Origin of the sequence: Pseudomonas sp. BF-RE-22, from assembly GCF_019956155.1 — a bacterium.
GTDB classification, from domain to species: Bacteria; Pseudomonadota; Gammaproteobacteria; order Pseudomonadales; family Pseudomonadaceae; genus Aquipseudomonas; species Aquipseudomonas migulae.
Window position 1 is genome coordinate 1 of sequence record NZ_JAHBDD010000016.1, and the last position, 84,809, is coordinate 84,809.

At 58.7% G+C, this 84,809-nt stretch carries 75 protein-coding genes, 1 rRNA gene and 1 pseudogene; 45 read left to right on the plus strand and 32 right to left on the minus strand.

What is annotated here, in order from left to right:
* The first annotated feature begins 193 nt into the window (after nucleotides 1-193).
* The 3 genes from rrf to KGA82_RS10650 all read left to right on the plus strand — a co-directional run bounded on the left by rrf (nucleotide 194) and on the right by KGA82_RS10650 (nucleotide 2,093).
* Nucleotides 194-309, plus strand: a 5S ribosomal RNA gene (gene rrf / locus KGA82_RS10640).
* A gap of 153 nt (nucleotides 310-462) precedes the next feature.
* Entirely contained in the window at nucleotides 463-1,059 is a 597-nt protein-coding gene (locus tag KGA82_RS10645; RefSeq protein ID WP_223450302.1) for a DUF4157 domain-containing protein, read from the plus strand.
* 107 nt (nucleotides 1,060-1,166) lie between these two features.
* On the plus strand, nucleotides 1,167-2,093 hold the full coding sequence (locus tag KGA82_RS10650; RefSeq protein WP_223450303.1) for a Gfo/Idh/MocA family protein: 927 nt from the start codon (nucleotides 1,167-1,169) through the stop codon (nucleotides 2,091-2,093).
* A 39-nt stretch (nucleotides 2,094-2,132) separates the two neighbouring features.
* Here the strand turns inward: KGA82_RS10650 and KGA82_RS10655 are convergent, their stop codons facing one another.
* The 3 genes from KGA82_RS10655 to KGA82_RS10665 are packed head-to-tail and all read right to left on the minus strand — an operon-like array spanning nucleotide 2,133 to nucleotide 6,546.
* On the minus strand, nucleotides 2,133-3,461 hold the full coding sequence (locus KGA82_RS10655) for a TolC family outer membrane protein (protein WP_192496324.1): 1,329 nt from the start codon (nucleotides 3,459-3,461) through the stop codon (nucleotides 2,133-2,135).
* A gap of 1 nt (nucleotide 3,462) precedes the next feature.
* Entirely contained in the window at nucleotides 3,463-4,803 is a 1,341-nt protein-coding gene (locus KGA82_RS10660; RefSeq protein ID WP_008039525.1) for an HlyD family type I secretion periplasmic adaptor subunit, read from the minus strand.
* 6 nt (nucleotides 4,804-4,809) lie between these two features.
* Nucleotides 4,810-6,546, minus strand: a complete 1,737-nt coding sequence (locus KGA82_RS10665; protein ID WP_207286715.1) for a type I secretion system permease/ATPase — start codon at nucleotides 6,544-6,546, stop codon at nucleotides 4,810-4,812.
* Between the two features lie 686 nt (nucleotides 6,547-7,232).
* Between KGA82_RS10665 and KGA82_RS10670 the strand changes: the two genes are divergently transcribed.
* Complete coding sequence (locus KGA82_RS10670) at nucleotides 7,233-18,062, plus strand: peroxidase family protein (protein WP_223450304.1); 10,830 nt, start codon at nucleotides 7,233-7,235, stop codon at nucleotides 18,060-18,062.
* Nucleotides 18,063-18,733: 671 nt separating this feature from the next.
* Here the strand turns inward: KGA82_RS10670 and KGA82_RS10675 are convergent.
* A complete protein-coding gene (locus tag KGA82_RS10675; RefSeq protein ID WP_192417472.1) occupies nucleotides 18,734-19,096 on the minus strand; it encodes a DUF6463 family protein in 363 nt (120 codons plus the stop codon).
* A 103-nt stretch (nucleotides 19,097-19,199) separates the two neighbouring features.
* Nucleotides 19,200-20,249 (minus strand): alpha/beta hydrolase family protein, encoded by a 1,050-nt coding sequence (locus KGA82_RS10680; RefSeq protein ID WP_223450344.1) that lies wholly within the window; start codon nucleotides 20,247-20,249, stop codon nucleotides 19,200-19,202.
* A gap of 364 nt (nucleotides 20,250-20,613) precedes the next feature.
* On the opposite strand from KGA82_RS10680, the gene KGA82_RS10685 reads away from it, so the two are divergent.
* Complete coding sequence (locus KGA82_RS10685) at nucleotides 20,614-21,312, plus strand: ion channel (protein ID WP_223450305.1); 699 nt, start codon at nucleotides 20,614-20,616, stop codon at nucleotides 21,310-21,312.
* 68 nt (nucleotides 21,313-21,380) lie between these two features.
* Here KGA82_RS10685 and KGA82_RS29325 read toward each other — a convergent pair whose 3' ends face one another.
* The gene (locus tag KGA82_RS29325; protein WP_263286214.1) at nucleotides 21,381-21,515 is read right to left on the minus strand and encodes a hypothetical protein; all 135 of its coding nucleotides are present in this window, start codon (nucleotides 21,513-21,515) and stop codon (nucleotides 21,381-21,383) included.
* 222 nt (nucleotides 21,516-21,737) lie between these two features.
* On the opposite strand from KGA82_RS29325, the gene KGA82_RS10690 reads away from it, so the two are divergent.
* Complete coding sequence (locus tag KGA82_RS10690; protein ID WP_223450306.1) at nucleotides 21,738-22,187, plus strand: anti-virulence regulator CigR family protein; 450 nt, start codon at nucleotides 21,738-21,740, stop codon at nucleotides 22,185-22,187.
* 133 nt (nucleotides 22,188-22,320) lie between these two features.
* Nucleotides 22,321-22,836, plus strand: a complete 516-nt coding sequence (locus KGA82_RS10695) for a hypothetical protein (RefSeq protein WP_008039555.1) — start codon at nucleotides 22,321-22,323, stop codon at nucleotides 22,834-22,836.
* Nucleotides 22,837-22,916: 80 nt separating this feature from the next.
* Here KGA82_RS10695 and KGA82_RS10700 read toward each other — a convergent pair whose 3' ends face one another.
* Both KGA82_RS10700 and KGA82_RS10705 read right to left on the minus strand, forming a co-directional pair.
* Nucleotides 22,917-23,351 carry a GFA family protein gene (locus KGA82_RS10700; protein ID WP_008039556.1) on the minus strand — a complete coding sequence of 145 codons (435 nt, stop codon included), beginning with the start codon at nucleotides 23,349-23,351 and terminating at the stop codon, nucleotides 22,917-22,919.
* A 27-nt stretch (nucleotides 23,352-23,378) separates the two neighbouring features.
* On the minus strand, nucleotides 23,379-24,320 hold the full coding sequence (locus KGA82_RS10705) for a carbon-nitrogen hydrolase family protein (protein WP_008039557.1): 942 nt from the start codon (nucleotides 24,318-24,320) through the stop codon (nucleotides 23,379-23,381).
* A gap of 103 nt (nucleotides 24,321-24,423) precedes the next feature.
* Here KGA82_RS10705 and KGA82_RS10710 point away from each other — a divergent pair, with 103 nt between their 5' ends.
* From KGA82_RS10710 to KGA82_RS10720, 3 genes are all read left to right on the plus strand, one after another.
* On the plus strand, nucleotides 24,424-25,113 hold the full coding sequence (locus KGA82_RS10710; protein ID WP_008030799.1) for a winged helix-turn-helix transcriptional regulator: 690 nt from the start codon (nucleotides 24,424-24,426) through the stop codon (nucleotides 25,111-25,113).
* Between the two features lie 42 nt (nucleotides 25,114-25,155).
* On the plus strand, nucleotides 25,156-25,482 hold the full coding sequence (locus KGA82_RS10715; RefSeq protein WP_008039559.1) for a low molecular weight protein tyrosine phosphatase family protein: 327 nt from the start codon (nucleotides 25,156-25,158) through the stop codon (nucleotides 25,480-25,482).
* A gap of 89 nt (nucleotides 25,483-25,571) precedes the next feature.
* Complete coding sequence (locus tag KGA82_RS10720; protein ID WP_223450307.1) at nucleotides 25,572-26,051, plus strand: DUF6130 family protein; 480 nt, start codon at nucleotides 25,572-25,574, stop codon at nucleotides 26,049-26,051.
* Between the two features lie 72 nt (nucleotides 26,052-26,123).
* Here KGA82_RS10720 and KGA82_RS10725 read toward each other — a convergent pair whose 3' ends face one another.
* Nucleotides 26,124-27,077 carry a LysR family transcriptional regulator gene (locus KGA82_RS10725; protein ID WP_008030806.1) on the minus strand — a complete coding sequence of 318 codons (954 nt, stop codon included), beginning with the start codon at nucleotides 27,075-27,077 and terminating at the stop codon, nucleotides 26,124-26,126.
* Between the two features lie 215 nt (nucleotides 27,078-27,292).
* Between KGA82_RS10725 and KGA82_RS10730 the strand changes: the two genes are divergently transcribed.
* The 3 genes from KGA82_RS10730 to KGA82_RS10740 all read left to right on the plus strand — a co-directional run bounded on the left by KGA82_RS10730 (nucleotide 27,293) and on the right by KGA82_RS10740 (nucleotide 28,717).
* A complete protein-coding gene (locus tag KGA82_RS10730) occupies nucleotides 27,293-28,033 on the plus strand; it encodes an AzlC family ABC transporter permease (RefSeq protein WP_223450308.1) in 741 nt (246 codons plus the stop codon).
* Nucleotides 28,030-28,356: an AzlD domain-containing protein gene (locus KGA82_RS10735; protein ID WP_008030811.1), complete on the plus strand. Its 327-nt coding sequence runs from the start codon at nucleotides 28,030-28,032 to the stop codon at nucleotides 28,354-28,356. Before KGA82_RS10730 ends, KGA82_RS10735 begins: the two co-directional genes overlap by 4 nt.
* 148 nt (nucleotides 28,357-28,504) lie before the next feature.
* Nucleotides 28,505-28,717 carry a DUF1059 domain-containing protein gene (locus KGA82_RS10740; protein WP_223450309.1) on the plus strand — a complete coding sequence of 71 codons (213 nt, stop codon included), beginning with the start codon at nucleotides 28,505-28,507 and terminating at the stop codon, nucleotides 28,715-28,717.
* Between the two features lie 125 nt (nucleotides 28,718-28,842).
* On the opposite strand, the gene KGA82_RS10745 is transcribed toward KGA82_RS10740, so the two are convergent.
* The 3 genes from KGA82_RS10745 to KGA82_RS10755 all read right to left on the minus strand — a co-directional run bounded on the left by KGA82_RS10745 (nucleotide 28,843) and on the right by KGA82_RS10755 (nucleotide 31,978).
* Entirely contained in the window at nucleotides 28,843-29,730 is an 888-nt protein-coding gene (locus tag KGA82_RS10745) for a DUF2950 domain-containing protein (RefSeq protein WP_223450310.1), read from the minus strand.
* A gap of 26 nt (nucleotides 29,731-29,756) precedes the next feature.
* Nucleotides 29,757-31,262, minus strand: coding sequence for a DUF3300 domain-containing protein (locus tag KGA82_RS10750; RefSeq protein WP_223450311.1), 1,506 nt, complete (start codon nucleotides 31,260-31,262; stop codon nucleotides 29,757-29,759).
* A gap of 236 nt (nucleotides 31,263-31,498) precedes the next feature.
* Nucleotides 31,499-31,978 (minus strand): phage infection protein, encoded by a 480-nt coding sequence (locus KGA82_RS10755; protein ID WP_223450312.1) that lies wholly within the window; start codon nucleotides 31,976-31,978, stop codon nucleotides 31,499-31,501.
* 341 nt (nucleotides 31,979-32,319) lie between these two features.
* Here KGA82_RS10755 and KGA82_RS10760 point away from each other — a divergent pair, with 341 nt between their 5' ends.
* The 3 genes and pseudogenes from KGA82_RS10760 (at nucleotide 32,320) to KGA82_RS29380 (ending at nucleotide 33,679) form a co-directional block, all read left to right on the plus strand.
* Nucleotides 32,320-32,814 (plus strand): cupin domain-containing protein, encoded by a 495-nt coding sequence (locus tag KGA82_RS10760; protein ID WP_223450313.1) that lies wholly within the window; start codon nucleotides 32,320-32,322, stop codon nucleotides 32,812-32,814.
* A gap of 281 nt (nucleotides 32,815-33,095) precedes the next feature.
* Nucleotides 33,096-33,227: pseudogene (locus KGA82_RS10765) on the plus strand (hypothetical protein); the annotation flags it as partial.
* 77 nt (nucleotides 33,228-33,304) lie between these two features.
* Nucleotides 33,305-33,679 (plus strand): CPCC family cysteine-rich protein, encoded by a 375-nt coding sequence (locus tag KGA82_RS29380; RefSeq protein ID WP_192417486.1) that lies wholly within the window; start codon nucleotides 33,305-33,307, stop codon nucleotides 33,677-33,679.
* Nucleotides 33,680-33,780: 101 nt separating this feature from the next.
* On the opposite strand, the gene KGA82_RS10775 is transcribed toward KGA82_RS29380, so the two are convergent.
* On the minus strand, nucleotides 33,781-34,701 hold the full coding sequence (locus KGA82_RS10775) for an aromatic alcohol reductase (protein WP_223450314.1): 921 nt from the start codon (nucleotides 34,699-34,701) through the stop codon (nucleotides 33,781-33,783).
* Between the two features lie 99 nt (nucleotides 34,702-34,800).
* Between KGA82_RS10775 and KGA82_RS10780 the strand changes: the two genes are divergently transcribed.
* Nucleotides 34,801-35,214, plus strand: coding sequence for a winged helix-turn-helix transcriptional regulator (locus KGA82_RS10780; protein ID WP_223450345.1), 414 nt, complete (start codon nucleotides 34,801-34,803; stop codon nucleotides 35,212-35,214).
* A 196-nt stretch (nucleotides 35,215-35,410) separates the two neighbouring features.
* Here the strand turns inward: KGA82_RS10780 and KGA82_RS10785 are convergent, their stop codons facing one another.
* The 5 genes from KGA82_RS10785 to KGA82_RS10805 form a co-directional block, all read right to left on the minus strand.
* Nucleotides 35,411-36,508: a hypothetical protein gene (locus KGA82_RS10785; protein ID WP_223450315.1), complete on the minus strand. Its 1,098-nt coding sequence runs from the start codon at nucleotides 36,506-36,508 to the stop codon at nucleotides 35,411-35,413.
* 479 nt (nucleotides 36,509-36,987) lie between these two features.
* Complete coding sequence (locus KGA82_RS10790) at nucleotides 36,988-37,836, minus strand: DUF6602 domain-containing protein (RefSeq protein ID WP_223450316.1); 849 nt, start codon at nucleotides 37,834-37,836, stop codon at nucleotides 36,988-36,990.
* A gap of 123 nt (nucleotides 37,837-37,959) precedes the next feature.
* Complete coding sequence (locus tag KGA82_RS10795; RefSeq protein ID WP_223450317.1) at nucleotides 37,960-39,084, minus strand: hypothetical protein; 1,125 nt, start codon at nucleotides 39,082-39,084, stop codon at nucleotides 37,960-37,962.
* 2 nt (nucleotides 39,085-39,086) lie between these two features.
* On the minus strand, nucleotides 39,087-40,091 hold the full coding sequence (locus KGA82_RS10800) for a nucleoid-associated protein (protein WP_223450318.1): 1,005 nt from the start codon (nucleotides 40,089-40,091) through the stop codon (nucleotides 39,087-39,089).
* A gap of 335 nt (nucleotides 40,092-40,426) precedes the next feature.
* Nucleotides 40,427-40,699: a hypothetical protein gene (locus tag KGA82_RS10805; RefSeq protein ID WP_223450319.1), complete on the minus strand. Its 273-nt coding sequence runs from the start codon at nucleotides 40,697-40,699 to the stop codon at nucleotides 40,427-40,429.
* Between the two features lie 300 nt (nucleotides 40,700-40,999).
* Here KGA82_RS10805 and KGA82_RS10810 point away from each other — a divergent pair, with 300 nt between their 5' ends.
* From KGA82_RS10810 to KGA82_RS10830, 5 genes are all read left to right on the plus strand, one after another.
* Nucleotides 41,000-42,358, plus strand: coding sequence for an MATE family efflux transporter (locus KGA82_RS10810; protein WP_223450320.1), 1,359 nt, complete (start codon nucleotides 41,000-41,002; stop codon nucleotides 42,356-42,358).
* A gap of 555 nt (nucleotides 42,359-42,913) precedes the next feature.
* Nucleotides 42,914-43,561, plus strand: a complete 648-nt coding sequence (locus KGA82_RS10815) for a hypothetical protein (protein ID WP_192496256.1) — start codon at nucleotides 42,914-42,916, stop codon at nucleotides 43,559-43,561.
* Between the two features lie 215 nt (nucleotides 43,562-43,776).
* On the plus strand, nucleotides 43,777-44,454 hold the full coding sequence (locus KGA82_RS10820; protein WP_223450321.1) for a phosphoribosyltransferase: 678 nt from the start codon (nucleotides 43,777-43,779) through the stop codon (nucleotides 44,452-44,454).
* A gap of 305 nt (nucleotides 44,455-44,759) precedes the next feature.
* Entirely contained in the window at nucleotides 44,760-45,212 is a 453-nt protein-coding gene (locus KGA82_RS10825) for an Ohr family peroxiredoxin (RefSeq protein ID WP_192417495.1), read from the plus strand.
* Nucleotides 45,213-45,281: 69 nt separating this feature from the next.
* Nucleotides 45,282-45,734 (plus strand): Ohr family peroxiredoxin, encoded by a 453-nt coding sequence (locus KGA82_RS10830; RefSeq protein ID WP_008030852.1) that lies wholly within the window; start codon nucleotides 45,282-45,284, stop codon nucleotides 45,732-45,734.
* A 72-nt stretch (nucleotides 45,735-45,806) separates the two neighbouring features.
* Here KGA82_RS10830 and KGA82_RS10835 read toward each other — a convergent pair whose 3' ends face one another.
* Nucleotides 45,807-46,565: an SDR family oxidoreductase gene (locus KGA82_RS10835; protein WP_223450322.1), complete on the minus strand. Its 759-nt coding sequence runs from the start codon at nucleotides 46,563-46,565 to the stop codon at nucleotides 45,807-45,809.
* Nucleotides 46,566-46,768: 203 nt separating this feature from the next.
* Here KGA82_RS10835 and KGA82_RS10840 point away from each other — a divergent pair, with 203 nt between their 5' ends.
* The 4 genes from KGA82_RS10840 (at nucleotide 46,769) to KGA82_RS10855 (ending at nucleotide 51,770) form a co-directional block, all read left to right on the plus strand.
* Nucleotides 46,769-47,338 carry a YceI family protein gene (locus KGA82_RS10840; protein WP_223450323.1) on the plus strand — a complete coding sequence of 190 codons (570 nt, stop codon included), beginning with the start codon at nucleotides 46,769-46,771 and terminating at the stop codon, nucleotides 47,336-47,338.
* A gap of 120 nt (nucleotides 47,339-47,458) precedes the next feature.
* Nucleotides 47,459-48,004, plus strand: coding sequence for a sigma-70 family RNA polymerase sigma factor (locus KGA82_RS10845; protein ID WP_008030859.1), 546 nt, complete (start codon nucleotides 47,459-47,461; stop codon nucleotides 48,002-48,004).
* Nucleotides 48,005-48,030: 26 nt separating this feature from the next.
* On the plus strand, nucleotides 48,031-48,960 hold the full coding sequence (locus KGA82_RS10850) for a FecR family protein (protein WP_223450346.1): 930 nt from the start codon (nucleotides 48,031-48,033) through the stop codon (nucleotides 48,958-48,960).
* Nucleotides 48,961-49,274: 314 nt separating this feature from the next.
* Complete coding sequence (locus KGA82_RS10855; RefSeq protein WP_223450324.1) at nucleotides 49,275-51,770, plus strand: TonB-dependent siderophore receptor; 2,496 nt, start codon at nucleotides 49,275-49,277, stop codon at nucleotides 51,768-51,770.
* A gap of 250 nt (nucleotides 51,771-52,020) precedes the next feature.
* On the opposite strand, the gene KGA82_RS10860 is transcribed toward KGA82_RS10855, so the two are convergent.
* Complete coding sequence (locus tag KGA82_RS10860) at nucleotides 52,021-55,404, minus strand: Ig-like domain-containing protein (RefSeq protein ID WP_223450325.1); 3,384 nt, start codon at nucleotides 55,402-55,404, stop codon at nucleotides 52,021-52,023.
* Nucleotides 55,405-55,754: 350 nt separating this feature from the next.
* Between KGA82_RS10860 and KGA82_RS10865 the strand changes: the two genes are divergently transcribed.
* Nucleotides 55,755-56,447: a GNAT family N-acetyltransferase gene (locus KGA82_RS10865; RefSeq protein WP_008034576.1), complete on the plus strand. Its 693-nt coding sequence runs from the start codon at nucleotides 55,755-55,757 to the stop codon at nucleotides 56,445-56,447.
* Between the two features lie 88 nt (nucleotides 56,448-56,535).
* On the opposite strand, the gene KGA82_RS10870 is transcribed toward KGA82_RS10865, so the two are convergent.
* Nucleotides 56,536-56,976, minus strand: a complete 441-nt coding sequence (locus KGA82_RS10870) for a hotdog fold domain-containing protein (protein ID WP_223450326.1) — start codon at nucleotides 56,974-56,976, stop codon at nucleotides 56,536-56,538.
* A 163-nt stretch (nucleotides 56,977-57,139) separates the two neighbouring features.
* Between KGA82_RS10870 and KGA82_RS10875 the strand changes: the two genes are divergently transcribed.
* Nucleotides 57,140-57,757: a TetR/AcrR family transcriptional regulator gene (locus KGA82_RS10875; protein ID WP_223450327.1), complete on the plus strand. Its 618-nt coding sequence runs from the start codon at nucleotides 57,140-57,142 to the stop codon at nucleotides 57,755-57,757.
* A 1,248-nt stretch (nucleotides 57,758-59,005) separates the two neighbouring features.
* Here KGA82_RS10875 and KGA82_RS10880 read toward each other — a convergent pair.
* Complete coding sequence (locus KGA82_RS10880; RefSeq protein WP_192417500.1) at nucleotides 59,006-60,121, minus strand: P1 family peptidase; 1,116 nt, start codon at nucleotides 60,119-60,121, stop codon at nucleotides 59,006-59,008.
* 127 nt (nucleotides 60,122-60,248) lie between these two features.
* On the minus strand, nucleotides 60,249-61,352 hold the full coding sequence (locus KGA82_RS10885) for a polyamine ABC transporter substrate-binding protein (RefSeq protein WP_223450328.1): 1,104 nt from the start codon (nucleotides 61,350-61,352) through the stop codon (nucleotides 60,249-60,251).
* 111 nt (nucleotides 61,353-61,463) lie between these two features.
* Between KGA82_RS10885 and KGA82_RS10890 the strand changes: the two genes are divergently transcribed.
* A complete protein-coding gene (locus KGA82_RS10890) occupies nucleotides 61,464-62,237 on the plus strand; it encodes a helix-turn-helix transcriptional regulator (protein ID WP_207286512.1) in 774 nt (257 codons plus the stop codon).
* A gap of 132 nt (nucleotides 62,238-62,369) precedes the next feature.
* Here KGA82_RS10890 and KGA82_RS10895 read toward each other — a convergent pair whose 3' ends face one another.
* Nucleotides 62,370-63,305: a class I SAM-dependent methyltransferase gene (locus KGA82_RS10895; RefSeq protein WP_223450329.1), complete on the minus strand. Its 936-nt coding sequence runs from the start codon at nucleotides 63,303-63,305 to the stop codon at nucleotides 62,370-62,372.
* Nucleotides 63,306-63,494: 189 nt separating this feature from the next.
* On the opposite strand from KGA82_RS10895, the gene KGA82_RS10900 reads away from it, so the two are divergent.
* The 5 genes from KGA82_RS10900 to KGA82_RS10920 all read left to right on the plus strand — a co-directional run bounded on the left by KGA82_RS10900 (nucleotide 63,495) and on the right by KGA82_RS10920 (nucleotide 66,644).
* Nucleotides 63,495-64,103: a cytochrome b/b6 domain-containing protein gene (locus KGA82_RS10900; RefSeq protein WP_223450330.1), complete on the plus strand. Its 609-nt coding sequence runs from the start codon at nucleotides 63,495-63,497 to the stop codon at nucleotides 64,101-64,103.
* The gene (locus KGA82_RS10905) at nucleotides 64,100-64,879 is read left to right on the plus strand and encodes a molybdopterin-dependent oxidoreductase (RefSeq protein WP_223450331.1); all 780 of its coding nucleotides are present in this window, start codon (nucleotides 64,100-64,102) and stop codon (nucleotides 64,877-64,879) included. Before KGA82_RS10900 ends, KGA82_RS10905 begins: the two co-directional genes overlap by 4 nt.
* Before the next feature lie 71 nt (nucleotides 64,880-64,950).
* The gene (locus KGA82_RS10910; protein WP_223450332.1) at nucleotides 64,951-65,220 is read left to right on the plus strand and encodes a pentapeptide MXKDX repeat protein; all 270 of its coding nucleotides are present in this window, start codon (nucleotides 64,951-64,953) and stop codon (nucleotides 65,218-65,220) included.
* 271 nt (nucleotides 65,221-65,491) lie between these two features.
* Nucleotides 65,492-65,899, plus strand: a complete 408-nt coding sequence (locus tag KGA82_RS10915) for a response regulator (RefSeq protein ID WP_223450333.1) — start codon at nucleotides 65,492-65,494, stop codon at nucleotides 65,897-65,899.
* A 76-nt stretch (nucleotides 65,900-65,975) separates the two neighbouring features.
* The gene (locus KGA82_RS10920; RefSeq protein WP_223450334.1) at nucleotides 65,976-66,644 is read left to right on the plus strand and encodes an HAD-IA family hydrolase; all 669 of its coding nucleotides are present in this window, start codon (nucleotides 65,976-65,978) and stop codon (nucleotides 66,642-66,644) included.
* Between the two features lie 108 nt (nucleotides 66,645-66,752).
* Here KGA82_RS10920 and KGA82_RS10925 read toward each other — a convergent pair whose 3' ends face one another.
* Nucleotides 66,753-67,412 (minus strand): methyltransferase family protein, encoded by a 660-nt coding sequence (locus KGA82_RS10925; protein ID WP_008043500.1) that lies wholly within the window; start codon nucleotides 67,410-67,412, stop codon nucleotides 66,753-66,755.
* 363 nt (nucleotides 67,413-67,775) lie between these two features.
* Complete coding sequence (locus tag KGA82_RS10930; RefSeq protein ID WP_223450335.1) at nucleotides 67,776-68,720, minus strand: GlxA family transcriptional regulator; 945 nt, start codon at nucleotides 68,718-68,720, stop codon at nucleotides 67,776-67,778.
* Nucleotides 68,721-68,844: 124 nt separating this feature from the next.
* Here KGA82_RS10930 and KGA82_RS10935 point away from each other — a divergent pair, with 124 nt between their 5' ends.
* Together KGA82_RS10935 and KGA82_RS10940 are read left to right on the plus strand one after the other, a co-directional pair.
* Nucleotides 68,845-69,636: an SDR family NAD(P)-dependent oxidoreductase gene (locus KGA82_RS10935; protein ID WP_223450336.1), complete on the plus strand. Its 792-nt coding sequence runs from the start codon at nucleotides 68,845-68,847 to the stop codon at nucleotides 69,634-69,636.
* Between the two features lie 102 nt (nucleotides 69,637-69,738).
* Nucleotides 69,739-70,668, plus strand: coding sequence for a pyridoxal-phosphate dependent enzyme (locus KGA82_RS10940; protein WP_008034623.1), 930 nt, complete (start codon nucleotides 69,739-69,741; stop codon nucleotides 70,666-70,668).
* Nucleotides 70,669-70,737: 69 nt separating this feature from the next.
* Here the strand turns inward: KGA82_RS10940 and KGA82_RS10945 are convergent, their stop codons facing one another.
* Nucleotides 70,738-71,055 carry a DUF2388 domain-containing protein gene (locus KGA82_RS10945; RefSeq protein WP_008043507.1) on the minus strand — a complete coding sequence of 106 codons (318 nt, stop codon included), beginning with the start codon at nucleotides 71,053-71,055 and terminating at the stop codon, nucleotides 70,738-70,740.
* 274 nt (nucleotides 71,056-71,329) lie between these two features.
* On the opposite strand from KGA82_RS10945, the gene KGA82_RS10950 reads away from it, so the two are divergent.
* The 3 genes from KGA82_RS10950 (at nucleotide 71,330) to KGA82_RS10960 (ending at nucleotide 73,917) form a co-directional block, all read left to right on the plus strand.
* Nucleotides 71,330-72,118: an SDR family oxidoreductase gene (locus KGA82_RS10950; RefSeq protein WP_223436867.1), complete on the plus strand. Its 789-nt coding sequence runs from the start codon at nucleotides 71,330-71,332 to the stop codon at nucleotides 72,116-72,118.
* A 24-nt stretch (nucleotides 72,119-72,142) separates the two neighbouring features.
* Nucleotides 72,143-73,252: an NAD(P)/FAD-dependent oxidoreductase gene (locus tag KGA82_RS10955; protein WP_223450337.1), complete on the plus strand. Its 1,110-nt coding sequence runs from the start codon at nucleotides 72,143-72,145 to the stop codon at nucleotides 73,250-73,252.
* 71 nt (nucleotides 73,253-73,323) lie between these two features.
* Nucleotides 73,324-73,917, plus strand: a complete 594-nt coding sequence (locus KGA82_RS10960) for a DinB family protein (protein WP_192496277.1) — start codon at nucleotides 73,324-73,326, stop codon at nucleotides 73,915-73,917.
* On the opposite strand, the gene KGA82_RS10965 is transcribed toward KGA82_RS10960, so the two are convergent.
* Together KGA82_RS10965 and KGA82_RS10970 are read right to left on the minus strand one after the other, a co-directional pair.
* Entirely contained in the window at nucleotides 73,838-74,758 is a 921-nt protein-coding gene (locus KGA82_RS10965) for a LysR substrate-binding domain-containing protein (protein WP_008043533.1), read from the minus strand. The genes KGA82_RS10960 and KGA82_RS10965 overlap by 80 nt on opposite strands.
* Before the next feature lie 391 nt (nucleotides 74,759-75,149).
* Nucleotides 75,150-76,037 (minus strand): LysR substrate-binding domain-containing protein, encoded by an 888-nt coding sequence (locus tag KGA82_RS10970; protein ID WP_008043535.1) that lies wholly within the window; start codon nucleotides 76,035-76,037, stop codon nucleotides 75,150-75,152.
* 222 nt (nucleotides 76,038-76,259) lie between these two features.
* Here KGA82_RS10970 and KGA82_RS10975 point away from each other — a divergent pair, with 222 nt between their 5' ends.
* From KGA82_RS10975 to KGA82_RS10985, 3 genes are read left to right on the plus strand one after another with little or no spacing between them, the layout of a single operon-like run.
* Nucleotides 76,260-77,276, plus strand: a complete 1,017-nt coding sequence (locus tag KGA82_RS10975; protein ID WP_223450338.1) for an aldo/keto reductase — start codon at nucleotides 76,260-76,262, stop codon at nucleotides 77,274-77,276.
* Nucleotides 77,277-77,278: 2 nt separating this feature from the next.
* The gene (locus KGA82_RS10980) at nucleotides 77,279-78,076 is read left to right on the plus strand and encodes an SDR family NAD(P)-dependent oxidoreductase (protein ID WP_192417519.1); all 798 of its coding nucleotides are present in this window, start codon (nucleotides 77,279-77,281) and stop codon (nucleotides 78,074-78,076) included.
* 27 nt (nucleotides 78,077-78,103) lie between these two features.
* Complete coding sequence (locus tag KGA82_RS10985; RefSeq protein ID WP_223450339.1) at nucleotides 78,104-78,514, plus strand: SRPBCC family protein; 411 nt, start codon at nucleotides 78,104-78,106, stop codon at nucleotides 78,512-78,514.
* A 196-nt stretch (nucleotides 78,515-78,710) separates the two neighbouring features.
* On the opposite strand, the gene KGA82_RS10990 is transcribed toward KGA82_RS10985, so the two are convergent.
* Together KGA82_RS10990 and KGA82_RS10995 are read right to left on the minus strand one after the other, a co-directional pair.
* The gene (locus tag KGA82_RS10990; protein ID WP_223450340.1) at nucleotides 78,711-80,105 is read right to left on the minus strand and encodes a sensor histidine kinase; all 1,395 of its coding nucleotides are present in this window, start codon (nucleotides 80,103-80,105) and stop codon (nucleotides 78,711-78,713) included.
* Nucleotides 80,083-80,766, minus strand: coding sequence for a response regulator transcription factor (locus KGA82_RS10995; protein ID WP_008028105.1), 684 nt, complete (start codon nucleotides 80,764-80,766; stop codon nucleotides 80,083-80,085). The genes KGA82_RS10990 and KGA82_RS10995 overlap by 23 nt, the downstream gene beginning before the upstream one ends.
* A 148-nt stretch (nucleotides 80,767-80,914) precedes the next feature.
* Between KGA82_RS10995 and KGA82_RS11000 the strand changes: the two genes are divergently transcribed.
* Entirely contained in the window at nucleotides 80,915-81,250 is a 336-nt protein-coding gene (locus KGA82_RS11000) for a hypothetical protein (RefSeq protein WP_223450341.1), read from the plus strand.
* Between the two features lie 78 nt (nucleotides 81,251-81,328).
* On the opposite strand, the gene KGA82_RS11005 is transcribed toward KGA82_RS11000, so the two are convergent.
* Nucleotides 81,329-81,940 carry a glutathione S-transferase gene (locus tag KGA82_RS11005; protein ID WP_223450342.1) on the minus strand — a complete coding sequence of 204 codons (612 nt, stop codon included), beginning with the start codon at nucleotides 81,938-81,940 and terminating at the stop codon, nucleotides 81,329-81,331.
* Nucleotides 81,941-82,312: 372 nt separating this feature from the next.
* Between KGA82_RS11005 and KGA82_RS11010 the strand changes: the two genes are divergently transcribed.
* Nucleotides 82,313-82,717, plus strand: coding sequence for a TraR/DksA family transcriptional regulator (locus KGA82_RS11010; RefSeq protein ID WP_007907888.1), 405 nt, complete (start codon nucleotides 82,313-82,315; stop codon nucleotides 82,715-82,717).
* Nucleotides 82,718-83,298: 581 nt separating this feature from the next.
* Nucleotides 83,299-84,522, plus strand: a complete 1,224-nt coding sequence (locus KGA82_RS11015; RefSeq protein ID WP_411737645.1) for a methyl-accepting chemotaxis protein — start codon at nucleotides 83,299-83,301, stop codon at nucleotides 84,520-84,522.
* Nucleotides 84,523-84,809: the final 287 nt, after the last annotated feature.

Sequence of the window (84,809 nt, forward strand, 5' to 3'; positions counted from 1 at the left end):
GTGAGGCGTTGAGCTAACCAATACTAATTGCCCGTGAGGCTTGACCATATAACACCCAAGCAATTTGACTACTCGAAAGAGCATCAGATTGCGGTGTGTGAAGACGCAATGAACCGAAAGTTCGAGAGCAACACACAAACTATCGCATACCCAATTCGCTGGAACGTCGCAAGACGCGTCAGCTCAAGAATTTCTTGACGACCATAGAGCATTGGAACCACCTGATCCCATCCCGAACTCAGCAGTGAAACGATGCATCGCCGATGGTAGTGTGGGGTTTCCCCATGTGAGAGTAGGTCATCGTCAAGATTAAATTCCGAAACCCCAATTGCGAAAGCAGTTGGGGTTTTGTTTTGCCCGCAGGAAAGTGGCGCAAAGAAATTTAGGGATACGCTATAGCTTTGCAGGTTGTCGATCAGTTATGGCCCACTGTTCACGCTGCATCCGTCCCTGGAGGTCACAATGCCGCCCATCATCACGCGCCTGGTGGCGCTGTTTGTTCTTTGTCTGACGCTTGAAGTGCCAGCCCAGCCCGGCGCCTGCCCAGCTGGCGAGAAGCAAGTTTGCCTGGACGACTGCATCTGCCTGCCAGACCTGGGACAGGTGCTCGGCCCCGTGCCTGATGGTGTCTACCAGATCGCTGCACCTGCCCTGGCGCTGTGGCTGACCCAGGCCCACGCTGAAGTAGTCAACACCAGCATCCAACCCATCCCGCCGCACATCCGCGAGCAACTGCTGCGCTGGTACGACCCCGGTGTCCTCGATGCCGCGGGCTATAAAGTCAGCGACAACGGTCAGTTCAGTGCCGCCACTGCCATGCTGCAAAACCCCGATGTCGGAGCCGTGACGCTGATCGACATCATTCTCTTCCGGGACGCTCAAACCGCAGAACAGGATGTCGCGCTCTGGGCTCACGAACTCAAGCATGTGCAGCAGTTTCAGGAGTGGGGAGTCGATGGATTTGCCCAGCGGTATACACAGGATTTCAACGCGGTGGAGGCGCCGGCTTATGCCATACAGGCCGAGGTCAGGCGGTTTGTGCGGGGAGGGGCTGACTGAAAGGTAGCGTTCACCAAACGTCAGCACGTCATCAATGACTTCCCCGCTATACAAACGTAGTCTTGTCGATTCGCTTCCCATGACAAGAAAAAAAACAGGAGTCATTAATGCAACCGATCCGTCTCGGTCTGGTGGGCTACGGCAAGATTGCCCAGGATCAACACGTTCCAGCGATCAACGCCAACCCCGCGTTTCAGTTGGTCGCTGTCGCAACGCAAGGGCAACCCTGCGCCGGGGTAGAGAACTTTCAGTCCCTGGGCGAGCTGCTCGAAAACGGCCCGCCTGTGGATGCGATTGCGTTTTGCACACCGCCGCAAGGACGATTCGCACTGGTGCAACAAGCGTTGGCCGCAGGCAAACACGTACTGGTCGAAAAACCTCCGTGCGCCACGTTGGGCGAAGCGATGGCGTTGGTGAATCAGGTTGCAGAGCAAGGCGTCAGCGGTCTGTTCGCCTGGCATTCGCGCTACGCGCCCGGCATTGAAGCCGCTCGTGACTGGCTGGCCACCCGCACCCTGCAAAGCGTACAGATCGACTGGAAGGAAGACGTGCGCAAGTGGCACCCCGGCCAAGCGTGGATCTGGCAGCCCGGCGGCCTGGGCGTCTTCGATCCCGGCATCAATGCCCTGTCGATTGCGACTCATCTGCTGCCCCTGTCGCTGTTTGTCGAGTCCGCCGAACTGCGCGTCCCCGACAACTGCCAGTCGCCTATCGCCGCGTCCATCAAAATGTCCGACGCGCGCCACCTCGATGTTCGTGCGGAGTTCGATTTCGACCACGGCCATGACGAACTCTGGAGCATCGAGATTCGTTGCGCCGAAGGCATCCTGCGACTGGACAACGGCGGCGCACTCTTGAGTATCGACGGCGTGCGCCAGGCCGTATCGGAGGAGGGTGAGTACGCGGCGGTGTATCGACATTTTCAACAGCTGATTGGCGACAAGGCCAGTGACCTGGATCTCCAGCCGCTGCGACTGGTCGCTGATAGCTTTTTTGTCGGCCGCCGGGCGCTGGTTGAGCCGTTCTACGATTAGCGACGGCTCAGGAATGACGCTGTTCACCTGAACGCCAATTCAATTGGTGACCAGCAGCTCCGGGCCGAGGTAGTCGTTGATGTGGTCGATGTCGTCGTCGCCCAGGCTGCCCACCGAAGAGGCCAGGCGCAGGCGCGACATCAAGTAACGCAGCTTCGCCTCGAACAGATCGTGGCGTGCAACGAAGAGCAGTTCTTCGGCATTGAGGACGTCCGAGTTGGTGCTGGTGCCTCCTTCCTTGAAACCCTTGCGTGTGGACAGCAGTGAGCGTTCGTTGGACTCTACGGCCCGCTCCAGGGCGTGAATACGTTTGGCGCCGCTCTGTACGCCGGCGTACTCGCGGGTGGTGCCGGAGATGACTTCCTGTCGCGTGGCGTCGAGTTCGTCCAGGGCCTTGGAACTATTGGAACTGGCCTGGCGTGCCAGCGCGCTGGTGCCGCCACCGTTGTACAGCGGGAAATTGACTTCCAGCCCGATTGAGCCGTAGCGGTTGCGTTGATTCAGCTCGGAGATGGATTGGCTATCGCCCGCGGTGTAGCCGGCAACGAAATCCAGTGTCGGCCAGTGGCCCGCCTTGACGCGCTTCACTTCTTCTTCAGCAAGGTCGCTGCTATGACGGCGCGCATGGATCAGCGGGCTGTCGGTCTGAGCCTTGACCAACCAGTCCTGCAGGTTGCTCGGCAGCAGCGGTGGCGTATCGAAAGTCGGACGCAAGGTGGTCAACGATTCGGGGGTTTCTCCGATGTACTCCTCAAGCTTGCGGCGGGCATTGATCAGGTTGTCCTGCGCTTCGATCAGCTCGGCATCGGCAAGGTCGCGGCGAGCGATCGACTCGTCGATGTCGGTGACGGTGCCGGCCCCCAGCTCCATGCGCCGTTTCGCCGAAGCGAGTTGCTCCTCGAAGGCGTTCAGCTTGGACTTGGCGAGGACGATGGTTTCGCTGGCCAACAGCACGTCGAAATAGCTTTCGGCGAGGCGCACCGCGGCGTCCTGACTCTTGGCATCGAACACCGCGACGCTGTAGTCGGCACGCTGTTTACCCTGGCGGTACTCGGCCATTTTCTGTTTGTTGAACAGCGGCTGGCGCAAGCGCACGTTGGCGCCCTTGGAGTCGTAGTCCAGATCCCTCTCGATGCCGCTCTGGCGCTGGGTGCCATTGACCTTGTTGTCGTAGGCCGAGGCACTGATCTGCGGCAGCAGACCGGCCTGGCCGATGGCGCGGTTTTCCAGGCCGGCCTCCTTTTCATGCACGGCAGCGCGATAGACGGGGCCTTGGTACTGCAACAGATCCCACGCTTGTTTGAGATCAATGGCGCTGGCAGGCAGAGACAGCGATAGCAGGCAGGCGAACAGGCAATGACGGTCCATTTCATTGTTCCTTGAAAGAGCTGTCAACACGGTCGAGCATTGGTTTCAGAAGATAGCTCATCATGTTGCGCTCGCCAGTTTTGATGGTGACGCTGGCGGGCATGCCGGGACGAATGTGATTGCTGCCAAGCAGGTTCATGCCATCGGGTGTGACCTCTACCTGAGCCAGATAGAACGGTTGCTTGCTTTCCTCGTCCATCAGGCGGTCGGCGGAAACGGTCTTCACGCGGCCGGGGATGTTGGGCGTCTGGGCATGGTTGAAGGCCGGGAAGGCAATGTCCACGGCGAGGCCGGGGACCATCTTGTCGATGGCCTGCACGGGAATCATTGCGTCGACCTGCAGCGGCTCGTTGTCCGGAACGATTTCCATGATCTTGAAGCCGGGCTGGATGATCCCGCCGACAGTCGCAATGCTCAGGGACTGGACCATGCCATCGATGGGCGATCGAATCACCGTGTGGGTCACTTCATAGTCCAGCGCACGCAAGCGGTCGGCCAGGGTGGTGTTTTCCTTGGCGGTGTCGGTGAGCTGCGATTCGACTTCCTTCAGGTAATCATGCTGGCGCTGCAGGATGCGCAGCTTGATTTCGGTGGTCTGGCTACGCACGCGAGCGATGTTGTTGAGGTTCTCGGCCTGGCCGGCTGAGAGGTCGGCATTGCTGCGTTCCAGTTCCAGCAGGCGGTTGCGCGGCACATAGCCTTCGGCTGCCAGCACGCGGGTGCCTTTCAGTTCCTGGTTGAGGAAGTTGATCTGCGAGGCGCGGGCGCCATAGACCTGTTGCAGGCCCTTGAGCTGCACCGCCGACGCCGCGAGGTTTTCCTGCAGGATGCTGATTTCGCCAGCGAGGCCGGCGCGTCGGGTGTTCAGCAGGCGTTGCTGCAGATCCATGGCAGCCAGCAGGCGGTGGTCATTCCCAAAGCGCTTGAACAGTTCGGGATCGAAGTTCACTACGTCGAGGTTGTCACGTTCCGCTTCCAGGCGGTTTTCCACGGTCTTGCTGACGATGTACTGGGCGCTGACCGCACCCTGTTCGGCAAGTGCGCGCAGCGAATCGAGGCGGACCACCTCCTGGCCTTTTTTCACGGAATCGCCTTCGCGGACAAGAATGGCCTCCACGGTGCCGCCGCTCAGATGCTGCACGGCTTTGCGATTGCTGGTGACTTTTACCGTGCCTGTCGCTACCACGCCGGCATCCAGCGGCGCCAGCCACGACCACAGGAGGAAGCCGCCGAAGCCGGCGAGCACCAGCCACAGGCCCCTGCGCACAGGTTTGGCGACGTCCAGATCTACATCGTTCCTGGGATCGACGTGAATCATCTCGGTGTGTTGGCTCATTTGCATGATCGGTCACTCCCGCGTTTTGACGGAGGCCAGCGGAGTCGACGCGCCTGCAGGCATCACACTCGCCTTGCGCAGCGCTGCGAATACTTCGTCGCGAGTGCCGAGCATCTGCACGCCGCCGTCACGCAGCATCAGCACCTTGTCGACGGCGCAGAGCACATTGGGACGGTGGGAAATCAGAATGACGGTGGCGCCACGGTCTTTGAGTTGGGCCAGCGCATCGACCAACGCCTTTTCACCGACGTCGTCGAGGTTGGCGTTCGGCTCATCGAGCACAATCAGATTGGGGTCTCCATACAGCGCGCGGGCCAAGGCGATACGTTGCTTCTGGCCACCGGAAAGCGGGCTGCCATCGGTGCCCAGGCGGGTCTCATAACCTTGCGCAAAACGCAGGATCATCTCGTGCACGCCCGTTGTTCTGGCGGCGCGGATGACCGCGTCGCTGTCCACTTCGCCAAAGCGCGCAATGTTGTCGGCGATGGTGCCTTCGAACAGCTCTACGTCCTGTGGCAGGTAACCGAGCCAGGGGCCAAGTTCGCCTTTGTTCCAGGTGAAAATGTCCGCGCCGTCGAGGCGCACCTTGCCGGCCTGTGCCGGCCAGACGCCGACCAACAGGCGGGCTAGGGTGGATTTGCCCGAGGCGGATGGGCCGATAATGCCAAGGCTTTCGCCGGGGGAAAGGTTGAAGCTCACCCCGCGCAGAATCGTGTTGTTGGTGCCGGGGGAGCCGGCGTACACATTCTCCACCGCCAGCATGCCCAGCGGCCGTTGCAGCGACATGCTTGGTGGCCGGCGCGGAAAGTCGTTGAGCATTTCATTCAACCGGCCCCAGGCCGAGCGGCAGCCAAGCAGTTGCTTCCACGACGCGATGACTTGTTCCACCGGGCCCAGCGCACGACCGGTAAGGATCGAGCAGGCAATCATCATCCCGGGGGTGATCTTGCCTTCGATCGCCAGCAGCGCGCCGGCGCCGAGGATCAGCGATTGCAAGGTGATACGCACGAAGCGCCCGGTGCTGCTGATCAGGGCGGCCCGGTCTGAGGCCAGGGTCTGCATTTCCAGAATGCGCAAATGGCTTTGGTACCAGCGCTTGCCGATCGACGGCAACATGCCCATGGCCTCGATGACCTCGGCGTTGCGCAGGTTGTTGTTGGCGTAGGTGGCGGAGGAGAGGGCGGCCTGATTGGCTTCGGCCAGCGGCTTTTGCGTCGCTTTCTCGGTGAGGTAAGCCAGGCCCATCAGAATCAGCGAGCCGATGAGCGTGACCAGTCCGAGCAGCGGGTGGATCAGGTAGGCGACCAGCAGGTAGATCGGCGTCCATGGCGCATCAAAGAACGCGAACAGGCTGTTGCCGGTGAGAAATTGACGCACCTGCGCGAGATCCTGCAGGGCCTGGGCCGGATTGCCTCCGGCGCGGTTCAGGTTGCGCTCGAATGCGGCGGTGAAAATGCGTCGATTGAGGTCCATGTCGAGGCAGTTGCCGACCCGGATCAGCACACGGGTGCGGAACATTTCAAGCGTGGACATCAGCAAGAACAGGCCTATCACCAGAACGGTCAGCATCGTCAACGTTGTGACGTTGCGACTGACCAAGGCTCGATCATAGACCTGCAACATGTAAACGGCTGGCGTCAACATCATGACGTTGATGACGCCGCTGAAACCCGCCAGGGAGTAAAAACTACGACGAAGTCGGAAGAGTGCGTCGGCCAGTTCGGATCGAGAGTTCGACTGCTTTTGCATTTGGCTGACCCCCTCTTCAAAAAGCCGTTTGCCCTTGCGGAGCAGCAGCTAACAGATTTAGTCCCGTGGGTAGCCGTCGATACGCAGGTTCGCTCTCGGGCGAATCTCATGCAAATTTCTGCGTTGCTCCCGTAGCAAGCAGCGTAGGTCGCGGCGAAACAATCTGAAATAACATTTCGCTCTAATGGTGCGTCAATCTTTCTATAAGTCCATTAAAAACAGCGAGTTGAGAGGCTTAGCACCGGTCGTCCGGTTTGTCCGTCGTAAAATTGACAATTTTTTGCTATCCAACTTTAGTCTTACTCATTGACGACAACCGTCCGCCTGAAGTCTGTCAACTCTTTGGCAGCGAAAAGCGCGGTGGTTCTCCGAAGGAGCACAGCATGTCGATCACTTCGTTCTACTGCAGAGGGAAGGGGCTGTTCAGCAAGTTCGCCTTGACCTCAAGTTTCCATGGCCCGCCTAGGGCCCGGGTTCGCTCTGCCTGATCGCTTAGCGAGCCATTCTTTCGCGAGTTCCGCGAATTCCAGGCGCGCATACCGGGGGCCGTACTGACGGCTTTGCCTTCCCGTGTCAGCTCTCGCCAAAAAAATGAACCTACACACTGCGCAAGCCAGCACCCGACTGGGCGCGGGAGGATTCTTTTCGTCCCGTGCCCTTCACCAAAGAAATCGAGGGCAAGCAAAATGGCCAATTTCAACAAGTCCGACCTGGAGTTCATCCTCAAACAAATTTTCATCGCAGAAGCACATGCCGACGGCGCCAGCCTCAGTGATTTGCTACCCAACAGTCAGGTGCCTTTCGGCCTGCGCACCGTCGATGGCAGCTACAACAACCTGGTGACCGGGCAAAGTGAGTTTGGCGCTGCGGACAATGCCTTCCCGCGCCTGCTGGATCCCTCGTTTCTGGCGTCATACTCCGGGACAGGGGATGTGATCGACCCACAACCACGGATTATCAGTAACCTGATCGTTGATCAGACCGCCAACAACCCGGCTGCGGTTGCGGCGAACGGCGGTGCCGATCCGGTCATCAGCCCAGGCCCCGATGGTGTCTTCGGCACGGATGACGACAAACAAGTGTTCTTCATCCCCAACCAGTCCGCGGACGCCGGACTGACTGCGGGCTTCAACTCGTGGATGACTTTCTTCGGCCAGTTCTTCGACCACGGCCTCGACCTGGTCAGCAAGAGCGCTACCGATTTTGTGTTTATTCCGTTGCAGCCGGACGATCCGTTATTCGTGCCGGGCAGTCCGACCAACTTCATGGTGCTGCCGCGGGCCGTGCGTACGGCCGGCGCGGACGGAATTGTTGGCACGACGGACGATGGGCAGCTCAACACCACCTCGCCGTTCGTAGACCAAAGCCAGACTTACAGCTCCCACCCCTCGCATCAGGTATTTCTGCGCGAGTACGTCATCAACGCGGCAGGTGACCCTGTTGCAACCGGGCGCTTGATTACCAATCGCGATCTGGGCGCCGATGGCGAGTTCGGCACTGCCGATGATGGCGGCGCCGAAAATGGCGGCATGGCGACCTGGGCAGTGGTCAAGGCCCAGGCCCGTGACATTCTCGGCATCAACCTGACCGACGCCGATGTGCACAACGTGCCGCTGCTGGCGACCGACGCGTATGGCAACTTCATCCGTGGCCCGGGCGGTATGCCGCAGGTGGTGATGCGCATCAGCAACGGCGCAGACGGTATCGCCGGTACGGCGGATGACATCACGCAACTGGTCGAAGGCAACCGGGATGCTCCGATCAGTCTGGCCAACGCCGTGAGCACCGGGCATGGCTTCCTCGACGACATCGCGCACAATGCCGCGCCGGTACTCGTCGACGGGGTTTTGCAGGCGGATGGTGACACCGAAATCGGCAATGCGCAGCCAGTGGGCGCGGGCGGCAACAACCTGACCTACGACAACGAGCTGCTCGACGCTCACTACATTGCCGGCGATGGCCGGGCGAACGAAAACATCGGCCTGACCACTGTGCACCATGTGTTCCACTCCGAACACAACCGCCTGGTCCAGCAGTCCAAGGAAACCATCCTGGCCTCTGGCGATCTGGCGTTTCTCAATGAGTGGCTGGCAGACGACGTCGCGGCAATTCCGACGACTCCCGCCGAAATCGCAGGATTGGTGTGGGATGGCGAACGGCTGTTCCAGGCCGCCAAGTTCGGCACCGAGATGCAGTATCAGCACTTGGTGTTCGAGGAATTTGCGCGGACCGTTCAGCCGCAGGTCGACGAATTCCTTGCCCCCAACGGCTATGACACCTCGATCAACCCGGCCATCCTCGCCGAGTTCGCCCACGTGGTGTATCGCTTCGGTCACTCGATGTTGACCGAGACAGTCGATCGCTTCGACCCCGAATTCAATCCGGTCCTCTCTGACCCGAACAACCCTGACGCGCAGCTCGGTCTGATCGCAGCCTTCCTCAACCCTCTGGCATTTGCCGGCAGCGGGGCTACCGCTGACGAAGCGGCAGGGGCGATCATTCGCGGTGTGACCCGTCAGCTCGGCAACGAGATCGACGAGTTCGTCACCGAAGCGTTGCGCAACAATCTGCTGGGTCTGCCCCTCGATTTGCCGGCCCTGAACCTGGCGCGTGGTCGCGACACTGGCATCCCTACGTTGAATGAGGCGCGGCGTGAGTTTTACCAGGCAACCGGCGACAGCCAACTCAAGCCGTACATCAGTTGGGCTGACTTGGCGGAAAACCTCAAACACCCCGAATCCCTGGTCAACTTCATCGCGGCCTTCGGTACTCACGGGGCATTGACTGCGGCCGATGTGGATACGCTGGTCGAGATGCGTGCGGTCGCTGCTGCCCTGGTGTTTGGCGGCAGCGCGGTGATCAACGCCGGCACTGCCGATGAGCGTACTTTTACCGCCACGGAAGAGGATCGCCTGGCATTCCTTAACAGCTCGGGCACCTACGCCATGGTCAATGGCGTCACCACCACCGGTGTCGACGACATCGACTTCTGGGTCGGCGGCCTTGCCGAAGAGAAGATGCCGTTCGGCGGTATGCTCGGCTCGACGTTCAACTTCGTGTTTGAAACCCAGATGGAGGCGTTGCAGAACGGCGACCGTTTCTACTACTTGTCGCGTACGGCGGGCCTGAACTTCGGCACCGAGCTTGAGAACAACTCCTTCGCCAAGTTGATCATGCTCAACACCGATGTCACCCACCTGTCGAACACCGTGTTCCTGACACCGGCGTTCACTCTTGAAGTGACCCAGGCCAATCAGTTCACTGGCCTTGGCGTCGGCGGTCGTGCCGACCCGACGGGCGGCATCATGATCAACGGCGTGGAAGTCGTGCCGCTGGTGATCCGCGACAACCCCGACACCGTGGGCACGGACAGTAATTTTCTGCATTACACCGGTGAAGATCATGTCGTCCTCGGCGGCACCGCCGGCAATGACATCATCATCTCCGGTGAAGGCGATGACACCGTTTACGGCGACGGCGGCAACGATGTCCTTGAAGGCGGCGCCGGGAACGATGCGGTTCTGGGCGGCGCAGGCGATGACATCATCACCGACTCGTTCGGCGACAACCGCCTGGAAGGCAATGCCGGTAACGACGTGATCGTGGCCGGCAGGATGGCGGTCGGGGGCAACCTGATCCTTGGCGGCGATGGCCAGGACTTCATCATCACCACCGAAGACATCACCACGACCTTCGGCGGTCAGGGTGACGACTTCATCCTCGGTGCCAAGACCAACCTGCCACCGACCGGTAACGAAGGCGATGACTGGATCGAGAAGGGCACCCAGGACGGTGCGCCTGGCGATAACGCTGCGCCGTTGCTCACTGACGATACGATCGGCAACGACATCTTTGTCGGCGGTGGTGGCTTCGACGAAATGATCGGCGAGGGTGGCGATGACATCTTTGTCGGCAGCGATGCCCAGGACAAGATGGACGGCATGTCCGGGTTCGACTGGGTGACCTACAAAAATGACCAGGTCGGCGTGACCGTCGACCTGTCCCTGGCCGCGCTGGCGCAGCCACATGGCAACGCGCCAAACCAGAACACCGGGGTGTTCAATCCGGTGGGCGCTTCGCCGGCCTCGATTCTTGACCGCTTCGCAGAAGTGGAAGGCTTGTCCGGTTCGAATTTCGGCGACGTCCTCAAAGGCGATGATGTTGATGCGGTCACCATCATCAACCACGGTGGTGCCACGGGCGGTGCACTGACCAATGTGGCGTTGATCCGTGGACTGGCGCAGTTCCTGTCCGATGCCGGCTTGCCGACCACCGGCTTTGCCACGGGCAACATCATCCTCGGTGGCAATGGCAGTGACCTGATCGAGGGTCGCGGCGGCGATGATCTGATCGATGGCGACAAATGGATCAACGTCAGAATCGCAGTTTATGCCCCCGGCGACGTCAACCATACCGGCCCCGAGATCGCCAGCTTCGACAGCATGGCTGATATGATCCCGTTCATGCTGGACCGCACGTATAACCCAGGGCAGCTCAAGGCCGTGCGGGAAATCCTGCCCGGCACCTCGACGGGCGGGGCGGCGTTCGACACCGCGATTTTCTCCGGGCTTCAGTCCGAGTACACGGTGACCCAGGACACCCGTGGCACGGCCAACCTGGCGGACGATGTCTGGACGGTGACGGATACCGTTGCGGGTCGCGACGGCACCGATACCCTGCTGCATATCGAGCGCCTGCAATTCGCCGACACTCAGCGGGTGCTGGTACCGGGGCTGAACGCACAACCGGTCGGCAGGCCGACTGTCACGGATGGCAACGGCGGCGACATTACAGTGGGCGACACACTGACCGTGAGCATGCTCGGGGTGAGCGATGCCAACAACGTCACTGCGGGTAACCCGCAGGGGCTCGTCAACAATACTTCGGTGTCTTACTACTGGCAGTTCGAAGCCGACCCCGGCAGTGGCGTGTTCGAAGACATCATCCTGTTGCCTGCGGGTGACCTGGCGTTCCAGAGTGCCGATGGCACCGCGTTCAAGGTCTCGCCGGATCTTGCCGGGTTGTCACTGCGGGTCAAGGCGATCTACCAGGATGGCCATGGCACGACTGAAGTGGTGTTCTCGCAACCGACAGGCGTCGTGGCTCCCGGCGCACCGGTCGTGCCGACCGCACCGACACCGGTAGTCAATGCCACCGAGGGTGGCCCGGGCCTTAACATGGTCCGCTCCGACCTCAACTTCATCCTTGATCAGATCAAGATTGCCGAGGCTGAAGCGGACGGTCAGAACATCCTCTCGCTGATCCCGAACATCCGCGCGCCGCTGGGCCTGCGTGCGGTCGATGGCTCGAACAACAACCTGATGAACCTCAATGGCATCAACAACACCGAGTTTGGTGCTGCGGATAACACCTTCCCGCGTTTGACCGATCCGGTCTTCAATCCGGCGGAAGGTGCACCTGCCGGGTTCTTCGGCCCTGGCTCGCCGGCCATTCCGGGATCGTCGTATCAGCAGACCAGCGGCAATGTGTTTGACTCGCAGCCGCGCACGATCAGCAATCTGATCGTCGACCAGACGTCGAACAACCCGGCGGCGTATGCCACGGCGTACGACGTGGGCGGGGACGGTGTGCTCAACTTCGGCGCGGAGGGTAGCGACGATGTGCTCAAGGATGGCGTACGGATAGTCGCCAGCCCCGGCCTGGATGGTCAGTTCGGTACTGGCGACGACCACGATGTGTACATGTTCGAGAACACCGCTCCGGATGCCGGGTTGTCCGCGCCGTTCAACGCCTGGATGACCTTCTTCGGGCAGTTCTTCGATCACGGTCTGGACCTGGTGACCAAAGGCGGTTCGGGCACCATCTTCATTCCGCTGCAACCGGATGATCCGCTGTATGTGCCAGGCGGCAACGCTAACTTCATGGTGCTGACCCGCGCGACCAACCAGCCAGGCGCAGATGGTATTCTCGGCACGGCCGACGACATCCATGAGCACTCCAACACCACCACGCCGTTCGTGGACCAAAACCAGACCTACAGCTCGCACCCATCGCATCAGGTGTTCCTGCGCGGGTATCTGCTGACCGATGACGGACCCATCGCGACGGGCAGGCTGATCACCAACCGTGACCTGGGGGCGGATGGCAAGTTTGGTACCTCAGACGACAGCGAAATCGGTGGCATGGCCACCTGGAAAGTGGTCAAGGCGCAAGCCAACGACATTCTGGGTATCCACCTGACCGATGCCGACGTCGATAACGCCCCGCTGTTGGCGACCGATGCCTATGGCAATTTCATCAAGGGGCCGAACGGCTTCCCGATGGTCGTTATGAAAGGCCTTGACGGTCTTGGCGGTACGGCGGATGACGAGCTTGTCGAAGGTAATCCGCTTGCCCCTATTGACCTGACCAATGCTGTGCGCACCGGTCACCAGTTCCTCGTCGACATTGCCCACAATGCCGCGCCGGTGTTCATCGGTGGCGTGCTCGCGCCTGATGGCGATTCTGAAACTGGCAACGACGTGCCGGTCAATCCACAAACCGGGGCCAACCTGGCCTACGACAACGAGTTGCTGGATGCGCACTACATCGCTGGCGACGGCCGGGTCAACGAGAACATCGGCCTGACGGCGGTGCATGCGATCTTCCACTCCGAGCACAATCGGCTGGTCGCGCAAACCAAAGACACCGTGCTCGACTCGGGTGACGTGGCTTTCCTGAACGAATGGCTACTCAATCCAGTGAGCGCGTTGCCGGTCAATCAGGCGGAGATCGATGCGTTGGTATGGAATGGCGAACGCCTGTTCCAGGCGGCCAAGTTCGGCACCGAGATGCAGTATCAGCATCTGGTGTTCGAGGAATTTGCCCGGACCATCCAGCCTAACGTCGACCTGTTTTTCGCACCGACCCAGGTCTATGACGTTGACCTCGATGCCTCGATCGTCGCCGAGTTCGCCCACACCGTGTACCGGTTTGGCCACTCGATGCTGACCGAGACCGTCGATCGCTTCGACGTTGATTTCAACGTGATCGGCGATCCGAACAGTGCTGATCCCGATCAGCAACTGGGCCTGATCGCGGCGTTCCTCAACCCGTTGGCGTACGCCGCCAGTGGCGTGACGCCTGAGGATGCGACCAGTGCGATCGTGCGGGGGATCACTCGGCAAGCCGGTAACGAAATCGACGAGTTCGTCACCGAGGCGCTGCGCAACAACCTGCTCGGGCTGCCGCTCGACCTGCCGGCGATCAACATCGCCCGTGGCCGCGACGTGGGGATTCCTTCACTCAACGCGATTCGCCGCGACATCTACAGCCAAACCGGTGACACCCAACTCAAGCCGTACACCAGCTGGGTCGACCTGGTGCAGCACCTCAAACATCCGGAGTCGTTGATCAACTTCATTGCAGCCTATGGCACCCATGAAACGATCACGGCGGCGACCACGCTGGAAGGCAAACGCGCTGCTGCCATGGCGCTGGTATTCGGTGGTCCGGATGCACCGACTGACCGCATGGACTTCCTCAACGGCACCGGTGAATGGACCAACGTAACGCGGGCTGGCAAGGATGGCGTGCTGGGAACAGCCGACGATCTGAAGGGCGTGACTATCACGGGGGTCGATGCCATCGACCTGTGGATCGGCGGCCTGGCCGAAGCGAAAACGCCGTTCGGCGGCATGCTCGGCTCGACGTTCAACTTCGTGTTCGAGAACCAGCTGGAAAAACTGCAGGATGGCGACCGCTTCTACTACCTGGAACGTACCGCTGGCCTGTCGATGAATGCCGAGCTAGAAAGCAACTCGTTCGCCAAGCTGATCATGGCCAACACCTCGGCCACGCACTTGCCGGGCCTGGTGTTCTCGGACGTTGCGTTCTATCTGGAAAGGGACCAGAGCAAGCAATTCAACGATGGCCTGGGCAATGCCGATCCGCTTGGCGAAAACGGCGAGCAGGTGGTGTTCCGCGACAACCCGCTGACCGCAGGGCCGGACGCCAACTACATCAAATACACCGGTGCAGAGCACATCGTGATGGGCGGCACCAACAGCGCCGATATTCTCATTGCGAGTGAGGGGGATGACACGATCTGGGGCGACGGCGGCAACGATCGCATCGAAGGCGGTGACGGCAACGACCAACTGCGCGGCGGCTCTGGCGACGACATCATCACCGACAAGGGCGGCGACGATAACATCCAGGGTGGCGACGGCAACGACGTGCTGCACGGAGGTAACGGCGTCAACCTGATCATCGGCGGGTTCGGCAATGACTTCATCGTGACCGGTGAGGACGCCTCCGAAGCCATTGGTGGTCATGGCAACGACTTCATCCTGGGCAGCAAAGCCAACGAACAGGACATGGGTAACGAAGGCGACGACTGGATCGAGAAGGGCACTTCGGACGGTGCACCTGGCGACAACTTCGACCCGCTCGGCAACGACCCTATCGTTGGCCACGATGTGTTCATCGGCGGTAACGAGAACGATAAGTTCAACGGCGAAGGCGGCGATGACATCATGGTCGGCAGTCTCGGCTTCGGTGATCGCTATATCGGCGGCTCCGGCTTTGACTGGGCAACCTTCAAGGGGCTCGCACAGGGCGTGACCATCGATTTCACGGACCGTTTCTTCGATGTTCCGCCAGTACCGGGTTCAGGTGCTTCGGCGCTGGTGCGTTTCGACATCATGGAAGGTCTGTCGGGTTCGTCGCACGGTGACTTCCTGCGCGGTGATAACGAAGACGCCACATCGCTGCCTACTGCGGGTGCAACCGGCAGTGTGCTGACCCACATCGACCTGATCAACGGCCTGGCGGATCTGCTGCCAGCCGGAGCGACGTTCTTCGATGGCGGCAACATCATCCTCGGCGGTAGCGGCAGCGACCTGATCGAAGGTCGCGGCGGTGACGACATCATCGATGGTGACAAGTGGCTGAACGTACGCATCAGCGTACGGGCGAACGCTGATGGCACTGGCGATGAAATCGCCACGTTCGACAGCATGGAGCCACTGGTGCCGTTTATGCTGAACGGCACGTACAACCCTGGCCAACTGGTCATCGTGCGGGAGATTCTGACCGGCACTGACAGCTTCGATACGGCGTTGTTCTCCGGTACTTTGGGGGAATACGGCATCGAAATCGATGGCGACACTGTCATCGTGACCGACTCGGTGCTTGGGCGTGATGGCGTCGATCGCCTGACGGGCATCGAGCGTCTGCAGTTCGCTGACGTTGCGATACCGTCCGGAGTCGGCACCGTGCAAAACAGCGACCCATCGGGTCACCTGGCAATCCTCGATGCGACTACCGGTGTGCGTGAAGATACGCCAGTCGCCGGCCAGTTGTTGCGCGTCAGTGGCGCGGGGGTACACGACGCGGACAACCAGAGTGCGGCCAACCCGACCGGCGCGATAACCGGTGGGGTGGCTTACTACTGGCAGGTCGAAACCATTCCCGGTACGGGCGTCTATGAGGACATCACCTTTGTCGCCGCTGGCGAGGCAACGCGGGCGACTGGCTCCACCTTCCTGGTGGGCCCTGATGAGGCGGGTCTGAACATCCGCGTCCGGGCGGTGTACCAGGATGCCCAGGGCACGCTGGAGATCGTCGAATCGTCCGGCAACAGTGAACCGACCGAAGGGGCGACCGTTACCGGGCTTGCCGTGCAGAACCAGCTGTTGACCGCCGACACGTCGACCATCGTCGACGCCGATGGCCTGACCAATCCGCAGTTCACCTACCAGTGGCAGGCGAACGACGGGCTTGGCTTCGTCAACATCGCCGGCGCTACCGGTAGCACGTTCTCGCTTGGCCAGGCTCAGGTCGGCCAGGAAGTGCGCGTGATGATCGGTTACGTCGATAACTTCGGTGTGGCCGAAAGCGTTGCGTCCAACATCCTGGGGCCGGTGGACAACGTCAACGATGCACCGACAGGCGCGTTGCTGATCAGCGATACGACACCGGATCAAGGGCAAGTGCTGACGGCGCTGACTGCCGGGATTGCCGATGTGGACGGGCTGGGCACCTTCAGCTACCAATGGCAGCAAGGTATCGGTGCTTCCTTCTCCAACATCAACGGCGCGACGGCCTCGACCTTCACCCCGGGTGTGGCGCAGGGCAACCTGCAAATACGGGTGATCGTGCGCTACACCGACGGCTTCGGCACGCTGGAGACGTTGACTTCCGCGGCAACCGCGGCGGTTGCGGTGCTCAGTGGCGTAGTGCTGCAAGGTAACGCACAGGCGAACACCCTCACCGGCGGCGCCGGTAACGATGTGCTGCTTGGCCTGGGCGGGAGCGATACGCTGAATGGCCTGGCCGGTCTCGACCAGCTGTTTGGCGGCACTGGCAACGACACCCTCAACGGTGGAGACGACAACGACATCCTCAATGGCGAGGACGGTAACGACACCCTCAACGGCGGGCTTGGCGCGGATGCCATGAACGGCGGTGCCGGCAACGACACCTATGTGGTCGACAACGTCGGTGACCTTATCACCGAGGCGGTGGGTGGCGGTACCGATCTGGTGCAAACCGCCTTCGCGAGCTACCTGCTCGATGCCAACGTCGAGAACCTGACCTACACCGGCGCCGGTAACTTCACAGGTACCGGTAACGCGCTGGCCAACACCATCACCGGCGGGGTGGGCAACGACCTCCTCGATGGCGGTGCGGGTGCGGACCGGATGGTGGGGGGCGCGGGCAACGATACCTACATCGTCGATGCAGCCACAGACGTGGTGGTCGAGGTTGCGGGTGGCGGTACGGACACCGTGCAGACTTCGTTGGCCAGCTACACGCTGAGCGGTAATGTCGAGAACCTGACCTACACCGGAGTCGGCAACTTCGCCGGCAGCGGCAACGGGTTGAACAACGTCATCACCGCCGGGGCGGGTAACGACACCCTCAATGGTGGCGGCGGCAACGACATCCTCACCGGCAACAGTGGCAACGACACACTCAACGGCGACGCGGGTAACGACCAACTGGTGGGTGGCATTGGCACCGATACCCTGAACGGCGGCAATGGCGATGACAGCCTCGACGGAGGTGACGGGGCGGATACATTGAATGGCGGGGCAGGCAGCGACACGCTGCTCGGCGGGCTGGGTGATGACAGCCTGGATGGCGGTACCGGCACCGATCTGCTCCAGGGCGGCGATGGCAATGACACGCTGCTCGGAGGAGACGCTAACGACACCTTGCTGGGTGGTATCGGCAATGACTTTATCGATGGCGGTACAGGCAACGATACAGTCACGGGCGGTGCCGGCAACGACATGATGGTTGCCAGCAATGGCAACGATATCTTCATGTTCTCAGCGGGCTTCGGGGTCGATCAGATCATTGGCTTCGATGCCAACGCGGCAGGAGGGCAGGACCGCCTCGATATCTCCGCGATGAACATCACGGCTGCGACCTTTGCCGGCAGCGTCACCATCGCCGATGTCGGTGCGGATACCCTGGTCAGCTTCGCTGGTGCTGACTCCATCCGCCTGGTCGGTGTGGCCGATGCGACAACCGTCACTGCCACGGACTTCATTCTCACCACTTGAGGTACTGATCAGCACGCTTGAAAAAAAGCGTGGAAAGCGGAAGGGAGGGCAGCGATGCCCTCCCTTTTTTTATGAGAGGCGCCTGGCCGTTTGTTCAACTGGCAATGCGTGAACCAACCTGGCAGGGCGGTCTGTCAGACAGTGGGAAACACTCGATCAACAAATGACCTGGGAATGGGGAAAGGGGAGTGGGGAATCAGGCTTGAACATTTCAGCGAACTGCGCGATGGGCAGCCTGTTGGTTTCGCTTGCCGCTTCTGCTAACGGGGGTATCCCGACTTCAACCGGGACTTCACCCGATCCGCAACACAAACAGCGCTTAACTGCTGAACCAGGTGAACAGACTCCAGAATGCCCCTATGGCAAAGATGAGAAGCATGAGTGCCAACGTGCGGACTAGCGGCTCACTTCGCATGAAGGTAACTCCTCAGAAGGGTTGTGCAGCACAGGTGGAAATCGGTTATCCCGTGATAACAACTTCAAACTTTTAATGAATACGCTAGTGAACGCACAGCATTCTCTATGCCAGAAAATTGAACAGCCAATCATTCCCGGCTGGCGGCGCAACTTGATCCCCTGGCCAATGAAAGTTGACACAGGAATCGGGTAATACAGCCCGTTTATGGGGGATTTTTCTCATCGTGGGGGGGATATTGCGGGGGGAGCTTTAGTCAGGCGTACAAGCCATACCCTGCCGCGATGAGCAGCGGAGAAACCAGCAGCGTTGCCCAAAACCCCGATTTTGGAACAGCAATGACGCAAATGATCGAGATCATCAGCACATAGATGCCGACCATTTTAAGTAACGCGAGATCCCCAACGGCTACGGCGTGAATCGCTGTATGCCCTGCGAGCATAAAAAGCGGACCCAGCAGGGTAAACCAAAGGGCGGTACGCCGATCTTCGTGCGCTCTGAACTGGTCAATGAAGCCCGCGTCTACAGCGGCGGCGAATGCTGTTTTGAACTTGAAAATACCTAACGGAATATGGAGGACGCCCAAGGCGAACAGGGTCCATGCGACGATGTTGGACATATCGTTAATGCTCCGTAACGGTAAGGTTGGATAAGAGAAAGGGGCGGATTATTTCTGAAAATAAATCCGTCCCCTTTTGACCTGGCAGTTAATAACCTCGTCTTCATTCGTTGCGAGGTGACGGCGGCAGAAACTCGATGATCAGCGAAGTAACCTGCTGTTGGATCAAACCCCGTGAGCGAGCGCCATTGCCATCACCATCCCGGCAAATGATGCCATCGCCTGGCACTTCCTCTTCGAGCATCGCTTCTGCGCCAGGTTTGCACATTGACAAGAAGCTGAAATGGCTTGCATCGCTGATTTCGACGTAACGGCTTGACGCCGGAGGCAGGCGTTTGGCCAGGTTGGCAGACTCCAGCTCAGCGGGAAGATCGTGCGACGGTACGCCGGCAGCGATCACCAGCGTTGGTACCGGCAGCGCGGCCAGGCTTTCATCGGTCATGCCCCGTGAAAGGCCCAGGTCCAATGTGACCACAGCCGTGACGCGTTCATCGCGCAAATCGGCGGCCAACGCGGTCTTTGATTCTGAGGTGCTGGCGGGATTCATCTTTCCGTAGACGCTGCAACTTGCTAACTGCGGGTGGGCTTTGCAGTCATGGGCGAAGCGGTCTGGATCGAAGCGGGCACCGGCGATCTCCAGGGCGGTCCAGCCGCCGAGTGAATGGCCCACTACTGCAATTCGGTCATTGGCGACCAAGCCGAATTTTTCAGGTTGAGCCGTGACCCCATCAATGGCTCGGCTCACATCAACGGGCCGCTGCCATAACTGCGCTGCTGCTTTTGGGCTACGGTCATGAGTGGTGGAGCCAGGGTGATTGATTGCCGCGACGATGTAACCCCTGTGAGCCAGAGCGCTGGCAAGCCAGATCTGGTTGCTCCAGTTTCCTCTGTACCCGTGGGAGAGCACCAATAATGGATGCTTGCCAGCAGCGGGCGGTGCGTCACGAACGGCAGAAGCCCCGACGAACACCACATCATCGCCAATCAATTGCGTGGCGGCGGTTGTTGCACTGGGGTACCAGACGACCATTTCCAGTGTGCGGTCATTGTGCGCGTCCGCCAGTGTGGAAGAGCGGAAGCCGACAGAGTTCTCGCCAGCGAGCGCGATAGTTGTCAGGCAGGTCAATAACAGGGCGCTAAAAGCTATTTTCAATGTCGTTTCTTCCTTGAATGGACAAGTACATGGCAACCGGAACCCGCCGTCAGGCGCATCCATCGTACGGAGTCGAAGCTCATGGGGTTGCCTGTAAGCACGGACATTAAAGCCCACATTCGAACCGTCGCGCACGACTTTCATCATTAACGCTGTTCTCGGTCTTTAGTCAGAAGACTGAACGCTAACTTTTGGCCGATTGCCGTCAGCCGATCAGGGTAGAAATCGACCCATAGTTGTTCGGCTGAATCCTCTCACATGTATTCGCGACTAGAATTCCACTGCCGACACTTCTAAAACCAGGCCCGATTTCAAACCTGTAGCGCCAGGTATCGAACGTTGTTTCGGTCTATGGGAAGCCGCTATGACAGATCCGAAAAACAAAACCGAATCCGACGAGGATCTAGGTCAGATGGTCATAGGGCGAGGGCCCTGCACCTATCTGTTGCTGCTCTTACTTGGATTGATCCTCCTGTTTCCCTTTCTTGAGGAGGGCATATTTGCCCGCACGTTGCTCGGCATTCTGTTTTCAACCGTGCTGCTCGTGGGCGCTTTCGCCACCCGGCAGACTCGGTGGGGGTTCATCCTCAAACTGGGCCTGGCGTTGCTTGGGGTTGGCCTGCAATGGACGGCGTTGTGGGTTGGGAGCATCGCGATTCTTAATCTTGCCGGGATAGCTTATGCGGCATCTCTTGCAGTCTCGTTCATCGGAGTGCTTCGCTATATTCTTCAACGCGGGCCGATTACGGCCGACAAGCTGCATGGCGCGCTTGCGGGTTACATCCTGCTGGCCTTTGTCTGGTCCTTCGTCTATGCCTTGCTCGAGATATCCAGCGCTGGCTCATTCGGCCCAAGCCACCTCGACTTTGGACAGCCCGGCACGTTCTTCAAACTGATCTATTTTAGCCTCACGACGCTCACAACCACCGGTTACGGTGATGTTCTGCCGTTGACCAACCATGCCCGCTCACTTGTGATGGTCGAAGAATTTTCAGGCGTCTTTTATGTGGGTGTTGTGATAGCGCGGCTTGCCGGTCTGTATCCGTCGAATCAGACGAAGTGACTCTCGATTTGCTGTGGCCGGACCGTTGCCGCCAGCCGGGGGTTATGTTCGCTGTTGATCGCTTTCCACTACGACTTCTTCGACGGGTAGTTGCCACGCAAGCCCCCGGACTTGTTGCCGGTTTTGCCGGGCAGGTTGGGCACCACCGGGCGGGATCTGGGCTGAGGGTTGGAGCGGCTGCGGGGTTGAGGTTGTTTGCTCATTGTTCACCTCCTGAAAACGCCTGGCTACTTGGCGCTCTGCATTGACACTTGGCTAGTGTGCTACGAGTTACCAAAATCCGCAGCACACAAGCGCAGACAAAACGGGCTGCTGACAAGGCGTAGATGCATCGGGTGGGGCCATAAATAAGCGGAACTGGAACTCACATCGTCAATAGCGTCTAAATTTCAGAGAGACAACCCGCCACTCTGAGGGAACGACTCATGCACAGATCACGCTCATTGGTTGCCGCGATTACATGCCTTGCGCTGGTTTGCGGCTCAGCGACCGCATTGGCTGATCCTGGTAATGGAAAGGGCCAGGGAAAAGCGCAAAACAATCAAGTCCATGGCAATCAAGGCGGCAAAGGCAAAAACGCCGGAGGCGGCGATTGGAGTCATGGCCCCAGTATCAATCAGGGAAGCATTCTCGGGATCGTTGGCGAATACAGGGACTACTGGAGTCCCGGCCCTGCGTTGCCACCCGGAATTCAGAAAAACCTCGCACGAGGAAAGCCGCTTCCACCCGGCATTGCGAAAAAGCTGGATGGACGCCTGATTGGCAGGTTGCCGCATTATGATGGATACGAATGGCAGCAAGCAGGCACCGATTTGATACTGGTCGCACTGGCAACCGGGATCATCTATGAAGTCCTCAACGGGGCCTTTGACTGATATTTGAACCCTGCGGTTGCGGTGCTTTTACCAGGTGGTGAGCGCACCGCACTCCGTCCGTCGCAGGAGTTGAACTGTCGCCGGGCAATTGCGTCCTAATGCATGCGATATCAACCACCTTATGGAAGCAATCATGCTTTTAAAAAACAAGAGTTTCGTTGCTGTCATGTCATGCGCCCTCATGCTTGCAGCCGCCCCATTACTCCCTGCTGACCTCTCTGTCATGAACTCCGCCTATGCGAAGGACGGCAACGGAGGCGGTAATGGCGGTGGTGGTGGTAACGGCGGCGGCAACGGCGGCGGAAACGGTGGTGGTAATGGCGGCGGTAATGGCGGTGGCCACGGCGGCGGCACAGGTGGCGGTCACGGCGGTTCCGATCACGGCAACGCCAACAGCAACGGCCATGGCAATGGACTGAGCAGCGATCATGCCGGAAGGGCTGTTCGCGACCGTGGCGAAAGCGGAAACCACTACGGCAGTGACCGCAATGGTGAGCGCGGTCATGGCACAACGACGTCTGGCATCGCCCATTCCAAAGACACTCGCGGCGTGGCCAAAGCCTCCGCAATCTCGGCCTCGACACCCGGGGACCACAACGCGAAAGGGTTGAGCAAAGCCGGGACGTCGATTTCAAAGAAATCGCACTGATCAGCGTCACTCGCAGCACGCAACCCTGAACAAGACGGGCGCCCGACAAGGCGCCCGTTTTTTTTACTCCGGTGTCAGCGCTATTCGTCCACGCTGATACCCGATCCTCCCAGTTCGTTGGGAACATCCTTCAGCTTGGGCAACCCATCCTTCATGCGCAGCACGCTCTCCTGATAGTGCACGTGAACGCCTGGCGAGTACGCGAGATCCGGAATGATCGCGGCATACACGTCGACGAGCCCCATGCCCGGGTGTTCAGTGAAGAGATGCCCGCCACACGTCTTGCACCACTTGCGGTAACTCTGCGGTGTCTTGTTGTAGGTGCCGATGTTGTCAGCCCCGCGAGTTACCTGCACCGCCTCGGGTTTCCACAGCGTGAAGGCGTTGACCGGTCCTGCTGACCAATGCCGACACGACTCGCAATGGCAATAACCCATCCCGACCGGCTCGCCACTGACCGTGAGCTCGACTGCGCCGCAAAAACAACTGCCCTTGTAAGACCGTTCACTGTTCATTGCATAACTCCCGTCAATGGTTTGCCTTCACCCGTCGATATAGCGCACTGCAGTCGCCGGTGTGCGCCGCACCTGCAATTCGAAAATGTCAGGGCGCGCGTAATGCCCGGTGACGTCCAGCGCTCGCCGCGCTGGCGCCACCTGTGCGACGTCGATGTCCGCATACAAAATGCCGGCCTCCCGGTGCAATGGACCGGCGACGATCCGGCCTTGCGGATTGACCACCACCGAGTCGCCGTCGTTGATCCATTCCTGCGGATCGGGAAACAGTTGCGCACGCGCCGGAAAGTCTTCGGGGATGTCGCTGCCGCGCAGTGCGGTGCCACTGCCGAGCACCCAACAGCGTCCTTCGAGTGCAATGTGACGCATCGTGCTGATCCAGCCATCGCCCGTGTCGTACGTGGGGGCGACGTAGATTTCCACTCCTTGAGCATAGAGTGAATAACGTGCCAGCGGCATGTAGTTTTCCCAGCAGATGAGCGCCCCCACGCGACCGACCGGTGTCTCGACCGTACGCAGGCCGCAGGCATCACCAAAGCCATGCACCATGCGCTCGGGATTCGTTGGCATCAGCTTGCGGTGTCGGTTGAGCACTGCGCCGTTCGCGCCGATAACGACTACGCTGTTATAGAGCGTGCCGCCGCCATTGCACCGGTCGCATTCATTGATGCCGCACACGATCGTCACGGCGTGAGCCCTCGCGGCCTCGCACAAAGGGCTCAGGTCACCGTTCGTAATATCAACGGCGTTGGCCAGCAGTCGCGTGTGCAACTGGCCCATGACAGCCCCGTCCTTTCCCGCCGCCAGCCGCCAGATCCACGACGGGTAACCTGGAATGAACGATTCGGGCAAAACGATCAGCGAAGCTCCCGCCGCCGCAGCTTCGGCGACCGATTGCACGGCCCGGGCGATCGTCGCGCCGCGATCGAGCAGCACGGGCGGGCGCTGAATAATGGCAACCTTGGTCATGGCGTTCACCTTTGGTTCTTGGCTTCGAAGGCTTGAGCGTGCGCGTGGCGAAGCGGCGGGGCTAGTTCAGAATCTGAAGCGTTGTAATTGCGGAGCCCAGGCAATGGACGAAAGCTACGGTCAGTTCTGCACGGTCGCACGCGGTGCCGAAGCACTGTGTGAGCGCTGGACACCTTTGGTTGTGCGCGAGTTGTTGTGCGGCAGCAAGCGCTTCAACGAACTGCACCGCGGCGTCCCCCGGATGTCCACCAACCTGCTGACACAGCGGCTGCGCCATCTGGAAGAAATCGGCGTCGTGCACCGCACGGCCACGGGCAAAGTCTGGGAGTACAGCCTGACCGAGGCGGGCAAGGAGTTGCGCCCCATCATCATGGCGCTGGGTCATTGGGGCGCACGCTGGATCGGCAGCCGCCTGCGCGATGACGAACTCGACGCGGGCTTGCTGATGTGGGACGTGCGCCGGTTCGTGCGCATCGAAACGTTCCCGCCGCGACCGGTGGTCATCCACTTCACGTTCCGCGACGCACGGCCAGGCGAGCAAGCGTGGTGGCTCGTGGTTGAAGAGGGTGTAGCCGACCTGTGCCGCGACGACCCTGGCCGCGAACTGACCCTCGTCGTGGACTCCAGCGTGCGCGCATTGACCGAGGTGTGGACGGGCGACCGCACGCCGGGGGACGTTCTTCAGTCGCGAGAGCTGCGTGTGGATGGCGCCGTACAAGACGCGAAAAGCCTGTGGCGCTGGCTTGGCACGAGTGCGTTCGCGGGCACCCGGAGTGCGGCAGTGACCCGGTAATTCGCCTGAGTCTCAGGCGCGTTAACTGTCGGGAGTCATACGATGTTGAACGTACTTTTCATCTGCAGCCAAAACCGCCTGCGCAGCCCCACGGCCGAACGGCATTTTGCTGACTGGCCCGGCGTGAAAACCGCGTCGGCGGGCATCAGCAACGATGCGTATGTTCCGGTCAGCCTGGAACTGCTGCAGTGGGCTGATCTGATCGTTGTCATGGAACCCATTCATCGCAACAAACTGATGGCTCGATTTGGTTCGGAACTGGCGGACAAACGCGTCGTTTGTTTGGACATACCGGATATTTTTCAGTACATGGAGCCGGCGCTGATCAAGCTACTGGATGAGAGAGTTGCGCGGTATTTGCCTTCCTGAAGTGAGCGGCAAAAGACGCCCCGTCAGCCCTGCAATGCATTCTCTGCAATGGACTAGCCTTGAGTAACATCATGCGGGAGTAAAACGCCATGTCCGTCGCGCTCAGAAATCTGTTTGTCCTGGCCTTGGGCGGCTTTTTTTGCATGGCTGCATTCGGTGAAGGAGAAGCAGAAGCAGATACCGATCACCCACCGGCAATACTCCCGCTGGAATCCGAAGCGCTGCCAAAACTCATTGCCTATCCACCGCTTGCCGAGCCGCTGGCCCGTGGTGTTGTCATCATCCAGTATCGAACAGAGCACGCCAGGATCATGCCGGTATTTGGCAAGGCAGCGGGTGAAGTCTCACCTCGTCTCAGCCACCTCCATGTGACGGTCGATGACTGGAAAGGTACGTGGGCGCATACCAGTGACGGCCCGATTATCCTGGTTGGACTGACGCCCGGTGCTCACAAGGTTCTTCTGGAAGTGGCCGACCCGACGCACAAGATCCTCACCGGTACGACAGTGAGTTTTACCGTTCCCGAGAAGAAATCATCGAACGTCTCCCACATGGACGCTGGTGGCTGAATCGCTCAGCGGGTGTTTCATCGTCGGGTGTTTTTCAGGAGCTGCTTTTCAGCTGCCATCTTCGCAAATCACTCACTTGAACTGAGCAACCAGCCAGTCCTTCAAACGCCCGCACGCAGGATCATCCGCCTTCTTCTCATTAATCATCAAATACTGAACCGCCTCCCTGAGCGTCAGCTCTTCCGTCACTGGCCGAACCAGGCGCCCCTGCTGTACCAGATGCCTCACCAGATGATCCCAACCCAGGGCGACACCTTGATTGTCCAGCGCCATTTGCACCAGAAGGCTGTAGTCGTTGCTGCTGAAGTAGTGCGGATTTTCCGAGGCCGGGATCTTCAGGTCATGGGACTGGAAAGCGAACCACACATTCCAGTCGACCTGTTCCGTCAACTGGGAACGGCCATAAGGGTTGAGGTCCAGCAGCACGCTGTTGCGCATGCCCTCCAGGGTGCTCAGTTCTGGATGCGCTTCCAGATAACCAGGCGTGCACACGGGATAGACGACTTCGTGAAACAAGGGGATTCGCAGATAGCCGGGGCGCAGATCACTGGTCTGGGTGATGAAAATGTCTGGAATGATTCCGGGCTCCATCACCAGAAAATGCTGGGTGGTGATGACATTCAGGTCGACATCGGGATTGGCGCTGAAGAAGTCTTTGAGCCTGTGGGATAGCCAAAGCGCTGATAAGGCGGGCGAGCAGCAAAGTGTCAGGGTGCGCTTGTCGCTTTTTTCCCGACGGATTCTTTCGGTTGCTTGAAAGATGTTGAGCAGGGACAGCTGCGCAGCATCGAAGAGCGCTGTGCCCGAGGCTGTCAGCCTGACTTCCCTCCCGGTGCGCGTGAACAACTCGGTGCCCAAATAGAGTTCCAGCTCGCGAATCTGACGGCTGATCGCCGCCTGGGTAACACACAATGCCTCGGCGGCCCGGGTGAAGTTCCGATATTTGGCAGCGGCCACGAAGGATCTCATGGCCTTGAAGGACGGCATTGAGAGCAGGGCCTGATCAGGCTGTGAGCTTTTAGCCATAACAAAAACTACCTGTTTTCTCGAAAAAAAAGTCGGTTCTGCCCATCGGGCTCCGGGTCCACACTCTACCGCACGATGGGCTGCGGACCATGGGCCAGGCAAAGATCTGAGCAGATGACGCGCAATGGCCCCAGCTTACCCTGTATCGCGCAGCGGAATGGCTGGCGTCACGGCCCATCGAACCGCCAGCGCGAACACCAGACCAAGGAGTCGAAATGCCGTACCGAACAGCAACGGAAGCGTTCATGCAAGGTGTCCGGGCGCTCATTCCATTGAGCCCCGGTGTCGTTCCTTTCGGCCTGCTGACGGGGGTCATGGCGATCAACATGGGCATGTCGCCCGGCACGACCATGGGCATGACGCTGCTGTTCTACTCAGGTTCCGCGCAGATGGTTGCACTGCAACTGCTGCATACGGGGGTTATGCCGCTGGCGATTGTCGTCACTGCGCTGGTCATCAACTTGCGCTTCATCATGTACAGCGCGTCACTGGCGCCTTACATGCACCACTTGCCCAAGCGCTGGACGTGGCCTTTGTCCTACATGCTTTCTGACCAGTCCTACGCGCTGTGCAGTCTCAAGCTTTCTTCAGGCGAGCTGGGGGCATTCGCACATCACTACTATGCAGGCACCGCCGTGGCGATGTGGCTGTCCTGGCAATTGTCGGTATTGGCGGGCGTCTACCTGGGCGCGAGCATCCCCGAAACCTGGTCGTTGAGCTTTGCCATACCGCTTTCCTTTCTGGCGCTTCTGGTGCCCGGCATACGTAACGCGGCGAGCCTGGGTGCCGCGGTGGTCGGAGGGATACTCGCGGTGTTGGCGATCAACATGCCCTACAACCTTGGGCTGGTCACCGCTTCCATCGGCGGGGTCATGGCGGGACTGTTGATCGAGACGGTTCGCAAGCGCCCATTGAGCGAGGCGCGGGTCCATGACGTCGAGAGGGAGACACCATGAATGATTTAGCCTTGTGGGGGATGTTCCTGGCGGTCGGCCTGGGGACCTTCGCCATGCGCCTTTCCTTTGTCGAACTGTATGGCCGGCTGCGCATCCCGGCATTGCTGAGTCGGGCCTTGCTTTACGTACCGGCGAGTGTGCTGGCGGCTCTTGTGTTGCCCGCGGTGGTGTACCCCAACGGACAGAGTGAGTTCGTGTTGAACAATCCGCAGATACCCGCCGCCATTATCGCGGCCTGGGTCGCCTGGCAGACTCGCAATACAGTCCTGACACTGGCGGTCGGGATGGGAGGGGTGTGGTTATTCAAGTTTATCGGGCTGTAATGCGCCGTGTGCAGCGGGCTCGAAGTGCTTCATAGGAAACTGCGTCTTGTGGCGGGCCTATACTTCAAACGTCAGCACACTCGATGCGACCTACGTCGAGTGATCTTTCATGCAGGTCACGACCTGCCTTCATCGAGAGGAGAGGATCATGGCGCGTAAATACATCGACTGCCGCGAGTTTCCAAGCGATACCAAATGCTCGGTCGCGCTCTGCGCAGACTCTGAAAACGAACTGCTCGAGGCTGCCGCACAGCATGCGGTGAGTGTTCACAATCACACCGATTCACCGGAACTGCGTGCTCAACTGAAAACGATGTTTCACGACGGCACCCCTCCCGTTGAAGCACCGCGCTCGGTTTAGTAAAAAAGGGACAGGCCACGATTAGATGAGAATTGTCGTCTGTCCCGTTTTTCTATGGGCGCCCTCAAAGGTCCCGGGGGATTAAAACGTACTACCCGGTAACGGGCCGGCGGGGCGGATAAATACTACTGCTTCTGATCTTCCACCTCCTTCCAACTGTCGTCTGGATCAAACCGTTTCATCGACTGCGCCAGTTTGTAACCGTCAGGTCCCAAGTCTTTCTCGAACACTTGGCCTTCATGACTGATCATGAAACTCATCACCCCGGTGTCTTTATATTTCGTCGGCCAGGCGATCAGTGCAAAACCGCGACTCATCTTGTCACCGATAAGGTAGCTGTAGGCGCCACCCGGTGCCGAAGGGCCCTGGCCTTCAAGGATGCGAAAGTGATAACCGTGCCAGTCTTCGTCGGCAATGCGTTGGCCGAACAAGGGGCCCAGAGGGCTGATCTGACCGCTGTCGTCGTCCTGCCAATAGAGCCCGTCGTGCTTGCCGGCGGTGCTGAAAAATTTCTGCGCATACTCAAGGGCGCCGTCACCGTCACGGTCCTCTGACGCATAGTCCATCTGGGCGTCGTGGTACGTCAGCGCCGATTGCAACGCGGCCAGTTCGTTGCGGCCAATACGACGGACACGGATTTCTGCGCTGCCGGCCTTAATGTCAAAGCGCCAACCTTTCTCCACTTTTGTCATGGGGATCGGCAATGTCCAGTGGTCATTGCCCACCGACAGGATCGCCTTGCGGTCGCTGGCTTTTTCAATGGCATGTTGCTCGTGGTATTGCTTGATGAACGCATCCACATCACTGCGTTCCACGCCTTCGCGCGGGATGAAACTGCGCCATTCAGTGCCCAGCAACTCTGTCAGGCGTGCCTGATCGGCGTGTTCCGTGCCCAAAGCGTCAACGAACGCTTGAGCGGCTTTTTCTGGCGTGGGAAATACCTGCTGTGCCGTGACAACGCACGACCATGCCAAGCCGGCAGCGATCACCAAGGCCTGAGCGGGCAGGCCCATGAGCGTATTCATTCGAGGATAGTGTTTCAACGACGGCCCCCCCCCCTTTGACGCGCAGGCGGACTGGATGGCCGACTGACCTGATGGCCAGCTGATCGCGCCGCACTGGGACGTTGCGCGGATGCCTGGCTGGCCCGTCCACGATTGACCTGCGCGCTGGTTTGGGACGGTGCGCGCGCTCCGGCGAATGCGTTGTTGCGGGCGCCGCCCTGACTGGCGGCGGGTCGTTGTGGCGCCCGTTGTGGCGCCGTTTGGCGCGTCTGGGCACGCTGATTGGCGTCGGCGGTCTGTCTTCTGGGCTGCTGACTCTCGCGAGTGTTTCGGGCTGTGCCTTGGCCCCTGTCAGCTGCCTTCGGTCTGTCTGCGGCTTGGCTCCTGTCAGCCACCTTCGGTCTGTCTGTACCGGCTTGCTTGCGATTGAGGCCCGCAGTCTGGGCGGCACTCGCTCGATCACGGGCTTCGCGGTTACTGGTCGCAGGTCGCTCGATACCGTGCCTGTCCATGGAGCTTCGGGCTTTTTCACGGGCCTGGGCGCGCTGGGCATTGTCCCCGCGATAGGCATCACGCTGGTTGGCACCATCCAGTTGGCGGCCGTACTGCTGGCGGCTCCTGTTGTCGCGATAGGGCACGCCATCGCGATGAATGGAGTTGTGCTGCCAATTGTTATTGGTGATCTGGTTATTACGGTTGATGTTGTTGTAGCGGTCGATGTCGATGTCGACATCGTTATTGCCCCAGTCACATTCACCCCACAAGGACGCGACGATCGCGACGCCGGTCCCAAATGCCAGCCCGGCCATCAATGCCGAACCGGGGTAATAGGCGGGCGGCGGAGGGTAGTAAACAGGCGGTGAAGCCGGGTAGGCCCAAGTGCCGTAGGTTGTTGTCGGGTTGTAGGTAGGGACGTACACCACCTGCGGATCGGAGGGCTCAATGATAATGGTGGTGTTGTTGGCAGGGAGCTGAGCCGGCGCTGGCGCTGAGGGGGCTGGTGCGGGCGCGGGTGGCGCCGCGGCCTGAACCGTCACATTCTGATACTGGTTGCTCTGCAGGTTGCCGGCTGCTTGCGCCTGATGACGCAAGCGTTGCACACCCTCCATGACATCGTCGGGCTGCGCCAGGAATGCATCACCCAGGCGCTGTACCCAAACGGGATCCTGTCCCAGCGTTGCAAGGACCTGCGGAAAGGCCACCAACGCCTGCACGCTCGGATCCCACGGCTGGCTAGCCACCTGTTTGACCGCATCATCACCCTTGGCATCGGGGTGCGCCTTGGACCAGGTCACCGCCTCGGTGACTTCCCCAGGGTAAGTGGTGGCCATCAGCACCTGAGCCAGCAACGGGTCCGGGTAAAGTGCAATGGGCGCCAACATTTGATCCAACTGCTCTTCGGTAAACACCGCGTCTTTGACCGCCGCCGCGACGGGCGCCGGCTCGGCAGCGTTTGCGGCCGCCTCCACTGGCTGCGCGTGAAGGGCAGGGCTGCTCAGAAACAGTACGGCTGACATCGCGAAAAACAACGGGATGCTCATCGCGCGGCCTCCATGTGGCCAGGCAGGTTTGAAACGACTGGATCAATGTCGGAAAGGTGAAAGCAGGTAGCCTCAATGCCTCAGGCTAAGGGTAGTAGCTAAGATATTTTTCGCCATGAGTTTTGTGTGGTGGTTTTTGGGTTGCAGACCTGTGTGACTGACTGTGTTTTGCGCCCGCACGAAAAAGCCCGGCTGATCAGGCCGGGCTTTTTGGGTATTGCGGTGACGCGATTTGTTTATACAGCGCGGCTTTCGATCAGGCGGTCGGAGCCACCTTCAGCAACGCGGTTTTCGATCAGGCGATCCGAGCCACCTTCGGCAACGCGGTTTTCGATCAGGCGGTTGGAGCCACCTTCAGCAACACGGTTTTCGATCAAACGATCCGAGCCACCTTCAGCAACGCGGTTTTCGATCAGGCGATCCGAGCCACCTTCGGCAACGCGGTTTTCGATCAGGCGGTCGGAGCCACCTTCAGCAACACGGTTTTCGATCAAACGATCCGAGCCACCTTCGGCCACACGATTCTCGATCAAACGATCCGAACCACCTTCAGCCACACGATTCTCGATCAAACGATCCGAACCACCTTCAGCCACACGACTTTCAATCAGACGATCCGAGCCGCCTTCAGCGACAACCGGGTGAGTCGAGGTAGCGGCGAAAGCGTTAACTGCAAATACCGAGAAAGCGATGCTGAGAATGGTTTGGCGTTTCATGATCGTGTGCTCCGGGGTGTTGTTGGTTGGTATGGAGCAGATGTTACGCCGCGGATTTTTTAAGAGAACTTCATTGACGTGATGGTGACCATTGACGGCATTGATAGGGCGAGCGGCCTACCTCTGGTGAGTGTGATGATGGGGTGCAGCCCCGGCAGCCGGAACGTGACAGCGCATTGATTACATTGCGTATCAACTGTAATGCGCGACAACGCCATTCTCATTGCCACCAGTGACAAATACAGTAAGCCGCACGCGACTCGCCTCGAATTGCCCACCGAATTTACTAGCGGCACAGGTGACGACATCAATTTTTTTACTGCGTAATCAAGGTGCCTTTCATGATTAAGAACATTATGAAAACTGCTTGTCTGGCTGCACTTATTGTCACCAGCGCCACAATGTCGTTCGTCCAGGCACAACCATTGCCACTGGATAAGGTCGGTGCTTTACATAGTGAAGACATTGAATGGCGTAGCTTTCCGGCTTTCCCGAAAGAAGTGAAACTGGCTGTGCTGGCCGGCGACCCGAGTAAACCAGCACCCTACGTTGTCAGAGTCAAAGTGCCGAATGGCACAAAATTAATGCCCCATACGCATCCTGAGGATCGTATCTATACCGTCATGTCCGGTGTTTTCTATATCGGCTTCGGTACTGTTTTCGATCCGGCCAAGCTGGTTGCTTATGGACCAGGCAGCGTAGTGATACTTCCGGCCAATACGCCACATTTTCACTGGGCTAAATCAGGAGAGTACATTTCACAAGTTTACGGAACGGGTCCGCTGGGCCTTGAGTATGTTGATAGCCAGGATGATCCTCGTAAGGCGTCGAAGTAACTTCACTTGCCGAAAAGCCTGGATGCTTTGGGGGCACCAGGCTTTGGCGTTACGCTCGAGCGGATAGCGTTCAGATCGAGCCATACCGTCGCCCCGGATTGGGTTTCTGTTTGCAGGCTAAACCAGGCCGACAAACGACAGGATAACCAGGACGATCACCACGGCCCCAACGATGTAAATGATATTGTTCATGAAAACTACCTCTTTATCTGAACGGGATTTCGACACAAAGGCGTCTAATACTAACGACACCTGCGCGGGCAATTCCGTTCCGCAAACCAGTGCATCGTCTGTCCAACCCCGGCAACATCCCGCTCGAAGTCATCGATTTACAGTCCGGCAGCTACTTAGGCGAGGACGATATCGAGCGTTTGGAAGAAACAGGCCCCAGAGCGGACCTTGACCGTCGGTAAGTAGCTCTTACAATCTCCGACCTGAGTAAAATGGCACTTGACCGGTACCGGTAGAGCATTAAATGAGGTGGTGTCGTATGCGTGATCTACCATGCCCTTGCTGCGGTTTCGTAACCTTGGAATGCGAGTACGGCTTGTACGATATCTGCCCCCTTTGTGGCTGGGAAGACGACGCCGTCCAGTTAGCCAATCCAACGTCAGAGGGAGGCGCAAATTCGATTTCCCTCGCTGACGCTCAGACGAGTCTCTTAAACAAATACCCAATAGCTGTTCGGCTTGCGGGGGGATTTCGACGAGGGCTCGGATGGCGACCGTTAGACGCCAACGATATTGAGGCTGCGAACGTACTTAAATCCGTCAAGCACTGGCACACCATCGCCGTTCGCTGGGAGTCAGAAGCCTATTGGTCAGTGACGGGAACGACCGACGTCACAGACCGCAATTACAGATGAACAAACTGTAGGAGCGAGCTTGCTCGCTCCTACATCAGCACTGCGCACATCAAGAATCCGTATTTATTTACTCCTTCGCTGCATCCAGAAAAGCAGCGCGATCAAAGCAAGTGCTGCTCGATCCACTCTGCAACGGTGGTGGTTTTGATTTGCCGTTCGGCGTTGTAACTCTGCGCCTTGTCCCAAGCGACACCTTTGCCCTCGGCAAACACCGCCCGGTACTTGCGCGTCGGATCATCGGCTGCAGCGGCCAGGTCGGCCATGAGCGAGGGCACTGTCCATTCGACACGCTCGACCGTGCGGTTCAGCAAGCGGTCGACGGTGTCGGCCAATTGCCCGTAGGTGAGGGTGTCACCGGTCACGTAGACAACCTGATTCACCAGCACCGGATCGAACAGGATAACGGCGGTCAGCCGGCCAATGTCCTCCGGCGTGGTGACCGTCACGGTGGTGTTCCAACTGCCCAGGGCGCGTACGATGTTCTGCGCCAGATCGACAACGCCGAACGCAGGCTCGAACAGGAAACTGGTGAACATGCCGGTAGAAATAATCAGCCATTGCACCCGCGATTGAGCGCGCAGCAAGTCGCGTACATCCAGTTGCTCATCAAACAAATCTTGCGGGCTGCCTCGACCAATCACGTCGTAATCCACGCCGAACTGCCACGGCACATAACGTTTCACTTCCGACTGCAACGCAGCGCGGGCGAGTTTGACTTGCGTACCACTACCGGCGACGAAACCGAGACAACTGACCAGCGTATCGAAACCGCTAAACCGCTCGGCGAGCTGGTCTATGGAGTCGTTCACCACATCGCCCGGCAGCACCTCGATACCCAACGTGTCCAGTTCTTCGAGCGTTTGGCGTTTGTGCGCCGACGTGGTATCGATGGCCGACGGTCGCAGCATCACCGTGACGCGGACCTCCGGCCGAGCGGCCAGCTCGCGGAGTACGGCCATGCCGAGCTCACCGGCACCTAATACCAGAATGTTTTCGGTTTTTGCAGGGTTGAGCGGGTGCATCGACAACTCCCAATGAATGATCGGCAACGATTGTTTTTCTATCCTGTCACCCTTGGCGAACGTTCAAAAGAAGGCACACGCGTGATACTGCATGACGAAATGAGTGAAGAAGAAGTGATCCGCGAGTCCCAAGCCGCGTGCGATGCGCTTAGCGCCGAGGACGACGGACTCAAGCGCGAAGTGCTGACCCATGCGGGCAATCGCTGGTCGCTGGGTATCGTTCATACCCTGGGGGGCGCGGGGAAGTTGCGTCACGCCGAAATCGGAAGGCGCTTGGAAGGTGTTACGCAACGCATGCTGACCCGCAGTTTGCGGCAACTGGAACGTGATGGGTTGATTGTGCGTTTCGATCACGGCGAGGTGCCGCCGAGGGTTGATTATGAGCTGACGCCGCTGGGGCTTAGCTTTTTGGCTCGGATGGTGCCGTTGTGGAGTTGGCTGCTGGAGAATGCGGAGGGTTTTCGTGCTGCGCGGGTGCGGTTTGATGCTGCGAACCGATCTGGCGAGGCGTAGAAAGGAAAAGCAGATTGGCGAATGGAGTCCGTTGTGGGTGAGTATTTTTAGAAGTGGAAGTGTCCCCTCTCATAGAAAGGGGACGGATTATTTTGATAATAAGTCTGTCCGTGTTTTGTTCTATTTTTAGTTCTTAATAAGCACTCGTTTCATTGTTTTATATCGCCGGTGCAAGCGCTCTCAAAGTTGCCATGCTTCACCTAAATAATTCTGCCAATTCCTTCGGGGTGGCTCCCCGAATATAAATTCCGGGAGGCTGAGAAAATTTAGATATTACGTCATTGGTGGAATTGATAGAGGTGTCGAAACTAAGTGAGCGAATTTCGTTATAAAGGCTGGAGATTTCGCTTAACTTAATACTGTACTCTTCCCTATGTTCTGATGTCGCGGCATAGTAGGTTATCGTGCAGCAGTAATTTAGAATTGCGATGATTTCGTAGTAGCTATTACCTAGAATCTCAATTTTTTTAACTTGGCTGATACCTTGTGTATCTGTGGTCGTAACATTAATGGATTTCTTCTTTTTCTCGGAGCTTATGGCGTAATCAAGCACCATAAGATGCTCGCACAATTTCTTTGTGATTGAAATTAGATGTAGATAGTGAAACTGTGGAGCATGATTTGAATTTTGTTGCCTTCTTGTTTGAAGTGTATGAGTGGTGGGCATTAGGAATGATAGGTGAAATAGAGCTTTTTTTAGTTTTACTGTTACCGTTTCAATTGCGCCCTCGTCTGTTTCATTTGCACCTTTTTCGTGAGTTGAGTTGCAGAACAGTATTGAGTGAAACGCCTGGTTGACTTTTAACGTTTTAATTATGTTTGGTGCCAGTTCTATTTTTCCAATTGAGTCGATGTACTCAACTATACCTTTTCGTTGCGCAAGAAATGAATCGAGTCTGTTTTTAGAATCGGCGGCTTCTATTTGTGCTGCAGTTTGTAGGGTGCTATGCAATCTACTGATAAACACGCCTACCGGGATTGTTAGTGAAAAAATGGCAAGGGGGAATGTGCTTATGTTAACGAAGGTTGCAAATCCTTCCGGTGTGTAGTCGAGGATGTAGCCGTTCCAGCAAACGAAGCCTGTAGAAATAAAATAGATTAGAATTGTTGTGAGCCAGAATCTCAAAGGCCACTGAGATGCTAGTCCGCGGCGAGGATTAAGATAATAAAAAAAGTTGTAGAACTTAGCATCTTTGTCATTGGACGCCGCGCTGAGAACCGGGAATGTAAAGAGAATAGCGAGTGGCGAAAATGCAAGTATCTTTGAAATTAGTGATGCAATTTCCTGGTTCATTTCACACCTGCGAAAAAAGAAGGCATTATGCCATTATTTTGCAGGTTTGTCCTTCCATCGGGTCTATGGTCAAACAAAAGGAGCGAACGATGGGCAAGGTTAGGGACTCCGAGGTTTGTGTAGGAGATTTTATGGTGGTCTTAGGACTGCTTTACGCCATGTTACCGAAACGATCAAACGTCCCGGGGGGGCGATAGATCTGTCCTGTACATATTTTATTGCATGGGCGGGCGCTGCGGCTTAGTCGCATAAAGCACTAAACTCCTTGTTCAACTCGGCATACCCAAGCCTCGAGGCAAACACGCAATTTATGGAGCTTTTGCCAAGTGTCAGGTCATCGAGCGAGTCCATTCGGCCGAGGCTGACAGTATGTATTCGATGCTGTGGTAATCAAAGTTCATCAAGTGTGCTCTGGCCTTTCGCATTAACTGAACTTGTTTAGCTTAGAATTTTTGGTATTGAAAAATATTTGAATTATTTCAGTTGTCGTAGTTATAAACTGTGTCGGTTTGGGGGATGTACTTAACCATCTCTGGGGCGATAGTTGTCGCGCTGCCGACTCCGTGGCTCATATACGAGCAAAAGAGGTGGAAGTGTGTTAATGGATTTGAATGTGGTACAACAAACCTATTTTTAATCGGCCGTTCTTGTTGAGTGGGATACAGCCAGGGTCTGTTGTTCTCGTCTACATACAATAGTAGTCCATCAGATACACTAAGTATCATGTTGTGTTTGTGATGAGTTTTTATATCCGGCTCGTAAAAGCTCGAAATTTCAGTATGCAAATTGTCAGTGTTAAAGTCGAATTTTTCACAGATCAGAAATGAAATTGGGCGATCATACTCGTTGCGTTCCCTGCTGAACGGAATCTGACTCAGCATTGGATCTCTATAAATAGGCCTTGTAGTAGATAGTTCGTCCAGCATTGATTTCGCGTTTGCCAATTTATTCAATGCTTTTTTTAGTTCGGATTTTGATAGCTTACTTTTAACCTCGCCTATTGCGCATACGCCTTCAACAGGGAAGAAGCGTTGATGCTCTATGGATTCAACTCTAGGAGTCGCAGACTTGTCATATATAACAATATCAATTTGTGTGGAAATTGATCCTTCGGAGCTGATTAAAAATCCGCTTCCGCTGTCTAGCCGAACAGGTATGCATAGTTTTAGAAAGTCACGTAATATAGCTTCTCGATAGGTCCCGAACTCCCCCGCGTGAATAAGTTTTCCGGTTTCTTCGTCTGCGAATGTCCTGCGCGAAGCGATAGCGAATGAGTGTATAAAAACTTCAATTTTTTCGTTAAGCAGTGAGGTGAATGCACTATTCATAATATTTTTATAAGCTCTTAAAATAACGTAGGATTTACTGTTGTAAGTTCATTCTTGTTGTAGTGTTGCTGGAAGCCGATTGCGATACTCCAATTTAGCTGTGGAGGAGCAATGAATTTGCTATCAAAATCCCCCAAGGGTTAAAATCATTGTGAAAGCAATAATTATCGAAACTGAAAGTTCAATGATAAACATTTTTTGTTTGAATTTTTTACTTCGATGAACTAGTGAGGAAAATATTTCTTCGATCTGTGGTCTAATTTTTGCGCTGATTTTTATGTGTTTGGTTACTTCTGCTTCGATCTCATGCTGAATTGCGCTCATGGAGTCTTTCTGGTTTCGTATCAAAATATCCATTAATACACCAAATATCAATACACCAAATATCAGGCTTAACTTTGAAATATCAAATCCAGTGCCGCTTTTAAACTGAGTTCCAACAAAAATAAATGCAGCAGGGATTGCCAGCAATTGATTCTGCATCTCAGAAATAAGTTTGTTGATCCTGATATGAAAATCTAACTTGGCTTTGGTTGCATCCTCAAGAATTTTCTCATAAGAGAACTCGCTAACATAAAGAGCATATCCGTGTTCAACTGAGCGTGCAAACTCTGAGAATTTTTTAAGAAGTAGTTCAAACATTTCATTAGCTGCACCTCCTCCGACACTTTCTTGGAGGCTTGCCTTTATAATTGAATGGCGTTGATTCTTGTGCTTGTCAGCATCTTCAAGGAATAGTTCTAGTCCTTTGATGTCCTCCTCATTTAAAGAGGGATTTAAGTCTGAATATACAATGAATATTTCTAGTTTTTTCTTGCCTAAATATATCAGCTTACGACTAGAAGCATCAGGATCTACATAGTCAGCAGCAATTTCGAGTACGCGCGCAGCTCTGATAATTTTTGCGTAATTTTCCCTATTGGCCTGAGAACTACCTTTTAGAATGAAATATTCCTTGGGTGGATCCCAAGAAAAGCTTCCTGTAGTTAATAGGTCTGTCCAGTCTTCAGCATAAAATGCATTTGTAGATCTAGGCACATCTACCGAAATATGAACCCTGTCACCGTCAGATCGACTGAACACTTTAGTGCGATCAAGAAAGTGATTTGAAAGCTCAAGACTTTTAAGGATTGCACGCAGTTCATCGGTCAGCTGAAAATCTCCGACTAGGCTCCCGTCGACGAGGGTTGGAGTGTCCATTGTCTCGGTAAGTTTGACGCACGCGGCAAGCCATTCATCTTGAGTCATCTTTAGTTACTGTCAAGTTCGTCTTTAAGTTCTTGAGGTAGCTGTTTAATTAATAGTTCACCTTTGATCTTGTCATAAACCACGCGTTTACCTAACAAGGATCTATTGAAGTTTATTGTTAGGTCTTTATCTTTGCCTCCGACTCTCTTCAGATGTTTGTACGCATCCTTAATCGGATCAAAAGAGTCGGGCACAGACAGCAGGTTATCGTCTATATATGTGATAAATGCTGTCGGATCCTTTTCGTTTATTCTGGTGGCAAGTGCGGCTAATGAAATAGGTTGACCTTCTTTTTTCTTTTCTTCACAGTAGAAAAAGACTTTTTCCTTGATTTCGTTTGCTTGTTCCAGAGTTAGTTTTAGGCTGTCACAGTAACTCTCCACCGCTAGTACTAGCTCGTTAGTTTGCGCTTTGGCATCCTCAAATTCATCGCAACCTATAAAGTCTCTAAAATACTTGGTTGGCTGCGAGTTACTTGCCTTCTTTACAAAAGAAATATACTTGCCATCAGCCGTTCGCCATTTAGCAACATTGATTCTAGCCGCCTCATGCAGATGCTCGATATCTAAGTTTATATTTTCCTTAACGTCGAGAGTGACCTCGTCTATACCTGTGCCGGGTTTTATTTTGAGTTGCATTATTAGCAAAAAATCTGCTTGGTTTATTTTGTAATGACAAAACAAAATATACCCGCCAGTAGCAAGCGCTTCTTTAGTCATTTGCGCTTTTAAGATATCCATTGCGGATATAGATAGTGCCATGAAGTCGCAAGCTTTAGTTAAGTATTTATCAATCTGATCAGAAAGAGGGTATGCAATTATACTCTGTTGAAAAATTGCGTAGCCTTTCGAGCTTGTCTTGCGAAATGCACTGACTGCACCGCCCAGCATATCAATGACGGCCTGATCTTTGGTGTCAAATAAAGTTTTCCGCGGAGTTATCGTAACGACCTTGGTTTGTTTGGCGTCTTTATGAACTTTGTGGAGAATGCTGGATACAATATCCATTTGCTTTCCTTGTCTTCACTTCAAAAACTGCAATATGATGGCACCTTAATGCCATGTCAATCAAACCAAAGCAATTGATGCTGAAAATCATATTCTCCTAGCCGCTCCGCGACTCTAAGACGACGTATCAGCATTTTGTCGCATTGAATCGGTCGAATGTTGTGCTCGTATCTAATTTCTACTCTCTGTCCAAAAATATTTTTTGGCTCGAGGTTCAGTTTTAGCCGAAGGCGGCATGCTACTGGGCGAAAGCTGACATGGTATATCACAGAAAACGAAGGTGTGGATCCTCCCATCTATGAACAAAAAACGGGCGCCTTAGCGCCCGTTTTCATTCACTCCTTCGTCTGCGCCCGCAATCGCCGACCGATCACATCCATCAAATCACAACCATCCCGCAACGGAATGGCCAACAACTGAGAAAAATCCTTCAACACCACCGTGTCGCAACCAAGCTCCGCGCGAAAGGCGATGTTTTCCAGCACCTGAGTGACCGTCCGAATTCGGTAATCAGCCGCAGCTTGCAGAACGTCGAGTGGGGCTTGGGTGTCGATGAGCAGGGAGGCTGGAATCAGGTCGATTCCGGTGAGGGGCATGTATCTTTCCATAGGTAAAACTCCGATCAAGGCAAAGTAAAAGAAAAAGCACTTTAAAATCTCGATCGATCAGGTCGCCAAACCCGAGTCGCCATTGTGGGCGACGGGACCGACTATATGCTTCATCAGAACAGCGGGGAAGGTGACGGATTCCGAGGTTTGTGTAGGAATTTTTATGCCGTCCTAGGACCAATAATCAGCGTCGCTGAATGGATCGAAAACAGCGCCAAACCATTCATTCAACATTGTTCATCCCAGCTAACGCTATCCTCTAGAATCCCAACTCCGCAGTCGAGACGGACCTCCACCCCAATGCAAACCCCCACCACCCAACACCCCCTCTGGAAAACCTACCTCCTTTTCCTCACCCCCATGGTCCTCTCCAATTTCCTCCAATCCATGTCGGGCACCATCAACAGCATCTACATCGGCCAAATGCTCGGCACCCAAGCCCTGGCCGCCGTCTCCGGCATGCTCCCCATCGTGTTCTTCTTCATCGCCCTGGTCATCGGCCTCGGCGCAGGTGCGAGCGTGCTCATCGGCCAAGCCTGGGGTGCACGGGAACCGCATCTGGTGAAAACCATCGCCGCTACCACGTTGCTGCTGGGCGCAATCATCGGCCTGACAGCTGCGGTGCTGGGCAGCGTATTCGCAAGGCCAGCCTTGCAAGGCTTGGGCACTCCGGCTGACGTGCTGGACGACGCCGTGTCCTATGCCCACGTGATGATGTGGATCATGCCGTCGCTGTTGGTCTACGTCCTGTTCACCCAACTGCTGCGGGGGGTGAGCGATACGGTGTCGCCGCTGATCGCATTGGTGGTGTCGACGTGTATCGGCCTGGCGTTGACGCCGGCGTTGATTCGCGGTTGGTTCGGGTTGCCGATGTTGGGGATTCAGAGTGCGGCGTATGCGGGGTTGGTGGGGAATTTGTCGGCGATGGGGTGGCTGGCGTGGCGGTTGATTCGGCGGGGGCATCCGTTGGCGCCGGATCGGGAGATGTTTGCGGCGATGCGCCTGGATCGGGTGATTCTCGGCAAGGTGTTGCGCATTGGCTTGCCGACCGGGTTGCAGATGGTGGTGTTGTCGGTGTCGGAGTTGGTGATTCTGGCGTTGGTGAATCAGCACGGTTCGCAGGCGACGGCAGCGTATGGGGCGGTGACGCAGATCGTCAATTATGTGCAGTTTCCGGCGTTGTCGATTGCGATCACGGCGTCGATTCTCGGGGCGCAGGCGATTGGGGCAGGGCGCATTGAGCGGATGGGGCCGATTCTGCGCACGGGGTTGTTGATCAATGTGTGCCTGACCGGTGGGTTGGTGATGTTGGGTTACCTGTTGTCGCACTGGTTGCTGGGGTTGTTTCTGACGGACGATTTGACTCAGGCTAAGGCCGAGCACTTGTTGCACATCATGCTCTGGAGCCTGTTGGTGTTTGGCTTTCAGGCGATTGTCGGCGGGATCATGCGGGCCAGCGGCACGGTGTTGGTGCCGATGGCGATTTCGATTGTGTGCGTGCTTGGCGTGCAGTTGCCGATGGCGTATGTGCTGGACGGGCAGTTCGGGTTGCAGGGTGTGTGGATGGCGTTTCCGGTGGCGTATTTGGGGATGCTGATGTTGCAAACGCTGTATTACAAACTAGTGTGGCAACATCAGAAGATTGAACGCTTGGTGTAGATTGGATCCTTTATTTCAATCCTGGCCCTAATAAGTATGACTGTTTTAGTTGGAGGGGCACCGAATGCGAGTTGGTCTCTATTGCAGATTTCGTTAGTGAGGTAACAACTAATGGATCCAATGGAAGAATCTAAGACCTCAAGTAATTTACCAGGCCAGTTATCACGTGGCTTTCAGGGAAGTTGGAAATTATCCAATGAGGTGAGTTGCTTCTGCTGAACTAACCGTTTGTCGGTGGTTTGCGCGAAAAATGAACATTTTTGCTTTAATGCCCTCTGATACTTCAGCACGTCGCCATGACCTGCCCCTGCAGCTGCAGAAAGAGAAGTGGATCCCGAACCTCATATGCATTGAATGCAAATGAGGATTTTTTTACCTGAAATTCAGGAGCCAACAAATAGCCGAACTTGATTTGCCGGGCAAATTAATCGGTTCAGCCGCGCCAAATCACTGATTTGGCTTGTCTTTTATCAGTCGGATCTCGTAGGGCCTGTAACTCGATTAGAGCCCCGCTGAACTAATGATTCGCACTGTATAATCAGTTGGAGAAGTACCGTGTCTATAAATACAATTATGAGTCTGGTCGAAAACAAAGAGTGTATGGAATTTGTGCGGTTGGGTGTTGTTTATGCTCACTTGGTCGCCTGTTGTGTTGCCATTGGTTTGGTGTTGACCAGTGATGTAGCCATGGTTAAGAACTTGTTGAAGGGCAAGGTGTTGTCGGAGCACGATAATGCGCATCTGGAAAGTCTCCAGACGTCTGTCGTTGTTGCATTGATTGCTTTGTGGGTCACCGGTATTGCAATTGTGGGTATTGATTACCTGGAGAAGGGAGTCGAGTACTTCATGAACCCGAAACTTCAAGCCAAAGTGATCATTGTCATGTTGCTGACGTACAACGGCATCTTGTTGCATCGTCTGGTGTTGCCGGCCATGCAAAAGGCCGGATCGCTGCTCAAGCTCGAGTTTAGCGCTCGGATGCTGGCGCTGTTCTGCGGCTCGCTGTCGGCGGTGTCCTGGATGTATGCGGCCCTGCTGGGCGTCGGACGCCCGTTGGCCTGGAAGTATTCACTCTCTGAACTGTTGATGGCGTATCCGCTGTTGATTGCTCTGGGTTTCCTGGCAATGCTGGCATTGACTCAACGAGTGATAAAACAGAACGACGATGTGGTGCCGCAGCGGGCTGTTGCGAGTGCTTGCTAAGTTGTAACGTTCGCTGAACTTTCCGGACACCTCCGGTTTTAAAAAGAGGGCCACCCGTAACAGGGTGGCTCTTTTTTTTTTGCGTTAAAAGTTACTCCAGAAAGTCGAGTCGTCGGTGTAGGCCGGCGGGCTTGCTGTCGTCCACCTTCGGACTGACAATCCAGAGTGACGGTGATGTAAACCGACAGGCGTGATCGCCTGGGGAGGTTTTCCACATGAGTCCTTCATCGACAACCATTCTGCAAGACCGCGCCGATGCCGGTCGGCGGCTGGTGGCGCCGTTGCTCAAGTACGCGCATCGCCCCGATGTCATCGTCCTCGCCTTGCCCCGTGGCGGTGTGCCGGTGGCGTATGAAGTGGCGACCGCGCTGGACGTTCGCCTCGACCTGATGCTGGTGCGCAAACTGGGCGTTCCGACCCATCAGGAGCTGGCGATGGGCGCGATTGCCAGCGGCGGTATTCAAATCCTCAATGAGCATACGCTGCGGGCACACCCGATTGATCAGGCAACGTTCGCTGCCGTGGTCGCACGGGAAACCCGCGAACTGCTGCGGCGTGAGCAGGTGTATCGCGGAACGCGTGCGCCGGTGCAGCTCAAGGATCAGGTGGTGATTCTGATTGACGATGGCCTGGCGACGGGCGCTTCGATGAGGGCGGCGATTCACGCGGTGCGCGCACAGGCGCCGGCGAGCGTTGTCGTCGCGGTGCCGGTGGCGCCGGTTGAGACTGCGGAGGCGCTGCGCGGTGAGGTGGACGAGTTGGTGTGCCCGATCACTGCTGATTGGTTCATGTCGATCGGGCATTGGTACGTGGATTTTTCCCAGACTGCGGATGCCGAGGTCATCGGTTTGTTGACGCGGGCGTGGCAGCGGCAGGGGAGTGGGGCGGCGTAAACATTTGGGGTTTGAGAGATGGGTCATCCGTTGCAGGGTGGCCCATTTTTTTTGGCTGGAAGTTGCGTTGATCTTGAGATCGCTATCGCCAGCAAGCCGGCTCCTACAAGGATCGGGTTTGCACGCGGACATTGTAGGAGCCGGCTTGCTGGCGATGGCGGCCTGATGGCTTATACCGCTCGTCGCAGAACTCGCTAACCACCTATTGACACCCACCGGCATCTGCGTGAATATTCATCCATCGCATGCGACACAATCGAATGCGACACTAAATCAAACCTATCGCAACATCGAGGATTCACCCCATGAGCAAGATCGAAAAAGTCCTGGCTACCGGCAAAACCCACACCACCGCCAGCACTGCCGGCAATACATCCGGCGGCCACAACGGCAGCCTCGACATCACCCTGTCGACACCCGGCAGCGCCAAACCTGCTCATGTGTTTGCCGGCACCCAGCCGCACCCGGCTGCCGAGCAACTGTTCGCCGGTGCATGGTCGGCGTGCTACACCGCTGCCGTCGGTCTGGTGGCCAATGATTTGAACGTGGTACTGCCAGCGGACTTTTCCGTCGATATCGAAGTCGATCTGGGGCAAACCGGCCCGGCCTACTTCCTTCAGGCGCGTTTGACCCTGCGCGTACCTGGCCTGCCACACGACATCGCCACCACGCTGGCGCACACCGCTGATCAGATCTGCCCATACTCGAAAGCAACACGCGGCAATATTGATGTGGCACTGAACGTCCTCACCGTTTAATTATTGTCAAAGCATCGCGTGCGATAAAAGCGCACGCGAAAAACAAATCCCCAATTGAGAGCATTCATCATGAGCAAGATCGAAAAAGTCCTGGCCACCGGCAAAACCCACACCACCCCTAGCGCAGCCGGCAACACGTCGCGCGGCCACAACGGCAACCTCGACATCGTGCTGTCCTCGCCCGGCAGCGCAAAACCGGCGCACCAGTTTTCGAACATTCTGCCGCACCCGACCGCCGAGCAATTGTTCTCCGGCGCCTGGTCGGCCTGCTATAGCGCCGCCGTCGGCCTGGTGGCCAAGGAGCTGAACGTGACACTGCCGGCCGACACGGCGGTAGACATCGAAGTTGATTTGGGCCAGACCGGCCAGGCGTACTTCATCCAGGGGCGATTGACCCTGCGCGTACCGGGCCTGTCGAACGAGGTTGCAACGAAACTGGCGCATGGCGCCCACGAGATCTGCCCGTACTCCAAAGCCACCCGCGGCAACATCGACGTGACGTTGAACGTCGTCACCGAGTGATGCACCGCACGACCGGTTCGACTTCGCCAGGCGAGTCGAACCGGCCGCCGGCCCGGGCAACATCGATAAGCGTCAATTGGACGCCAATGTGCTCTTCAGCCAATGTTCAAAACGTGTCGCGCCCACGATCGGATTCGCTCCTGGCGTCAGTGACTGATCGTTGATGGGCGCACCGAAGTAAGGAACCGTGTCATCCGGGACAACCTCGCGCGGGTCTTTGATGTGCTGCAGATACTGGCTCACGAATTCAACGATTGGCCTGCGATCCGGCCCGGCGACTTCCAGGGTCTGGTTGTCTGGCGCTTTCAAGGCGATATCGGTCAGCGCCGTGGCGACATCGAGCGAGGCAATCGGTTGCAGTGCGGCAGGGGTCAGGTGGATGGTGTTGCCGTCCTCGCGACCCGAGTAGGCAATGGCACCGATGAACTCGAAGAACTGCGTGGCGCGCAGGATCGTGTAGGGAATGCCCGAGTGTTTGATGAGTTTTTCCTGAGCCATTTTCGCCCGGAAGTAACCACTTTCGAGCATGCGCTCGGTGCCGACCACCGACAGTGCAACATGGTGTTTGACGCCGTCGATTTTCTCCGCCGCGAACAGGTTTTTCCCGGCCGTTTCGAAAAAATGCAACGCCGCGTGATCCTCGAATGAGGGCGAGTTCGCCACGTCCACCACCACGTCTGCGCCTTTCAAGGCTTCCTTCAGTCCTTCGCCACTGATGACGTTGACGCCGGTACTCGGTGACGCTGCCAGCGCTTCATGCCCCAGTGCCCGCAGGTTTTTGCACAGTTGACTGCCGATCAGTCCAGTCCCTCCGATGACGACGATTTTCATGACCCGTCTCCCGTTGCGGTGAATGGAACACTCATTAAACACCTGCATGACTCAGGCATCCGGCGCGTAACGGGGTTACGCGACAGGTGGTCGGGCCGCCGGTGCACCCATGGCGCAAACGGCGATTTTTTGCTTTAGTCCACCTGTGGCTGGCCTTTGTGTGCAGCACCTCACTGCACCAGGGCGTCCTGCCGGAGAATCCCATGAACCTTCGTTTCCCGCGTTCCGCCGCCGTGCTTGTCGCGCTCACGCTCGGCGTGTTGCCGTGCGCCGATGCCATCGAATACAAACAGGTGAATGAGACCGCCAGCACGATCTCTTTCACCTACAAACAGTTCAGCTCACGGGTCTACGGCACGTTCGGCAAGTTCGAAGGCAAGCTGGATTTCGACACGGCGAACCCCTCGGCAGCCCACGCCGTGCTCACGATCGAGCTCGACAGCATCGATGCCGGAAGCAGTGACGCCAACGAAGAGCTGAAAAAGCCCGCGTGGTTCGACACGGCCACTTATCCGAAGGCGACATTTGAATCGACCGCTGTAAAAGTGTTGAGCAACAACCGTTACTTGATCACCGGCAATCTCACCCTCAAGAAAATAACGCGCACGGTGCAAGTGCCGGTCCTGCTGAAGTCCCAGAAAGCCATCGGCATATTCGATGGCCAGCTGACGCTCAAGCGCAGCGACTTCAAAATCGGTGAAGGCGAGTGGGCGGACACGGTGGTTTCCGACGATATCAACATCAGGTTCCGGATGGTTGCGCCGGAGCAATAGCTGTTTAGCCTCCTGCGCAATGTTCTGATTCACCGCGGCTTTACGTCGCTTGCTCTGCCATGGTTTTACTGTCATCGTTCGCGCTACTGGTAATCTTTCTTATTTGAGAAATTTTTGCGTATGCGCGATTTTTCCGTGGCTGATGACGACGTTGCCCGTCGTCGGCGGACCTTCACCGACCTCTATAGCGATCACCATTCCTGGTTGCATGGCTGGCTACGGAAAAAACTCGGCTGTTCGCAACGTGCGGCCGATCTGGCCCATGACGCGTTCATTCGCGTGCTCACCCTCGCCGAGCCTCACACCATCAAAGAGCCGCGGGCGTTTCTGGCGACCATGGCGGGGCGCTTGTTGATCGATGGGGCCCGACGCCGGCGGATCGAGCAGGCGTACCTTGAGGCGCTGGCGATCCAGGCGCATGACGCCGGCATGCCTGACCCCGAAGCGATCCATGTGGCGCTTGAGGCGCTGGAAAAAATCGCTGTGATGCTCGCCGGGTTGCCAGACAAGAACCGCGAGGCGTTCCTGCTCAGCCGGCTCGACGGCCTTACCTACAGCGAGATCGCGATTGAACTGAAAGTGTCCGCCAGCACGGTCAAGAACTACGTCGCCGGTGCGCTCGTCCATTGCTACAACACCTTGTACGGGGCGGAACAGCCGTCGTGACGAACATCCATCCACCCTCCGAGCAGATGATCCTTGAGGCGGCTTACTGGCTGACGTTGTTGCACGACGATTTGGCTACCGACGCCGAACGTGTGGCTTTCGATGTCTGGTGCGAAGCCGACCCGCGCCACGCGCTCGCCCTGGAGCGGATGCGAGCTTTGTGGGGCGGTTTTGACGAGCTGCCTGCCGCCCCCGCACGCGTTGCCCTCAAGCATGCCTTTGCCCGGCCGGGCCCGAGAGTGTCGGGCCGTGGCGCCCAGGCGATTGCGCTGCTGGGTGTGTTGGTCTGTGGCTGGATCGGCCTGGACAACATGCCGGTCTGGCTCGCCGATCAACGTACCGGCGTGGGCGAGCGGCGTGAGGTGGTGCTTTCGGACGGCAGCCATATCCAGCTCAACAGTCATTCGGCGCTGGACGTGAAGTTCGACGGCCAGCAGCGCGTCATCGAGTTGTTGGAAGGGGAGATGTGGGTCGAGGTGGCCAAGGACGCCCGGCGTCCGTTTGTGGTGCGCACTGATCAGGGGACGGCGACGGCACTGGGCACGCGCTATCTGGTGAAACGCACAGCCGATGGTTCGACCGTGGTCAGTGTGCTGGAGTCTGTCGTTGCCGCCAAAGCCAACGGCGCCGAGGCGGTGAACGTCGCGGCGGGCGAGCAAACCACCCTCAGAGAGGGCCGGGCGCAAGCACCGCAACCCATCGGCAACGCCCACCCGGATGCCTGGACCCGGGGCTTGCTCAAAGTCGATGACCGTCCCTTGAGCGAAGTGCTTCAGGCCCTCGCCGGTTACCGACGGGGCCTGGTGCGCTACGACGAACAGGCGCTGCAGGGGCTGCGCGTCTCCGGCGTGTTCCGCCTCGACGACACCGATGCTGCACTCGCGACACTGGCGGACAACCTGCCGATCCAGGTCGAGCACTTCACCGATCTGCTGGTGGTGATCAAACCCCTCTAACCCCCCAACCCTGTAGGAGCCGGCTTGCTGGCGATCCCGGCGACACGGTCTGCCTGACCCACCGCCATCGCTGGCAAGCCAGCTCCTACAAGGTTGAGGAGGGCATCAATACCGTTTCACCCCAACCTGTAGGAGCCGGCTTGCTGGCGATCCAGGCGACACGGTTTGTCTGACCCACCGCCATCGCGAGCAGGCTCGCTCCTACAGGGTTTCGGGGTTTCAAAAAATATTAATGCAAATCGCTCGCATTCATTGTCTGTTTTTCCGACATGGCCGTCATGGTTAGTAACGCCTTCCATTTCGCAGGATTTCTCATGTCTCGCTTTGCTCGTCCGTTGCACCCACTGGCGCTTTCAGTGGCGATGGCTTTTGTCGCGGCGCCGCTGCTGGCTGCCGAATCGCCGGTCGCGGGTTCACACACCAGTGCTTTCCGCAGTTTTTCGATCCCGGCCGGGGATTTGAGTCAGGCGCTGAACAGCCTGGCCGAGCAGGCGGACCTGGTGTTGGCCTTCGACCCGGCCTTGACGCGCGGTAAACGCAGCAATGGCCTGAGCGGACCATTCAGCACCGGCGACGCACTTGCCCAATTGCTTCAGGGCAGCGGCCTCAACGCCATTGCGCTGTCGGCCACGCGCTATCGCATCGAACCTGCACCCGAGGCGGTCGAAGGTTCTCTGGAGTTGCAGGCCACTAACATCAACGGCGCGTATGCGAGCGAAAGTCCGACCGGCCCGGTGGCGGGTTATGTCGCGACGCGCGCGCTGTCGGCGACCAAGACCGATACGGCGCTGAACGAAACACCGCAGTCGATTTCCGTGGTCACCAAGGACCAGATGCGGGCCCAGGGCGCGGAGAATCTCAACCAGATCTTGCGTTACACCGCCGGCGTGATTCCCGAAACCCGTGGCTCTACCGCTTCGCGACTGGATCAGATGACCATCCGTGGTTTTTCCCCGGCCGTGTATCTGGACGGCTTGCGCATGCCGGGCAGTCGCGATGCCTCGCCGCAAAAGGACTCGTTTGATCTGGAGCGCGTGGACGTTTTGCGCGGGCCGTCGTCGGTGCTGTACGGGCAGGCCAGCCCCAGCGGTGTGGTGAACATGGTCAGCAAGCGGCCGCTGGATACGCCGTTCCATGAAATCGGCGTCGAGTACGGCACCTTCGACAAGAAACGCACGACCTTCGATCTGAGCGGCCCGCTCGACGACCAAGGCGTTTACTCCTATCGCCTGGCCGGTCTGTACGACGAGGCCGATGGTCAACTGGAACACACCGAAACCCAGCGTCAGTCCATTTCGTCGGCGTTCACCTGGCGCCCGAGCGATGACACGTCGCTGACGCTGCTGGGGCATTTCCAGAAAGACCCGAAGGCGGCTTCGTACGGTTCGACACCGGCGTGGGGCTCGGTGTTGCACAGCCCGACCGGGCGTGACATCGATGTCGATTTCTATGACGGCGACAAGGATTTCGAGAAGAGTGACCGCGAGTATTTCTCCATCGGTTACTTGTTCGAACATCACCTCAACGACGTCTGGACCTTGCGTCAGAACGCGCGTTACCTGCGCAGCGAAGGCGTTTATCGCAGCCTCTACAACAGCAACCTGCGCGCCGATTACCGCACTTCCAACCGGTCGACCATTGCCACAGACGTCGACCTGGATGCCTACACCCTGGATAACCAGGTGCAGGCCAGATTCGACACCGGACCGGTGCAACACACGGTGCTGTTGGGTGGCGATTATCAGAACACCAGCACGGATACCAAGTCCGGTTTCGGCACGGGGCCGACGCTGGATATCTTTGATCCGGTCTACGGTGTTCCGGTCGTCACACCGGCGTTCACCACCGACGCGACGCAGCGTAACCAGCAGAAGGGCTTGTACCTGCAAGACCAGATCAAATGGGACAAGTGGGTGTTGCTGATGGGGGGGCGCTACGACTGGGCGACCAACAACAACAGCTCGATGAACTTGCGCAACAACGTCAAGACCAAAACCTCTCTGGACAGCGAGGCGTTCACCGGTCGCGTGGGGCTGGTCTATCTGTTCGATAACGGCCTGTCGCCGTACATCAGCTACGCCGAATCCTTCGAACCGCAGTCGGGCACCGGCTATGGTGGTTCGGTGTTCAAGCCGACCGAGGGCCAGCAATACGAAGTGGGGATCAAGTACCAGCCACCGGGCAGCAACAGCTTTATCACTGCGTCGGTCTTCGACCTGCGCCAAAGCAACGTGCCGACGCTTGATCCGGATCCGACACACCTGTGCGGCACCGGGCGTTGCCAGGAACAGAGCGGTGAAGTGCGCTCCCGTGGTTTTGAACTCGAAGGCAAGGCCAGCCTGAATGACAACCTGGACATCACCGCCGCGTACGCTTATCTGGACAACCGCATCACCAAGTCCAACAGCACCGTGAGCTACGCGCCGCTGACCGACATCGCCGTCGGCCCGGCAGTGCCGGCGAAAGGCACCACCAACTATGGTGTGCCGCGTCATACGGCCTCGGTCTGGGCGGATTACACCTTCCACGACGGCGTTGCCAAAGGCTTCGGTGTCGGCGGCGGGGCGCGTTACGTCGGTTCCTCCTGGGGCGACACTGCCAACACACTGAAGGTGCCGGGTTACACGCTGCTGGATGCGGCAGTGCACTACGACATCCCGCACATCAACAGCCTCAAGGACAACCTGCGCCTGGCGGTGAACGCCAGCAACCTGGCCAACAAAGAGTACGTGGCGTCGTGCTATTCCTACTCGTGGTGCTGGTATGGCGCACAGCGCACCGTTCAGGCGAGCGCGACGTATCAGTGGTAACACCCCGCTGAGCTGACACACCACGTCGCCTGAATCGCCAGCAATCCGGCTCCTACACACCACCGAACCTGTAGGAGCCGGCTTGCCAGCGATGGCGGTGTATCTGATACACCGCGCAAGCCCCATCGCCAGCAAGCCGGCTCCTACAAGGATCTGTATTCACCTGACACACCATCGAACCTGTAGGAGCCGGCTTGCTGGCGATTCAGGCGACGCGGTGTGGCTGACCAGACGTCAAAGCGTGGCCGTTTTAATGCACGGTAATTGGCGCTGTAACGGTCTTCCCGAGCGCTGAGCGAACGGTGATGGTCGGGCTCGGTGTCGGGCCGTTGCCGGTGGTGGTAACGGACAGTCTCCAGCGTGCCCCCGTACCGTTCGGCGTGAGCGTCGCGGTTCCCAGATTGAGCTGGCCGCCGGTGGTCGACGCACTGACGGTGATGCTGTTGCCCGCCGCCCGCGAGGTCGTCCCGGTCACGTCCCAGGTGTAGCGATTGTTGCTGCGCACGTTGACGGAAGCGCGGGTGACCAACAACGTTTCATTCACTGCCGCCGCAGCGCTGACCGCCACGGATACCGTCGCCGGTTTGTCCGAGACGGCGCCAAGGTTGTCACTGGCTTCGTAGGTAAACACCGCAGTGAACGGCGCTGCAACAATGGTCGGTGGCATATAGAACACTCGAATGCCGTCGGTGCTCACGGAGCCCTGGCCCGAATCCGGCTGGGTCAGGCCGACAACCTTGAGCGGCAGGTTACCGTCCGGGTCGGTGTCGTTGGCGAGCACGCTGATGGTCACTGGCAGGCCGTTACTGCTCGTGGCGCTGTCATTGTTGGCCACGGGTTTTTTGTTCGGGCCTTCATTATCATCGCCGTCAACGCCAGTGCGGAAAGTCGGCAGTGCCACGGAGTTGACGAAGGTGACGCCGTCCCAACCCGGTATCGGCGTTGGCATCAACTGGAACTGCCCCGGATGCTCGGAATCCCAGCGCAGCAACATCGACGTGTCCTCGTGCTGAGTGTTGTGGCAGTGCTCCATGTAGGTGCCGGCGAACTCGCGGAATTGAAGCGCCACGTCGACATCCACTGAACTGTCGACGCCTTCGCCGATGCGAAAGACGTCCTTGCGTGCCCATTTTTCCCATTCCGGCGGTGCCTTGCCGTCGCGACTGAGAATGACGCCTTCTTCGAAATGCACATGCACCGGATGGTTCCAGCCATTGCCGCCGTTCTTGATTTTCCACACTTCGAGGGTGCCGTCGCCGGAGAACCCGGCGTCCGTGGGGCCGCTGGCCAGTTGCGGTGCGGCACTGATGCGGCGCGGGTCCATGGGAAAGCCGGGGCCGCCATCGGTCTTGATCGTCCACGGTGCTTCATCGGTGCCATCGGAGCGACCGAAAATGAACTCCCGATGCCGCGCCACGTTGAGCCTGGCCTGGTCATTCGGGTTGTCGCGATCGATGGGCAACGGGATCATCGTCTTGCCGCCAGGCACAAAGGCTGCCGGGTCCATGGCCACGTCCTGACCACTGTAGGGCTGAACCAACAGTTGCAGGAATTTGCCAACCAGCGGGTCGCCCCTGTCCCATTTCGGGCCATTGCTGGTTTGCTTGATGACGGCCTTGTACTTCTCGGACAGCACGTCAGCCAGGGGGGCGGGTTCTTCCGGGCCCTTGCCGTCTTCGTGCACCAGCAGGTTGACGAAGTACAGTTTGTCGCCGACCTTGATCCCGTTTTTCGAGAAGTTGACGATGATGTCGAAACGTTCGGCGATGCCCATGGTTGGCAGGATCGCATTGTTATTGGTCTTATCGCCGTCACCATCCAGGTCCATGCTGCCGTCGAACGGCACGGCGTGTTCCATGATATTGCCGTCGTTGGCAATCAGGTGGAGCGGCACCCGATTATAGGAAACCCCAGAGCCGGCAGGCCCCGGAAATTCACCGCCATTGCCGCTGATTTCTCGTACCAGCGCCAGCTTGAAATAGCGCGACACCGAGCCGTTGAGAATGCGGAAACGGTAGCTGCGCGCGCGGACTTTCAGGCTCGGCTGGTACTGCCAGTTGACCAGCATCTGATCCCCGAGAAAGCCGTCGGTGTTGAACGGGTTGAACCACAACTGGCCGTTCTCGTCCCAGGCCTTATCGGAGATCAGCAGGTTCACGTCGTAGTCGCGGTTGCCCCAAGGCATCGCTGAACCGCTGGGAAAACGCAGGTTGACGCCGTCCTCGATCGCTTCGTTGCCGCGATCCACAGCGCTGTAGTAATTCATCATTGCCGCATTGCCCTTGTAGACATTCTGCGCAGTGAAATCGAGCATGTGGTCGTGGAACCAGTGGCTGCTCATGGTCTCGCGCCAGTCGCCACGGATTTTTATGCTGCCGTTTTCGCAGGTCTTGAGGCCCGGACTGACATCGTTGACGAAGAGTTTTTCGCCCGGTGAGCAGGGGAAGGCTGCACGCGGATCCTGCGCCTTGGTGTTGATCGTGTCGTAGCCGGCCAGTTGCAGCGGCCAGCGATAATCGTAGAACTGCCCCGGAAAGAAAAATGCATTGGTAAAGCCATCGCTTTCAGCCGGCGAGTGCCCATTGTGTTCGTGGGTGCTGAGGGTGTGCAGGCCAAAACCGGCGTTGGCTGCGGGGTCGATTGGCAGGGCGTTGTAATGGCGCATCAGCAACGCTTGACCGTAGCGGACCATCAACAGTTTTGCCGGCACGGTACCGTCGAATGTCCACAGCGAGTTGTGATTCTGCACCGGCATTCTTGAATGAAAACGCACGTCGATACCGCGAGTGGTGCCCGCTGTCGCCGGGATGTCCGAGGTTTGGTAGTAGAGCCCGCCGGGGGCGAATTCACCCTTGTTGTAGTGGTGCAATTGTTGGGCGTCACGCAGGCCCTGGTTGGTTCTGGCACCGGCTTGAACAGTCTTGAACTGAACCTGCGGGAAGAACTCGTTCCAGCGTTGATGCGACCAGCCTTTTCCCGGTGGCCGACCCTCCGCCGGCGAGCCCACCGGATGCCGGTTGAGGAAGGCTTCGATCTGCGCCTTCCACGGGTTGCGGTCCAGTACATTGGAAAACTGCGACGGAAACGGGGACAACCCCGGCTGGCGCAGGAAGGCTTCGAGCGCTGCACTTGACGGGCCGCTGCGGGCGACGTTGTTCGGATCCTGCTGGGGCGCCGGGCCGAGGGTTGGCACGGGGAATGTCAGCGTCTGCGGCGGGGTAGTCGGGTCGAGTGCTTCTGAGCCGAACTCTTCAAACAGCAGCAGTTGTTGAGTGAATGGTTCGGCCCCGAACAAGGGGCTGGGTTTGCCGTTGGTGGGGTAGTTGAACGACGTCTGCGCGGCGGGCGGCAGTACGTTGTCGGCACGCGGCGTGTTTCGGTCACCGAACACGCCGTTGGGCAAGGCCAGGGCACCTTGATTGGCCGGGGGCAGGTTTTTCAGAGCTTCCAGGGCTGCCTTAGGGTCGGCAGGCGGGTTATGGAAGGCTGACGGATCGGTCGGAGGCGGTGGCCCGAAATCATCGAGCGGAGCGGCATTCACCGCAGACAAGCTGAAAGCAGTCAACATCACCAAAGTAATGCCCGGCGTCCGGAAAAAGCCGGGCGACTTGTTCACAGGAGCTGAGCTTTTCATGGTGGTTCTCTGGGGGCGTGTCGTGGTGTCGGCACATGCGCAAAAATCGACGCAAAAGCTGAGCCACTAACGAGATTGTTAGATAAATCATCGCGTTAGGTTCAGTGAGATGCGTGAGAAGTGTTAACGAGCGCTAACAGTTGGGGGATATTCCTCAGTCTTGGGGAGGGTGTTATTCCCCATTGCCCCGCCCGGTGAGGAGGTGTTGTCGCTGGCCTCATCGCCGGCAAGCCGGCTCCTGCAGTTGATTTCCATAGTCACTCGGCATGACTGCCAACTGACACGCCACGCCGGTCTCGTCGGCGCGTTATGATAGGCGCGTCCGCCGCCAGAGTCAGAGCAGAGCCTCAATGCCCCAGATCACCCATTTCAAAACCCCGTGCCCCGAGCACCTCACCAGCCAGATTCTGCAGATGGTGGTCGATAACCTTACCGACATCAGCATGGTCGCCATCCCGCCGAGCAACCTGTTGTACAACGTTTACCAGTACGCGATCGGCTATGAGGTTCACCTCTATCTGGAGGCGCTGAACGGGGCGAAAGGGGTGGCGGTGGAGTTGCTGGTCGCGACCGATGTGGACGATCCGGAACAGGTCATCGGCTTCTTGCTGTACCTGCCGATCAAGGACGATCCAGAGGCGTGCGGCGTCGCATACATGGCGGTGCAGGCCGGCCATCGGCGTCAGGGCGTGGCGCGGCGGATGCTGCGGGAAATGGTCGGCCGCTACCCGCATGCCGAGCTGACCTGCGCGGTGGCCAAGGTGCCGTGGTTTGAATCGATGGGCTTTCAGGTGCTGGGCACGCGCGGCACGCAGGTGTTGATGAACACCCGCGATCATCGCTCTGACGGATTGATGGGGTTGCTCGACGTGGCGTCGATCTACAGCTCGCTGGAGGTGCGGCAGATTCATACGTACCTGCTGCAAAAGCACGGCAAGCGGGCGATGCTCGATGCGGAAAAGCAGCGTGACCGGCATCTGGATCAATTGACGCACAAGGCCAATGAATTTGTCCGCGAGCGGTTGGGCGAGTCGCCGCGCTGACCGCGCCCATCCAGACAACTCAATCAACTGTGGGAGCAAGCCCGCTCCCACAGTTGTTTTGCATTCAATCAGGCAAATCGGTCAGCGTTTAAGAAAGCTTCACGTTCATGGTGATCCGCGCCGTGAACACTTTCTTCCCCTCGACGTCGTGAATGTCCACCGGCACGATCTTGTCGCCTTCCGTGGTCCAGTCCACGGAACCCCCATCGGCCACCGCCGTCACGTCGGTTTTTGCCTTCGCCAGGTACTCCACCGTCATGCCTTTTGGAATCCAGCGTGCGCCTTCGGGAATCGACACGTCGGTCATCATTCCCGCCGCCAGTTCAGCCGCATTGCACATCGCGATCGCGTGCACGGTGCCCAAGTGGTTGGTGATTTCCTTGGCGAACGGCACCTGCACCGTCGCGCAGCCTTTGCGCAACTCCGTGACCAGCGGGTTGATGGTGCTGAAGTAGGGCGCAACCTGACAGGCCATTTTGCTGAATGCTTGCGGGCCCACGCTGTTGAACATGCTGAGAAACTGACTCATTTGAAACCTCGCTGAAGGGGCTTAAAACAGAATGGTGTTCCGTTACAGAATAATGTTCTGTAGCGGAACAGTATTCTGTCGGCGGGAAATCTGTCAACCTGTCGCCACGTGTCCGATGGCAGTCATCTGCCTTCACCATCGATTTTTTGGGACTGTGTTGAGCATGGAAACGTCAGATTTACTCGAGCGCTGCTACCCCGGAAGACGCGCCGAACTCAAGCGCGATATTTTTCGAAAGGCCCTCGCCCTGTTCAACGAGCAGGGGATCGAGGCCACGACCATTGAAATGATCCGCGCCGAATGCGACACCAGCGTGGGCGCGATTTATCACCACTTCGGGAACAAGGAAGGGTTGGTGGCCGCGCTGTTTTTCACCGCCCTGGATGATCAGGCCAGGCTGCGCGACAGCTATTTGAGCGAGGCGAAAACCACGCAAGAGGGTGTGTATGCGCTGGTGCACAGTTACGTGGATTGGGTCGACAGCCAACCCGAATGGGCGCGTTTCCAGTACCACGCGCGATTTGCTGTCACCAAGGGGCCTTTGAAGGACGAACTGGCTACCCGTAACAAGATGCGCAACAAGCAATTGCTGGAATGGCTGTCGGATTCGGCCAGAGGCGATGAATTGAAAGGTTTTCCGGCTGAATTGATGCTGTCGCTGATTATTGGTCAGGCAGACAACTATTGCAGGACGTGGTTGTCGGGCCGGGTGAAGGGCAGTCCGAAGGTGTACAGGGACGAGCTTGCTCAGGCTGCGTGGCGGTCGATTTCCAGCGGTTGACCTGCAAAAAAGCCTGGCCTGATTGCGCAATGCTGTTCGGAGGGCATGCGCTAACGGGAGGTTTTGAATGGGGGCATATCCGTTGCTGCGGTAACGGCGGCTATTGGTTTCGCCCTTACGGCGAGTCACTTGGAAGAGCCCCAAGTAACCAAGGGCTCTTGCCCCTTTCGTTCAGTGCCTCGCCTAGGCTCGGCATGCCCTCGCTCCGGTCCTGCTCCGTGGGCCCGCCGCCATCGGCCATCCATGGCCGGGGGCGGCTAACCCGGCATCCATGCCGGGTTGCCCACTGCGCAGAACCTGCGCTCGGCCTCTCGAGGGGGCGTGTACCTCAAGATCAAAAGCTGAAGGCGAGCTAACGCTCGGCCTGATGAGTGGTGGAAATCAAAAGCGTATGGGATTCCCTGTAGGAGCCGGCTTGCCGGCGAAAAGCGTCTGGACGACGCGTTCTTTCAGACAGCCCGCGTTATCGTTGACGTCCATCGCCAGCAAGCTGGCTCCTACAATTTTGAATCGTGTGAACCCAATCCCTTGTAGGAGCCGGCTTGCTGGCGATAGCGGTGAGTCAGTCGACGCATGTATTGGCTGAACGGACGTCATCGCCAGCAAGCCGGCTCCTACAGGGGGCGGTGTACAGATTCGGAATGGGTGAGCGCAGCCGAGAAGACAACGCGTTCGAACAGAGAGCCAGGTCGGCTTTCAGGCCGCCTCGGCGGCTGTGGCGGTAGTCGCCCCCTCGAGAGGCCGAGTGGAGGTTCTGCGTAGTGGGCAACCCGGCATGGATGCCGGGTTAGCCGCCCCCGGCCATGGATGGCCGATGGCGGCGGGCCCACGGAGCAGGACCGGAGCGAGGGTATGCCGAGCCATAGCGAGGCACCGAACGAAAGGGGCAAGAGCGCTTTGGTTACTTTCGCGCTTTTCGAAAGTGACTCGCTGTAAAAGCGAAACCAATAGCAGCATCACCGCAGCAACGGATATGCCCCCCATCCAATCCAAAAAAATCACAATTGAACAGCATTACTACGGTCAGATACCGGGCTTTTTCTGGTCTGTCATCCGTGCAAAAAAAAGAGCCTCAGGGCTCTTTGATGGGGAAAAAGTAGAGCCCTTGAGGCTCAAGATGCACGTGAAACAGGCGGTGAGCTTGGTAGGGGTTCAGATCACTCACCACCTACGCAACCGCTCGAGTTGAGCAAACAAACGGCTGCGTAGAATCATCGTAGGAAGATGGAGTTTGGCACTCAAGTACCGCTAGTCGCGTCCCGGCCAGCCCGCACGGCGCAAGGCGTTGAGCAGTGTTTCGGCGTCCAGCCCCGGCACCGCATGGCCATTGCCCTCGGCGGTGTCGCAGGCCAGCAGGGCGTTGATGATTGCTTCTTCCACGGCTTCGGTAGCGGCAAGGAACAACTCGCTGATGTGGTCGTTGTTGACCATGCTCAGGTTCTCGGTTGTCGGCGCCTTCTTGCTCTCATAAGCAGCCGGTGGCACATCGTTGCCGGTCGCAAAGGCAATGAAGATATCGCCGCTGTGGTCTTCGTTACCGCCACCGGTCCGCGCCAGACCGAGACTGGCGCGCTGGGCGAGGCGGGTGCATTGATGTGGCAGCAACGGTGCATCGGTGGCCAGGCACACCACAATCGAACCCATGCCCGGATGCGGCAGCGATGCCTTGAGGAATGGCGAATCAGCCTTTTCCATATAGCGCCCGACCGGATAACCGTCGACGCGTAATTCGTTGCGGATACCGTGGTTGGCCTGGACGATGGCGCCCACTGTCCAACCACCCTGGCCGGCATTCAAACGTCGCGAAGCGGTGCCGATGCCACCTTTGAATTCGTGACAGATCATGCCGCTGCCGCCACCCACCGCACCTTCTTTCACCGGCCCGCTTGTCGCCGTGCGCAGGGCTTGGGCCACGTGCTCGGGTTTGACGTGGAAACCGTTGATGTCGTTGAGCAAGCCGTCGAAGGTTTCCAGCACCACCGGCATGTTCCAGTAAAGTCGCCCGTCGTCCGGTTGCTGTTCGCGGTCCAGCACAATCAATGCATCGCGCACCACGCCCAGGCTGTGGGTGTTGGTGAAGGCGATCGGGCTGGTGAGCAGGCCCGCTTCGCGGATCCATTCCAGACCTGTGGCGTCGCCGTTGCCGTTGAGCACATGGACGCCGGCAAAACACGGTTGCTGGCTGGTGGAACCGGCACGCGGCTCGATCACGGTGACGCCGGTCAGGATGTCGCGACCGTTGGCGGTGCGACCTCGCACATCACTGTGGCCGACCCGCACGCCGGGCACATCGGTGATGGCATTGAGCGGGCCGGGTTGCAGTTGGCCGAACTGGAGGTTCAGGTCGCGGGCACGTGGTTTCATTGTTTCTCTCATCTTCAATTCCTGGCAGAAAAATAACTGGAGGCATTCGAACCTGTAGGAGCCGGCTTGCTGGCGAAGCGCTCTTGAGGACGCCATCGCCAGCAAGCCGGCTCCTACAAAAGCGGGTTCACTGACCGTTTTTGACCTTGCTCCAGATCCGCGTACGCACGCGTTCGGTAGCCGGCGGCAGCGGCTGGAGGGTGAATAACGTGGCCAAGGCTTGCGCGGACGGGTACACCGCCGGGTTATTGCGAGTCGCTTCGGCCACCAGCGACGTGGCGCTACGGTTGCCGTTGGGGTAGTTGAGGTGATCACTGACCGGGGCAATCACTTCAGGGCGCATCAGGTAGTCGATGAAGGCCAGACCCTGCTGCGGGTGCGGCGCGTCCTTGAGCAACACGAGGGTGTCGAACCACACCGGCGCGCCTTCCTTCGGCAGGCTGTAGGCGATCTTCACGCCATTGTTGGCCTGCTCGGCGTTGGTCTTGGCTTCCAGCATCGCGCCGGACCAACCCACCGCGACGCAGATGTTGCCGTTGGCCAGGTCGCTGATGAATTTCGACGAGTTGAAATAGGCGATGTGCGGACGCAGTTTGAGCAGCAGCGCTTCGGCCTTCTTGTAGTCCTCGGGATTGGTGCTGTTGGGCGGCAGGCCGAGGTAGTGCAGGGCCACCGGCAGCATCTCCGACGGCGAGTCGAGCATGGCCACGCCGCACTGGCCGAGTTTGGCCAGGTTGGCTTCGTTGAACACCAGCTCCCAGGAATCCACCGGTGCCTTGTCGCCCAGCGCGGCGCGGACTTTATCGACGTTGTAGCCGATGCCGTTGGTGCCCCACAGATACGGCACGGCGTACTGATTGCCCGGATCGTTGTTGGCCAGTTTCGCCAGCAGGTCAGCATCCATGTTTTTGAAGTCCGGCATCTGCCCGTGGGGCAATGGTGCCAGGGCGCCGGCCTTGATCAGGGTCGGCAGGCTGAAGTTGCTGGCCACCACCACGTCGTAGCCGCTGCGGCTGGTGAGCAGTTTGCCTTCCAGCACTTCGGCGCTGTCGAAGGTGTCGTAAACCGGCTCGATCCCGGTGTCGCGCTTGAAGTCGTGCAGGGTGTTGGGGCCGATGTAGTCGTACCAGTTGTAAACGTGAACCGTCGGGCCTTCGGCAGCCAACGCCGACAGCGAAACGCACAAACAGGCGCTCAGCCCGAGATTGATCTGTTGAAGGCGACGACTCATGATGCGGCACTCCTGGCCTGCTGCAGGCCGGTGATGAACAGGTGCTTGCAGCGTATCGGCAGGCCGGGGACTCACCCATTCCCATCATGGGTTACTCGAAAGGGGTAGAGCGTGGACGCGTTGCTGAAAGAGTTGCCGGTGCATCAGGGCCTGGCGCGGGTGTTTGGCGCGTTGGGCCGGGACGGTTTCTGGCGCGCACTGGTCGACACGCTGCGGTTGCTGGTGCCGCTGGACAACGCATTGGTTGCGGTGATGAGGCCGGGGCGAGTGCCGCGCCTGCTGATCGATTTCGACGCCAAGGGCAGCGCCGACGAGCATGAGGAACTGGCCGGTTACAGCGCCGGCATGTACCTGCTCGATCCGTTTTATCAGGCCGCGTGTGCAGGCATTGCCGATGGCTTGCACAGCCTCGAATCGCTGGCGCCGGACCAGTTTCAGCAGAGCGAGTACTACCTGAGTTACTTTCGCTCGGTGGTGGGCGACGACGAGTTGCAGTTCATGATCAACGTCGAAGATTCAGTGCTCGGTTTGTCACTCGGCCGTTCGACGCGTTTTACCCTGGAAGAGCAGGGCCGTCTGCTCTGTGTGCGTGACTGGGTGCTGGCGGCGATGCGGCGTCACCTGCAATTGATGCCGCCAGAAGGCCCGGTTGCCGAAGCCGTGGCCGGGGACCTGGCGACGTTGCTGGATCGCTTTGATGCGCGTTTGACGGTGCGTGAAATCGAAACGGCGCGCCTGATTCTTCAGGGCTTTTCAAGCAAGGCGATTGCCCAGCAATTGGGGATCTCGCCGGAAACGGTGAAAGTGCATCGGCGCAACGTCTATCACAAGCTCAACGTGAACGGGCATGGGGAGTTGTTTGCGTTGGTGTTGCAGCCGCGTTGACCGGCAAATCACAGAGATTTATTGCCTGTCAGGCCCCCATCGCGAGCAGGTCGAATCGTCGCACCGTCACTCCCACATTTGACCGCATTCCAATGTGGGAGCGAGCCTGCTCGCGATGGGGGCAACTCGGTGTTACTGCCGAAACACCAACGCCTTCAACCCGCACTCGACATCCGCATCCGGAAACTCCGGCGGATTCTCCAGCCGTTGCTCGAACCGCAGGCTCGGCGCCTCGCGCATGACGCCATCAATCAGGAAATCCGCGCCAAACGCCGGGTCGTTCATGCAGGCCAGCACCGTGCCCTGTGGCGTGAGCAACTCCGGTAACCGACGCAGCACGCGCTGGTAATCCTTGGTCAGCAGAAAACTGCCTTTCTGGAAGGACGGCGGATCGATGATCACCAGGTCATAAGGGCCTTTACCGATCACTTTGCCCCAGGACTTGAACAGGTCGTGGCCGAGGAAACTCACCTTGCTCATGTCGTGGCTGTTGAGCCGGTGATTGTCGCGGCCACGGTTCAGGGCCGGGCTGGACATGTCCAGGTTGACCACATGTTCGGCACCGCCCTCGATGGCCGCCACGGAAAAACCGCAGGTGTAGGCAAACAGGTTCAATACGCGCTTGCCCTCGGCATTGGCGCGCACCCAGTCGCGGCCGTAACGCATGTCGAGGAACAGCCCGGTGTTCTGCTTGCGGCCCAGGTCCACGCGATAACGCAGGCCTCCCTCGGTGATGGTCATGTCATCGATGACTTCCCCGACCAGCCATTCGGTGGTGCTTTGCAGCAGGTAGCGATGTTGCAGCGCCAACGTATGCGCGCCGGATGTCGCCCACGCCGGCGATTGAGTGAGCGCCATCAACCGCTGTTTCAGCGCTTCCAGCTGTGCCGCTTCCGGCTCCTTGAACAATGACACGAGCACCACGCCTTGCAGCCAGTCGACGGTCAATTGCTCCAGCCCCGGCCAGCACCGTCCGCGACCGTGGAACAGTCGGCGGGTTTCTGCGGGTGCCGCGGCAAGGGCGGTCAGCAGATGGTCGTGGAGGGTGGTGAGCGCATCTGAGTTCATCGGGCGGTGTCGGTCATTTGAGGGGGCGGCATTTTAACCACAAATGCAGACCTTGGGCTGACAACCCAATTCCCTGTGGGAGCAGGGGCCTGAGTTATCACGGTTAATTTAACTTTACGTGAGGATTTGGCGATCTGTCGGCTCCCATACTCGGCTCCAACGAATAACAACAACCGCCGGGAGCCGATCATGTCGCCGATACCTGCTTCATCCCATCCGCGCTGGCTGCGCCTGACCCATTGGCTGAACGCCCTGGCGGTGCTGGTCATGGTCACCAGCGGTTGGCGCATCTACAACGCATCGCCGCTCTACGACTTCAGTTTCCCGAAAGGCATCACGCTGGGCGGCTGGCTCGGCGGGGCGTTGCAATGGCATTTCGCGGCGATGTGGTTTCTCGCCATCAATGGCCTTGTCTACCTGATCATCAACCTCGCCAGCGGTCGTCTCTCTCGACGCTTCTTCCCGGTGTCGCCCAAAGGTGTTCTGCAGGACCTGTGGGCCGCATTGCGCGGGCGACTGGGGCATGCCGACCTGAGTCATTACAACCAGGTGCAACGGCTGGCGTACCTGTTTGTGATGCTCGATATCACGCTGTTGGTGGTCTCCGGGCTGGTGTTGTGGAAGTCCGTCCAGTTTCCGTTGTTGCGTGAATTACTCGGTGGTTACGAAGCAGCGCGGCATGTGCATTTCATCGCGATGGCGCTGTTGGTGGCGTTTGTCGCGGTGCATCTGGTGATGGTCGCGCTCGTTCCCAAAACGCTGCTGGCCATGATTATCGGTCGCAAGGAGCCCGTATGAAAAAGCCCATCGAAGGCCTGGATGAGTCATCCATCCTCAAAGACGCCCGGAAAATCATTGCGCCACAGATCGAAGACCGCTCGCGCCGTTCGTTCCTGATGCGTGGGCTAACCCTCGGCGGCGTGGCCATGTTGTCGGGCTGCAACCTGACCGACAACGAAAGCGTCGAGACTGCGTTGTCATCCATGTCACGGTTCAACGATCGGGTGCAGGGCTGGCTGTTCAATCCCGATGCACTGGCACCGACCTATCCGGCATCAATGATCACCCGGCCGTTCCCCTTCAACGCGTTTTACGGCATCGACGAGGCACCGACCGTTGAGGAAGAAAGCTATCGGCTGGAAGTCACCGGCCTGGTCGCCGACAAGCGCAGCTGGCGCCTCGAAGAGCTGCGCGCGATGGCGCAGAACGAACAGATCACCCGGCATATCTGCGTCGAAGGCTGGAGCGCGATCGGGCGCTGGGGCGGCGTGCGGTTCAGCGATTTCCTCAAACGGGTCGGAGCCGACACCGATGCCAAATATGTCGGTTTCAAATGCGCCGACGATTACTACACCAGCATCGACATGGCCACCGCGCTGCACTCACAGACGTTGCTGGCGCTGACCTATGACGGCGCGGTGCTGCCGCGCGAATACGGCTTCCCGATGAAGCTGCGCATGCCCACCAAGCTCGGCTACAAGAACCCCAAACACATTCAGGCGATTTTCGTCAGCAACACCTACAGCGGCGGCTACTGGGAAGACCAGGGCTACAACTGGTTCGGTGGCAGCTGACGGCGCTCGCCAACTTCACCGCGCGGCTCACGCTGCGTTCAATCGCAACCTGTGCTTCAAGGAGTTTCATCATGAAAAAGTTGACCACCGTCGTATTGTCCATGTGCCTCGCCGTAGGTGCCGCCAGCGTGTTTGCCGCCGAGACGACAACCAGTGATGGCATGAGCAAGGACAGCATGAGCAAAGATTCGATGTCCAGGGACGCTATGAAAAAAGACTCGATGATGAAAAAGGATTCCATGTCCAAGGACACGATGAAGAAAGATGCCATGTCCAAGGACGGGATGAAAAAAGATGCCATGTCCAAGGACGCCATGAAAAAGGACAACATGTCGCAGTAAGCCAAAACAGCCCGATCCCCTGTAGGAGCGAGCCTGCTCGCGAAGGCGTCAGGTCAGTCAACAGTGATGTTGAATTTTAAGCCGTCTTCGCGAGCAGGCTCGCTCCTACAGGTTTTTGCATTCCAGAAAGGCGCCGATCTGATTTTGCAGGACGCCTGATTTCGTCGACTCCCTGTATCAAAAATGAATTTCCGCCGAGTCCGCTGCTCATACCTGTAGGCAGCGGATTTGAGCCCGCGAATTCATTCGGCAATCAGGGAGTGGCAAAGTCATGTGTCCAGTATCGACGGCGGGCGAGAACCTTCCAGGCGGGTTGATTCTTGTGGTTGAAGATGACCCGCTGATCCTGGAGTTTCTCTGCGAAGTTCTTCAGGAGGAGGGTTTCACCGTCGAACCGAAGATCAGTGCGGATGCTGCGGCGGGCTACCTGGAGCAGCACGCAGACAAGGTGGTGTTGCTGCTGACGGACATCACCATGCCCGGCAAACTCAACGGTGCCGATCTGGCCAATCAGTTCGGAGACCGCTGGCCGGGCAAGCCGATCATGATCATGTCCGGCTTCGAAACGCCGCAAACGTCTGGCGTGCGGCATGAGGTGTCGTTCATCAAGAAACCCTGGGCGCTTGGGCAGTTGCTCGATTGCGTGGAAAGTGCGTTGAAGTCGAAGACGGTTGGCTGAAACAACACGCGGCGGACAAGCCAATGCTACATTGCTCGGCAAAACTCGCCCGGCTCTTGCAAAAGGACGCTCATCCTTGTCAGCTCAACCATCGGTTTTAAACAAGCCTTATCGCGCTTTTCTGTTCGATATGGACGGCACCGTCCTCAATTCCATCGCCGCCGCCGAGCGCATCTGGACCGACTGGGCCTTGCGCCATGGCGTGGATGTCGAGTCTTTTCTGCCGACCATTCACGGCGTCCGGGCCATTGACACCATCAACCGTCAGGCATTGCCGGGTGTCGATGCCGAGGCTGAAGCAGCGTGGATTACCCAAGCGGAAATCGATGATGTCGAGGGAATTGTCGAGGTGCGCAGGGCGGCGGATTTCCTGACGTCGCTGCCGGCCAGCCAGTGGGCCATCGTGACCTCTGCGCCCAAAGCGCTCGCGCTTCGCCGGATGGCGGCGGCGGGGATTCCCGAGCCTGCGGTGATGGTCACGGCGGAAGACGTCAGCGCCGGCAAACCCGATCCGGCGGGTTATCGCTTGGCGGCCAGGCGGTTAGGTGTCGAAGTGACTGATTGCCTGATCTTCGAAGATGCCACGGTCGGCATTCTCGCCGCGCAAGCCGCAGGGGCAGATCTGTTGATCATTACCTCGACTCACGATCATCCGATCGAAACGCCGCATGCGACGATGGTCGATTATGACTCGGTCACCGTCCAGGTTGACCCCGACGGCCAGGTCCGCCTGCTTCCTTTGTAACAACACCATCCCCTGTAGGAGCCAGCTTGCTGGCGATGGTCTATCAGCCACATCGATGTCGACTGACACACCATCGCCAGCAAGCTGGCTCCTACAGGAACGATGTCGTTAATAGAGACCAGGAATCAACCGCCAGCTACGGCTGCAATACGCCTCATATTCACTGCCAAACTGCGCCCGCAGCAGCGCCTCTTCCGCGTGGATGCGGGCAATCAGCGGGATCACCGTCAGCGCTGCCAGCAACAGGCCAACGCCCGAACGAAACGCCAGCGCCCAACCCACCGCAATCACCAACATCCCCAAATAGCTGGGGTTGCGCAAACGGCGATAAATCCCCTCTGTCACAAGGCGATGCCCCGGCTGAATCGCCACCAGTCCGCTGAAGCGCTTGCCCAGCACAAACACCGGCCACATGCGCAATGCACCGCCGATGATGAACACCAGCGCCCCGAGCCAACGCACGCCTTCACCGCCGAAGGTCCAGAAGTCGATCCGGTCGGTGTAGGCGGGTAGAAAACCGCTCGCTATCCCGATCACCCCGAAGGCCGGCAGCACCCAGCGATTGGCCCGGTCTTCACGTTCGCCGGAGCTGAGGTTGACCTCGGTGAACAGCGCTGCGACCGTCATCAGCAGCGTCGCCAACACAACCACCACCAGCGCCCCGTGAGAGAAAAAAGCGGCCCACCCGCCGAGCCCCCATACGGCGAGCCCGAGGTAGGCGAGGGTGCTGACAATGGCGAAAAACGCCAGTCTGGCCGAGATCTTCATAGTCACCCCGCACATTCAACGAATACACCATTCATTGTAGGAGCCGGCTTGCTGGCGATGGCGTTCTCAAAATCACCGCCGGCCTCAAGGGCCAATCGCCAGCAAGCCGGCTCCTACAAAATTTGTGTGTGACCGAGGATCGTGAGAGTTGCCCCGAATCCTGTAGGAGACGGCTTGCCGGCGATGGCGCTCTCAAAATCACCGTCTGCCTCAAGGGCCAATCGCCAGCAAGCCGGCTCCTACAAATAGTGTGTGACCGAGGATCGCGAGAGTTGTCCCGGACCCTGTAGGAGCCGGCTTGCTGGCGATGGCATTTTCAAAATCACCACCTGCCTCAAGGGTCAATCGCCAGCAAGCTGGCTCCTACAGAACCTCGGCTCGGGCGTTGCGGCGAATGACTTGTGGCGGTTGGCCGAAGGCTCTGAGGAAGGCTTCACGCATGCGCCGGCGGTCGCTAAAACCGGTTTCGGTGGCGATCTGATCGAGGGTCAACCGACCGCGTTCCAGCATCTGCCGAGCCGCTTCCAGGCGCAGGTTTTCGATGGCTTTGGCTGGCGACTGCCCGGTTTCGGCGCGAAACGCCCGGCTGAACTGGCGCGGGCTGAGGCTCGCCACGTCCGCCAGGTGTTCCACCGACAACGCTTCGGCAAGGTGTTCGCGGGCATAACCGAGCACGGTCTGGATGCGGTCGGATTTCGGCTCCAGCTCCAGCAGCGCCGAGTGCTGGGACTGGCCGCCCGCGCGCCGGTGGTACATCACCAGTTTCTGCGCCACGGCGCGGGCGAGTTCGGCACCGTGATCCTTTTCAACCATGGCCAGCGCCAGGTCGATACCGGCGGTCATCCCGGCGGACGTCCAGATCGAACCGTCGACCACGTAGATGCGATCCTCTTCCACTTTGATCGACGGAAACCGCGCCTGCAGTTCCCGTGCGTACGCCCAATGCGTGGTCGCCCGCCGTCCTTCCAGCAAACCCGCCTGGGCCAACACGAAGGCACCGGAACAGATCGACGCCGTGCGTCGTGCGGTCTTGATGCTGCCGCGCAGGTAATTCAATACCCCCTCGGGCGCCTGCTCGAGAATGGCATCGCCGCCGACCACGATCACCGTGTCGAACACCCGTTCACCAAACGCCTCGGTGCCAACGCTCAAACCACCGGAGGCGCGCAGGGTGCGGCCGTCTTCGGACACCACACTCACCGTATAAAGCGTCTCGCCAGCGCTGAAGTTGGCGTATTCGAACACTGGCATCGCCGCCAGCGCCATGGACTGGAAGCCTTCAAACACCACAAACGCTACGGAAGTCATTGCCGGCTCCTCAAAAGGATATGTCCTGAAAACGTACTTTAAACGTCATTTGAGACAAGCGTCAGTCAATTTATAACTGTTCACACCCGGCGAACACCTCGCCTCACTGTGAAGGAAACTGAACATGGCTCTCTCGTCCAAAGGCACCGCCCTGATCACAGGCGCTTCTTCCGGCATCGGCGCGGTCTACGCCGACCGTCTCGCCCGTCAGGGGTATGACTTGATTCTGGTCGCCCGCAGCCAGGCCAAACTGAACGCCCTGGCCAATCACCTGAGCAACGAAACCGGGCGTGCCGTGGAAGTGGTCGCCGCCGACCTGAAAAACCGGGCCGATCTGCGCCGGGTTGAAGGCATTCTGCGTAACGACGCCAGCATTACATTGCTGGTCAACAACGCCGGGGTCGGCGCCGTGATGCCGCTGCTGGGCAGCCCGGTGGATGACATGGAAGACATGATCACCCTCAACGTCACCGCGCTGATGCGCCTGGCCTACGCGGTTGTGCCAGGCTTCGTCGCCCGTGGCACCGGAACCGTGATCAACATCTCCTCGATCGTCGCAATTGCGCCGGAAATTCTCAACGGCGTGTACGGCGGGACCAAGGCATTTGTGATGGGCCTGAGCCAATCGCTGCACCACGAATTGGCGGATAAAGGCATCCGTATCCAGGCCGTGCTGCCCGGCGCCACTGCGACTGACTTCTGGAGCGAGGCCGGCAACCCGGTGGAAAACCTGCCTCAGGAGATCGTGATGTCCGCTGAGGACATGGTCGACGCCGCGCTGGTGGGGCTTGCGAGCGGGGAAGTGGTGACCATTCCGGGCCTGCACGATGGCGAGCAGTGGGATCGTTACGAAGCCCAGCGCAAAACCTTGTCGGGCTTGTTCGGCAACTCCACGGCGGCACCGCGTTATCGTTGAAACAGCAAGCTCGGGCCAGGGTGATCTAAGCTTGGATAAGGACCGTGCAACACCGGCTGGTTGAAGAACTCGATCCGTCGGTGCGCGCCCGAGGAACCCAACATGCTTCACATCAGAACCCCCCTGATCCTGCACCCGGGTTTGTCGACCCCCACTCGGCGGATCTGGCTCAAGCTGGAAAACCTGCAACCCAGCGGCTCGTTCAAACTGCGCGGCATGGGGCTGTTGTGCAGCCAGGCAAAGGCCGAGGGCAAGCGCAAGGTGGTCTGTCCTTCCGGTGGCAACGCCGGTTTCGCCACCGCTGTCGCGGCGGCCAGCCTGGGGTTGCAAGCCTGCATCGTGGTGCCACACACCACCCCGGAAAGCACGCGCGCGAGGATTCGCAAAACCGGTGCCGAAGTGATCGTTCACGGCAAGGTCTGGGACGACGCCAATCAGCGGGCGAAGGAGCTTTCAAAAGGGGCAGACACCGAATATGTGCCGGCCTTCGATCATCCGGTGTTGTGGGAAGGGCACAGCACGATGATCGATGAGATTCTCGAGGACTGCCCTCAAGTCGACACGCTGGTGACGTCGGTGGGGGGCGGTGGTTTGCTGGCAGGCATTCTCACTGGATTGATTCGGCATGGCCGTATGGATTGCCGCATCATCGCCTGCGAAACCATGGGTGCGGCGTCTTTTTCGGCCGCGATCAAGGCCGGGCATCCGGTCAGGCTTTCGCGCATCGACACCGTTGCCACCTCGCTCGGCGCGGCTCAAGTGGCCGCCTGGCCGGTGCAACACATCCTCGATTTTCCTCACCAATGCGTGGTGCTCGGCGATGACGAAGCGATCATGGGCGTGGTGCGGTATGCCAACGATTTGCGCCAGCTGGTTGAACCGGCGTGCGGTGTTTCGTTGGCAATCGGCTATCTGGACCACCCGGCAATTGCCGATGCCCATGACGTGGTGATCGTGGTGTGCGGTGGCGTCAGCATCAACGCACAACTCGTTGCCGGATGGGCGCGTTCATCCGCTGAAAGCGCAAAGTAGCCGGCAAGCGAAGCAGGGCCGTAAACGCCTGGTCAGGTGTCACAAGCCCCACCGCGAATGTTTCAGCCTTCATTGCCCGGCAGCGGCACCGTCCTGGATCAGAATCGCTCTGGCGAGATCTTCATCGCTGGCGTTCAGTCCGGGATTGTCCTGGCGGATCTGCTGCATGACCGACTCCAGATACACCCCACGAATCGCACCGCCACTGGCCACGAAGCTGGAGGCATCATCCCGGGCGGGGATCATGAGTTTGTCGTCCTTGAACGTCGAGTACAGCGAAGCGGAAACCCCGGCCGAGGTGGCCACATCGCCCGCATCCACATCCGCGAAAGCCGAGCCGAAGGGTACGCACAACACAAGGGAAGAAATGATGATCAGACGGCGCATGACGGTGTCCTCTGAAAGCGTAATGGAAGTACCACATAATTTAGGATGCGCGGCGGCCGTCAGGAGTTCCTTGCCGCACACACAATCATTTCAATGCGCGTGTTTGGATCCGCTCCGCTGTTGGCATCGGCATGGATTGACCTGTTATTTCTGTCAGTCGTTTTCACTCGTGATAATCCGGAACAATTGAATTGCCGAACAAGCCTGATTCCCTGGGGTATCCCGACGGCGCACGGTGGTAACTTAAGGTTTTCGAACCGTCGGGAGCATCGTCATGGAATTGGGCATATCGGGTCGCTGGGCGATTGTCTGCGCCGCCAGCAAGGGCTTGGGGCTGGCCTGTGCGCGAGCCTTGGCGAAGGAGGGCGTGAACCTGGTGATCAACGCCCGTGGCGACGAAACGTTGCAAGCCGCCGCCACAGAATTACGTGGCCTGGCGCCGAGCATCGAAGTGCGCACGGTGGCCGGCGACATCAGCGAGCCGGCCGTCCGCGAACAAGTATTGGCGGCCTGCCCGCAGGTGGACATCCTGATCAATAACGCCGGAGGCCCGCCGCCGGGTGACTTCCGCGACTGGCAACGCGAAGACTGGTTGAAGGCGCTGGATGCCAACATGCTCACGCCCATCGAGCTGATCAAGGCCTGTGTCGATGGCATGGCCAAGCGTGGTTTTGGGCGCGTCGTCAATATCACCTCCGGTGCGGTGAAGGCGCCGATCGATGTGCTGGGCCTGTCCAACGGCGCCCGTAGCGGCCTGACCGGTTTTATCGCCGGGCTCGCGCGGCAGTCGCGACTGGCCGGGCACAACGTCACGATCAACAATCTGTTGCCCGGCCCGTTCGAGACCGAGCGCCTGCACAAAACCCTGAGCGCCGCCGCCGAGGCCAATGGTGCCAGCGTCGAGAGCATCAGCGCACAGCGGCGCAAAAACGTTCCGGCCCAGCGCTTTGGCCAGCCCGATGAGTTCGGCGCCTATTGCGCATTCATCTGCAGCGCCCACGCGGGTTTCCTGACAGGGCAAAATCTGCTGCTGGACGGCGGCAGTTATCCCGGCACGTTTTGATCGTTGAAAAGGAGCTCAGGACAGGTGAACGTCGATATCGAATGCGTGGTGGTCGGAGCCGGCGTAGTCGGGCTGGCGGTGGCCAGAGCGTTGGCCCGCAGCGGGCGCGAAGTGATTCTGGTCGAAGCCGGCGAGGGCATTGGCGTGGGCATCAGTTCGCGCAATTCGGAAGTGATCCACGCCGGCATCTATTACCCGAGCGGCAGCCTCAAGGCGCAATTATGCGTGGAGGGCAAACAGCGCCTTTACGCCTTTTGTGATGAGCGTGGCGTCGGTTATCAGCGACTGGGCAAGCTCATCGTCGCCACTGATGATGACCAGCGCGGGGCGTTGCAGAAGTTGTTGGAGCAGGGCGCCCGCAATGGTGTCGATGACTTGCAATGGCTGGATGCCAACCAGGCCGGTGACCTGGAACCGGCGCTGTCCTGCGTCGCCGCGCTCTGGTCGCCCTCTACCGGGATTGTCGATTCCCATGCCCTGATGCTGGCGCTTCAGGCGGACGCCGAGGCCGCCGGAGCGTCGATGGCGTTTCATACGCCACTGATGTCGGCCCGATGCAGTGAACACGGTTTCGAATTGCAGATGGGCGGCGTCCAGCCGATGACCTTGAGCTGTCGAGAGTTGATCAATTGCGCCGGGTTGTCCGCCGCGCAGGTGGCGAGCCGCATTGAGGGGTTGTCGGCGCAGCACGTGCCAACGGCTCGTTTGTGCAAGGGCAGCTATTTCAGTTTCAGCGGCCGCGCGCCGTTCCGGCACCTGGTTTATCCGGCACCGGAGAGCGCGGGGCTGGGGGTGCACATGACCCTCGATCTGGGTGGTCAGGCGCGTTTCGGACCGGATGTCGAGTGGGTTGATCACATCGATTACCGCGTCGATCCGCGCCGTGCCGATGGTTTCTACGAGGCCATTCGGCGTTACTGGCCCGCCTTGCCCGATGACAGCCTGCAACCGGCCTACAGCGGTGTCCGCCCGAAAATCACCGGCCCGACAGAACCCGCCGCCGACTTCATCATCAGCGACCCCGCCACGCATGGCGTGCCCGGGCTGGTCAATCTGTTCGGCATCGAATCGCCGGGGCTGACCAGTTGCCTGGCGCTCGCCGAGCGGGTAACGCAGGCACTGGGCGACCGATGATCAGCGTTTGAGCTGCCACGCCTCACGAGGACTATGCTTTGCAGTGCGCCCATCACAATGGGAGACCTCTGATGATTAACGTACGCACAGCCCGCATGCTGGCCGATTACAAACGCTGGGCCGATCAGCGTCTCTTTGACAGCCTGGCCGATTTGCCACCGGGCGAGGTCAACAAAGAACGGGTCTCGGTGTTCAAGAACATGATTGGCACGCTGAACCACATCTACGTCGTGGACTGCATCTGGCAGGCCCACCTCGAAGGCCGGGGGCACGGCTTCAAGACTTCGCACGATCTGCTGCATCCCGATCTCGCCGATCTGCGCATGGCACAAAAAGACATCGATCACTGGTACTGCGACTGGAGCGAACGCCAGACCGACGCCTCGCTGGATAAACCCCTGGAGTTCACGTTCGTCTCGGGCGAAAGCGGCACCATGAGCGCCGGCGCGATGCTGCTGCACGTGGTCAACCACGCCAGTTATCACCGTGGCTGGGTGATCCAGATGTACTTCGATATTCCGGCCATGCCGCCGATGACGGACCTGCCGATCTTCCTGCGCGAGACCGATCCGGATTTCAATTCGCTCACCCCCCCGGCAGTGGCGCCGACATGTGTTGGGCAATTCGCGCGCGCAACCAACGTTCTGCCGGATCGTTATCGTTGACCCCGTTCCAGACCATCGACAGTTCGGACAGGTTGATGTCAAACGGCGGGTCGTCGGCGCGTAACTGGCTGCTGCCTTCGATCAGCGCACACGCGGCGTAATCCGGCACCGTGGCGAGCATGTCGGTGCCGGCCAGCAAGGCGCGCAGCCCGGCAAACTGCGGCACGGCCAACACCACGCGGCGTGAACGGCCGATGCGCGCCAGGTCATTGTCGATGGCCCCGGTCAGGTCCCCGGAAAACGACACCAGCGCGTGCGGCCGCTCGCAGTAATCATCCAGCGTCAGGACGCCGGGCCGACTGTCACCGCGCAGGATCTTCACGCTCAGGTCGCGCAGTTTCTTGCGCTTGGCGTTGGCCGGCAATTCGGTGGTGTAGCTGATCCCGACGGAAATCTCACCGCTGGCGAGCATCGACGACATCAGCAGGAAATTCACCCGCCGCACCACCACCACGACGTTCTGCGCCTCTTCGCGGATCTGCTTGAGCAGCGGCGGAAACAGGCCGAACTCGGCGTCGTCGGACAGGCCGATGCGGAACACGTCGCGGCTGGTGGCCGGGTCGAAATCCTTGGCCCGGCTGACCGCGCCGGAAATGGTGTCCATCGCCGGCTGCAACTCTTTCAGAATCTGCAGCGCGCGCTGGGTCGGCTCCAGCACACGACCGTTGCGCACCAGCAGCGGGTCATCGAACAGATCACGCAACTTGGCCAGTGAAGCGCTGACGGCAGGCTGGCCGAGGAACAGCTTTTCCCCGGCCCGGGTCAGGTTCTTTTCGAACATCAGGGTTTCGAAAATCACCAGCAGGTTCATGTCCACGCGGCGCAGGTCATTGCGGTTCATGGCGGGGCTACTCGCAGGGGGCGGGGTCTTTCCAGTAAAGCACCAAACCTTGGCCTGCGAAGGCGTCCATGAGATCGCCATCGCCGGAACGCCGCCCGCAGCAAGCCGGCTCCTACAGGTTTGGTGTGAACCCCCATACCTGAACATCCCACGATTCTGTAGGAGCCAGGCTTGCCGGCGAAGGCGTCCATGAAATCGCCATCGTCGGAACGCCGCCCGCAGCAAGCCGGCTCCTACAGGTTTGGTGTGAACCTCTCATACCTGTACATCCCGCGATTCTGTAGGAGCCAGGCTTGCCGGCGAAGGCGTTCATGAGATCGCCTTCGCCGGCAAGCCTGGCTCCTACATGGGTCGCGTTTGGCGGACGGGTATTCTGATCATCCCCCCTTGCTTATGGCTCAGTCAGCACCTTCCTGAACGTCTCCACCAACGGCCGCAAATTCACCCGATGCCACGCCGCCCACAGCGGCGTGGTAAATGAAATCCACGGCACCTCCCGCAGCACCACACCCGGCGGTGCATTGCGGCTCAAACCTTTCTGAATCATCGCGATCCCCAGCCCCGACGCCACCAGCCCCAGCGCGGTGAACGGCTCAGTCGCCTCCATGCGGATGTCCGGGGTGAAACCGGCGCGGATGCAGGCGCTGACGAAGTCGTCGCGACTCGCGCAGTTCTGGCGGTGTTGCACGCCGATCCATTCCTGATCGGCCAGATCTGCCGGGGTCAGTTCCGCTTGCAAGGCCAGCGGATGATGCTCGGGCAGCGCCAGCAGCATCGGGTCGTCCAGCACCTGAAAACCCAGCAGGTCCGGATCGTCGGCGACGGGCGGTTCGCTGACCAGTGCGATATCGAGACTACGCTGACGCAGGCCTTCGAGTTGTTCGGCGGAGCTGAGGTTGTACAGCGCGACGTGCACGTTCGGCCGGTCGACCCGCAGCACGCGCAGGGCATTGGGCAAGACGCCGGCGTGCATGGCGTTTTCGATGTAGCCGATGCACAGGCCGCCTTCTTCACCGCGGCCCAGGCGTTTGCCGAGGGATTCCAGGCGATTGGCGTGGGTCAGCAGGGCGCGGGTTTCAGCCAGAAAGGTCTGGCCGTCGCGGGTCAGGCGGATGCGTTGCTGGCTGCGCTCGAACAGGGTCAGGCCCAGGCGTTCCTCAAGCTGGGCGATCTGCCGGCTCAGGGGCGATTGGGAAATGTGCAGGCGTTCGGCGGCGCGACCGACGTGTTCTTCTTCGGCGACGGCGACGAAGTAGCGCAATTGGCGAATGTCGATCATGTCAGACCTATAGGGACTCAAGTGCTGCGCATTATGTCTTGGACGGTCCGATCCTCGCAATCTAGGATTGGCTCAACGGTAAAGCAAACACCGCTCTTTGTAGGAGCCAGCTTACTGCGGGCGGCGTTCCGACGATGGCGTCCTGTCAGGCACACCGAGTCGCTTCAATCGCCAGCAAGCCGGCTCCTACAGGTTTACGAGACATTCGAGAGGACTTTTTTCATGAGTTTGAAAGACAAACTGCCCGGCGCGCTGGGCTTCGGTACCGCCCCATTGGGCAACATGTTCCGCGCCATCCCTGAAGAAGAAGCGCTGGCCACCGTGCACGCGGCCTGGGATGCCGGCGTGCGTTATTTCGACACCGCACCGTTTTACGGTTCGGGCCTGTCGGAAATTCGCCTCGGTGCTGCACTGGCCCAATACAACCGCGACGATTATGTGCTGAGCAGCAAGGTCGGGCGGGTGATTCTGGATGAAGTCGAAGACGCAGCCTCCCGTGATCTGGGTGAGAAGAGCGGCGTGTTCGAACACGGCCGCCCGAACAAGATCGTCAACGATTACAGCGCCGACGCGACGATGCGTTCCATCGAAGACAGCCTCAAGCGTCTGCAAACCGATCGTCTGGACATCGTTTGGGTCCACGACATCGCGCAGGACTTCTACGGTGATCAATGGCTGGAATACTTCAACCAGGCCCGCACCGGCGCGTTCAAAGTGTTGACCCGTTTGCGCGAAGAAGGCGTGATCAAGGGATGGGGCCTGGGCGTGAACAAGGTCGAGCCGTGTGAGCTGACCCTCGACCTGACCGAAGCCCAGCCGGACGGTTTTCTGCTGGCGGGTCGCTACACGCTGCTTGATCACGACCGTGCCCTGCAACGCCTGATGGATGCCGCGCTGGCGCAGAACGTCGAGATCGTGGTCGGTGGTCCCTACAGCTCGGGGATTCTGGCCGGCGGTGCGCATTTCGAATACCAGAAGGCCAGCCCGGCGATCATCCATAAAGTCGAGCAGATCAAACGCATCGCGGCGGCCCACGGCGTCGACATCAAGTCCGCTGCATTGCAGTTCTCCCTCGCTAACCCGGCCGTTGCCGCCGTGATTCCAGGTTCCAGCCGTCCGGACCGGATTGCTGAAGATGTGGCTGCGTTGTCAGCCGTCATTCCCGCTGCATTCTGGCAAGCCATGCGCGACGCGAAACTGGTGTCCGAACGCGCTCCATTACCCCTCGCAGGAGTTTGAGCATGAAGATCGATCTGACTGGAAAACTCGCCATCGTCAGCGGCAGCACCGCCGGTATTGGCCTAGGCATCAGCAAGGCACTGGCCGAGTCCGGTGCGACGGTGGTGGTGATCGGCCGCGAGACGGCCAAGGTCGAGCAAGCGCTGGCGAGCATCCGCCAGAGCGTGCCGGGCGCGCAACTGCGCGGCCTGACCGCGGACCTCGGCACCGCCGAAGGCGCCGAGCAGTTGTTCGCCGCCGAGCCACGAGCAGACATTCTGGTGAACAACCTCGGGATCTTTAACGAGGTGGATTTCTTCGACACGCCGGACAGCGAGTGGACGCGGTTCTATGAGGTCAACGTGATCTCCGGTGTGCGCCTGTCACGGCATTACGTGCCGGACATGGTCAAGCAGGGCTGGGGCCGGGTGATTTTCCTGTCCTCGGAATCCGGGATTGCGATCCCGGCGGACATGCTCAACTACGGCGTGACCAAAAGCGCCAACCTCGCGGTGTCTCATGGCCTGGCCAAACGGCTGGCGGGCACGGGCGTGACGGTGAATGCGATCCTGCCAGGCCCGACGTTGACCGATGGTCTGGAGCAGATGCTCAAGGATGCCACGGCCGAATCGGGGCGCAGTGTGCGCGAAGAAGCCGATGCGTTCGTGCGCAAGGCCCGGCCGACGTCGATCATCCAGCGCGTGGCGGACGTGGAGGAAGTCGCCAACCTGGTGGCTTACATCGCTTCACCGCTGTCATCGGCCACGACCGGCGCCGCCCTTCGAGTCGACGGCGGTGTCGTCGACAGCCTGGCGATCTGAATTTTTTGATTGAGGAGAGAGGACTGCATGGCAACTGCATCAGCGTTTATCGACATCCCGGCTTCGGCCGACAAGGTTTGGCAATTGATCGGCGGCTTCAACTCGTTGCCGGACTGGCTGCCGTTCATTCCCAAAAGCGAACTGAGCGAAGGCGGACGGGTGCGCAGTCTGCAAACCGCCGATGGCGCGGTAGTGGTGGAACGGCTTGAGTCGTTTGATAACGCCGGGAAGACATATAGCTACTCGATTTTGCAGGCACCGTTTCCGGCGACTGATTACCTGGCGACGATCCGCGTTGAAGCGCAGGGCGAGGGCGCCCGGGTGACCTGGTCGGGGCGGTTTGCACCGGTCGGTGTGACCGAGGAAGAAGTGGCGGCGTTGTTTGCCGGAATTTACCAGGGTGGCCTCCAAGCCCTGCGGGCCAACCACCCCGTGTAAACCCGATCCCCTGTAGGAACCAGCCTGCTGGCGATGGCGTCCGTGAAATCGCCATCGCCGGCAAGCCGGCTCCTACAGGTTTCGCGTTAATCCAAAATCCCGAACATCCCCCGATCCTGTAGGAGCCAGGCTTGCCGGCGAAGGCGTCCGCAAAATCGCCATCGCCAGCAAGCCGGCTCCTACAGGGGGGGCTGTGTCAAGTCTGGGCAATCAGGCTCTGCCGGCAATCGAGCACCAACCGTGCGCCGCCCGATTCGCTGTCAGCCACTTCAAGCGTAAACCCATGCAGGCTGACAATCGCCGCGACGATCGACAAGCCCAGCCCGAAGCCGCTTTGCTGATTGCCGCCCTCGGCGCGATAGAAGCGCTGAAACACCGCCTCGCGCTCGGCCAGCGCAATGCCGGGGCCGGAGTCGAGTACTTCGATCCGCGTATGCCCGCCTTCGTTGATCCCGCGCAAAATCACCTCGCCCCCCGGCGGCGTGAATTTGATCGAGTTGCTCAACAGGTTGGCCACCGCCTCGAACAACAACGCCCGGTCGCCGTTCAGCGGCGGCAGAGTGTCAGGCAATTGCAGCTTGAACGTCAGTTCGCCTTCTTCCGCCAACGGCAGATAAAAGTCGTGCAGCTCCTGCAACAACGGCACCGGATCCAGCTCTACAAAACCGGAACGCCGCTGGCGATCCTCCAGCTCGGAGATCCGCAGCAACCCGCGAAAACGCGCCATCAGCGTATCCGCTTCGGCGAGCACCGAATCGAGTTGTGTCGCTTCTGCCGACCCTTCGCCAGCCTGTTGCTGCATGCGGTACAACTGCGCCCGCAAGCGGGTCAGCGGCGTGCGCAAGTCGTGGGCGATGTTGTCGCATACACCCTTGACCTCGTTCATCAAACGCTCGATGCGTTCGAGCATGGCGTTGACGATGGCGGCGAGCATGTCCAGTTCGTCGCGGCGATTGGACAGCGGCAGGCGTCGGGTCAGATCCCCGGCGACGATGGCCTCGGCGCTGGCCTGAATCCCGCGAATGCGTCGCAACGGTCGACGGCGCAACAGGTGCCATCCGACGATGCCCGGCAAAATGGTCAGGGTCACGCCCCAGAGCAACGCGTGCAGAATGATGCGGGTCACGGCGAACAGCGAACCGTTGTCGCGCACCAGAATCAGCCAGCGACCGTCCCGTGTCTGGGTCGCCACGGCGTCGCAGCTGTCGGCGGGCAGCGTCGGGTCATCGGAGTCGGCGCAGTCGCTGAGCATGTGGATCTTGCCGTCCAGCGGCAAACCTTTAGGAATGTGGCGCAGGGCACCGTTGAGGTAGCGATGCTCGGCATCGAACAGGCCGTAGGCGTCGATGCCGCGAATGTCGAAAGTCATGCTGACGGCGAGGGCGTCCAGCAGTTGCTCGCCGGAAAAACGCGAGAACAAATGCTGACGTTGCATCAGCGAGTGCTTGGCCAGGTTGTCCAGGTAGGCGGACACCTCGTAATACATGACCCCCATGAGAATCCCACTCCAGAGCACAAACAGCGAACTGTAGAGCGCCAGCAACCGGCTGCTGGAAGAGCGCCAGCCTTTAGAGGGGTTCGGCAATGACATAACCCGAGCCTCGCACGGTCCGAATCAGTGGGACATTGCCGGGCGGGTCGATCTTCTTGCGCAGGCGGCCGATGTGCACGTCGATCAGGTTGGTGCCGGGGTCGAAGTGATAACCCCAGACCTCTTCGAAAATCATCATCCGCGACAGAATCTGCCCGGTGTTGCGCATCAGGAATTCCAGCAACTTGTACTCGGTGGGCAACAGCGTCAGCAACTGGCCGTCGCGGCTGGCTTCGTGGCTGATCAGGTTCAGTTCCAGGTCCGCGACCCGCAGCGTGGTGGCCTGGGCGGTCACGGTGTTTTGCCGGCGCAGCAGCACTTCGACACGGGCGGCCATTTCATCGGTGGCAAACGGTTTGGTCAGGTAATCGTCACCGCCGGCGCGCAAACCGCGCACGCGTTCATCGACATCGGAGAGGGCGCTGATCATCAGGATCGGCGTCGCCACACCCATGGTCCGCAGCGTCGTGACAATCGCCAGGCCATCGAGCTCGGGCAACATGCGGTCTAGGGTGATCAAGTCATAGTTGCCGTTGACCGCGCGCTCCAGACCTTCACGGCCATTGTCGACCCAATCCACGTCGAGGCCGTGGCTGCTCAGTTCGGCGACGATCTCCCGGGCGGTCACGGCGTCGTCTTCGATGGTCAAGATGCGGGTCATAGGGCGGACCTGATAGTCAGTTCAAGGCAAGTGTGTGGGCATTCTGCCAAGAAATGCCGGCGACTTTTTAAATTAACTTTCATGTGGCTCATGGGACGGCCCGGAACGTTGATATCATCTGGCCATAACCTTGAAAGGGAGTTCGACTGTGCGCACTTTGATTCGCCGTGGCGGGATGTCGATTGTTGTGTTGTTGCTGTGTGTCATCAGCGGGAGTGCCTGGGCGGGAAACACTCCGTGTTCGGGGAAGAAGGGCGGTATCGATCGCTGTGATGGCGACCTGTTCCTGTGTAATGACGGCTCTATCAGCGCCTCGAAGAAAAGCTGCTCGGCACGTTATGGCGGTTCAAGCCAGGCTCGCCCGCAAACCTTATTGCAGAGCTCCGATGGTTGCACCTGCGGCTCAGGTTCGTTTTGCACCGGCCCACGAGGCGGGGTGTATTGCCTGACACCCAGCGGTAATAAGAGCTACAAACGCAAGTAGCTCCTGTGCAATGCATAAAAAATCGCGAGCAGGCTCGCTCCTACAGTAGACCGCGTTCTCCTGCTGTCAGGTGCAACACTATTCAATCGGTGTACTCATAAATGCCTCAAGCCCCTCGGCATAAGCGGTAAACGCACTGATCAGCGGAAACTGCCAGGCATCCACCTGATCCGGCACCACCAGACGGGTAAAGCTCCAGGCCACCGCCAATGTAATCCCGTCCTGATCAATCGAACCGTCAGTCTTCAACGGTTGCAGTTCCAGCTCCCGCTCCAGTGCCGAATACGCGGCCGCCAATTGCCCCTCGACCCGTTCCACCCACGGCTCGAATTGAATTTCCGCGGGCCGCAGGTTGCGTTCGTAATAAAGCTGCACCGACTTCTCGCAGGCTGCCAACGCCAGGCCGATCAAGCGTAACGAGCGCAGGCGCTGATTCAGCTCGCCTGGCATCAGGCTGTTACCCGGTCCGGCCAGTGCCTCCAGGTAATCGATGATCAACGTCGAGTCGATCAACACCTCGCCATCATCCAGCACCAGCGTCGGCGCCTTGACCACCGGGTTGATCTGCTGGAACTGCTCGAAGTGCCGAAACACCGAAACCGACTGATGATCGAGGTCGATGCCCAGGCGTTTGGCGGAAATGGCAACGCGTCGCACGTAGGGCGAATCCAGCATGCCGATCAGCTTCATTGAACCTCTCCTCAAGATTTGCCATTTCGGGAGGACAACCTTAGCTGAGGTTCATTGCCCTGCAAATGTGCTCGGTAAACACCACCGTTGAGGCCATTTGTCTTCTATATACAGCCGCTCGGTTGAATTTCTTGCTATAAACGCACTCCGATAACCACCGTAAAGGCTGACATAGAGCACTTTCGGGGCTTTGTCGGACAAATTCGCTGTCTTTTCAGTTGCTGAGGCCTCAAGTCGGCCTTAGACTGCCGCCCCTCGTAAATTGAGTGCCGGGTGGCGCTTGGAATAAACGGCGCCTTTCCGATGGCCAGACCAGGTCCGCCGGAACGCTCCCTAATTCGCCTTAATGCACGTTTTTTTATAGAGATATCAATGACAAAGGACAAGTTGCTGGCCATGCCGGCGGATGACTACATGAATGCCGAGCAACATGCTTTTTTCTCTGAGCTGTTGCAGAACATGAAAGTCGAAACCCATGAGCGCATCGAACAGAACCGCATCGCCATCGAAAGCCTGGACACCCCGGCCGATCCGGCTGACGCAGCTTCTGTCGAAGAAGAGCGCACCTGGCTGGTGAACGCGATCGATCGCGACCAGCGCATGCTGCCTCAGTTGGAACAGGCGCTGGAGCGCATCAAGGAAGACAGCTTCGGCTGGTGCGACGACAGCGGCGAGGCCATTGGCCTGAAGCGTCTGCTGATCAGTCCGACCACCAAGTACTGCATCGAAGCGCAAGAGCGTCACGAACAGATCGACAAGCACCAGCGTCAGGCCTGATTTCGTAGCGCCCCGCATCGCGGGCAAGCCTCACTCCTGAAGGAGCAAGGCTTGCCCGCGATGCTTTTTTTCGTCTGCGAAAAACCTCGCGCACTTCTATTGATCTGCTGCAACGACCACTACTAATGGACCATGGATAATGGCCCTCTAGTGGCGTTTAATGCAGTCACAACAATTAGAAGACGCATGGGGTGACGAAGATGACGAGAGACGGATCTCTGGTTGGGGCATTGCCTGCACCAGTGTTTGCACCGAAGACCCGCTGGCTGACGCCGACGCTGCAAAGCATCGCCCTGATGCTCTTGCTGTGCGGCATGACGCTGGGTGGCTGGCCGCTTTACGTTGGCTTGCCGTTGGCCGTCCTGATTATCTGGCTTCCTCGGCTCCGTTCTCGTGCCATTCCCTTAGAACCATCTGCCGACAACTCCAGCGCCATCGCCGAACTGACTCGCGATCTTTCCTACACCACCAGTCACAACGCCTTGTCGGCCGCCGGCGTGGCCTTTTCGGTCAAGCAACTGGCCGACAAACTGCAATCGCAACTCGGTGCCGCGGCACAGATTGTCAGCAATGCCGAAGTGATGATCGCCACCGAACAAGCCACCTCGACACTCAGTCGAACGGCCCTCAGTGCCGCCAGCGAAGCGCATCAGAGCAGCGCGGCAGGGCGCACGGAGCTGGTCGAATCCATCACCCGCATGCATCAACTCAGTCAGCGCGCGAGCAACAGTCGTGAGCTGATCGAAGCCCTGAGCCTGCGCAGCGACGATATCCAGCGGGTCACGCTGGTGATCCAGTCCATTGCCAGCCAGACCAATCTGCTGGCATTGAACGCGGCCATCGAAGCGGCCCGAGCCGGGGAGCACGGTCGCGGGTTCGCAGTCGTCGCCGACGAGGTTCGCGGCCTGGCCGCGCGCACAGCGACGGCGACCGGCGAAGTCGGCGAGATGGTTGCCGATATCCAGCAACGCACCGCGCAAGTGGTGGAGCAGATCCGGCAGCTGTCCAGCGACCTCGACATCGGTGTCCAGCAGGTGGAACACACCGGCCAGCACCTGGAAAACATTGCCCGCCTGGCGGCAGGCGTCGAAAGTCAGGTCGGCGAAATCGCCAAGGGTGCCGACACCAACCGCGAACAACTCGACAGCCTGTTTCACGCCATCGAGCAGATGCGCAGCGATCTGGCGATCAGCGATCAACAGACTCAGCGTCTGGCGCAAGCCGCGGTGCAAATGGAAGGTCAGGCTGAAACCATCAGCGAGCGCCTGGCCGAGGTCGGACTGGATGACTATCACCAGCGGATTTATGACCTGGCCCGCGAAGGCGCGCATCAGATTACGGCACGCTTTGAGGCGGATATCGACCAGGGTCTTGTCAGTCTCGATGACTTGTTCGACCGCAGTTATCAGGCCATTCCTGACACCAGTCCGGCCAAGTACCAGACCCGTTTCGACCGCTACACCGATAAGGTTTTGCCGGCGATTCAGGAACCGTTGCTGCCGCGCCATGAAGGCCTGGTGTTTGCCATCGCCTGCACGCAGCAAGGTTATGTGCCGACCCATAACAAGGTTTTCAGTCAGCCACTGACTGGTGATGCGCAGGTCGATACGCTGCAAAACCGCACCAAACGCAAATTTGCCGACCGTACCGGGATTCGTTGTGGCAGCCATCAACAGGCTGTTTTGTTGCAAACCTATACGCGGGACACGGGGGAGTTGATGCACGATCTTTCGGTGCCGATCATGCTCAAGGGGCGGCATTGGGGTGGTTTGCGGTTGGGGTATAAGCCGCAGGGTGCTCGTTGATAGGCATTGTTTTAGGGGTGTGTGTATATCCGTTTCTGCGGTGATGGCGGCTATTGGTTTCGCCCTTACGGCGAGTCACTTTCGAAAAGCGCGAAAGTAACCAAAGCGCTCTTGCCCCTTTCGTTCGGTGCCTCGCTAATGCTCGGCATGCCCTCGCTCCGGTCCTGCTCCGTGGGCCCGCCGCGATCGGCCATCCTTGGCCGTGCGCGGCTAACCCGGCATCCATGCCGGGTTGCCCACTGCGCAGAACCTGCGCTCGGCCTCTCGAGGGGGCGACCACCGCCACA

Bases quoted from the DNA above. Each gene is read 5' to 3' on its own strand.
- KGA82_RS10645 (WP_223450302.1), top strand. From the start codon at position 463: ATGCCGCCCATCATCACGCGCCTGGTGGCGCTGTTTGTTCTTTGTCTG.
- KGA82_RS10650 (WP_223450303.1), top strand. From the start codon at position 1,167: ATGCAACCGATCCGTCTCGGTCTGGTGGGCTACGGCAAGATTGCCCAG.
- KGA82_RS10655 (WP_192496324.1), bottom strand. From the start codon at position 3,461: ATGGACCGTCATTGCCTGTTCGCCTGCCTGCTATCGCTGTCTCTGCCT.
- KGA82_RS10660 (WP_008039525.1), bottom strand. From the start codon at position 4,803: ATGCAAATGAGCCAACACACCGAGATGATTCACGTCGATCCCAGGAAC.
- KGA82_RS10665 (WP_207286715.1), bottom strand. From the start codon at position 6,546: ATGCAAAAGCAGTCGAACTCTCGATCCGAACTGGCCGACGCACTCTTC.
- KGA82_RS10670 (WP_223450304.1), top strand. From the start codon at position 7,233: ATGGCCAATTTCAACAAGTCCGACCTGGAGTTCATCCTCAAACAAATT.
- KGA82_RS10675 (WP_192417472.1), bottom strand. From the start codon at position 19,096: ATGTCCAACATCGTCGCATGGACCCTGTTCGCCTTGGGCGTCCTCCAT.
- KGA82_RS10685 (WP_223450305.1), top strand. From the start codon at position 20,614: ATGACAGATCCGAAAAACAAAACCGAATCCGACGAGGATCTAGGTCAG.
- KGA82_RS29325 (WP_263286214.1), bottom strand. From the start codon at position 21,515: ATGAGCAAACAACCTCAACCCCGCAGCCGCTCCAACCCTCAGCCCAGA.
- KGA82_RS10690 (WP_223450306.1), top strand. From the start codon at position 21,738: ATGCACAGATCACGCTCATTGGTTGCCGCGATTACATGCCTTGCGCTG.
- KGA82_RS10695 (WP_008039555.1), top strand. From the start codon at position 22,321: ATGCTTTTAAAAAACAAGAGTTTCGTTGCTGTCATGTCATGCGCCCTC.
- KGA82_RS10700 (WP_008039556.1), bottom strand. From the start codon at position 23,351: ATGAACAGTGAACGGTCTTACAAGGGCAGTTGTTTTTGCGGCGCAGTC.
- KGA82_RS10705 (WP_008039557.1), bottom strand. From the start codon at position 24,320: ATGACCAAGGTTGCCATTATTCAGCGCCCGCCCGTGCTGCTCGATCGC.
- KGA82_RS10710 (WP_008030799.1), top strand. From the start codon at position 24,424: ATGGACGAAAGCTACGGTCAGTTCTGCACGGTCGCACGCGGTGCCGAA.
- KGA82_RS10715 (WP_008039559.1), top strand. From the start codon at position 25,156: ATGTTGAACGTACTTTTCATCTGCAGCCAAAACCGCCTGCGCAGCCCC.
- KGA82_RS10720 (WP_223450307.1), top strand. From the start codon at position 25,572: ATGTCCGTCGCGCTCAGAAATCTGTTTGTCCTGGCCTTGGGCGGCTTT.
- KGA82_RS10725 (WP_008030806.1), bottom strand. From the start codon at position 27,077: ATGGCTAAAAGCTCACAGCCTGATCAGGCCCTGCTCTCAATGCCGTCC.
- KGA82_RS10730 (WP_223450308.1), top strand. From the start codon at position 27,293: ATGCCGTACCGAACAGCAACGGAAGCGTTCATGCAAGGTGTCCGGGCG.
- KGA82_RS10735 (WP_008030811.1), top strand. From the start codon at position 28,030: ATGAATGATTTAGCCTTGTGGGGGATGTTCCTGGCGGTCGGCCTGGGG.
- KGA82_RS10740 (WP_223450309.1), top strand. From the start codon at position 28,505: ATGGCGCGTAAATACATCGACTGCCGCGAGTTTCCAAGCGATACCAAA.
- KGA82_RS10745 (WP_223450310.1), bottom strand. From the start codon at position 29,730: ATGGGCCTGCCCGCTCAGGCCTTGGTGATCGCTGCCGGCTTGGCATGG.
- KGA82_RS10750 (WP_223450311.1), bottom strand. From the start codon at position 31,262: ATGAGCATCCCGTTGTTTTTCGCGATGTCAGCCGTACTGTTTCTGAGC.
- KGA82_RS10755 (WP_223450312.1), bottom strand. From the start codon at position 31,978: ATGAAACGCCAAACCATTCTCAGCATCGCTTTCTCGGTATTTGCAGTT.
- KGA82_RS10760 (WP_223450313.1), top strand. From the start codon at position 32,320: ATGATTAAGAACATTATGAAAACTGCTTGTCTGGCTGCACTTATTGTC.
- KGA82_RS29380 (WP_192417486.1), top strand. From the start codon at position 33,305: ATGCGTGATCTACCATGCCCTTGCTGCGGTTTCGTAACCTTGGAATGC.
- KGA82_RS10775 (WP_223450314.1), bottom strand. From the start codon at position 34,701: ATGCACCCGCTCAACCCTGCAAAAACCGAAAACATTCTGGTATTAGGT.
- KGA82_RS10780 (WP_223450345.1), top strand. From the start codon at position 34,801: ATGAGTGAAGAAGAAGTGATCCGCGAGTCCCAAGCCGCGTGCGATGCG.
- KGA82_RS10785 (WP_223450315.1), bottom strand. From the start codon at position 36,508: ATGAACCAGGAAATTGCATCACTAATTTCAAAGATACTTGCATTTTCG.
- KGA82_RS10790 (WP_223450316.1), bottom strand. From the start codon at position 37,836: ATGAATAGTGCATTCACCTCACTGCTTAACGAAAAAATTGAAGTTTTT.
- KGA82_RS10795 (WP_223450317.1), bottom strand. From the start codon at position 39,084: ATGACTCAAGATGAATGGCTTGCCGCGTGCGTCAAACTTACCGAGACA.
- KGA82_RS10800 (WP_223450318.1), bottom strand. From the start codon at position 40,091: ATGGATATTGTATCCAGCATTCTCCACAAAGTTCATAAAGACGCCAAA.
- KGA82_RS10805 (WP_223450319.1), bottom strand. From the start codon at position 40,699: ATGGAAAGATACATGCCCCTCACCGGAATCGACCTGATTCCAGCCTCC.
- KGA82_RS10810 (WP_223450320.1), top strand. From the start codon at position 41,000: ATGCAAACCCCCACCACCCAACACCCCCTCTGGAAAACCTACCTCCTT.
- KGA82_RS10820 (WP_223450321.1), top strand. From the start codon at position 43,777: ATGAGTCCTTCATCGACAACCATTCTGCAAGACCGCGCCGATGCCGGT.
- KGA82_RS10825 (WP_192417495.1), top strand. From the start codon at position 44,760: ATGAGCAAGATCGAAAAAGTCCTGGCTACCGGCAAAACCCACACCACC.
- KGA82_RS10830 (WP_008030852.1), top strand. From the start codon at position 45,282: ATGAGCAAGATCGAAAAAGTCCTGGCCACCGGCAAAACCCACACCACC.
- KGA82_RS10835 (WP_223450322.1), bottom strand. From the start codon at position 46,565: ATGAAAATCGTCGTCATCGGAGGGACTGGACTGATCGGCAGTCAACTG.
- KGA82_RS10840 (WP_223450323.1), top strand. From the start codon at position 46,769: ATGAACCTTCGTTTCCCGCGTTCCGCCGCCGTGCTTGTCGCGCTCACG.
- KGA82_RS10845 (WP_008030859.1), top strand. From the start codon at position 47,459: ATGCGCGATTTTTCCGTGGCTGATGACGACGTTGCCCGTCGTCGGCGG.
- KGA82_RS10850 (WP_223450346.1), top strand. From the start codon at position 48,031: ATGATCCTTGAGGCGGCTTACTGGCTGACGTTGTTGCACGACGATTTG.
- KGA82_RS10855 (WP_223450324.1), top strand. From the start codon at position 49,275: ATGTCTCGCTTTGCTCGTCCGTTGCACCCACTGGCGCTTTCAGTGGCG.
- KGA82_RS10860 (WP_223450325.1), bottom strand. From the start codon at position 55,404: ATGAAAAGCTCAGCTCCTGTGAACAAGTCGCCCGGCTTTTTCCGGACG.
- KGA82_RS10865 (WP_008034576.1), top strand. From the start codon at position 55,755: ATGCCCCAGATCACCCATTTCAAAACCCCGTGCCCCGAGCACCTCACC.
- KGA82_RS10870 (WP_223450326.1), bottom strand. From the start codon at position 56,976: ATGAGTCAGTTTCTCAGCATGTTCAACAGCGTGGGCCCGCAAGCATTC.
- KGA82_RS10875 (WP_223450327.1), top strand. From the start codon at position 57,140: ATGGAAACGTCAGATTTACTCGAGCGCTGCTACCCCGGAAGACGCGCC.
- KGA82_RS10880 (WP_192417500.1), bottom strand. From the start codon at position 60,121: ATGAAACCACGTGCCCGCGACCTGAACCTCCAGTTCGGCCAACTGCAA.
- KGA82_RS10885 (WP_223450328.1), bottom strand. From the start codon at position 61,352: ATGAGTCGTCGCCTTCAACAGATCAATCTCGGGCTGAGCGCCTGTTTG.
- KGA82_RS10895 (WP_223450329.1), bottom strand. From the start codon at position 63,305: ATGAACTCAGATGCGCTCACCACCCTCCACGACCATCTGCTGACCGCC.
- KGA82_RS10900 (WP_223450330.1), top strand. From the start codon at position 63,495: ATGTCGCCGATACCTGCTTCATCCCATCCGCGCTGGCTGCGCCTGACC.
- KGA82_RS10905 (WP_223450331.1), top strand. From the start codon at position 64,100: ATGAAAAAGCCCATCGAAGGCCTGGATGAGTCATCCATCCTCAAAGAC.
- KGA82_RS10910 (WP_223450332.1), top strand. From the start codon at position 64,951: ATGAAAAAGTTGACCACCGTCGTATTGTCCATGTGCCTCGCCGTAGGT.
- KGA82_RS10915 (WP_223450333.1), top strand. From the start codon at position 65,492: ATGTGTCCAGTATCGACGGCGGGCGAGAACCTTCCAGGCGGGTTGATT.
- KGA82_RS10925 (WP_008043500.1), bottom strand. From the start codon at position 67,412: ATGAAGATCTCGGCCAGACTGGCGTTTTTCGCCATTGTCAGCACCCTC.
- KGA82_RS10930 (WP_223450335.1), bottom strand. From the start codon at position 68,720: ATGACTTCCGTAGCGTTTGTGGTGTTTGAAGGCTTCCAGTCCATGGCG.
- KGA82_RS10935 (WP_223450336.1), top strand. From the start codon at position 68,845: ATGGCTCTCTCGTCCAAAGGCACCGCCCTGATCACAGGCGCTTCTTCC.
- KGA82_RS10940 (WP_008034623.1), top strand. From the start codon at position 69,739: ATGCTTCACATCAGAACCCCCCTGATCCTGCACCCGGGTTTGTCGACC.
- KGA82_RS10945 (WP_008043507.1), bottom strand. From the start codon at position 71,055: ATGCGCCGTCTGATCATCATTTCTTCCCTTGTGTTGTGCGTACCCTTC.
- KGA82_RS10950 (WP_223436867.1), top strand. From the start codon at position 71,330: ATGGAATTGGGCATATCGGGTCGCTGGGCGATTGTCTGCGCCGCCAGC.
- KGA82_RS10960 (WP_192496277.1), top strand. From the start codon at position 73,324: ATGATTAACGTACGCACAGCCCGCATGCTGGCCGATTACAAACGCTGG.
- KGA82_RS10965 (WP_008043533.1), bottom strand. From the start codon at position 74,758: ATGAACCGCAATGACCTGCGCCGCGTGGACATGAACCTGCTGGTGATT.
- KGA82_RS10970 (WP_008043535.1), bottom strand. From the start codon at position 76,037: ATGATCGACATTCGCCAATTGCGCTACTTCGTCGCCGTCGCCGAAGAA.
- KGA82_RS10975 (WP_223450338.1), top strand. From the start codon at position 76,260: ATGAGTTTGAAAGACAAACTGCCCGGCGCGCTGGGCTTCGGTACCGCC.
- KGA82_RS10980 (WP_192417519.1), top strand. From the start codon at position 77,279: ATGAAGATCGATCTGACTGGAAAACTCGCCATCGTCAGCGGCAGCACC.
- KGA82_RS10985 (WP_223450339.1), top strand. From the start codon at position 78,104: ATGGCAACTGCATCAGCGTTTATCGACATCCCGGCTTCGGCCGACAAG.
- KGA82_RS10990 (WP_223450340.1), bottom strand. From the start codon at position 80,105: ATGTCATTGCCGAACCCCTCTAAAGGCTGGCGCTCTTCCAGCAGCCGG.
- KGA82_RS10995 (WP_008028105.1), bottom strand. From the start codon at position 80,766: ATGACCCGCATCTTGACCATCGAAGACGACGCCGTGACCGCCCGGGAG.
- KGA82_RS11005 (WP_223450342.1), bottom strand. From the start codon at position 81,940: ATGAAGCTGATCGGCATGCTGGATTCGCCCTACGTGCGACGCGTTGCC.
- KGA82_RS11010 (WP_007907888.1), top strand. From the start codon at position 82,313: ATGACAAAGGACAAGTTGCTGGCCATGCCGGCGGATGACTACATGAAT.
- KGA82_RS11015 (WP_411737645.1), top strand. From the start codon at position 83,299: ATGATCGCCACCGAACAAGCCACCTCGACACTCAGTCGAACGGCCCTC.